The sequence below is a fragment of the Mycobacterium sherrisii genome, assembly GCF_002102355.1.
Classification (GTDB): Bacteria; Actinomycetota; Actinomycetes; order Mycobacteriales; family Mycobacteriaceae; genus Mycobacterium; species Mycobacterium sherrisii.
Genome location: NZ_LQPT01000084.1, coordinates 1 through 114375, shown reverse-complemented (window position 1 = coordinate 114375; position 114375 = coordinate 1). Strand labels below are relative to the sequence as shown.

General features: G+C 67.0%; 108 protein-coding genes and 3 pseudogenes (1 of these 111 only partly in view). 57 read left to right on the top strand and 54 right to left on the bottom strand.

Translation table 11 applies throughout. The features are described 5' to 3' along the window. Positions 1–205: the 5' portion of a hypothetical protein gene (locus AWC25_RS17370; RefSeq protein WP_069400629.1), read on the bottom strand. Its footprint begins 137 nt before the window's first position; 205 of the gene's 342 nt are visible here — the first part of the coding sequence; the start codon lies at positions 203–205; its stop codon lies beyond the left edge, outside the window. Positions 206–490: 285 nt separating this feature from the next. On the opposite strand from AWC25_RS17370, the gene AWC25_RS17365 reads away from it, so the two are divergent. Beyond that, positions 491–976, top strand: a complete 486-nt coding sequence (locus AWC25_RS17365) for an SRPBCC family protein (RefSeq protein ID WP_069400628.1) — start codon at positions 491–493, stop codon at positions 974–976. 3 nt (positions 977–979) lie between these two features. Here the strand turns inward: AWC25_RS17365 and AWC25_RS17360 are convergent, their stop codons facing one another. Both AWC25_RS17360 and AWC25_RS17355 read right to left on the bottom strand, forming a co-directional pair. Then, a complete protein-coding gene (locus tag AWC25_RS17360) occupies positions 980–1726 on the bottom strand; it encodes a pyrimidine reductase family protein (protein WP_232327044.1) in 747 nt (248 codons plus the stop codon). Positions 1727–1729: 3 nt separating this feature from the next. After that, on the bottom strand, positions 1730–2170 hold the full coding sequence (locus AWC25_RS17355) for a flavin reductase family protein (RefSeq protein ID WP_276049129.1): 441 nt from the start codon (positions 2168–2170) through the stop codon (positions 1730–1732). 202 nt (positions 2171–2372) lie between these two features. Between AWC25_RS17355 and AWC25_RS17350 the strand changes: the two genes are divergently transcribed. Beyond that, entirely contained in the window at positions 2373–3071 is a 699-nt protein-coding gene (locus tag AWC25_RS17350; protein ID WP_085167168.1) for a GAF and ANTAR domain-containing protein, read from the top strand. Between the two features lie 54 nt (positions 3072–3125). On the opposite strand, the gene AWC25_RS17345 is transcribed toward AWC25_RS17350, so the two are convergent. Then, positions 3126–4253 carry an FAD-dependent oxidoreductase gene (locus tag AWC25_RS17345; protein WP_069400624.1) on the bottom strand — a complete coding sequence of 376 codons (1128 nt, stop codon included), beginning with the start codon at positions 4251–4253 and terminating at the stop codon, positions 3126–3128. 222 nt (positions 4254–4475) lie between these two features. On the opposite strand from AWC25_RS17345, the gene AWC25_RS27025 reads away from it, so the two are divergent. Continuing rightward, on the top strand, positions 4476–4646 hold the full coding sequence (locus tag AWC25_RS27025) for a hypothetical protein (RefSeq protein ID WP_198166657.1): 171 nt from the start codon (positions 4476–4478) through the stop codon (positions 4644–4646). A 53-nt stretch (positions 4647–4699) separates the two neighbouring features. Continuing rightward, a complete protein-coding gene (locus AWC25_RS17340; RefSeq protein ID WP_085167181.1) occupies positions 4700–5518 on the top strand; it encodes a hypothetical protein in 819 nt (272 codons plus the stop codon). A gap of 3 nt (positions 5519–5521) precedes the next feature. Here AWC25_RS17340 and AWC25_RS17335 read toward each other — a convergent pair. The 3 genes and pseudogenes from AWC25_RS17335 to AWC25_RS17325 form a co-directional block, all read right to left on the bottom strand. Continuing rightward, positions 5522–6447 (bottom strand): annotated as a pseudogene (locus AWC25_RS17335) (TIGR03564 family F420-dependent LLM class oxidoreductase). A gap of 26 nt (positions 6448–6473) precedes the next feature. Continuing rightward, a complete protein-coding gene (gene car / locus AWC25_RS17330; protein WP_085167167.1) occupies positions 6474–10019 on the bottom strand; it encodes a carboxylic acid reductase in 3546 nt (1181 codons plus the stop codon). A gap of 93 nt (positions 10020–10112) precedes the next feature. Further along, positions 10113–11264, bottom strand: a complete 1152-nt coding sequence (locus tag AWC25_RS17325) for an alkene reductase (RefSeq protein ID WP_443677276.1) — start codon at positions 11262–11264, stop codon at positions 10113–10115. Positions 11265–11499: 235 nt separating this feature from the next. On the opposite strand from AWC25_RS17325, the gene AWC25_RS17320 reads away from it, so the two are divergent. Further along, positions 11500–12177 carry a PadR family transcriptional regulator gene (locus AWC25_RS17320; protein ID WP_069400621.1) on the top strand — a complete coding sequence of 226 codons (678 nt, stop codon included), beginning with the start codon at positions 11500–11502 and terminating at the stop codon, positions 12175–12177. On the opposite strand, the gene AWC25_RS17315 is transcribed toward AWC25_RS17320, so the two are convergent. After that, a complete protein-coding gene (locus AWC25_RS17315) occupies positions 12174–13871 on the bottom strand; it encodes a 3-ketosteroid-delta-1-dehydrogenase (protein WP_085167165.1) in 1698 nt (565 codons plus the stop codon). The two genes, AWC25_RS17320 and AWC25_RS17315, sit on opposite strands and share 4 nt — an antisense overlap. A gap of 99 nt (positions 13872–13970) precedes the next feature. On the opposite strand from AWC25_RS17315, the gene AWC25_RS17310 reads away from it, so the two are divergent. The 8 genes from AWC25_RS17310 to AWC25_RS17275 all read left to right on the top strand — a co-directional run bounded on the left by AWC25_RS17310 (position 13971) and on the right by AWC25_RS17275 (position 24251). Next, positions 13971–15083 carry a 3-ketosteroid-9-alpha-monooxygenase, oxygenase component gene (locus AWC25_RS17310; protein ID WP_085167164.1) on the top strand — a complete coding sequence of 371 codons (1113 nt, stop codon included), beginning with the start codon at positions 13971–13973 and terminating at the stop codon, positions 15081–15083. 23 nt (positions 15084–15106) lie between these two features. Next, on the top strand, positions 15107–15346 hold the full coding sequence (locus AWC25_RS17305) for a ferredoxin (protein WP_085167180.1): 240 nt from the start codon (positions 15107–15109) through the stop codon (positions 15344–15346). Positions 15347–15569: 223 nt separating this feature from the next. Continuing rightward, positions 15570–17939 (top strand): FdhF/YdeP family oxidoreductase, encoded by a 2370-nt coding sequence (locus AWC25_RS17300; protein ID WP_084229344.1) that lies wholly within the window; start codon positions 15570–15572, stop codon positions 17937–17939. Then, positions 17936–19360, top strand: a complete 1425-nt coding sequence (locus AWC25_RS17295) for a cytochrome ubiquinol oxidase subunit I (protein WP_069400618.1) — start codon at positions 17936–17938, stop codon at positions 19358–19360. Before AWC25_RS17300 ends, AWC25_RS17295 begins: the two co-directional genes overlap by 4 nt. Then, complete coding sequence (locus tag AWC25_RS17290) at positions 19357–20367, top strand: cytochrome d ubiquinol oxidase subunit II (protein WP_232327038.1); 1011 nt, start codon at positions 19357–19359, stop codon at positions 20365–20367. Before AWC25_RS17295 ends, AWC25_RS17290 begins: the two co-directional genes overlap by 4 nt. Positions 20368–20372: 5 nt before the next feature. After that, positions 20373–21209, top strand: a complete 837-nt coding sequence (locus AWC25_RS17285) for a universal stress protein (protein WP_142278903.1) — start codon at positions 20373–20375, stop codon at positions 21207–21209. A gap of 58 nt (positions 21210–21267) precedes the next feature. Continuing rightward, complete coding sequence (fdhD, locus tag AWC25_RS17280; protein WP_085167162.1) at positions 21268–22095, top strand: formate dehydrogenase accessory sulfurtransferase FdhD; 828 nt, start codon at positions 21268–21270, stop codon at positions 22093–22095. Positions 22096–22103: 8 nt separating this feature from the next. Then, on the top strand, positions 22104–24251 hold the full coding sequence (locus tag AWC25_RS17275) for an FUSC family protein (RefSeq protein WP_069400615.1): 2148 nt from the start codon (positions 22104–22106) through the stop codon (positions 24249–24251). A 125-nt stretch (positions 24252–24376) separates the two neighbouring features. Here AWC25_RS17275 and AWC25_RS17270 read toward each other — a convergent pair whose 3' ends face one another. The 8 genes from AWC25_RS17270 to AWC25_RS17235 all read right to left on the bottom strand — a co-directional run bounded on the left by AWC25_RS17270 (position 24377) and on the right by AWC25_RS17235 (position 31413). Beyond that, positions 24377–25219 (bottom strand): IclR family transcriptional regulator, encoded by an 843-nt coding sequence (locus tag AWC25_RS17270; protein ID WP_085167161.1) that lies wholly within the window; start codon positions 25217–25219, stop codon positions 24377–24379. Positions 25220–25422: 203 nt separating this feature from the next. Beyond that, the gene (locus AWC25_RS17265) at positions 25423–26895 is read right to left on the bottom strand and encodes an FAD-dependent oxidoreductase (protein WP_069400649.1); all 1473 of its coding nucleotides are present in this window, start codon (positions 26893–26895) and stop codon (positions 25423–25425) included. After that, on the bottom strand, positions 26895–27815 hold the full coding sequence (bphC, locus tag AWC25_RS17260; protein ID WP_069400613.1) for a biphenyl-2,3-diol 1,2-dioxygenase: 921 nt from the start codon (positions 27813–27815) through the stop codon (positions 26895–26897). Before bphC ends, AWC25_RS17265 begins: the two co-directional genes overlap by 1 nt. 10 nt (positions 27816–27825) lie before the next feature. Then, positions 27826–29010, bottom strand: a complete 1185-nt coding sequence (locus AWC25_RS17255) for an acyl-CoA dehydrogenase family protein (protein WP_069400612.1) — start codon at positions 29008–29010, stop codon at positions 27826–27828. A 214-nt stretch (positions 29011–29224) separates the two neighbouring features. Further along, entirely contained in the window at positions 29225–30097 is an 873-nt protein-coding gene (locus AWC25_RS17250) for an alpha/beta fold hydrolase (RefSeq protein ID WP_085167160.1), read from the bottom strand. A 97-nt stretch (positions 30098–30194) separates the two neighbouring features. Then, positions 30195–30617 carry a DoxX family protein gene (locus AWC25_RS17245; RefSeq protein ID WP_069400611.1) on the bottom strand — a complete coding sequence of 141 codons (423 nt, stop codon included), beginning with the start codon at positions 30615–30617 and terminating at the stop codon, positions 30195–30197. 92 nt (positions 30618–30709) lie between these two features. Further along, complete coding sequence (locus AWC25_RS17240) at positions 30710–31159, bottom strand: nuclear transport factor 2 family protein (protein WP_069400610.1); 450 nt, start codon at positions 31157–31159, stop codon at positions 30710–30712. A gap of 71 nt (positions 31160–31230) precedes the next feature. After that, the gene (locus AWC25_RS17235; RefSeq protein WP_085167159.1) at positions 31231–31413 is read right to left on the bottom strand and encodes a hypothetical protein; all 183 of its coding nucleotides are present in this window, start codon (positions 31411–31413) and stop codon (positions 31231–31233) included. A 171-nt stretch (positions 31414–31584) separates the two neighbouring features. On the opposite strand from AWC25_RS17235, the gene AWC25_RS17230 reads away from it, so the two are divergent. Together AWC25_RS17230 and AWC25_RS17225 are read left to right on the top strand one after the other, a co-directional pair. Beyond that, positions 31585–32007: a PPOX class F420-dependent oxidoreductase gene (locus tag AWC25_RS17230; RefSeq protein ID WP_085167158.1), complete on the top strand. Its 423-nt coding sequence runs from the start codon at positions 31585–31587 to the stop codon at positions 32005–32007. Positions 32008–32058: 51 nt separating this feature from the next. Next, positions 32059–34326 (top strand): molybdopterin oxidoreductase family protein, encoded by a 2268-nt coding sequence (locus tag AWC25_RS17225; RefSeq protein WP_069400608.1) that lies wholly within the window; start codon positions 32059–32061, stop codon positions 34324–34326. Between the two features lie 31 nt (positions 34327–34357). Here the strand turns inward: AWC25_RS17225 and AWC25_RS17220 are convergent, their stop codons facing one another. Further along, positions 34358–35203, bottom strand: a complete 846-nt coding sequence (locus AWC25_RS17220) for an SDR family NAD(P)-dependent oxidoreductase (protein ID WP_085167179.1) — start codon at positions 35201–35203, stop codon at positions 34358–34360. A gap of 184 nt (positions 35204–35387) precedes the next feature. Here AWC25_RS17220 and AWC25_RS17215 point away from each other — a divergent pair, with 184 nt between their 5' ends. Continuing rightward, positions 35388–36425, top strand: coding sequence for an alpha/beta hydrolase (locus tag AWC25_RS17215; RefSeq protein WP_085167157.1), 1038 nt, complete (start codon positions 35388–35390; stop codon positions 36423–36425). Positions 36426–36480: 55 nt separating this feature from the next. Here the strand turns inward: AWC25_RS17215 and AWC25_RS17210 are convergent, their stop codons facing one another. After that, positions 36481–36696 carry a hypothetical protein gene (locus AWC25_RS17210; protein ID WP_085167156.1) on the bottom strand — a complete coding sequence of 72 codons (216 nt, stop codon included), beginning with the start codon at positions 36694–36696 and terminating at the stop codon, positions 36481–36483. Between the two features lie 102 nt (positions 36697–36798). Between AWC25_RS17210 and AWC25_RS17205 the strand changes: the two genes are divergently transcribed. After that, positions 36799–39501 carry an FHA domain-containing protein gene (locus tag AWC25_RS17205; RefSeq protein WP_169717143.1) on the top strand — a complete coding sequence of 901 codons (2703 nt, stop codon included), beginning with the start codon at positions 36799–36801 and terminating at the stop codon, positions 39499–39501. Positions 39502–39525: 24 nt separating this feature from the next. Here the strand turns inward: AWC25_RS17205 and AWC25_RS27020 are convergent, their stop codons facing one another. From AWC25_RS27020 to AWC25_RS17195, 3 genes are all read right to left on the bottom strand, one after another. Then, positions 39526–39690 carry a hypothetical protein gene (locus tag AWC25_RS27020; protein WP_169717142.1) on the bottom strand — a complete coding sequence of 55 codons (165 nt, stop codon included), beginning with the start codon at positions 39688–39690 and terminating at the stop codon, positions 39526–39528. 129 nt (positions 39691–39819) lie between these two features. Then, entirely contained in the window at positions 39820–40644 is an 825-nt protein-coding gene (locus AWC25_RS17200) for a hypothetical protein (RefSeq protein ID WP_085167155.1), read from the bottom strand. Continuing rightward, on the bottom strand, positions 40641–41237 hold the full coding sequence (locus AWC25_RS17195; RefSeq protein WP_085167154.1) for a TetR/AcrR family transcriptional regulator: 597 nt from the start codon (positions 41235–41237) through the stop codon (positions 40641–40643). The genes AWC25_RS17200 and AWC25_RS17195 overlap by 4 nt, the downstream gene beginning before the upstream one ends. A gap of 163 nt (positions 41238–41400) precedes the next feature. On the opposite strand from AWC25_RS17195, the gene AWC25_RS17190 reads away from it, so the two are divergent. Genes AWC25_RS17190 through fadD1 form a run of 9 tightly spaced genes read left to right on the top strand, consistent with a single transcriptional unit; the run spans position 41401 to position 50565 of the window. Continuing rightward, the gene (locus tag AWC25_RS17190) at positions 41401–42579 is read left to right on the top strand and encodes an acyl-CoA dehydrogenase family protein (RefSeq protein ID WP_085167153.1); all 1179 of its coding nucleotides are present in this window, start codon (positions 41401–41403) and stop codon (positions 42577–42579) included. Positions 42580–42582: 3 nt separating this feature from the next. After that, a complete protein-coding gene (locus AWC25_RS17185) occupies positions 42583–43704 on the top strand; it encodes an acyl-CoA dehydrogenase family protein (protein ID WP_085167152.1) in 1122 nt (373 codons plus the stop codon). Then, on the top strand, positions 43697–44197 hold the full coding sequence (locus tag AWC25_RS17180) for a MaoC family dehydratase (RefSeq protein ID WP_069400601.1): 501 nt from the start codon (positions 43697–43699) through the stop codon (positions 44195–44197). Before AWC25_RS17185 ends, AWC25_RS17180 begins: the two co-directional genes overlap by 8 nt. Positions 44198–44204: 7 nt before the next feature. Then, positions 44205–44645, top strand: a complete 441-nt coding sequence (locus AWC25_RS17175; protein WP_069400600.1) for a hotdog family protein — start codon at positions 44205–44207, stop codon at positions 44643–44645. Then, a complete protein-coding gene (locus AWC25_RS17170; protein WP_085167151.1) occupies positions 44642–45844 on the top strand; it encodes a thiolase family protein in 1203 nt (400 codons plus the stop codon). Before AWC25_RS17175 ends, AWC25_RS17170 begins: the two co-directional genes overlap by 4 nt. Further along, positions 45844–46257 (top strand): Zn-ribbon domain-containing OB-fold protein, encoded by a 414-nt coding sequence (locus tag AWC25_RS17165; RefSeq protein ID WP_085167150.1) that lies wholly within the window; start codon positions 45844–45846, stop codon positions 46255–46257. Before AWC25_RS17170 ends, AWC25_RS17165 begins: the two co-directional genes overlap by 1 nt. 59 nt (positions 46258–46316) lie before the next feature. Further along, complete coding sequence (locus tag AWC25_RS17160) at positions 46317–47258, top strand: alpha/beta hydrolase (RefSeq protein ID WP_069400645.1); 942 nt, start codon at positions 46317–46319, stop codon at positions 47256–47258. Next, positions 47255–48850, top strand: a complete 1596-nt coding sequence (locus tag AWC25_RS17155) for a flavin-containing monooxygenase (RefSeq protein WP_069400597.1) — start codon at positions 47255–47257, stop codon at positions 48848–48850. Before AWC25_RS17160 ends, AWC25_RS17155 begins: the two co-directional genes overlap by 4 nt. Further along, positions 48847–50565, top strand: coding sequence for a fatty-acid--CoA ligase FadD1 (gene fadD1 / locus AWC25_RS17150; protein ID WP_085167178.1), 1719 nt, complete (start codon positions 48847–48849; stop codon positions 50563–50565). The genes AWC25_RS17155 and fadD1 overlap by 4 nt, the downstream gene beginning before the upstream one ends. On the opposite strand, the gene AWC25_RS17145 is transcribed toward fadD1, so the two are convergent. Beyond that, complete coding sequence (locus tag AWC25_RS17145) at positions 50483–51331, bottom strand: DMT family transporter (RefSeq protein WP_211281056.1); 849 nt, start codon at positions 51329–51331, stop codon at positions 50483–50485. The two genes, fadD1 and AWC25_RS17145, sit on opposite strands and share 83 nt — an antisense overlap. 49 nt (positions 51332–51380) lie before the next feature. Further along, a complete protein-coding gene (locus AWC25_RS17140; protein ID WP_232327033.1) occupies positions 51381–52136 on the bottom strand; it encodes an alpha/beta fold hydrolase in 756 nt (251 codons plus the stop codon). Positions 52137–52391: 255 nt separating this feature from the next. Between AWC25_RS17140 and AWC25_RS27015 the strand changes: the two genes are divergently transcribed. The 7 genes from AWC25_RS27015 to AWC25_RS17110 all read left to right on the top strand — a co-directional run bounded on the left by AWC25_RS27015 (position 52392) and on the right by AWC25_RS17110 (position 57702). Then, positions 52392–52745 carry a hypothetical protein gene (locus AWC25_RS27015; RefSeq protein ID WP_169717140.1) on the top strand — a complete coding sequence of 118 codons (354 nt, stop codon included), beginning with the start codon at positions 52392–52394 and terminating at the stop codon, positions 52743–52745. Positions 52746–52807: 62 nt separating this feature from the next. Continuing rightward, the gene (locus AWC25_RS17135; RefSeq protein ID WP_142278902.1) at positions 52808–53140 is read left to right on the top strand and encodes a hypothetical protein; all 333 of its coding nucleotides are present in this window, start codon (positions 52808–52810) and stop codon (positions 53138–53140) included. Between the two features lie 40 nt (positions 53141–53180). Next, on the top strand, positions 53181–53495 hold the full coding sequence (locus AWC25_RS17130; protein WP_142278901.1) for a hypothetical protein: 315 nt from the start codon (positions 53181–53183) through the stop codon (positions 53493–53495). A gap of 133 nt (positions 53496–53628) precedes the next feature. Next, positions 53629–53937 (top strand): hypothetical protein, encoded by a 309-nt coding sequence (locus AWC25_RS26630; RefSeq protein ID WP_069400591.1) that lies wholly within the window; start codon positions 53629–53631, stop codon positions 53935–53937. 63 nt (positions 53938–54000) lie between these two features. Next, positions 54001–55623, top strand: a complete 1623-nt coding sequence (locus tag AWC25_RS17120) for a class I adenylate-forming enzyme family protein (RefSeq protein ID WP_085167146.1) — start codon at positions 54001–54003, stop codon at positions 55621–55623. Next, a complete protein-coding gene (locus AWC25_RS17115) occupies positions 55610–56383 on the top strand; it encodes a class II aldolase/adducin family protein (protein ID WP_069400589.1) in 774 nt (257 codons plus the stop codon). The genes AWC25_RS17120 and AWC25_RS17115 overlap by 14 nt, the downstream gene beginning before the upstream one ends. Positions 56384–56433: 50 nt before the next feature. Continuing rightward, positions 56434–57702: an amidohydrolase family protein gene (locus tag AWC25_RS17110; protein WP_069400588.1), complete on the top strand. Its 1269-nt coding sequence runs from the start codon at positions 56434–56436 to the stop codon at positions 57700–57702. 25 nt (positions 57703–57727) lie between these two features. Here the strand turns inward: AWC25_RS17110 and AWC25_RS17105 are convergent, their stop codons facing one another. Beyond that, positions 57728–58081 (bottom strand): hypothetical protein, encoded by a 354-nt coding sequence (locus AWC25_RS17105; RefSeq protein WP_069400587.1) that lies wholly within the window; start codon positions 58079–58081, stop codon positions 57728–57730. A gap of 203 nt (positions 58082–58284) precedes the next feature. Between AWC25_RS17105 and AWC25_RS17100 the strand changes: the two genes are divergently transcribed. Further along, positions 58285–59106, top strand: a complete 822-nt coding sequence (locus tag AWC25_RS17100) for a class I SAM-dependent methyltransferase (RefSeq protein ID WP_085167145.1) — start codon at positions 58285–58287, stop codon at positions 59104–59106. A 16-nt stretch (positions 59107–59122) separates the two neighbouring features. On the opposite strand, the gene AWC25_RS17095 is transcribed toward AWC25_RS17100, so the two are convergent. Further along, positions 59123–60142: a nitronate monooxygenase gene (locus AWC25_RS17095; protein WP_084229342.1), complete on the bottom strand. Its 1020-nt coding sequence runs from the start codon at positions 60140–60142 to the stop codon at positions 59123–59125. Positions 60143–60232: 90 nt separating this feature from the next. On the opposite strand from AWC25_RS17095, the gene AWC25_RS17090 reads away from it, so the two are divergent. Genes AWC25_RS17090 through AWC25_RS17080 form a run of 3 tightly spaced genes read left to right on the top strand, consistent with a single transcriptional unit; the run spans position 60233 to position 64100 of the window. Beyond that, a complete protein-coding gene (locus AWC25_RS17090) occupies positions 60233–61894 on the top strand; it encodes an arylsulfatase (protein ID WP_069400584.1) in 1662 nt (553 codons plus the stop codon). Next, positions 61891–63102, top strand: coding sequence for an FAD-dependent oxidoreductase (locus AWC25_RS17085; protein WP_085167144.1), 1212 nt, complete (start codon positions 61891–61893; stop codon positions 63100–63102). The genes AWC25_RS17090 and AWC25_RS17085 overlap by 4 nt, the downstream gene beginning before the upstream one ends. Beyond that, positions 63099–64100 (top strand): Gfo/Idh/MocA family protein, encoded by a 1002-nt coding sequence (locus tag AWC25_RS17080; protein ID WP_085167143.1) that lies wholly within the window; start codon positions 63099–63101, stop codon positions 64098–64100. Before AWC25_RS17085 ends, AWC25_RS17080 begins: the two co-directional genes overlap by 4 nt. A 30-nt stretch (positions 64101–64130) precedes the next feature. On the opposite strand, the gene AWC25_RS17075 is transcribed toward AWC25_RS17080, so the two are convergent. Together AWC25_RS17075 and AWC25_RS17070 are read right to left on the bottom strand one after the other, a co-directional pair. Next, the gene (locus AWC25_RS17075; protein ID WP_085167142.1) at positions 64131–64949 is read right to left on the bottom strand and encodes a sugar phosphate isomerase/epimerase family protein; all 819 of its coding nucleotides are present in this window, start codon (positions 64947–64949) and stop codon (positions 64131–64133) included. Continuing rightward, positions 64946–65671 (bottom strand): SecDF P1 head subdomain-containing protein, encoded by a 726-nt coding sequence (locus tag AWC25_RS17070; protein WP_232327031.1) that lies wholly within the window; start codon positions 65669–65671, stop codon positions 64946–64948. The genes AWC25_RS17075 and AWC25_RS17070 overlap by 4 nt, the downstream gene beginning before the upstream one ends. On the opposite strand from AWC25_RS17070, the gene AWC25_RS17065 reads away from it, so the two are divergent. From AWC25_RS17065 to AWC25_RS17035, 7 genes are all read left to right on the top strand, one after another. Continuing rightward, positions 65670–66341, top strand: a complete 672-nt coding sequence (locus tag AWC25_RS17065; protein ID WP_069400580.1) for a TetR/AcrR family transcriptional regulator — start codon at positions 65670–65672, stop codon at positions 66339–66341. The two genes, AWC25_RS17070 and AWC25_RS17065, sit on opposite strands and share 2 nt — an antisense overlap. Before the next feature lie 344 nt (positions 66342–66685). After that, positions 66686–67891, top strand: a complete 1206-nt coding sequence (locus AWC25_RS17060) for a cytochrome P450 (RefSeq protein WP_069400579.1) — start codon at positions 66686–66688, stop codon at positions 67889–67891. Next, positions 67888–68736 carry a mycofactocin-coupled SDR family oxidoreductase gene (locus tag AWC25_RS17055; RefSeq protein ID WP_069400578.1) on the top strand — a complete coding sequence of 283 codons (849 nt, stop codon included), beginning with the start codon at positions 67888–67890 and terminating at the stop codon, positions 68734–68736. Before AWC25_RS17060 ends, AWC25_RS17055 begins: the two co-directional genes overlap by 4 nt. A gap of 39 nt (positions 68737–68775) precedes the next feature. After that, entirely contained in the window at positions 68776–69744 is a 969-nt protein-coding gene (locus AWC25_RS17050) for an enoyl-CoA hydratase/isomerase family protein (protein WP_069400577.1), read from the top strand. Between the two features lie 18 nt (positions 69745–69762). Next, positions 69763–72114 carry a CaiB/BaiF CoA transferase family protein gene (locus AWC25_RS17045; RefSeq protein ID WP_085167141.1) on the top strand — a complete coding sequence of 784 codons (2352 nt, stop codon included), beginning with the start codon at positions 69763–69765 and terminating at the stop codon, positions 72112–72114. Continuing rightward, positions 72099–72863, top strand: coding sequence for an SDR family NAD(P)-dependent oxidoreductase (locus tag AWC25_RS17040; protein WP_069400575.1), 765 nt, complete (start codon positions 72099–72101; stop codon positions 72861–72863). The genes AWC25_RS17045 and AWC25_RS17040 overlap by 16 nt, the downstream gene beginning before the upstream one ends. Positions 72864–72867: 4 nt before the next feature. After that, a complete protein-coding gene (locus AWC25_RS17035; protein WP_085167140.1) occupies positions 72868–74166 on the top strand; it encodes a hypothetical protein in 1299 nt (432 codons plus the stop codon). Here AWC25_RS17035 and AWC25_RS17030 read toward each other — a convergent pair. From AWC25_RS17030 to AWC25_RS17000, 8 genes and pseudogenes are all read right to left on the bottom strand, one after another. Further along, on the bottom strand, positions 74163–75524 hold the full coding sequence (locus tag AWC25_RS17030; protein ID WP_211281055.1) for an HNH endonuclease signature motif containing protein: 1362 nt from the start codon (positions 75522–75524) through the stop codon (positions 74163–74165). The two genes, AWC25_RS17035 and AWC25_RS17030, sit on opposite strands and share 4 nt — an antisense overlap. A 124-nt stretch (positions 75525–75648) precedes the next feature. Beyond that, entirely contained in the window at positions 75649–76764 is a 1116-nt protein-coding gene (locus AWC25_RS17025) for a M24 family metallopeptidase (RefSeq protein WP_085167139.1), read from the bottom strand. Continuing rightward, complete coding sequence (locus AWC25_RS17020; RefSeq protein ID WP_085167138.1) at positions 76754–77986, bottom strand: M24 family metallopeptidase; 1233 nt, start codon at positions 77984–77986, stop codon at positions 76754–76756. The genes AWC25_RS17025 and AWC25_RS17020 overlap by 11 nt, the downstream gene beginning before the upstream one ends. A gap of 41 nt (positions 77987–78027) precedes the next feature. Further along, positions 78028–78141, bottom strand: a pseudogene (locus AWC25_RS26625) (short chain dehydrogenase); the annotation flags it as partial. After that, entirely contained in the window at positions 78135–79364 is a 1230-nt protein-coding gene (locus AWC25_RS17015) for a cytochrome P450 (RefSeq protein ID WP_085167137.1), read from the bottom strand. The gene AWC25_RS17015 and the pseudogene AWC25_RS26625, both read right to left, overlap by 7 nt. A 70-nt stretch (positions 79365–79434) precedes the next feature. After that, entirely contained in the window at positions 79435–80112 is a 678-nt protein-coding gene (locus tag AWC25_RS17010; protein ID WP_069401713.1) for a TetR/AcrR family transcriptional regulator, read from the bottom strand. Between the two features lie 186 nt (positions 80113–80298). Further along, positions 80299–80928 (bottom strand): hypothetical protein, encoded by a 630-nt coding sequence (locus AWC25_RS17005; protein WP_069401714.1) that lies wholly within the window; start codon positions 80926–80928, stop codon positions 80299–80301. 105 nt (positions 80929–81033) lie between these two features. After that, positions 81034–81843: a SigB/SigF/SigG family RNA polymerase sigma factor gene (locus tag AWC25_RS17000; protein WP_069401715.1), complete on the bottom strand. Its 810-nt coding sequence runs from the start codon at positions 81841–81843 to the stop codon at positions 81034–81036. Between the two features lie 513 nt (positions 81844–82356). Between AWC25_RS17000 and AWC25_RS16995 the strand changes: the two genes are divergently transcribed. The 4 genes from AWC25_RS16995 to AWC25_RS16980 all read left to right on the top strand — a co-directional run bounded on the left by AWC25_RS16995 (position 82357) and on the right by AWC25_RS16980 (position 85913). After that, entirely contained in the window at positions 82357–83238 is an 882-nt protein-coding gene (locus AWC25_RS16995; protein ID WP_069401754.1) for an SDR family NAD(P)-dependent oxidoreductase, read from the top strand. A 191-nt stretch (positions 83239–83429) separates the two neighbouring features. Next, positions 83430–84641, top strand: a complete 1212-nt coding sequence (locus AWC25_RS16990) for an FAD-dependent oxidoreductase (RefSeq protein ID WP_069401716.1) — start codon at positions 83430–83432, stop codon at positions 84639–84641. A 74-nt stretch (positions 84642–84715) separates the two neighbouring features. Then, positions 84716–85291 (top strand): DUF4389 domain-containing protein, encoded by a 576-nt coding sequence (locus AWC25_RS16985; RefSeq protein WP_069401755.1) that lies wholly within the window; start codon positions 84716–84718, stop codon positions 85289–85291. Beyond that, complete coding sequence (locus AWC25_RS16980) at positions 85281–85913, top strand: class I SAM-dependent methyltransferase (RefSeq protein WP_069401717.1); 633 nt, start codon at positions 85281–85283, stop codon at positions 85911–85913. Before AWC25_RS16985 ends, AWC25_RS16980 begins: the two co-directional genes overlap by 11 nt. Positions 85914–85924: 11 nt before the next feature. Here the strand turns inward: AWC25_RS16980 and AWC25_RS16975 are convergent, their stop codons facing one another. Both AWC25_RS16975 and AWC25_RS16970 read right to left on the bottom strand, forming a co-directional pair. Then, positions 85925–88450 carry an ABC transporter permease gene (locus tag AWC25_RS16975; RefSeq protein ID WP_069401718.1) on the bottom strand — a complete coding sequence of 842 codons (2526 nt, stop codon included), beginning with the start codon at positions 88448–88450 and terminating at the stop codon, positions 85925–85927. Continuing rightward, positions 88447–89133 carry an ABC transporter ATP-binding protein gene (locus AWC25_RS16970; RefSeq protein ID WP_372513591.1) on the bottom strand — a complete coding sequence of 229 codons (687 nt, stop codon included), beginning with the start codon at positions 89131–89133 and terminating at the stop codon, positions 88447–88449. The genes AWC25_RS16975 and AWC25_RS16970 overlap by 4 nt, the downstream gene beginning before the upstream one ends. A 374-nt stretch (positions 89134–89507) precedes the next feature. On the opposite strand from AWC25_RS16970, the gene AWC25_RS16965 reads away from it, so the two are divergent. Then, a complete protein-coding gene (locus AWC25_RS16965) occupies positions 89508–90293 on the top strand; it encodes a heavy metal-binding domain-containing protein (protein WP_085167136.1) in 786 nt (261 codons plus the stop codon). After that, complete coding sequence (locus AWC25_RS16960; RefSeq protein WP_085167135.1) at positions 90293–90670, top strand: DUF5073 family protein; 378 nt, start codon at positions 90293–90295, stop codon at positions 90668–90670. The genes AWC25_RS16965 and AWC25_RS16960 overlap by 1 nt, the downstream gene beginning before the upstream one ends. 147 nt (positions 90671–90817) lie before the next feature. Here AWC25_RS16960 and AWC25_RS16955 read toward each other — a convergent pair whose 3' ends face one another. Next, positions 90818–91486, bottom strand: coding sequence for a TetR/AcrR family transcriptional regulator (locus AWC25_RS16955; protein ID WP_069401721.1), 669 nt, complete (start codon positions 91484–91486; stop codon positions 90818–90820). A 152-nt stretch (positions 91487–91638) separates the two neighbouring features. On the opposite strand from AWC25_RS16955, the gene AWC25_RS16950 reads away from it, so the two are divergent. Beyond that, positions 91639–93405, top strand: coding sequence for an N-acyl-D-amino-acid deacylase family protein (locus tag AWC25_RS16950; RefSeq protein ID WP_085167134.1), 1767 nt, complete (start codon positions 91639–91641; stop codon positions 93403–93405). Positions 93406–93445: 40 nt separating this feature from the next. Here AWC25_RS16950 and AWC25_RS16945 read toward each other — a convergent pair whose 3' ends face one another. Further along, positions 93446–94045: a TetR/AcrR family transcriptional regulator gene (locus tag AWC25_RS16945; protein WP_069401723.1), complete on the bottom strand. Its 600-nt coding sequence runs from the start codon at positions 94043–94045 to the stop codon at positions 93446–93448. 204 nt (positions 94046–94249) lie between these two features. On the opposite strand from AWC25_RS16945, the gene AWC25_RS16940 reads away from it, so the two are divergent. Next, positions 94250–94810 carry an SAM-dependent methyltransferase gene (locus tag AWC25_RS16940; RefSeq protein ID WP_085167133.1) on the top strand — a complete coding sequence of 187 codons (561 nt, stop codon included), beginning with the start codon at positions 94250–94252 and terminating at the stop codon, positions 94808–94810. A gap of 11 nt (positions 94811–94821) precedes the next feature. On the opposite strand, the gene AWC25_RS16935 is transcribed toward AWC25_RS16940, so the two are convergent. The 4 genes from AWC25_RS16935 to AWC25_RS16920 form a co-directional block, all read right to left on the bottom strand. Continuing rightward, positions 94822–96183: a DEAD/DEAH box helicase gene (locus AWC25_RS16935; protein ID WP_069401725.1), complete on the bottom strand. Its 1362-nt coding sequence runs from the start codon at positions 96181–96183 to the stop codon at positions 94822–94824. A 267-nt stretch (positions 96184–96450) separates the two neighbouring features. Further along, positions 96451–96732, bottom strand: coding sequence for a nitrile hydratase subunit beta (locus AWC25_RS16930; protein WP_232327187.1), 282 nt, complete (start codon positions 96730–96732; stop codon positions 96451–96453). Between the two features lie 89 nt (positions 96733–96821). Then, a complete protein-coding gene (gene scnC / locus AWC25_RS16925) occupies positions 96822–97526 on the bottom strand; it encodes a thiocyanate hydrolase subunit gamma (protein ID WP_085167132.1) in 705 nt (234 codons plus the stop codon). Continuing rightward, complete coding sequence (locus AWC25_RS16920) at positions 97523–98383, bottom strand: SH3-like domain-containing protein (RefSeq protein ID WP_085167131.1); 861 nt, start codon at positions 98381–98383, stop codon at positions 97523–97525. The genes scnC and AWC25_RS16920 overlap by 4 nt, the downstream gene beginning before the upstream one ends. Before the next feature lie 167 nt (positions 98384–98550). On the opposite strand from AWC25_RS16920, the gene AWC25_RS16915 reads away from it, so the two are divergent. After that, positions 98551–99399, top strand: a complete 849-nt coding sequence (locus AWC25_RS16915) for an enoyl-CoA hydratase-related protein (protein WP_069401729.1) — start codon at positions 98551–98553, stop codon at positions 99397–99399. Here the strand turns inward: AWC25_RS16915 and AWC25_RS16910 are convergent. From AWC25_RS16910 to AWC25_RS16875, 8 genes are read right to left on the bottom strand one after another with little or no spacing between them, the layout of a single operon-like run. Continuing rightward, positions 99396–101096 (bottom strand): FAD-binding protein, encoded by a 1701-nt coding sequence (locus AWC25_RS16910; protein ID WP_069401730.1) that lies wholly within the window; start codon positions 101094–101096, stop codon positions 99396–99398. The genes AWC25_RS16915 and AWC25_RS16910 overlap by 4 nt on opposite strands. After that, complete coding sequence (locus AWC25_RS16905; RefSeq protein WP_069401731.1) at positions 101093–102499, bottom strand: aromatic ring-hydroxylating oxygenase subunit alpha; 1407 nt, start codon at positions 102497–102499, stop codon at positions 101093–101095. The genes AWC25_RS16910 and AWC25_RS16905 overlap by 4 nt, the downstream gene beginning before the upstream one ends. Positions 102500–102520: 21 nt before the next feature. Beyond that, positions 102521–104071 (bottom strand): acyl-CoA synthetase, encoded by a 1551-nt coding sequence (locus AWC25_RS16900; protein ID WP_069401732.1) that lies wholly within the window; start codon positions 104069–104071, stop codon positions 102521–102523. A gap of 8 nt (positions 104072–104079) precedes the next feature. Beyond that, positions 104080–104952, bottom strand: a complete 873-nt coding sequence (locus AWC25_RS16895) for an enoyl-CoA hydratase/isomerase family protein (protein WP_069401733.1) — start codon at positions 104950–104952, stop codon at positions 104080–104082. A gap of 33 nt (positions 104953–104985) precedes the next feature. Next, on the bottom strand, positions 104986–105222 hold the full coding sequence (locus tag AWC25_RS16890; protein ID WP_069401734.1) for a lipoyl domain-containing protein: 237 nt from the start codon (positions 105220–105222) through the stop codon (positions 104986–104988). Further along, positions 105215–106225, bottom strand: a complete 1011-nt coding sequence (locus AWC25_RS16885; protein WP_069401735.1) for an alpha-ketoacid dehydrogenase subunit beta — start codon at positions 106223–106225, stop codon at positions 105215–105217. The genes AWC25_RS16890 and AWC25_RS16885 overlap by 8 nt, the downstream gene beginning before the upstream one ends. A gap of 6 nt (positions 106226–106231) precedes the next feature. Further along, positions 106232–107218 (bottom strand): thiamine pyrophosphate-dependent dehydrogenase E1 component subunit alpha, encoded by a 987-nt coding sequence (locus AWC25_RS16880; protein ID WP_069401736.1) that lies wholly within the window; start codon positions 107216–107218, stop codon positions 106232–106234. A 43-nt stretch (positions 107219–107261) separates the two neighbouring features. Beyond that, positions 107262–108170 (bottom strand): mycofactocin-coupled SDR family oxidoreductase, encoded by a 909-nt coding sequence (locus tag AWC25_RS16875; RefSeq protein WP_232327182.1) that lies wholly within the window; start codon positions 108168–108170, stop codon positions 107262–107264. Between the two features lie 238 nt (positions 108171–108408). Here AWC25_RS16875 and AWC25_RS16870 point away from each other — a divergent pair, with 238 nt between their 5' ends. Together AWC25_RS16870 and AWC25_RS16865 are read left to right on the top strand one after the other, a co-directional pair. Further along, complete coding sequence (locus tag AWC25_RS16870) at positions 108409–109638, top strand: CaiB/BaiF CoA transferase family protein (RefSeq protein WP_069401737.1); 1230 nt, start codon at positions 108409–108411, stop codon at positions 109636–109638. A 163-nt stretch (positions 109639–109801) separates the two neighbouring features. Then, a complete protein-coding gene (locus tag AWC25_RS16865; protein ID WP_069401738.1) occupies positions 109802–110089 on the top strand; it encodes an ANTAR domain-containing protein in 288 nt (95 codons plus the stop codon). Positions 110090–110287: 198 nt separating this feature from the next. On the opposite strand, the gene AWC25_RS16860 is transcribed toward AWC25_RS16865, so the two are convergent. Then, complete coding sequence (locus AWC25_RS16860; RefSeq protein ID WP_069401739.1) at positions 110288–111034, bottom strand: IclR family transcriptional regulator; 747 nt, start codon at positions 111032–111034, stop codon at positions 110288–110290. 66 nt (positions 111035–111100) lie between these two features. Here AWC25_RS16860 and AWC25_RS16855 point away from each other — a divergent pair. Together AWC25_RS16855 and AWC25_RS16850 are read left to right on the top strand one after the other, a co-directional pair. Further along, a pseudogene (locus AWC25_RS16855) lies at positions 111101–112440 on the top strand (FAD-binding oxidoreductase). Then, positions 112440–113261 carry a DAPG hydrolase family protein gene (locus AWC25_RS16850; RefSeq protein ID WP_085167130.1) on the top strand — a complete coding sequence of 274 codons (822 nt, stop codon included), beginning with the start codon at positions 112440–112442 and terminating at the stop codon, positions 113259–113261. Before AWC25_RS16855 ends, AWC25_RS16850 begins: the two are co-directional and overlap by 1 nt. Here the strand turns inward: AWC25_RS16850 and AWC25_RS16845 are convergent. Both AWC25_RS16845 and AWC25_RS16840 read right to left on the bottom strand, forming a co-directional pair. Next, positions 113226–113819 (bottom strand): TetR/AcrR family transcriptional regulator, encoded by a 594-nt coding sequence (locus tag AWC25_RS16845; RefSeq protein WP_069401742.1) that lies wholly within the window; start codon positions 113817–113819, stop codon positions 113226–113228. The genes AWC25_RS16850 and AWC25_RS16845 overlap by 36 nt on opposite strands. Positions 113820–113925: 106 nt before the next feature. Beyond that, a partial coding sequence (locus tag AWC25_RS16840) for an integrase core domain-containing protein (protein WP_142278900.1) occupies positions 113926–114375 on the bottom strand: 450 nt, incomplete at its 5' end.

The window sequence follows — 114375 nt, the reverse complement described above, 5'->3', positions numbered from 1 at the left end:
CCAAATCCGTGCGTTTGATTCGCACCAGATAAGTCAGCCGGTCGTCGTCGGGATCGTCGCTGGAATTGGCCACTGCGACGGGATTTTTGAAAGCGTATGCAATGCCATGCACGGCATCATGGTTGAGCGCCCAGCGAAGTTCATTGGGCCGCAATCCGTTCACCGCGATATTGCGGTAGCTCTCATCGTCATGTGAATCGCTCACCGGGTCGACGGTCCTCCTCCCCACGCACGCGCAAGCGGCTGACGGCGGCCTGAAGGCAATGGCGCACAGCCGGTTCGACGGGTGTTCGACCCAGGGTCATCGTGTCGCCACCCCGACCTCGCCCGGAAACTGCCGCATCACTCCACCGTGGCACAGCACGGTGTGGGGCGCCATTTGAACCGGCCCGCGCCCGGACTCCGCTGCGCCCAGGCAACCGTTGCGAGCCTTCCGGTTTCGGACATCCGCCGGCGCGAACGTCATACAGTAAGCCCAACTGGAGGACACATGAGCGAACGCATCGAAGCCCAGCGCACGATCTCGGCCGCGGCGCACGACATTTTCCGGCTGCTCTGTGACCCGCAAGGCCATGTCGCCATCGACTCCACCGGCATGCTGCAGGATGCGGACGGGGATCCGGTCGCCGCCGTCGGCGACGAGTTCGTCGTGCACATGGACCGCGAAGCACTCAACGACTATCCGCAACTGGGTAAATACGACGTCACGGTACAGATCACGGAGTTCGACCCGGACCGGCTGATTGCCTGGACGGTGCTCGGTCGGCTACGCCCGCAGATCGGGCACGTCTACGGCTTTGCGCTCACGCCGACCGACGATCCCGCCGCCAGCGTGGTCACCTCGTTCTACGACTGGTCGCAGATCGACCCGGCCTGGCGGGAGGCCAAGATTTTCCCGGTGCTGTCCGAGAACGCACTGCGCGCGACGCTCGGAATCTTCGATCGCACCGTTCGCCGCGGCTATCCGCGGGTGTAGCGGTCAGCGGCAGTACTTCAAGAACAGATAGTCGTCGTGGACCAACGCGTGTTCGAGTCGCAGCGTGGCCGGTAAAGCCAGCGACGAGGGCTGCTGCCGGTGACCGATCGGCTGACTGGCGGCGAGCTTGGGCGCCAGCGTCACGCACACCTCCTGAACCGCGTCGGCAGCCACCAGTTCGTCGAGCAGTGTCGGACCGCCCTCACAGAGCACGCGTGACAATCCGTGGCTGCGCAGCAGCGCAACGGCCGTCGCGACATCGACGGAACGCTCACCGGCCACCAGCACGCCGCAGCGTGGGTTGCCGGTGCGGTCATGGCGCGCCGCGGTCTCGGCGCTGGTGACCAATAGCGGCGGTTGGCTCGGGTCGCTGACGAGCCTGGTGGGAAGCTCAGCTGTCCGGCTGATCACCGCGACCGGCGGCGGCTTGAGCTTTCCGCCCCGCCGGCGTGCGGCATGTTGGGAGTCGCTGAGTTGCACCGGCCCGTAATTCTCGGCGCGCGCGGTCGCGGCGCCGACCAGAACCACGTCGGCGAATCCTCGCAGGATCCGCAGCAGCTCGCGATCGGTTTGCGACGACAGCGGCCCGGTGCGGCCCCCGAACGCGGCGGCGCCGTCGGCGCTGTAGATCATGTTGGCGCGCACCCCTTCCGGCGGCTCCGCGTAGAACGACGCAAGCTCGTCGATGCCGGAGACGGTGCCCACACGGACCATGCTGTTCTGCTGGTGGCAGCGATCAGAGGTTGTCATCGGTCAGGCCTCGTGGCCCGGTTCGAGGGTGCGGACATCACCGAAGGACACCCACTGCTCCAGTTCTGCTGGCGGGTCGCCGTCCAGGGGTTGGAGCAGGTGCCCGACGTGATCACCGAGGGAGAACCGGTCCACGATTTTCCCGACGAACCAGGCGGCCGCGTCCTCGAGGATGGGCAGCTGGGCGGGACCGACATGCCAGCGGCATCGGGCGAACTTGTCGGTCCGGTCACCGGTGTGGCTGCCGAAGAACTCGACGACATCGATGTGTTCGACGTCGAACACGTGTACGGCCAAATGGGTGGCCTGGGCGGCCACCCGGTACGTGTGGTTTTGCGTCGACAGGCCGACCAGGAATCGCGGTGGACGGATGCTCGCCTGGCAGGCGAAGCCCACCAGGCAGCCGGCCGCGGTGCCGTTGGCCTGCGTGGTGACGACGAACATCGGATAGTTGAGCAGCGCCACCAATTTCTCAAAAGCACTAACCCCCGGCTCGCTCACCCGCTCACTATTCCCGTTTGTTCCGGATCGGAATCACGCCGACTGCTATGGCCGCGGCGTTGCGCCGCGGCAGTGCGGGCCGGCATGTTCGACATTCGCGTATCTGGGAACCCTGCGTGAAGCCAAGTACCCAGGAGCGACGGAAATGCAAACTGACGAGCCGGTATTGGAGCGACATCTGCTGGCGCAACGCATGGCCGAATTATCCCGTAGCATCGCGGCACCACGGCGGACCGAGGACGTGTTGGCGGAGGTCACTACCGCCGTTGTCGAGCTGATTCCCGGAGCTGACAGCGCCGGGGTGCTGCTGATCGGCCCGGGCGGCCAGTTCGAATCCGTCGCCGGCACCACGGGCCTGCCGCACGAGCTGGACGAGCTGCAAAGGAGCCTGGGCGAAGGGCCGTGCATGCAAGCCGCGCTGAAGGAGACCTTGGTGCGCACCGACGACTTCCGCGAAGAGACGCGCTGGCCGAAATACAGTGCCGCGGTGACCGAGGTCGGCGTGTTCAGCGGACTGTCGTTCAAGCTGTACACCGCGGATCGCACCGCCGGGGCGCTCAACGTCTTCGGCTTCCGGCCCCACGTGTGGGATGCGGACGCCGAGACGGTCGGCATGGTGTTGGCCGCACACGCCGCCGCCGCGCTGGCGGCCAGCCGTGAGGGAGAGAACCTGCAGTCGGCGTTGCTGACCCGCGACCGCATCGGTCAGGCCAAAGGCATCATCATGGAGCGTTACGGCGTGGACGACGTGCGCGCCTTCGAAATGCTGCGCAGCTTGTCGCAGGAATCCAACGTGCGCCTGGTCGACGTCGCACAACGGGTTATCGACACCCGCAACACCTGAGTGACCATGCGTCCCTTACGGCGGGCGCCCACGAAAAGCCATTCCCCGCAACGTTTATCGAAGCGGATTATTCGTCCGGATCCCGCGGTACATGCCCCACCGAACGAGGCCGGGCATCACGATGCGCTGAACCGGCCACGGCGGAATGCGGAACGCGTGCCCACTGGGCAAAAACACCTCCAGCCCATTGGGCTGGATGCCCACCAACGAACCCCACCGGCGTCCCGGCGGCCGAAACGACCGCAGCCGGCGGCCGCTGAATTCGGCACGGATGTTGTGGGCGACCAGAGCGTCCCCGCGATTGCGCGCCGAGCTGCGCTGCGGATCGCTGGCCGCGACGTCACCCACGGCGAACACCCCGCGGTGGCCCGGCACTTCCAGTTCCGGCGTCACGCGAACAAAGCCCTGCTCGTCGAGAATGTCCGGCGGTAGCCAGTCGGTGTTCGGCCGCACCCGGCCCACCGCCCACAGCACGGCATCTGCCACGGCCGGCGGTTGTCCGGTGCTCCACCGGACGGGTTCACTCGTGATGTGCGGGTCCGCGGACCCGTTCGCGATGATCGCGCGGTGTCCCGGGTGCACGCCCACTTCGAGTTCGGCGAGCCGGTTCCGGATTCGTTTCCAAATCCGTGGGTGATACCCGATTAACGCGTCTGCTCCCGGAAAATACAGGTCAATCCGTTTCGTCGGCCAGGTGGTGGCCAGGTTGACGGCGCTGCTGACCGCGGCCGCGCCGCCGCCGATGACGATGATCGACCCGGCGACGGCCAGGCGCTGGTGTTTGGCGTGCAGGTCGGCGCCGACATCGGCGCCTGACTGGATGATGGGTTGACGCCAGAAGCCGTTCGTCACGCCGGTCGAGATCACCAGCGCGTCGAATCCTTCGGCGATTGCGGCCCCGTCACTGCCCCGGGCGAACACGGTCCGGCCGGCCAGGTCCAGCCCGGTCAGCTCGGCCTGCACCGTGCGCACCCGGTCCAGACCGCGGAATCGGTCAAACGGTATCCAGTAGTCGCGGGCCCAGTCACCCGGGCGGGACAGCCGCACGCCGAGCTCCTGGCCGCTGACCAACGCGTCCTTGACGGAGATTCCCACGACGTCGGCGTGCTTTGCCAACCGGATCGCGGTGAGCAGGCCAACGTCGCCAAGACCGGCGACCACAACGCGCTTACGTGCCGTCATCGTCCCGAATTCCGTTGCGCTGCAGGCAATTCCGTGCGGGGGGTCCACGAGTGGACCGCGGCGAGATCCATGCGGGCCTCCTTGCCTGCAATGCCCGGACGACCGGCGCCTCGGTCGCGGATCGGCAGCACTGTAACACGTTCTATTCCTGCCGGGGAGGAAGCCGTCGGCCACTAATATGGGCCAGCGGCGCGCACCACGACGGGCAGAAAGGAACGGATCTTGTCGACCTTCGTCACCATCGGGCAGAACCGGCAGGCGGTCTTCCAGCAGGCGCGAGCCGACCACGACTTGCCGGCCCGCGAGCCGAAGACCAACACCGCGCTCAGTCACCTGCTCACCGAGGAGTTGCACCGGCGCCTCCTTTCGGCGGCCATCAAAGATCGCGGGTAAGCCAGAAAAGCCGAGACGCCGTGGTCAAGCAGGAGCACCTGGTCGAGTCGCGACTGCGTGCCGTGGTGCGCGCGACAGCGCGGGCGTCTGCGCCGCGTCCGGATGCGGCCAGGAGGGCCGCCCAAGATCTGCAGCTACGCCTGGGGCCGGCCGTGTGCGCCGAGATCCGCTGGGCGTTCACGCCGCCACGCACCTGGCTGATGGGTGTGCTGGCCAATCTGGTTTTCGCCGTCGGCTGGCTGGTGGTGCAGCCGCTGACGCCGGGCCGCCACCAGGACTGGGTCATTTTGGTCGGGACCTACTTCTCGTCGTGGGTCCTTGCCGATGTCACCACTACCAACCTGCTCGGTGCCGATCACTACCGCGTGCAGCAGGCCTTGTCCGACGGTGTCCCGTTCTGGCGGGTGCTGTTGATCAAGAACCTCGCGCTGCTCGTCATTGTCGGATTGCCCACCCTGCTGGCCGCGGTGCTGTTGACGCTGTGGATCGAGTCCCCGCAGCGCCTGGCCATCACGATTCCGACGGTCGCGGTTCCCATCGTGTCCTGGCTCGGGCTGGGTAACCTGTTGTCGGTGTTGCACCCGGTCGGTGTCGAGCCGCTGTTGCGTCGGTGGCGACAGCGGGATGACGGTCGCCGCGTGCGCGGCTGGATCACCGCGTTGATGTTGCCCTATGTCGTCTACTACTTCGCGGACCCGATGAACGGGGTCGAGCACCGGGTGTTGTGGACGCAGCTTCCCGCGATGATCTGGCCGGTACTCGGCCGTGACACGAAAAGCTTTGTGCACCTTGTTATCGCGCTGGCGGTCTGGGTGGTCGGAAGTGCCGCGGCAGTGCTGTGGGTGCACCGGCGCGGTTTGCACATCCGGTGAGGGTCAGACGCCGGCAACCGCTTTCAGCAGCGCCACCGACCGCGCGATCGATTCCTCATCGTCGCCGAACGGGGATGCGATCAGCTCGTCGACACCGGCGGAGCGTAGTTCCTCGATGCGGTCGGACACGGTGCCTTCATCACCGATCACGACCGCGTCTTCGGGGCTGGCATAGCCTTCCCGGTCCAGCATGGCCCGATACGACGGGAGCGTGCCGTAAAGCCGGAACTGCTCGGCGGCACGCGCCCGCGCGCCGGCCACGTCATCGGTAACACAGAGCGGTATCCCGGCGGCCACTCGGACTGCTTCGGGGCGGCCCGCCTCGGCCGCGGCGTCGCGCAGCGTCGGACCGATGTGGTTGGCCAAGGTCTTCGGGCCGGTCATCCACGTGATCGTTCCCGCGCACCGCCGACCCGCCAGCCGCAACATTTGTGGACCCATCGCGGCGAGGTAAACCTCTGGTGCCGGGGCGCCCGCAATGTCAAGCTCGCCGCGCGTGGTGACCAGTTCCCCGACGGCGTCGGCCTTTTGACCTGCGAGCAAGGGCAGCAGTCCGTCCAGGTACTCGCTCATGCGTCGCACCGGTTTGTCCCATGGGATGCCCCACAGCTGGGTGCTAATGCCCGGGTGATTAACCCCGAGGCCGAGCTTGAACCGCCCCCCGGCGATCGCGTTCAGGGTCAGTGCCCGTTGTGCGGTCAGCATCGGATGCGCGACTTGGATGGGCAGTACCGCCGAACCCAACTCGACGGCAGGAACCTCGCGCAACGCAACGGCCTGTGCAGTGAATAAGTCAGCGTCCCAAGGTAATTGGGCGGACCATACCGCGTGAAACCGGCGTCGGCGAACCGCGCGATGCTCTGAACGTAGGTATCGATGTCCCATTGTCCGGTTCGCGCTCCGAGAGCGGCAAATACTGACAACTGCACCGTGTGCTCCTTCTTGTGTCGTGAACTCAGCCGAGCAACGACAGCCGGCGCAGGTCATCCGCGTACTTTCCGATCAGTGCCGGCGAGATATGCGGGATGTCGTGGTCGGGCCCGATCTTGCCCGCGCGCACCGCCGCGCGGAACGCATCGGTCGGGGCGGCGGCGCCCCGGATCGGCTTCTCCGGCTTCCGAAATGCGTGCAGCAGCGGCAGGACCGAGTGCTGGCGTTGGTGTTCGGGCAGACCCGTCAGCGCGGTCTGGAATCGGTCCAGCCACACGCCGTAATCGGGAATGCGTTGAATGTCGTGGCCGGCGCGAATCAGCCAGTCCACGAACACATCCACTGACACTCCGTCGTCGTGGGGGTTCATCACGTCGAACGACCGGTACCCATCGGTGATCCCGGCGCCGATGGCGGTGATGGCCTCGGCGACGAAGTCGACGGGGAGACCGTCGTAGTGGGCGCGGGCCCGGCTGCCGAGTCCGTCATCTTCGTAGAACGAATGCGGCGCGATGCCCGTCACGAGCAGGCTGAAGATCAATCGGGAGAACATATCCGGGACGTTGACCTGGCCGTGGTATCGGGTATGGGCGAGCAGCATGTCGGAGCGGAACACCGCGACCGGCAGGCCGCACAAGTCGTGGGCCTCTCGAAGCAGCACCTCGCCGGCCAACTTGCTGTTGGCATAGCCGTTGGCGTAGTCGTCGTTGATCGCCCGGGTAGGGCTGATCACGCGGATGTCGCCATCCTCGACAAACTCACCGGGCGCCGCGCTCATCGCCACCGCAATCGTGGACAGATAGCTGACCGGTTTGATCCGGGTGGTAAGAGCGAGGCGAATAACCTCTGCTGTACCAACAACATTGGGTCCAAACAACTGGTCGTATGGCAGCACATGGTTGACCAGGGCCGCCGGATGCACGATCAGGTCGACGGTGTCGGCCAACCGTTGCCAGGCGGCGCCGTCCAGGCCCAGATCCTGCTCCGCGATATCACCGGCCACCACCTCGAGGTGCGCGGTAAGCTCGCGGAAGCGGTGCATCAGCGCCGGATCGCCGCTGTCGAAAGCGTCCGCCAACCGGGTTCGGGCCTCGTCGGCGTTTCGGCCGCGCACGATCGTGATCAGTTTGCCGCCCGGCACGGAGAGCCGCTGCAGCCACTCCAGCGTCAGGAACCGTCCCAACCACCCGTTGGCACCGGTCAGCAGGACCGTCTGCGGCGTGCTCGTGGCCCGCGGCAATGACGGTGCGGCGTCCAGAGTTTGGGCGTCGAGGAACTTGTCCAACGTCAAGTCGGCGGCGGCAATCGCGGTCGCGCCGCGGCCATGCACCGCCACCGCGGTCGGGCGCTGGCTGACCGCGCCGCGTCGCGCCTCGATGTAATCCGCGATCTTGCCGATGTTGTTGGCGGGGCTGGTGATCACCGAAACCGGAACCTCGACGTCGAAGATTCCCTCGAGCAGATGCGAAAAGCTCAACGCCGACAAGGAGTCTCCACCGAGGTCGGTGAAATGGACGTCGGCGGTGGCGCCGGACGTGCCGAGCAGAGCACGGCAGGCCCCCGAGAGGGTTTCCACCACCGGACGGTGCTCGGCGCTTTCGCGCAGCGCCCGGATCTCGTCGACCTGCGCGGCCGCGATGTCGGTGTAAAGTCGCTCGAGTTCCTGGCCGTAGCGGTCTTTGAGCCGGTGGCGAAGCTGCTTGCCCAAGCCGGACAGCAATCCGTTGTCGGCGGTGAAGGGCTCGGTTTCGAGGATGAAGTCGACGGGCACCTCGTAGGACTGCAGCTGCGCGGCGGATCCGCTTTGCTGAAGTGACTGGTGTAGCGCGGTTTTCAGCGCCGCGCTGTTGCCGTACTCGGCCAGCGCCTCGGGCGTCGGCACGATCACCGCCAGCAGACTCGGCCGTTCGCTGTTGCCGTAGATGAAGATCTGTCGCACCAACGCGGCGGCGGCGTACACCGATTCCAGCGTCGCCACCGCAACGAATTCGCCCTGGGACAGCTTGAGGACGTTGTTGCGGCGATCGACGTAGGTCACGCGGTCGGGTTCGATCTCGGCGACGACGTCGCCGGTCCGGTAGAAGCCATCCTCGTCGAAGACCTGCGTGGTGAGTTCGGGGCGTTTGAAATAGCCGGGCGTCATTGTGTCCGTCTTGACCAGCAATTCGCCCCGCGGGTACGGCCGATCGGTGCCGAAATAGCCGAGTTCGGGGACGTCGACGAGCTTGTAGTCGATCACCCGCTTGCGATTGATCATGCCGTCACGGGCGACGATGCCGGTCTCGGTCAGGCCGTACCCGTCCGTGATGTGGGTTTGAAGTACCCGATCCAAGAACGACTTCATCTCGCCGGACAGCGGCGCGCTGCCGACAAAGCCGCCCAGCACCCGGCCGCCCAACACCCGCTCCCGCAGCTCGTCCGCGGCGTCTCGCTCCGCGGTGGCGGAATCGGCGCCGTCGGCGATCCCGCGGTCGATGGTGTTGCGGTAATGCTGGTACAGCATTTCGGCCACCCGTGGCACCATCCCCAGCTCGGTCGGCCGCACCAATGCCCAATCGTCGAAGAGGCTGGAAAGGTCGGTTTCCGGGACGAAGTAGCTGGTGCCCCCGGTGAGGAACGCCGACGCGAGCGGCAGCCGACCGCCGATGTGGTTGAGCGGCATGAAGTTGACGTTGATCACCGGCAGGTCGCCCGGCAAGAACGATCCGGATGTCCAGATCTTGGCGACCATCCGTTCGGTGTACATGGCGCCCTTGGGTGTCCCGGTGCTACCCGAGGTGTACATGATCATTGCCAGACGTTCGTCGGTGTCGTCGGTGAACGCCGGGCCCGCCGGCAGGCCGCTGCCGCGCTCAACGGTGTCATCGACGGTCGTGACGGCCACGCGAGCCCCGTTGCCCTGCAAACGAATACATGCCTTCTCGAAGTCTTCCCGCTGTTGGTCGACATCGGGTCGATAGTTGAACACCATCAGCTGCCGCAATGACGAACTGGTCAACGCGGATTCGGCTGCCAGATCGAGGTATTCGGCGCTGACCGCGAGAATTTTCGGTTCACATTCCGCCATGATCGGCCGCAGTCTGGACACCGGCGCGTTGTGTTGCAGCGGCACGGTGACCAGGCCGAGGTAGGCGCATACCATGTCGACGACCAGGTAATCGGCGCTGGAGAACCCGACCGTCGCCACGACATCGCCTGGGAGGACCGGGTTCTCGGTGTCGTGCCGCCAGGCGGCGGCTATCGCGCGTACCCGGTCCCATAGCTCGCGGTAGCTGACCGTGTCGAAGCGTGGCCGCAGCCGGACCTTGGTCCGGCCCGTTGTATCGGTGACCAATTCGCGGGCACGTTCGCCCAATGCCGGCCGGTCGGCGTAGCCTTCGACGATCGTCTGCAGAATTTCGGTGAGCCGAAGATCCGGCGCACACGCCGCCCCGGTAACCGCGGGCAGCGGGGTGGCGGCGCGGAACTGCGGGTCGGTGTGGAACAGTTCGCCCGCTCGCCGGGCCAGTTGCTCGGCCTGGTCGTCCCGGATGTCGGAGATGGACAGGTCGTGAAGCGGACCGCTCGTCATGGGGGTGTCCTTCCGTCTTTATCTGTTCTTCGAGGCAGAACTCCGGCCGGACGAGTTGGGGTGTACGCCCTCGGGTGTGACCTTGGTTACTCCTCAGGACATGGACGGATAGTCCGTATAACCCGTCGCGCCACCGGTGTAGAGGAATTGCATGCGCGGCACGTTGAGTTCGGCGCCGTCCGTCCAGCGGCGCACCAGATCGGGATTGGCGACGTAGGCACGCCCGATGGTCACCGCGTCGGCGGTGCCGTCGGTGACGACGTCGACCGCCTGCTCGCGGGTCGTCGTGGTCTGGAACGCGCGGTTGAGCAGGAGGCGATCCGGCCAGCGGCGACGCAACCAGGAGAAGATCGGGCTTTCGGGGGCCACCCGCACGTGCAGGTACGCCAATCCCAGATCGCGGGCGTTCTTGGCCAGGATCAGGTGGGCCTCGAGGTCGGGCTCGTGGATGTCGTTCTCGGGGTTGCCGGGGGAGATGCGCAAGCCGACCCGGCCCGGTCCGATCGCGTTCGCGACTTCGCGAATCACCTCGCTGGGCAGCCGTGCGCGGTCCTGTGCGGACCCGCCGTAGGCGTCGCGCCGATAGTTCGCGTCATAGCTCAGGAATTGGCTGAGCAGGTAGCCGTTTGCCGCATCGATCTCCACGCCGTCGGCTCCGGCGGCCCGGGCGCGGCGTGCGGCCGCGACGAAATCGGCGATCACGTCCTGTATTTCGCCGAACGTGAGTTCATCAGGAATCACGAAGGGCCGGTTGCCGGTGGCGGTGTGCACGCCGCCGGGCGGTTTGACCGCCGAGGGCGCCACGGGACGCTCGCCGCCCAAAATCTCCGGGTGCGAGATCCGCCCAGAGTGCATGAGCTGCATGACGATTCGACCGCCGGACGCATGAACGGCTTCGGCGACGCGCTCCCATCCTGCTTGCTGCGCGGCGGTATGCAATCCGGGCTGGTTGGGATACGCCTGGCCGCGCGCCGACGGAAAGGCACCCTCGGTGATGATCAGGCCGGCACTGGCGCGCTGGGCATAGTACTCGGCCATCAGCCGGGTGGGGACGCCGTCGTCGGTTGCACGGGTCCGCGGTATCGGGGCCATCAGGATTCGGTTGGGCGCGTACAGCGCACCGAGCTGGAGCGGGGCCAGTAAAGGATGGCCGGGACGCAGCAACCGCGGCTCTGTTGCGTCATCGGCCGCGAGGGCCAGGAAGAAGGGTTGTCTGAGACCGGCAACAGCGAATCTTCGAGCCACGATTGTCCGTACCTTTCGTCGGGTTTTGCCCTGCCACGAGATACGGACGCCCGACTGCCCCGTTAAACGTGCGGACGACCTCTATGGTGTAGTCGGCCGACCGTCCCGGCTACGACACATGTCCTATCGCCTAGGAGGAGCGTCCTAGGACGCCCGGGGCATCGGCGCGGCGGCCCTGTCCCGGCCAGCGGTCAGTGTGCCGTTCCCACACTCGCGCCGTTGTTAACCTGGCGCCATGGCGGAGACCAGCGGAAAGCCGGGGAAGGCGATGCTGGCGGGCACGAGCTGGGCGCTGCTGGGCATGATGTCCTACGAAGAGGAAGTATCGGGTTACGACCTGAAGAAGTGGATCGACTGGAGCGTCGACCTCTACTACTGGAGCCCGTCGTTCAGCCAGATCTACACCGAGCTCAAGAAACTCGAAGGGCTGGGGCTGGTCACGTCGCGCGTCGAACGTGACGAGGGGATCCGCAGCCGCCGCCTCTACAAGATCACCCCGGCGGGCATGGACGCCGTCACCGCATGGACCAATCATGCGCCGGTGGATGCGCCGGTCCTCAAACACGGTGTGCTGCTGCGCATCACGTTCGGCCATCTGAGCAACCCGGCGCGGCTCAAGGAACTGCTGCAAGAACACGTGGCCTACGCCGAGGCCAGGCATCGTAAGGCAGTCGAGGACGCCGAGGGCGCCGAGGCCGAACCGGCATGGGCGTATTCGGTGCTCGCGCTGCGCTGGGCGGCCAAGTACTACGCGGCTGAGCGCGAGTTCGCGCTGGAGTTGATGAAGGAGATCGACGAGGCCGACGGCATCCTGCAGACCGCACCCAAGGGTGGCTACGGTAAGCCCCGGACCACGCCGGGTTACTGGCGCGAGGTGGAACGGCAGGTCAAGGCCAGGCGCGAAGCCGATTAACCGGTGCCCGCGGCGTCACGGGCCGCGATGTAGCCGTAGACCAGTCCCTGCGCGATGGTCGCACCCGCGCCCGGGTACGTCGTGCCGAACACGTTGGTGGCGGTGTTGCCGACGGCCCACAGCCCGTCGATGACGGCGCCGTCCTCGCGCAGCACCCGTCCCCGGTGATCGACGGTCAACCCGCCGCACGTGCCCAGGTCGCTCAACACCATCCGCACCGCGTAGAACGGACCCTTGGTCAGCGCACGCAGGTTGGGGTTGGGCGATATCGTCGGGTCGCCGTAGTACCGGTCGTAGGCACTGCGGCCGCGGCCGAAGTCGGGATCTTCACCGGCGGCAGCATTGCGGTTGAAGCGGTTGATGGTGGCGGTGAACTCCGGTACCGGCAATCCGATCCGGGCCGCCAGTTGCGCGAAGTCGTCGCCCCGAGCGGCAATGCCGGCGTCGTACCACGCGCGCGGGATGCGCATGCGGGGAAATACTTGCGCCCCAAAGACATAACTGTTGCGGTAGTGCTGGTCGAAGATGATCCACATGGTTTCGACGGGGCTGCCGGACCGCTCCAGCCCGAGCAGCCGTTGACCGAAGGACATGTAGTCCGACGATTCGTTGGCGAAGCGACGGCCGTGCTGGTCCACGATCAGGCTGCCCGGAAGTGACCGTTCGGCCAGCATGACCGCGGGGGCCGCGCCGGGCAGCGGCGCGACCGCCGGGAACCACCAGGCCTGGTCCATCAGACCGATGCCGCCGCCGCGTTCCTGCCCGGCGCGGATCCCGTCACCGGTGTTGGCCGCCGCCCCCAGGCTCAGGTGCGCGCCCAGCGACTCGGACTGAAATTTCCACCGCATGTCCATGCTGTGGTCGAACCCGCCGGTGGCCAGCACGACACCGCGGCGTGCGGTGATCAGCACCTCCCGGCCACCGTGCTGCACGACCGCGCCCCGGACGCGGTCGCCGTCGCCGTGCAGGCGCAGCAGGGGAGCATCGGTCCACACCGGGATGCCCGCCCGTAGCACACCGGCGAACAGGCCGGCCGCCAGACCCTGGCCGCCCGCGGCGTAGTGGCGGCCCAGCAACCGGCCGCCCACGCCCTGCGCCAGCCGCTTGGCGAACGTCGGAATGCCCTTGCCCGGGACGCGCGCGACGAGATTCATCCAGCGATAGTCGGCACCCGTCGTCGGGATCGGGACCGCCGCCTCCATCAGGCCCGGCTCCAAGCGAGTGCGGTACGCGCCGAGCAGCGACGTGTCGAAGGGGTGGCATTCACAGGTGCGCCCCGCGGCGCTGCCCCCGGGTTCCTCGGGGTGATAGTCGGAGTAGTCGCGAGCCCAGAAGAACCGCAGGGTCGTCTGCCGCCCCAGCATCGCAACCGCCGGGCAAACATGGGACAGGAACGCCTCCCAACGCGCCCGGGGTGCCGAGCCCGCGACGACCGCGTCGAGGTAGGTCGCGGCGTCCTCCTCGGTGTCGCCGGCGGCCCGCAGCATCGGACCGGCGGGCAGCCACAGCGCTCCACCGGATCTGGCGGTCGATCCGCCCACGTGCGCCGCCTTCTCCACGATCAGCACCGACAGCCCGAGTTCGTGCGCGGACAGCGCCGCCGCCATTCCGGTGCCCGAGCCGACGATCAGCAGGTCAACGGTGGTGTCGGCGACGGCCAGCCCGGGCGGGATCGTCGCGCCATCCGGGGTCACGCCGAAACCGTAGGCCCGGGCGCAGCAGTGCAGGAATAGCCGTCCTGATGAGTGGAACAGCTCTCCCGCACGGGGCGCCGGGAGAGTTGAATCGGTTGGATGCAGGACACCGACGAAGTCCGGCTCATCGAAGCCCAAGCCGTACCGACGCGGTTCGCCCGGGGCTGGCATTGCCTGGGCCTGATCAAACAGTTCGGTGACGGAAAGCCGCACGCCGTCAACGCCTTCGGCCAGAAACTCGTCGTGTTCCGCGGCGGCGACGACAAGCTCAATGTGCTGGACAGCTACTGCCGGCACATGGGCGGCGACCTCTCCCAGGGCGAGGTCAAGGGCGACGAGATCGCCTGTCCGTTTCACGACTGGCGATGGGGCGGCGACGGCCGCTGCAAGCGGGTGCCCTACGCGCGGCGCGCCCCCCGGTCAGCCCGCACCGCAACCTGGACCACTCTGGAACAGGACGGCATGCTCTTCGTCTGGAATGACCCGGAGCGCAACCCGCCGCCGCCGGAGGTCACCATTCCGCGCATCGAAGGGGCCACCAGCGACGGCTGGACGGACTGGCATTGGTACACCACCGTGGTGCACAGCAACTGTCGCGAAATCATCGACAACGTCGTCGATATGGCGCACTTCTACTACATCCACGGCGCGCTGCCGACCTATTTCAAGAACATCTTCGAGGGACACGTCGCGACGCAATATATGAACGGCGAAGGCCGACCCGACCTGGCCGGTGCAGAGGGTTCCCGCATGCTGGGCAACACCTCGGTCGCATCCTACTATGGCCCGTCTTTCATGATCGACGACCTGACCTATCACTACGAGCACGGCGACGCTGAATCGATTCTCATCAACTGTCACTACCCGATTGACTCGAATTCTTTTGTGCTGCAATACGGCATCATCGTCAAGAAGTCCGAGGCGCTGCCCGGCGATCAGGCCATGCAGACCGCGATCACGTTGGGCGACTACATCAAATTGGGTTTCGAGCAGGACGTCGCGATCTGGCGGCACAAGGCGCGCATCGACAACCCGCTGCTGGTCGAGGAGGATGGCCCGGTCTACCAGTTGCGGCGGTGGTATCAGCAGTTCTATGTCGACGTCGCGGACGTGGAGCCGGATATGGTGGACCGCTTCGAGTTCGAACTCGACACCACCCGGCCCTACCAGGCCTGGATGAAAGAGGTCGAAGCCAACCTGGCGGTCAGGTGAGAACGGACAATCGGCTCGACGAGATGCCGATGGTGCCGGTGACGTGCGGTCGCTGCGCAGCCAGGGTGCTGGTCCGCAAGAGCACCTGGAATCAGACCAGTGTGCAGTGGAACGCCGAGGCGGCCGAGCGGTGCGCCGAACGCGTGGCCGCTCAACAGGTCGCTCCGCATGCGAATCGCGGTGTGTTCCTGGTGTGTTCGGCGCTGCGTGAATCGATCATCGAGGCGGTACGGCGCGGGGAGTTGGCCATCGTCGACGAGTGATCGGGGCGACGTTGGTTGCTTCACGCGGGGCGTTTCTGGCTCAACGCCGGGGTGAACGAGCGCCGGCGGATCGCTACCTCGCGCCGGGGCCTGCTTGCGGCTGAGTCAAACGACTCTATTCACCACCCCCGCGTTTGCTGAAGCATTGGCGGCGCGGTTCCCGACATCTCGGCCCCGTCGCCGCCGTGTCGACCGTGCGGAACCGCGGGAAGGAGCGGTGGCGATGGCTGCACCAGTGGACGGACGGTCCGCTCGCGATGACGAATTGGACACGGCGCCAACATCTCTCGGTGGTGACGGCCCGGCTCCCGGCAAAACGCCAAGCCACCACCCCTACCACCATCCGGCCGCCGGCTGGGGGGCGGCCAAGAGCGTGACCCAGTTCCTGCTTCGGGAACACGCTGTGGTCGACGGAGCGCGAGCCATCCACCGGATGAACCACGAGAACGGCGGATTTGACTGTCCCGGCTGCGCATGGCCGGACGACACCAAGGGCCTACGCCTCGACATCTGCGAAAACGGCATCAAACACGTCACCTGGGAGATGACCTCCAAGCGGGTGACCGCGGAGTTCTTCGCGCAGCACACCGTCACGGAGTTGTCTGGGTGGTCGGATTTCGCTCTGGAAGACCAGGGTCGGCTCACCGAACCCCTGGTCTACGACGCCTCGAGCGACCGCTACCGCCCGATCAGCTGGCGGGACGCCTTCGACCTGGTTGGTCGGGAACTGCGTGCCCTCGACAATCCCAACCAGGCGGCGTTCTACACCTCGGGCCGGCTGGGCAACGAGGCCACGTTCCTCTATCAACTGTTCGCCCGCGAGTTCGGCACCAACAACCTGCCCGACTGCTCCAACATGTGCCACGAAGCTTCCGGGCGCGCGCTGCAGGCCGCGATCGGGACCGGCAAGGGAACGGCCGACCTCAAGGACTGGCAGACGGCCGATGCCCTGTTCATCATGGGCGTCAACGCGGCGTCCAACGCTCCGCGCATGCTGACCGCGCTGGCCGAAGCGTATCGCCGGGGCGCACAGATCGTGCACGTCAATCCGCTCGTCGAGGCCGCGGCAACGCGGACCATCGTCCCTCATGAGATCGGGCAGATGGCGATGTTCAAGGCCACCCGGACCAGCACGCTGAACCTGCAGGTGCGGGCCGGGGGAGACATGGCGCTGATGCGCGGGATCGCCAAGGCGGTGCTGGAGGAAGGCCGGCGCAATCCCAAGGCACTCGATCACGAGTTCATCGCCCGCTACACCGAAGGATTCGAGGAGTACCGCGCTGTCTGCGAGTCCACCAGTTGGACAGAACTCGAACTGCAATCTGGGCTGAGCCGCGCCGACATCTTGAAAGCCGCGGAGGTGTACTCCCGGTCGGACCGCACCCTGATCAGTTGGTGTCTGGGGGTCACCCAGCATGAGCACGGCGTCGACGCCATCCGCGAGATCATCAATGTCCTTCTGCTGCGGGGGAATCTAGGCCGCGAGGGTGCCGGCCCGTCGCCGGTGCGCGGGCACAGCAACGTGCAAGGCAACCGCACCTGCGGCATCGACCACCGTCCGGCCCCGGAATTTCTGGACCGGCTTGCGACCGTCTGTCACATCGAACCCCCTCGCGAACACGGGATGGACACGGTCGACACCATCGCCGCGATGAACGACGAGCGCGTCAAGGTATTCGTCGGCATGGGCGGCAATTTCGCGCTGGCCGCCCCCGACACCGATTACACCTTTCGGGGCCTGCGGCGCTGCACGCTGACCGTGCACGTCAGCACCAAGCTCAACCGCAGCCACCTGGTACACGGGCAGCAGGCGCTGATCCTGCCTTGTCTGGGCCGCACCGAGAAGGACCACCAAAAACGCGGCCTGCAAGCCACCTCCGTGGAGGACTCCATGAGCATGGTGCACCTGTCGGTGGGGATGAAAAAGCCTGCCTCGCCGCACCTTTTATCCGAACCGGCCATCATTGCCGGCATCGCCCGCGCCACGCTGCCCGGCAGCAAGACACCGTGGGAGTCCTACATCGAAGACTACGACCGCATCCGCGACACGATGGCCCAGGTGCTCGACGGGTTCGAGGATTTCAACCGCCGTGTGCGCCTGCCGCTGGGTTTCCGGATCCGTCAGCCCGCGCGCGAGTTGGTCTTCTTGACACCCTCCGGCCGGGCGGAATTCTCTAGTGCTCCGTTGCCCCAAGCACCCCTGGATGACGACGTCCTGATCCTGCAGACGATGCGCAGCCATGACCAGTGGAACACCACGATCTATTCCGACAACGACCGCTATCGCGGGATTGCCAACCTGCGCACCCTCATCCTGATGAACCGCGACGACATGCGGGCCCGCCACATTGAACCGGGAACTCCGGTCGACATCGTGGCCACGGCCCGCGACGGTAGCCAGCGCACGTTACAGCGCTACCGGGCCGTCGACTACGACCTGCCGCGAGGCTGTGCCGCCGGCTACATGCCGGAGATGAACGCTCTGATCGCAGCCGGTGATTACAGCACCCAAAGCAACCAACCGTTGATGAAGAACATCAAGGTGCGTGTGAGCCGCAGCCCCGCCCCGACAACGCATTCAGGCATCTCATGACAGCGCCCAGTTTTGCCGCGCGCGTTTGGCTCGCGGCTGGAGACCCGCAGCAACTGCTCCCCGCCCGAGAGCAGATGGCGTTCACCCTTGGATTCCACATCATCCTGGTGCCTTTCGGGGTCGCGCTGACCACACTGATGCTCATCGCCCACTACCGAGGTGTGCGCCACAACGACCGCGCGGCACTACTACTGGCCCGGCGGTGGTCGAAGGTCGCCGCCGTATTGTTTGCGGTCGGGGCCGTCTCGGGCACCGTGCTGCAGTTCGAGATGGGCATTCTGTGGCCCGGCCTGATGAAGCAATACGGTCCGGCCTTCGGGTTCCCGTTCGCGATCGAGGGCCTGTTCTTCTTCCTGGAGGCCATCTTCGTCTCCATCTATATCTACGGCTGGGACCGGCTGGGCACTCGCCTTCACTTCGCCTCCGGCGTCGTCGTCTCGATCGCCAGCGCGGGCGGCGCGGCCGCCGTCGTCGCCGCCAACGGCTGGATGAACCGACCCGGCGGAATCACCATGCGCGACGGCAAACTCGTGGCGGTCGAGCCCGCCCTGGTGTTCTTCAACAACGCGTTCTGGCTGGAGTTCCTCCACATGCTCACGGCCGCCTATATCGTCGCCGGCTTCGTCGTCGCCGGTGTTTACGCCACCGGCATCCTGCGCGGCCGCCGGACGCGCTATCACCAGCTGGGCCTGGTGATCGGGTTCACCACGGCTGCCGTCGGCCTCCCGGTGCAGGTGGTGTTGGGCGACCTGATTGCCCGACACGTCTACAAGGAGGAACCGGCCAAATTCGCGGCCATCGAGCTCCTGCCCACCACCGGAAGTCACGTCCCGGAAACGTTGGGGGGTGTCCTGGTCGACGGCAAAGTGCAAGGCGGAGTGCCGATTCCCGATATGGCCTCGCAGTTGGCCGGTTTCAAACCGTCGACCGTCATCAGGGGTCTGGACCTGATTCCGGTCGATGTCCGTCCCCCCGACCACCTGGTCAACATCGTGCACCTGGCGTTCGACACCATGGTCGGCACGACGGCCCTGCTGTTGGGATCGGGGGTGTGGTTCGCGTGGCTGTGGTGGCGCCACCGAACGACGCTCACCACCAACCGCTGGTTCCTCCGGGCGGCGTCGATCTGTGGGGCTATTTCCGTTGTCTCGATGGAAAGCGGCTGGGTGGTCACCGAGGTCGGGCGTCAACCCTGGACGGTCGTGGGTCTGCTCCTGACGCGGGATGCGGTCACCACGCACGGCAATCTGTGGCCGATGTTCGCGGGGGTGGTGGTCATTTACGCCGCCGTGGGGACCGCCGCGATAGCGGTGCTGCGATCGATGGCGCGGCGCTGGCAAGACGACGGTGACGACGCCGTCGCCGTGCCGTACGGTCCAAAACGCTTCGGCGGCAACCGCTCTGAAGAGCTGGTGTCATGATGGCCGGACTGGTCGCGGTGCTGCTGTTCGTCGGAGTGGTTTCCTACGCCGTGCTCGGCGGTGCCGACTTCGGTGCCGGGTTTTGGGACCTCGCCGCCGGCGGGACGCAGCGGGGCAAAGCGCCGCGGGCCCTCATCGACTCCTGTGTAGCGCCGGTGTGGGAAGCCAATCACATCTGGTTGATCTACAGCATCGTTATGCTGTGGAGCGGCTTCCCTACCGCCTTCGCCGCGATCACCACCACGCTGTACCTACCCCTGATGGTGGCGGCGCTGGGAATTGTGTTGCGGGGGGCTGGCTTCGCCTTCCGCAAGGAAACAATGGTCACCCCCGAGCGACGGTTCTACGGAGTTGTGTTCGCGGCATCGTCGGTCCTGACGCCGTACTGCTTCGGCGCCATTGCGGGCGCCGTCGCATCCGGACGGGTGCCGTCGGGCGGATACGGTGACCCGGTCCGCAGCTGGGTGAACCCGGCGAGCGCACTCGGTGGTGTGCTGGCGGTTCTGGCATGCGCATTCCTGGCAGCCACGTACCTGACGGTCGCGGCCAGTCGTGCTGGCGACGAAAAGTTGACCGGTTACTTCCGCCGCCGGGCGCTGGCCGCGGGCGGGGCAAGTGGTGCGGTGAGTTTGGTCGGCATCGCGATCCTGCGTGCCGATGCGCCGCGGCTCTTCACGGACCTGACGCATGTGGGACTGCCCCTGGTCACTGCCGCCGGCCTCGGCGGTGTGGCCAGCATCGGAATGCTGATGCGCCAACGCTTTGTCGGGGTGCGGGAGACGGCCGCTGCGGCGGTCGCGGCCGTGGTAGCCGGCTGGGGTGTCTCGCAGTATCCGAATCTGCTGGGGACGCACCTGACCGTCGGGGAGGCCGCCGCCCCCCGCGCCACGTTGGCCATTCTCGTCGCGGTGGCTTGCGCCGCGGTCGTTTTGGTGCTGCCACCATTGTTAGCGCTGTTTCGGCTCGCCGCGGTGCCCAGTGCCGTGGATGACCCTCAACAAAGGTGATCGAGGTGAACGTACCCGCCCACCCTCGGGGTGTCGTCGTCGTCGTCAACGGGTCGCTGTCCTCACCCGCAGCTGTCGAATGGGCGGCGCGCGAAGCCTCGCTGCGCGAGGTCACCCTCACGCTGGTCGCCATCAGGAAGCCCGGTATGCGACGGGACCTGGTGTGGCCCGCATTGGTGGCGGCCGCGGACGCCATCGAGACCCGATGCACGAGCTCCATTGAGCTGGAAATCGTTGATGGACTGGTGATCTGGGCGCTCCTCGGTCTCTCGGATTACGCCGACCTTTTGATCCTCGGCGCGGGTTACCAGCGCCACGCCGCCGACAACCTGATGCGTTCGGCACCCGCCCGGTTGGTGCAGCATGCGCGCTGCCCCGTGCTGGTGATCCACGACGTCGACCGATGGCACCCGAATCTGCCCGTGCTGGTGCCCGTTGAGTCCTGCCCGAGTTGCGAGGTAGCGGTCGACGTCGGGTTTCAGGAAGCCTCCCGTCGCGGTGTTGATCTGGTCACGGTCTACAGCCCGAACCGAGCGATCCAGCGCGAGCGGTTCCCGGTGGCCGGGGTACTGGCACCGATCGGAGAGCTGGCTGACGAATACCTGCAGCCGCACCGCGGCCGCTATCCCGACGTCACCGTGCGTTCCGTGCAGAGCTATGCGTGCAGCGACGTTCCACTGCGCGAGGTTTCCCGGGCGACGCAACTGATTGTGATCTGTGACCGTGCGGCTCAAGGGTTTTCGGGGCTTCGGTTGGGGCCGTTGACATGTACGGTGCTCGGTTCCGTGCGGGCACCGGTGTTGGTGGCCCGCCGGGCTCACGTCCACACCCGGCAGGCGTGAGAATGCCGAATTCGCGTCGACGCAGCGCCCCACGTTACGCCTTCGGGAAGGTGGGCTAATGGGTCGGATAACGACGCGTTGCGTGGCGCGGCGGCTCACCACGGAGGCCAGCACTATTCGCCGGGAGACGCTTGTCGTCGAGGAGCCGCTCGAAATCCGCATCGGCGGCCGTGCCATCACGGTGACGATGCGGACCCCGGGAGTGGACATGGAACTGGCGCAAGGGTTTTTGCTGACAGAGGGAATCGTCGCGCACCGCGACGACGTGCTGGCCATGCGCTACTGCGCCGGAGGGCGAGCCGGTGACGGTACCAACACGTACAACGTGCTTGACGTGACACTGAACCCGAACGTCCCGGCACCCGTTGTCGATATCGGTCGCAACTTCTACACGACGTCGTCATGCGGCGTATGCGGCAAGGCCTCCCTCGAGGCGGTGCGGGTCACGACCCGCCATCCGGTCACCGGCCGCGGCCCCCGCGTAGCCGCAGCGACCCTGACCGATATGCCCCGCCAATTGCGTTCGGCGCAAAAGATTTTCACCGCCACCGGTGGATTGCACGGGGCAGCGTTGTTCGAGCCCGACGGCACCATGCTGGTGGCCCGGGAGGATATCGGCCGTCACAATGCGGTGGACAAGGTGATCGGTTGGGCGGTCGAACGCGAGCGGATTCCCCTCTCGGGTGCGGTGTTACTGGTGAGTGGGCGCGCGTCGTTCGAATTGACCCAGAAATGCGTCATGGCCGGCATTCCCGTATTGGCGGCGGTGTCCGCGCCATCCTCGCTGGCGGTCGATCTTGCCGCCGAATCGCAAGTCACCCTGGTCGCGTTCCTGCGCGGCGAATCCATGAACGTCTACACGCGCCCCGACCGGATCATCGGATAGGAGCGGCCATGCCACGAATCGGCCCCACCGACGCGACGGCGCGTTCGCCACTGCGCCCGATCCAGTCACCGGACCGGCGACGGCGCGAACCGGGCTCGCGGCAAGATACGCTGCGACGCGCTGCCCGCGCGGGCATCACGGTGCCCGTCGCGGCGGCGCTGGGCCTGGTCACCGCGGGCGGCACCGAGGCGCCACTGTATGCGCTGCTCGGCGCGTTTTGGCTGATGATTTTCACCGACTTTCCGGGCAACCGACAAAACCGCGCGGTCGGATACCTCGGGCTCGGCGTCAACGGGTTCGTCTTGATCGCCGCGGGCACGGCCGTCTCGTCGCGTCTGTGGTTCGCCGTGGCCTTGACGTTCGTGCTCGGTGCGGCGGTCACCCTGGCTGGCGTGGTGAGCGAGACGATGTCCGCCGGACAGCGCGCCACCCTGCTGCTCTATCTGTGGCCGGCCTCCACTCCGTCCGGGCCCGTCGATCAGCGACTGCTGGGGTGGGCGATCGCACTGGCGACCTGCGTGCCTGCCGCCCTGTTTCTGCTGCCCGCGCGTCACCGCGGACGGCTACGCGATCACGCCGCCCGTGCCTGCGTCGCGTTAGCGTCCCGGCTCCGCGGCACCGGCTCGGATGCCGACGTCGTCGCCGCGATGGACGCCCTGCACGCGAATTACCTCGCCACCAACGTGCGCCCGGCCGGACTCACGGCGGGCAGCCAGGCGCTCGTCCGGGTCGTCGACAATCTGCAACTAATCCGCGACCGGCTCGCCGACGTTCATTCTGCCGCGCTCGGGCCGATGACCCAGCCGGCCATCGCCGTGTTGGAGGAGTGCAGCAAAGTTCTGCTGTGGTCGTCACCCGCGCAGCGTGATCTCGACCGCGCGGCCCTGGACCGGGCGGTCATCCACCTGCGTTCCGTGGAGGGCAGCTGCTACCGCGACGAGGTGGTGTGGATCTTGAGCGAAATCGACGATGCGGCCGCCATCGCCACCGGGCGCCAAGTGCTGAGCCGGCGAACGATCACCACGGCGGTCGCTCTCACCGGGTCGGTGGTGGCGGCGGCGGCCGCGGCCGACGCGCGGCCGGTGTGGGCACGCGCGCTCGGTTTGCGGCTGCCGAAGACAGCCAGCGCCGCGAGGCTGATTCCCGAACCCCTGGCGGTGGCCGCCATCCCCACCGCTTTCCTCGCGACGCGCGCGGTCTCGGCCCGTAACAGTGTGCGCACCGGGGCCGGCTTGGCGCTCGCGGTGGCCGTCAGTCATCTGTTTTCCGTGCAACACGGTTTTTGGGTCGCCTTGGGCGCCATGATCGTGCTCGGCAGCAGCGCGCTGAGCACCGGTACCAAGGTGATCCGCGCCGTGACCGGCACGGCGGTGGGCGTCGCGGTCGGGGGAGCGCTCATCGCCGCTTTCGGAGTGGACCCCAAGATGCTGTGGCTTTTGCTACCCGTCGCCGTCTTCAGCGCTACCTACCTACCGCAACGCTCGTTCGCCGCGGGTCAGGCTGCGATCACGATGACCGTTTTGGTGATCCTCAATCTCATCGCGCCCACGGGCTGGCGAATTGGGTTGCTGCGCATCGAGGATGTCGTCCTAGGCTCGACGGTGGCGATCGTCGCGTCGCTGCTGCTATGGCCACGGGGAGCGACCGCGGCGATAACGGAACTGATTCGGGCGGCCCTGCAAGCCAACGCAGGATATCTGCACGCCGCGGTGCTGCGCGTCACCGGCGGCGCCACCGATGACCCGGTAGCGGTGCTCGGTTACGTTGCGATGGCCGCCGACCGGGCCGTCGATGACGCTGTGCGACATTATCTTTCCGAAACCGGCAGCGAAGCCGACCTGCGCACCCCGGTGGTGCAAGCGGCCAATCGCATCACGCGGCTGCGCCTGACCTCCGACGTGATCGCCGAAGTGCCACCGGCCCAGCCGCGATCGGCGTATGCGAACGCGCGCGCCGTGCTGGAGGCTCATGCTCGATCCATGTCGGCCAAATTGCGCGGTGAATCCGTGCACCCGCCACGGCCGATCATCGATGAGTTTGTGCCGGCGCTGCGTTGCGACGGGGCACGCGGTGATGCGGTCGACGCCGCCCTGCCCTTGGTCACGGTCGCCGCCGGCCTCGGCGAACTTGAACTCAGTTATCCGTCGGACTCATGACGTCTCGTGAACGACCACCTCCGGGTCAAACGACCTGAACCCCGAATGAGTCGACTACGTGGAGCGCGGAACGGTCTGCGGTGCAGCGCGTTTCGAGATGATCGTGACGCTCCCGGCGAATGAGTTCACGCATACCGAAGCGCGCTGCGGACGGGGCGCTGGGGAAGCAGCGGGCGTAGCGGCTGCAGGGCGGGTGCTACCCGTGCCGGGCCGTCCTCGGCGTTGCGCCAGATGCCCATCGCCGTCATGCGCACGGGGGCGGTGAGTCGCTGATCGAACATCATGCGACGCGTCGGTCCGCACACCGAAACCGCGGCCACGACGTCGCGATCCCCGCCAATATCACCGATAGGGGCTGCGACACAACCGAATCCGGGAAACGACTCCTCGCGTTCGAAGGCGACGCCGCGCGCGCGGACCTTGGCCAGTTCCGCGGCGAGGTGCGGCCCGGTGCAGATGGAGTACTTGGTTTGACGAACCTGCAGGTTCACCGCGGCGTCCTGGTGGCCGTAGGCCAAGATCGCCTTGCCGACTGCGGTGCAGTGCGCAGGTTGGCGACCGCCGACCCGGGTGGGGATGATTTCGGCCATCCGGTCGCCGACCTTGTCGAGATAGACGACGTCCGGGCCGTCCAGCACCGCCAGATGGGCGACCAGTCCGGTGGCCCGGTGTAACTCGCCCAGCAGTGGACGCGCCGCCTGCACCAGCCGATCCTGATGCACGGCCAGCGACCCGAGTTCTACCAGCCGCATGCCCAGCTCGTAGTCGTGGCCGTTGCGGCGCAGCCAGCGCAGCTGCACCAGGCGCTCCAGCATCCGGTGCGCCGAGGAGCGGGGCAGGCCGGTGCGGCGGACGATCTGGGCCAAAGTGAGTCGGCCCGGCCCGTCGAAGGCGTCGAGAACCAGCGAGATGCGGTCGATGACGGCCGTGGGGGTGCTGCCTTCGACGGGTGCAGCGATCTTTGACATCGGTCCTCCAACGCCGCGGCAGGTCGGGCTGACATATTCCTATTAGGAATATGTGTGTACCACACCGTGTGGCCGCTGTCACACCCCCGCGAACCACACTCGAAGCTGTCGGATGCGGGTGTCCGACGCTCGCGGTCCGCGAGCCTAACTGCACTGCGAGTTTCGGCGTGCCTTTTCGCAGTGTGGTTAGGCTCGCGTGCCCGTCAACCCTTGGTGGCCGAGCGGCCGGCGCGGCGGCCGTAGAAGCTGCCGTCGCCGAGCGAGACGCCGCTGGCATAGCCCCAGGCGGCCAGCCCGGCGGTCGAGCGGCCGGCGGCGAACAGGCCGGGGATGGGTTCGCCGTTGACGTGCAGCACTTCGGCGTCCAGCGTGGTGGCCAGCCCGCCCAGGGTGAACCCGCCGGTGCTTTGGCGCAGGTCGATGGCGCCGACCGGGCTGCCGATCGGCTTGATCCACTCAGGCTTTTTGTGCAGCAGGGGGTCCTCGCCGCGGGCGGCGGCCTCGTTGTAGGCGGCCACGGTCGCCTGCAGCGAACCCGGCGCCAGACCCATGTCGGCTTCCAGCTCGGCCACGGTGTCGGCGACCCAGGTCGGCTGGCGGAGCATGAGCCGTGGCGACACCGAGGCCATGGCCTCCTGCTGGGCGTCGTCGTCGACGATCAGGTACGCGGTGTTGTCCTGGTGATAGAGGGTGAGCTGCCCGATGCGGCCCGGGTAGGTGTCTTCGGGGACGTAGCGCTGGCCGCGGCCGTTGACCAGGATGCCGCGCACCAGCTGCTGGGGATCGATGAAGATCGCGACCTCGGTGGCGTCCATATGGGCCAGATCGGCGCCCAACGCTTGCGCCATCCGGATCGCCTGCCCGTCGTGCTGCTCGATGGAGGCCGCCGGGCGGCCGGCGATGCGCGGCGCGTAGCGCGCCACCATCGCGTCGTTGTAAGCGAAGCTTCCGGTGGCCAACACGACGCCGGTGCGCGCCCGGATGGTCAGTTCGGAGCCGTATCGGCGCGCGCACATGCCGACCACCCGGCCGTCGGACGCGACGATCAAACGCTGCACCCGCACGTCATAAAGGGCGCGTGCGCCGGCGGCGGTCGCGGTGTCGACGAGCGGTTTCATCAGCATGTAGCCGGCGCTGGCTTCACCTTGTTTCTTGTTCTGCATCTGCGGGACGTGCCCGCGCGGGGCGGGGGTGGCGATGGTGTTGAACGGGAAGGAGTTTTCCCCGCCGCTGTACATCAGGCCCTGGTCGCCCATCGGTTCCCAACCGGGTTCGGCGAAGAACTCGGCCTTGAACGGCACCCCGCAGCCGACCAGCCAGTCGAAGTGCGCGACGCTGCCCGCACAGTAGTCGGCGATCCGGTTCTCGTCGGCTCCCGGCCCCATCGCGACGTTGAGGAACGCCGCCATGTTGTCGACGGAATCGGGGAAACCGCAAGCCGTTTGGATGGGTGTGCCGCCGCCGAGGTAGATGAATCCGCCGGCCATGGCCGCCGCCCCGCCCCACGAGCCGGTGCGCTCCAGGACCAGGACCTCGGCACCGGACCGCGCGGCCTCGACCGCGGCGGCCGCTCCCGCGACGCCGTAACCGGCGATCACCACGTCCGCCTCGTAGTCCCAGGCGGTGATCAACGACGCCGGGACCGGCGTCACGTCGAGGTCCGGCGTCTGGGACATCACAGCCGCATCGCCGCCGGCATCTCGCCCACCCACTGGTGGCCCCAATAGCTGTCGGCGGTGATTTCTTCTGCGGTGTAATAGGTTTCGTCGACCCGCATGCCGTCGGTGCCGAATTCGATGTCCCAATCACCCGGCGCCCGGACGTAGAAGGAGACCATCTTGTCGTTGGTGTGCCGGCCCAGCGTGGACGACAGCTGGAAGCCTTCGGCGTTCACTCGATCCAGCGCCTGACCCACCGCGTCGAGGGTGTCGACCTCGACCATGATGTGCACTAGTCGCGGGTCGCGCATATGCGCGGCCGGCACGATCGCCAGGCTGTGATGGCGTTCGTTGATGCCCAAAAACCGGACTCGCACCGGGCCGAACTCTTTGGGCAGCGGCACCCGGAACGCCCCGCGGGAGCGGAAACCCAGCACCTCGGTGTAGAACTCGAACGCACCATGGGGGTCCATGGCGGGCACCACGACGTGGCCCAGGCCCTGATCGCCGGTGACGAATCGCGCGCCGAACGGCGTGACGACCGGGCTGTGATCGAGCACCGGGCCGTGGAACACCTCGAGCGTGGTACCGGCCGGATCCTCGAAGCTGATCACCTCTTCGACCCGGCGGGTCTCGGCCTCGTCGACGGAGAGCTGCTTGAACGACACCCCGGCGCCGTCGAGTGCCGCCTTGACCCGCTGCAGCCCGGAGTGGTCGCGCACCTCCCAGCCGATGGTGAGCACCCGATCGGTCTCACCCGGCACCACGATCAACCGCGCCGCACGTTCGTCCATCCGCAGATACAGCGCCGAGGGGTCGGGGCCTCTGAAACTAGGGGAGCCTTCGGCGAAACCCAGCACGCCGAAGGCAAAATGCCGCCAGCGGTCGATGTCGCTGGTCGAAATGGTCACGTAGCCAAGGCTTTTCAGGTGGCTCACCGAACGCTCCTTAGATCAACGCCCGCAGCGGGCCTTCGGGCGGGTCGATGCCGATCGAACTCAGCGCCGCCGCATGATAGGTGGTGCCGGGGACATGGATGGCATGCATCTGCCCGACGTGCACGTCCCGCCAATACCGCTGCAGCGGAGTGTCCATCCGCGCCGCGTTGCCGCCCGACCGGGCGAAGATCTCGTCGACCGCCGACACCGCACGCCACACCGCGCGCACCTGGGTGCGACGCCCCGCGGCGCGGTCGGCGAACGACACCTCCTGGCCGGCCGCGACCAGGTCATAGATCCGGTCGGCGTTGGCCAGCAACTCCTGACGGGCGGCGTTGATGTCGGCGGCGGCCTCCCCGATCGCGTACATGACGTACGGGTCGTCCTTGATCGCGGTCCCGGTCGCGCCGACGCGCCCGCGCTGGTAATCCAGATGCGCCGCCAAGGCCCCCTCGGCGATGCCGATGGTCGCCGCCGAAATGCCCAGCGGGAACATCGTCGACCACGGCATCAAATACAGCGCCTCGGTCATACCGGCCTCCCGCTGTGCGGTGCCGTCCATCACCTTCGTCGCGTCCATCGTCCGGTAGCTCGGCACGAACGCGTCGGAGACGATGACGTCCTTGGACCCGGTTCCCCGCAGCCCCACCACATTCCACGAGTCCTCGACGATCTCGTAGTCCGTGCGCGGCAGAATCATGTGCAGCATCTGCGGCGGCAGCAACGGCACCCCGTTCTTGTCACCGAGCATGGCCCCCAGAATGATCCAATCGCAGTGATCGGTGCCCGAACTGAACTGCCACCGCCCGTTGAACAGATAACCCCCGTCGACCGGCTTGGCCACCCCCTGGGGCGCGTACGGGGAGGCCATCCAGGTATCCACATCGTCGGCCCAGATCTCGGCCGCGACCCGGGGATCCGCATAGGCCAACTGGTAAGGGTGCACCCCAACCACGCCCACGATCCAGCCCGCCGCCGGATCCAGCGCCGCCGTGGCCATCACCGTCTCGGCGAACTCACGAGGATGGACCTCAAAGCCCCCGTACTGCTTGGTCTGCAGCAACCGGATCAGGCCGGCCCCTTTCATCAACTTGACCGTGTCATCGGTAAGCCGACCAATGCGCTCGGCCTCGGCGGCCTGATCACGCAACTGATCCGCCATCGCCACAACCCGGTCGAGTACGCGGTCGCTCATGTCGTGTCCTTACTGTGGGGGGCTAGGTAATGGTCTACCGCAGTCCTCGCCCGGCCCGGCAGGAATCCCGATCAGCGGACGGAAATGAGCGGCCGGCCCGGCGAATGTGCTCGGCCCGCCCGACATGAGGAGACCATCCACGTCGCGCGTGCGGCTCTCGGTGTCCGAGGGCGAGCGCGCACGCGCGGCTGGCGAAACACCTTGCGGGCGAAGCTTAACCGCGGGACAAAAAGCCCAGCACCGTGCTTTCGAACGCGGCCTGGGCTTCGATCATGGCCCAGTGTCCCGAGTTCGGGAAGATGTGTAGTTCCGCGTTCGGGATGGTGCGCATCGGGATCAGCGCCATGTCGGGCGGGCTCACCCGATCGTCGCGGCCCCAGGTCAGCAGCGTGGGTGCCGCCACCTTGTGCAGCACGGCCCAGGGGAACGGCCGGTCCGACGCGCTCATCGCCGAGTTCATCGCGGCGAACGCCGCCTTGCCGTACATGCGGCGCGCGGCGTCCAGGGCGACGGGGTCGGTGGCCAGTTGCCAGCGTTCTTCGACGAGTTCGTCGGTCACCAGTGCCTGGTCGTACACCATCGACTTGAGCCAGTCCACGAGCCGCTGCCGCGTCGGATCCTCGACGAATTCCTGCAGCAGCCGGATTCCCTCGCTGGGGCTGGGACTGAAAATGTTGGTGCCGATGCCGCCGATAGTCACCAGCCTGCCGATGCGGTCCGGATTGCCGATCGCGAAGTTGATGCCGACGCCGCCGCCCATGGAGTTGCCGACGACGTGCGCCTTGTCGACACCGAGTGCGTCCAGGAACGGCCGCACCACGCCGAACGCGGTCACCATCGGGTGGCCACCGAGGTCGTCGGTGACCCCGAAACCGGGAAATTCCAGGATCAGGCAGCGGAAATGCTCGGCGAAGGTGGGCAGGATCCCGCGGAAGTTGCGCCACCCAGTCACTCCGGGACCCGACCCGTGCAGGAACAGCAGCGTCGGCGCGGAGTTCGATCCGCAGTCGTAGTAGCGCAGTGCGCCTTTCGGAGTATCGATCTCACGCAGGTCCTGCTCGACGGTCACCGCAGAAGTATTCGCCACGGTCCTCACCCTGCCATGTCGCCCGGGCGGCGCGGGACCGGTGTTCCGCTTACTGGTCACCGGTGTGGACAGTCGGGGTCTTGGGTGCCGGTCGGCCTCAGGCGGGGACTGATCGGCGGCGGGTCAGCAGCTCGTCGATCGAAAATCGGTTGTATTCCCGCAAGGCGACCACCGCCGACAACATGATCGCGTGCACCAGTTGCTCGACGACCACGTCGAAGTGCTCGATCGAGGTTGCGCCGATGACCAGGATGATCATCGACAGCACACCGGCGACCGCGGCGGCCCTGGTCAACGCGCCGATCAAGAGCAGAACTCCGATGATGAGTTCGGCGAACGGCAGCAGGTAACCGCACCCAGAGACGAGGAAGCCGGGCAGATACGACTTGGTGAACTCGCCCGTCAGATGAGCGTGAAACGCCCCGAGCTTGGGCATCCGGACCACGCCGTGGCCGAAAAAGCTCGCGCCGATGGTCAACCGCAGCAGCAAGTAGCCAAGAGCGCGGTCGGTTTCAGGCATGTCGTTCTCCCGGCGCCGTAGTGACAAAACCCGACGCCGCCGAGGATACCGGTCAGCTCACGCCGGTATGAATGTGCTTGTGCCGACACGGGTTACGCGCCCGGCGCGGGCCGGGCCATGACCGAGTCGGCGGCGGTCCAATCCGTGGACACGTTGCGGTGCTTGATCAGCCAGGTGCCGCCGGCGGGTACCAGGGTGTCCCGGTAGCGTCCGCAATGATCGAGCCCGATGTGGGTGACGACGGTGAAGTATGACGAAACTCGCGCCTCGCTGGGCGTCAGCGCGGTGAACAAGACATTGGCGAGGTTGTGCCGGACAATCGGCTTGACACGTGCGTCGGTGGCGACGCGTCCGGTCACGCCGCCGAGGAAGGCCGTGATCTCGCGCCTGCCGCGCAGCGGTTCGGCACCCCGAATCTCAAGCACACCGTCGTCGCAAAACGTCTCGGCCAATCCGTCGAGACGTCCCGCATCACCCGACCAGTTGTAGCGGGCGAGGGTGTCGCGGATCTGCTCTCGGGCAATCAATTCCCACGTCTGCATGGCCGTGACTCCTCATCGAGTGCCCCCACCGTACGGATTAGCACCCTAGTCACGGGCATCGTCGTGCCGTCTTACTTGACGACCCGCGGGGTAAAGCGGTGGACGGGCACGGGCATGACCCCGTTCAGGTCGAACACGGCGATCACAGCCCGCAGCAACGCGGGGGACCAGTCATCTAAAGGGTGTGCGTCGATCCGGGCCAGCACCTCGCGGCGCAGGTATTCGATGTGTGTCGGAGGCTCGTGATCAGTCATATCTGCGCCCGTGGCGGGTGGCTCCCGGTTCCGGTGTTCAGGTCGTGTTCGACGCTAGGGCGCACGTGTCGCCGGTGACCAGTCGCCCGGGGCGATTCACACCTGATTCAAGTAATGGGGCGACGGCGAAGGGGTGGGAATGAATCACGCCACGTCGCGGTAGAACAGCGCATGGAACTCAACGAAGCCGCACGCAAATTCATCGGCCCGGGCGCCGACGCCACCCTGGTCACCATCAACCCCGACGGCAGTCCCCAGGTGAGTCTGGTGTGGGTGGCACTGCGGTCCACCCCGGATGGCGACGAACTCGTCAGCGCGCATCTGGCCGACTACAAGAAGCTGCGCAACATCCGCAACGATCCCCGGGTCGCCGTCACGATCGTGTCGACGGGCGGGGCGGAGCAGGGCATGCGGCCCTTCCTGTCGATCACCGGGACCGCGCGCATCGTGGAGGGCGGCGCCCCCGAGCTGCTGAAGGAGCTGAACCCGCTGCTGGGTAACCCCGACCTGAAGTTTCCCCCGGACGACTCCCCGCCGGGATACCTTAACCACATTCACATCGACAAGGTGGGCGGCATCGGCCCCTGGGCCTGAGATCGGCATCTGCCACTTCCGCTACCCGCGGTAGCGCAATACAGTGGGTGAATGAGACCCGGCATCGACAGCAAGCACCTGCGGACGTGTCCACTGTGTGAAGCCATGTGCGGCTTGGAGATTCACGTTGAAGGCGGTCCCGAGGATGCCCGGGTCACCGGCATCCGGGGAAACCCCGACGATGTCTGGAGCCGCGGGCACCTGTGTCCGAAGGGCGTATCGCTGGGGGCCGTGCACCACGACCCGGACCGCATCCGCCGGCCGCTGATCAAGGTCGACGGTGCCTGGCAGGAAGTCAGCTGGGACAGAGCATTTCGGCGGTGCACCGAACTGCTGGCCCCGGTGATCGAAAGGTATGGCATCGGCGCGGTGACGGCCTACACCGGCAACCCGTTAGCGCACTCCTTCTCGCTGGCACGTTACGCCGGGGTGCTGATGGGCATGTCCGGGATGCCGGTCACGTATTCGCCCGGCACGGTGGACCAATGGCCGAAAAACCTCTCGTCGCACCTGATGTATGGCCTGTGGTGGAACTTCCCGGTGCCCGACATCGAACGCACCGATCTGTTGATCATCATGGGCGCTAACCCGGCCGCGTCGCAGGGCTCGCTGCTGGCCGCACCGAACGTGATGGGACTGATCGACGGAATTCGCCGGCGCGGCAAGGTGATTGTGATCGATCCGGTGCGCACGCAGACCGCGGCCCACGCCGACGAATGGCTTCCGATTGTGCCGGGCACGGACGCGGCGCTGCTGTTGGCGGTGGTGCACACGCTCTTCGCCGAAGATCTGATCAACCCCGGACCCCACGTCGACGGGGTCGACACCCTGCGACGGGTCGCCACCGAATGGCCGCCGGAACGGGTCAGCGCCGTCACGGGCATCGACGGCCACACCATCCGCCGATTGGCGCGCGAACTCGCGGGCACCGAGCGGTCGGTGGTGTACGGCCGAATTGGGCTGTGCAATCAGGAGTTCGGCAGTCTGGCCAGCTGGCTCGTCGACGTGGTCAACATCTTGACCGGTCACTTCGACACGCCCGGCGGGGCGATGTTTCCGAGGCCGGCGGCCTGGTCGATCACCACCCAGCCGCTGCCCGGGCTCGAGGGTGGCCGGCCCGAATTCGGCCGGTGGCACACCCGGGTGCGCGGCGCCAAGGAGGTCTTGGGGCAAGCGCCCGTATCCTGCATGGCCGAGGAGATCGCCACCCCCGGGGAGGGGCAGCTCAAGGCGCTGATCACCGTCGCCGGCAACCCGGTCTTGTCCACGCCCGGCGGCGACAAGCTCGACGAGGTGCTGCCGACGCTGGAGGCGATGATTTCGATCGACTTGTGGATCAACGAGACGACTCGGCACGCCGACGTGATCCTGCCCGGTCTGTCACCCCTCGAGCAACCGCACCACGACGATCTGATCCTGCTCTTCGCCATCCGTAGCATCGCGAACTACTCCGCGCCGGTGTTCGATCCCGGTGAGCGCCCGCACGAGTGGGAAATCTTGATCCGCCTGACCGGCCTGTGCACCGGCACACCCGCCGAAGACGTCGACGTCGCCGCGATAGACGACGGCTTCTTTGACTACCTGGCATTCACCCGCGGCCTGGATGGTGCCGAACTCCGCAAGCACTATGCCGCTGCCGGTATGGGCGGCGGCCCCGAGCGGATACTCGACCTGACGTTGCGGACCGGGCCGTTCGGCGACCAGTACGGCACGAACCCCGGCGGGCTCACGCTGGATCTGCTCAAGGCCAACCCGAACGGTATCGACTTCGGGCCGATGGTGCCGCAATTGCCCGACATCCTGGACACCCCCGACAAGAAGATTCAAATTGCCCCGCAGTATCTGCTCGACGACCTGCCCCGCCTGGCGGCGCGGCTGCAGCGGCCCGCCGAACCGCTGGTCCTGGTGAGCCGCCGGCATCTGCGCTCCAACAACAGCTGGCTGCACAACGTGCCCGCCCTGATGAAGGGAAGGGATCGGTGCACCTTGCTGATTCACCCCGACGACGCGGCCCGCTGTGGTGTCACGGACGACGACGTCGTCACCGTGAAGTCGGCCGCCGGAGAGATCAAGGTGCCTGTCGAGATCACCGATGCGGTCATGCCCGGGGTGGTGTCGTTACCGCATGGCTGGGGACACGGCAAACCCGGCACGCGCATGTCGGTGGCCAACGTTTCACCCGGCGCCAACACCAACGCGCTTTCCCCGCCGACGTTTGTCGACGAGCCCTCGGGAAACGGTGCCCTCAACGGGATTCCGGTGACCGTCGTGCCCGACCAAGCCAGATTTGAAGCCGCACAACCGGTGTCGTTGAGCTGATTGCCGCAGCGACGCCGAAACGGCCGAGCGATCAGGGTGCGATCGGCCGGTTGGTCCACTCCCGGTCTGGCCGGCGGGACGAACGGAACCAGCCGCCGGCCGCACCGGTGCCACCGTCGGTCGGAATCGTATGGCCGGTAACGAATGCCGCCAATTCCGAGGCCAAGAACAAGATCACCCGCGCCTGGTCTTCGGGCCGGCCCATCCGCCCGACGGGAACCCACCGTGGCCAGTGGGCATGTTCTTCGGGGGCAAGCCACTGCGAATACGGCACCTGCAGCGATTCGGTGACGTCGGGGCCAACCGCGTTGACCCGCACGCCTTTTTGACCCACCTGCACGGCGAGGCTGCGAGTGAAATGGATGACGGCGGCCTTGAATGCGGCGTAGACAGGGTCTTCGGGGTAGCCGCGCAATCCCTCGACGGAGGAGACGTTGACGATCGAGCCGCGCCGTCGAGCGATCATGGCCGGCAGGAACGCGCGCGTGACCAGGAAGACGTGGTGAAGGTTGATGTGGTAGAGCTCATCCCAGAATTGCGGGTCGGTGTCGACGAAGTTTCCCGGATGACGCAGCCAGTGGCCAACGTTGTTGACCAACACGTCTGCCCGTCCGAACCGGCCCATTACCGTGTGTGCCAGGGTGGCGACCTGTGTGGCGTCGCGAACATCGGTGACCACCACCAGGGCCGACCCGCCGGACGCGGTGATGCGCTCCGAGGTACGTTGCGCGCGTTGGGCATCGATGTCGGCAATGACGACCCGCGCGCCATGTTCGGCGAAAAGTTCGGCGGTGGCCGCGCCGATGCCGCCCCCAGCTCCGGTCACCACCGCCACCCGGTCGGCCAGCATGCGGCTGAACTGAATTGACTGGTCCATATACACATCTTCGAACATGCGCGGAATTCGCTGCGCAGCCAGCCCGAGTCGCGGACACAATCCAAGGGATGCAGTACCCAGATTTTGCTGGCGATAAACCGGAAATGTTGCGCCGTTAAATGCCGGTGTACCGGCGGTTTTGGCTTTGCGGCGGCGGGTATCCGCGAGTTCTGGGGGTGATGACATGCCAACCAAGACGCCAACGAAGACGCCAACTAAGGCGCTGCATACGACACCGAAGCGGCGAATCCACCACCGCCGCAGTCCGCAATCGATCGCGGTCTCGCTGGCCACTCGGTTGATCGTGAAAAATGTTGTGCGCGCCTGGGCCGTGCAGCCAAATCTGCGCTGGCCGCTGGGATATGTCGACGATTTCGCGGGTATGCTGCCGCGGCTGCCGTCCCAAGCGCAAGTGGACGTCGTCCGCCTCGACGAGTGCAACGCCGAATGGATATGTGCGCCCGGCGTATCCCCGACAAGGGCCATTTTGTACCTGCACGGCGGCGCATTTCTCACCTGCGGCGTCAACACCCACCGCGCCCTGGTAAGTCGCCTGTCCAAAGCGGCGGATGCCGCCGTGCTGATCGTCGGGTACCGGAAATTGCCCGCGCACCAGATTGCCGACGCGATTGACGACAGTCTTTGTGGTCTGCGGTGGTTGAAGCGCCGGGGATTCGACGATGAGCGCATCGTCGTGGCCGGCGACTCGGCCGGCGGGTATCTCGCGTTCATGGCGACGTTGGCCGCCATCCACACCGGCGTCGCCAACCCTGCGGGGATTGCCACCATTTCGCCGTTCACCGACGCCGATCCGACCCGCAAACTCAACCACCGTAATGCCCGGAAGTGCTCGATGTTCACCGGCGCGGCGTTGTCGATCTTCACCCGCTACCTTGGCGAGGTGGAGATTCCAGACGGGCCTGGCTCTTCCGAAAGCCATGTGGTATCGCCGGTCGACGCCGACCTGTCGAGCCTGCCGCCGGTCACCATCCACGCAAGTTCCGACGAGCTCTTGCTCCCGGACGCCGAGCTTATGGCAGAACGCTTGGAAGCCAACGGGATTCCCTGTGATCTGCATGTCTGGGAAGGCCAGATCCACGACTTTCCGATAGCGGCGGAGGTGCTGCCGGAAGGGCGGCGTGCCATCCGACTGCTCGGCGATTTCATCAAGGAAGTCACCGCGGAGCCCGCGCTCGAGCAGGTCGTCGCCAACGCGGGCTGATCAAAGCGATTGGGCGCCAGCCATATCCGCGGATGCGGTGACGGCCGCGGCGCCCTTATTGACCGGGTTCCTCGAAATCGGGATCGATGACAATCACCTCTTGCTGCTCTTGCCAATCGGATTCCGTTGCTTCTAAAGGCAATTCGCCCTCAATCTCCAGCTCGGCGTCATCGTCATCGTCGAGCACGGAAAAGTCGTCGGTCGCGCGCTGCTGTTCGACGGCATCGGCGATCGGGACATCGTCGGGGAATCCGCCATCGTTGCCAGGCATGACCGTGAGCTTACCCGTAGTGCCGTCGGCAAACCCCCGCCGATCCGAAGCGGGTATCGGCGACTGGTCCCCGTTTGCCGTCAACGTCGATACAGTGGGCTCGTGAGTCGACCAGCCCCACCTGTGCTGACCGTGCGGTACGAGGGATCCCAGCGGACTTTCGCACCCGGCAACGACGTCGTCATCGGGCGCGACCTGCGGGCTGACGTCCGCATCGCGCACCCGTTGATCTCCCGGATACATCTACTGGTGCGCTTCGACCAGGGCCGCTGGATCGCCATCGACAACGGCAGCCTCAACGGTCTGTATGTCAACAACCGCCGGGTACCGGCCGTCGAGATTCACGACGGCCAGCGAATCAACATCGGCAACCCCGATGGGCCCGTGCTGACCTTCGAGGTCGGTCGCCATCAGGGGTCGGCGGGCACCCCGCCCCCCACGACGTCGATCCCGCTGGTCAACCACGCCGGCGAGCCACGGCTAGCTGGGGCCCGGCCCGCGACCGGTCCGGCCTGGCCTGGCCCGGCCCAACCCCCGCCGCACGCCCGGCCCTCGCCCGCACACCCGCCCACCGGCGCGCAGCCCGGCCCGCCCTCGGGCCCGCCCTCCGGACCACCTCAGCATTCCCCGTCCGGCCCGGTGCCGACGCACGCAACCGGCCCCCAGCCCAGCCCGCCGCATTCCCCGACCGGCACGCATTCGGCCGGCCCCGCCACCGGATCGACACCACACATCTACCGCGCGCAACCCGCACCGGCGCCGCCGGCTCCAGCGGCCGAAACGCCGACCACGATGACCGGCCGGGTGGGTGGTGACGCCTCCAACCTGGCGACGTCGATGATGAAAATTTTGCGGCCCGGGCGGTCGGGGGCCGACGTACCGGGGGCGATCCGGATCGGCCGCGCCAACGACAACGACATCGTCATTCCCGAGGTGCTCGCGTCCCGGCATCACGCGACCCTGATACCGACCCCGGCCGGCACGGAGATTCAGGACAACCGGAGCATCAACGGCACCTTCGTCAATGGCGCGCGGGTCGATTCCGCGCTGCTCAAGGACGGCGACGTCGTCACCATCGGCAACATCGACCTGGTCTTCGCCGACGGCAAGCTGGCCCGGCGCGACGCCGACACCGCCGCACAGACCCGTCTCGGCGGCCTCGACGTGCGCGGGGTCACCTGGACGATCGAAAACAACAAGACCCTGCTGGACGAGATCTCCCTGGCCGCCAGCCCCGGAACGCTCACGGCGGTCATCGGCCCGTCGGGCGCGGGCAAATCGACCTTCGCCCGGTTGGTGGCCGGTTACACCCATCCCACCAAGGGCACGGTGACCTTTGAGGGCCACAACGTGCACGCCGAATACGCCTCGCTGCGCAGCAGGATCGGCATGGTCCCGCAGGACGACGTCGTGCATGGCCAGCTGACGGTCGAGCAGGCGCTGGGATATGCCGCTGAACTGCGACTGCCGCCGGACACCACCAAGGCCGACCGTGAGCAGGTGGTGGCGCGGGTGCTCGAGGAGCTGGAGATGACCCAGCACTTGCACACTCGCGTCGACAAGCTGTCCGGCGGTCAGCGCAAACGCGCGTCGGTGGCGCTGGAGCTGTTGACCGGGCCGTCGCTGCTGATCCTCGACGAGCCGACGTCCGGCCTGGATCCCGCGCTGGACCGGCAGGTCATGACCATGCTGCGGCAATTGGCCGACGCCGGCCGGGTGGTGCTGGTGGTCACCCACTCGCTGACCTATCTCGACGTCTGCGACCAGGTGCTGTTGCTGGCGCCCGGCGGCAAGACCGCGTTCTGCGGGCCGCCCGCCCAGATCGGCCCGGCGATGGGCACCACGAACTGGGCCGACATCTTCAGCTCGGTGGCGGGCGATCCGGACGGCGCCAAGGCAAAGTACCTGGCACGCACCGGTCCGCCGCCGCCCCCGCCGCCGGCAGAGGAGCCGGCCGAGATCGGCGACCCGTCGCACACCAGCCTGCTGCGGCAGTTCTCCACGATCGCGCGCCGGCAGGTCCGGTTGATCGTCTCCGACCGGGGCTACTTCGTCTTCCTGGCGCTGCTGCCGTTCATCATGGGTTCGCTGTCGATGTCGGTGCCCGGCGACGTCGGATTCGGTACGCCGAATCCGATGGGGTCCGCGCCCAACGAGCCGGGCCAGATCCTGGTGTTGCTCAACGTCGGTGCGGTGTTCATGGGCACGGCGCTGACCATCCGCGACCTCATCGGTGAACGCGCGATTTTCCTGCGCGAGCAGGCGGTCGGCCTGTCCACTACCGCCTACCTGATGGCCAAGGTCTGCGTCTACACCGTGTTCGCGGTCGCGCAGTCCGCGATCGTGACCATCATCGCACTGATCGGCAAGGGCGGACCGACGCACGGCGCGGTGGTGTTGGGCAGGCCCGGGTTGGAGCTGTTCGTGGACGTCGCGCTGACCACCGTCGCGTCGGCGATGCTGGGTCTGCTGTTGTCGTCCGTCGCGAAATCCAACGACCAGATCATGCCCCTGCTGGTGGTGGCGGTCATGTCACAGCTGGTCTTCTCCGGCGGGATGATCCCGGTCACCGGACGCCTCGGCCTGGACCAGATGTCCTGGGCGACGCCAGCGCGCTGGGGTTTTGCGGCCTCGGCGTCGACCGCGGACCTCAATCAGCTGGTACCAGGTCCGGTGTCGCCCAAGGATTCTCACTGGCGCCATACGGCCAGCGCGTGGTGGTTGGACACCAGCATGCTGATCGTGCTTTGCATCGCCTACCTGACCTTTGTGCGCTGGAAGATTCGCCTCAAGGGCGGGCGCTGAGCATCGTCGGTGATGCCGGACGGGTCAAGCTCCCCTGCGGACCACCTGTTCGGCGGCCGCGTGCATCCGCTCGGACAGCTGGAGCAGTCCATGCTCGCCGACCCCGTTCGGCAGGGTGTACGCCAGCTGGCGCAACTCGACGGCATAGTTGTGCAGCTCTTGGCGGAGCCGCGTCTCGATAGTTGGCATGACATCTCCCGATTTCGTCGCGCCGATGCGAAAAGCATTCCAGCCCGGAAGCTTTTCCGCGTCGTTGAGCGTGGGTTTTAACGGGAGTTTGACAGTGTATTTACAGAAGATGCTGTTGTGCCGCTCGATTCACGGGTGCGAGGCGACGAACGTTTCGTTCCGCACCCCGGCGGCGAGTTCGTCGGCGTCGAAGGGCACATCGAGGCGTGCACGCAATTTCGCGCGGTCGGTCAGGAGGCTGATCTCAGCAGTCTGGCGGGCGATGAGCCGGCCGAAAAGCGGGTACAGCCAACGCATTAGCCGGCGCTCGGCAGCACTGCACCGGGCCGCGCAATAGCCGACACGGCCCAGTTCGTCGGTGAGAATTTCGGTGTAGAGCAGGTCGATGCGCGCGGACACCGCCGGTTCGTCGGCGAACAATTCGACACCGACGCGGCGTAATTCGTCGAACATGATGCAGCCCGCCATCTCCGCTGCGCCGACGAAGGGGAAGCCGACGCGTTCGGGAAGAAACACCTGCATCTTGACGAACTGGCGCAACACCAAGTCAGGTATCACCACCTGGTACGGCAGCTCGAAAACGTCCAGCACGTAAGCCAATAGGCGAGTGTGGTAGTGCTCCTCGAGGGCGAGATAGACGCGCTCCGGCGGTTGGTCGGCGCCACCGATGCGCCCGTAGGTGTCGCCCAAGTCCACCCCGAACCGCTCCGCCTGGTTGAGCTTCGCGGTGGCCAACGCGAACAACATCTCGCGCGACAGGCCCGGTTCGGGCCGGCGGCGGCGCAAATTCCGCAGAAACACCTGCCGGTCGATCGGACGGGCCGAGCGCACCGGATCGGCCTCCAGCGAGGTGAAGAACTCCTCGCGGTTGGCCAGCCGGCGGTGCAGCAGGTCGGCGTCGCCGTCGCGGTGCGCTAGGAAGATTCGGTAGCCCTCGATGCCGGTGCCGGTCACGGCGCCCCCATTCCCCTGACGATGGTCGTGACGTAGCGGTCCAACAGGACGACACGTGTATTGGTGCCCGCGGTGGTGGCGAGCAAGGCGAACAGGCCGGTCATGAAGATCACGCCCAGTTCGGCGGGGTCCGCGTCGCTTGGCACCCGTCCCGCGGCCCGCGCGTCTTCGACCGCCGCGATCACGAACTCGGCGAGCGGGTGCTCGGCGGTTTCGTCCTCGATCGGGCGCGTCGGCGAAAAATGCAGCGCCAGCATGTCCCTGAAAACCACCGGCCCGAGCCGCTCCTCGGCGGCCAAGACCTGACGCACCAGCAGCCTCAGCATCGACGGCAGGTCGCCGGCTTTGCGGGTCTTGGCGAGCTTGGCCACGATTTTCGCCTCCTCGGCCCGCTCCAGCTCCACCAGCACGTGCTCTTTGGTCGGGAAATGGAAATAGAAGGTGCCGCGCGCGACCCCGGTGGCCGCGGCGATCGCGGCGACGTCCGCTTTGGCCAGTCCGGACTGCCCTATCTCGGCCACGGCCGCGTCGAACAGGCGATCGCGGGTCGTCAGTCGCTGCGCCTCCCTGGCGTTCGTCACCGATGACGGCATGCCGGCAACCTACCCGATTTCGCTGACGAGCGTCAATGACGGCCGTCAGCCAAGTGTTGCCGCATGCGGCACCGGTGATCGTCGTCCCGACGAAAATGGCGGGCGAAACGCGGCACTGGCGTTACGCTGACGCCGCCGGATGGAAAGGATGAGGTGGCCCGGAGTGGACTTCGAACTCGACGCCGGGCAACGCGCGTGGCTCGACGAAGTCCGTGAGTTCCTCCGCGAGAACGTCACCGCGCAATTGCGAGCCGAACTGGGCGAACACGATCTGGAGCTGCCTGGCGGCGAAGTGACGCGATTTCGCCGCAAGATCGGTGCCAAAGGCTGGTTCGGCCTGAATTGGCCTCGCGAATACGGCGGGCTGGGCCTCGGGGCGGTGTACCAGCACCTGCTGATGAGCGAGTTCGAATATTGGGGCGTGCCCGGGCCGGACCTGACCGTCACCTCGGTGGCCCCGATGATCATGCGACACGGCACCGAACAAAACAAAATGGAATGGCTGCCGCTGATCGCCAGAGGTGAAATGATCTGCGCCGTCGGCTATTCCGAGCCGGACGCGGGAACGGACCTGGCCAACCTGCGGACCAGGGCGACCCGCGACGGCGACCACTGGGTGATCAACGGCAGCAAGATCTGGAACAGCACGGCGCAGCGGGCCACCCACGAATGGCTTTGCGTGCGTACCGATCCCGGCAGCGAACGCCATCGCGGAATCTCGGTCATCATCGTTCCCGTCGACGCGGCGGGTGTCCAGATCCGTCCGCTCTACGCGTGGTCGGGCTACCGGACGAACGAGGTCCGTTTCGACGACGTGCGGGTGCCTGTGGGCAATCTGGTCGGTGAGGTCAACCGCGGCTGGAAATACATCACCGGTGCGCTCGACCTGGAACGGGGCGCGCTGACCAATGCGGGCGATCTGCGTCGCGCCGTCGACGACTTACGCGAACTCGCCCGCCAACCGCGGCGCGACGGGTCGGTGCCGAGCCACGACGTGGCCCTTCGCCGCCGCCTGGTGCGGGCGGAGGCCGACGTCGAGGTGGCGGCGTTGATGGGTTATGAGGCCGCCGCCCTGCTCGACAGCGGCGTGATGCCGTCGGTGGAGGTCAGCGTCGAGAAGATCTTCACCAGTGAACTGCGGCAGCGCATCGCCGACCTGGCACTCGATCTGCTGGGCCCGGACGGCCTGCTCGCGCATCGCAGCGAAAATGCGCCGCTGGCAGGAAAATTCGAGCGGCTCTACCGCGCCGCACCCCTGATGCGTTTCGGCGGTGGGACCAACGAGGTGCTGCGCGATGTGATCGCCCAGCGCGGCCACGGGATGCCCTCCTATGGGCGGTGACCGGTGAAGCCGATCCTGGACGCCGAGCAACGCGCGTTCGCGGCCTCGCTGCGTGCGCTGTTGGCCGCGCACTGCCCGGTGACCCTGGTGCGTGGTCTCGGCGAACCCGGCGCCGATCGGATCGTCCCGGCGCTGTGGCAGGCGTTGGCGGACGCGGGCGTCTTCGGCCTCGCCGTTGCCGAGGAGTACGGCGGCGCCGGGGGCGCCATCGCCGACCTGGCCATGTTCTACACCGAGTCCGGGCGTGCGCTGTGTCCGACGTCCGTGCACAGCACGTTGGCCGCGGTGCTGGCCATCGACCAGCTGGGATCGCCGGACGTCAAGGGCGGCTGGCTGCCGCTGCTGGTGCGCGGTGAGGCCCGCGGCACGCATGCGCTGTGGAACGCGCGCGATGCGGCCGATATCTCCGCCGTGCTGCGTGCCGAGGCCGCCCCGCCGCGGTGGCGGCTCAACGGAACCGCGGACTACGTCGCGGACGCCGACATCGCCGACGTCATCGTGGTGTCGGCTGCGGCGGGGGACCGCGTGCTGGTCTTCGCCGTCGAGGCCCGCGCACCGGGCGTGACCGTCAAGCCGCTTCCTATGGCGGGCGGTCACCAGTCGTGCACGGTGTGCTTCGACGACGTGGTCGTCGGGCGCGAGGCGGTGCTCGACAACGGCCAGCCCACCCGGCCCGTACTGCGCCGGCTGGCCAACGCGGGGGTGGCCTTAGGCTCACTCGATCTGGTCGGTGTCGGCGAAGCGGTCCTGGACCGCACCGTCGAGTACACGAAGCTGCGCCGGCAATTCGACCGCCCAATCGCCTCCTTCCAGGCGGCGCAACATCTCGTCGCCAACATGCACATCGCCGTGGCCGCGGCCCGGTTGGCCGCGCACGCGGCCGTGTTCTGGATCGGGCGCGGGCGGACGGCCACCCGCGAAACCGCCATCGCACGCATACACGCGGGCGCGGCGGCACGATTGGCCACGCTGGACGCCCATCAACTGCATGGCGGGATTGGATATGTGACGGAAACCGATCTTCACCTGTGGAGCGAACGGGCAAGGGCCGGTTCGATTCTCGGTGGTGGGGCCGACGTCGCCGCAACCTGGCTGGAGGAAACCCTGGAGGAAGCCCATGACTGAGGACACACTGATCGACGCCGCCGCGGCGGCGCAGGTGGGTTCGGTTGCTGCCACGGCGACCGGCGAAGTGCTGCACCGTGATTGGCAACGGTGGGCAGCAGCGGTAGGGGACCACAACCCGTTGTATTTCGATCCGGCGTTCGCCCGTGCCAACGGTTACCGCGACATCATCTGTCCACCGCTTTTCCTGCAGTACGCGGTGCTCGGCGTGACGCGTCTTGATGCGCTGCGGCCGGACGGATCCTCCGGCGCGGTATCCGGTGGGCTGGCGTTTCCCCGTGCACCAAAACGGATGGCCGGCGGCGAAACCTTCACCTTCCACCTGCCGGCGTATCACCGCGACGAGATCGAGATGGTCCGCACCATCGAGTCGATCGTCGAAAAGCTGGGCCGCTCCGGCAGATTCGTCCTGGTCACCTGGCACAGCGTGTACCGGAATCAACACCGCGACCTGGTGGCCGAAGCCTCGACCTCGATGATCGCCCGACCCTAGGAATGCCATGACACAGGTGTATTTCGACGACGTTGAGGTGGGTGCGCAGATCCCCGAGCTGACCGTCACCATCGACGAAACCCAGCTGTTCTTCTTCAGCGCCGCCACCTACAACGGTCACCGCATTCACTACGACAAAGATTGGGCGCGCGATGTCGAAGGTTACGACAACGTGCTCGTGCATGGGCCCCTGCAAGCGGCGCTGCTGGCCCGCGTGCTCGGCGGCTGGCTCGGCGGGCGCGGCCGCCTGGTGTCGTTCTCGGTGCAGAACCGGGCGACCGCCTTCCCCGGCCAGGCACTGACGTTCGGCGGCACGGTCACTGCCAAGCGTGTGTCCGAGCACGGCGCGGGGCTGGTGGATCTCGAGATCGCCGGCCGCCGTGACGACGCCGTCCTGATGCCCGGCACCGCCATGGTCGAGCTGCCCCGGCGCGCAGGTCCATCGTGACGGGCCTGCGGGGCGAGGCGGCCATCGTCGGTATCGCCGAATTACCGGCCGAGCGCCGGCCGACCGGGCCGCCGCGGTTCACCCTCGACCAATACGCGTTGCTGGCGAAGGCGGCCGTGGCCGACGCCGGCCTCGACCCGTCGCACATCAATGGTTTGCTCACGCACGGCGTGGCGGAGTCCGCGATGTTCGCCCCCGCCACGCTGTGCGAATACTTGGGCCTGGCATTGGATTTCGGTGAACGTGTCGATTTGGGCGGGGCCACGTCGGCCGGCATGATCTGGCGGGCGGCCGCCGCGATCGAGCTCGGCATCTGCGACGCCGCCCTTGCCGTGGTGCCCGGATCGGCGGCCTTGCCGCAATCACGGCGACGACCGGCTGCCGCATCGAATTGGTATGGGGCATCGTCGAATAACTACGGGTCGCCACAGGCGGAATTCGAGATCCCCTATGGCAACGTGGGGCAGAATGCGCCCTACGCGCAGATCGCGCAGCGCTATGCCGCCGTCTTCGGTTACGCTCCCGCCGCGTTGGCCAAGATCGCGGTCGACCAGCGCACCAACGCCTGCGCGCATCCGGGCGCGGTGTTTCACGGGACGCCGATCACCGCAGATGAAGTCCTGGCCAGCCCCATGATCGCCGACCCGATCCACTTGCTCGAGACGGTGATGCGGGTGCACGGGGGAGCGGGTGTGCTGTTGGCCAACGCGGACCTGGCCCGGCGTGGCCGGCACCGCCCGGTATGGGTCAAGGGGTTTGGCGAACATCTCGCATTCAAGACCCCCACGTACGCCGACGAGCTGCTGAATACCCCGATCGCCCGCGCTGCGGACCGGGCCTTTGCCATGGCGGGGCTGAACCGGTCCGACATCGACGTCGCCTCGATCTACGACTGCTACACGATCACGGTGCTGATGACCTTGGAGGATGCCGGCTTTTGCGCCAAGGGCGCCGGCATGTCCTGGGTAGCCCAGCACGATCTCACCTACCGCGGCGACTTTCCGCTGAACACGGCCGGCGGCCAACTTTCGTTTGGCCAGGCGGGGATGGCCGGCGGCATGCACCATGTCGTCGACGGCGCCCGTCAACTCATGGGACGCGGCGCCGACGCGCAAGTCGCGGACTGCCACACCGCCTTCGTCACCGGCAACGGCGGCATCATGAGCGAGCAGGTCGCACTGATCATGCAGGGAGACTGATGCAGACCACCGAACCGGTTCCGGTGCCCGAGCCCACACCGGTTTCGCAACCTTTCTGGGATGTGCTGGCGCAGCACCGGATTCGGGTGCAGTACTCGCCGTCGTTGCAGCGCTACGTCTTCTACCCTCGCGTCCTTGCTCCCGGCACCCTGGCCGACGACCTGCAATGGCGCGAAATCAATGGCGCCGGAACGCTGTACACCTTCACCGTGGCCCGGCGGCCGACCGGTCCGCCGTGGGCCGACGTCGTGCCGCAACTGCTGGCGGTCGTGCAATGGGACGCCGGGCCCCGGATCAGCACCGAGCTGGTCGAGGTCGGCCCGGACGACGTCCGAATCGGCATGCGGGTGCGGCCGGTGTTCTACGATCTGCCCGAGGCCGGAATCACTTTGCTCAGATACCGGCCGGCGTGATCTCAACGGCGAGGTCGGAGGTGCAGGTGGACGATCCCCTCAACGGCACGGTGCGGGCGATGCTCGACCAGCTGAACGCGGGGTTCCCGCGCGTCGAGCACATGACCGCTACCCAGGCGCGTGCCGCGGTCGCCGCCCGCCGGGTGCCGACTGGCAACCACACCGAGGTCCGCCGCACCACCGACCGCACGGTGCCGGGACCCGCCGGCGCCATCCCGATCCGGGTCTACCACCCGCACGGCGAACCCGACGCGGATCGTCCCGCGGTCGTCTTTTATCACGGCGGCGGATTCGTCTTCTGCGACATCGAATCCCATGACGCCTTCTGCCGGAGCCTGGCCCGCGGCGCCCGGGCCGTCGTGGTGTCGGTCGACTACCGACTTGCCCCCGAACATCCCGCTCCCGCGGCCGCGCTCGATGCGTTCGCGGCGTTTTGCCGGGTCGTCGAGAACGCCCACGAGTTGGGCATCGATCCGCGGCGCATCGTGGTGGCGGGGGACAGTGCCGGCGGCAACCTGGCGGCGGTCACCGCGCTGATGTGTCGCGATCGCGCGGTCGCCGGCCCCGCGGCCCAGCTGCTGCTCTACCCAGCGATCGATCCCTCCTTCGATACCGACAGCTACCACCGCTTCGGTACCGGTTACTTCAACACCCGGACGGCCATGCAATGGTATTGGCATCAATACCTCAGCGGACCAAGGGTTTTCGATCCGCCCTACCTGGTTGCCCCGGCACGCGCGGAGTCGCATGCAGGCCTGCCGCCCGCCGTGATCGTGACCGCCGGCCTGGACCCGCTGCACAGCGAGGGCTGCGACTATGCCCGCCGACTGCGCGCGGCGAAAGTGCCGGTTGTGCACCGCGACTTTCCCGGCCTGTTCCACGGCTTCATGACCATCGAGTCCTTCGGTCCGGCCGCGGCAGCGCGGCAGCTGATCTTCGCGGACCTGGGTGAGGTGCTGCAGCCGACGCACCGAGGCGCCGCGAATATGGGCTCGCTATGACAAGGGTCAGCGACGTCATCGTCATCGGCGCCGGATTCGCCGGCCTTTACGCCGTGCACCGGCTCGCGGCGGCTGGCCTGTCGGTGACCGCGATCGAAGCGGCACCCGATGTGGGTGGCACCTGGTATTGGAACCGGTACCCGGGCGCACGGTGCGACGTCGAAAGCGTCGACTACTCCTACTCGTTCGACCAAGCGCTGCAGCGAAGCTGGCAGTGGAGCGAGCGGTTCGCCGCGCAACCGGAAATCCTGGCCTACCTACGTCATGTCGCCGACCGGTTTGACTTGCGCCGCCACTATCTGTTCGGCACCGACGTCGTCGGCGCCGCTTTTTCCGACGGTCACTGGCATGTCGACACCGCCGCCGGCGAGAGCTACGCGGCGCAGTTCCTGTTGTGCGCCACCGGCTGCCTGTCCGCGGTCAACCGTCCCAATCTGCCAGGCGTCGAGGGCTTTTCGGGCGAGGTGTACTTCACGGCGGCGTGGCCACGGGAGGACCCCGAGCTGGCCGGCAAACGGGTGGGACTCATCGGTACCGGATCATCGGGTATCCAGCTCGCGCCGATCGTCGCGGCCCAGGCCGAAAAGCTAGTGGTATTCCAGCGATCCGCCAACTACACCATCCCGATGCCGAACCGGCCCTGGTCGGCTGAGGAACAGCGCCAGATCCAGGAGCAATACCCCGAACGTCGGCGGGCGTCGGCCTACGCGCCGGCCGGGACGCCGCACGGCACCTACCACAAGAAGGCCGTCGATACCGACCCGCGAGAGCGGGCCGAAGCGCTGTGGCAGCGCTGGCGCGAAGGCGGGGTACTGTTCGCCAAGACCTTCCCCGATCAAACCAGCGATCTCGCCGCCAACGACGTCGCACGGAAATTCGCCGAGGACCGGATCCGCGAGATCGTCACCGACCCCGTCGTCGCGGCCGATCTCATCCCGGTCGATCACCCGATCGGAACCAAACGGATCTGCACCGACGCCGGCTATTACGCCATCTTCAACCGCGACAACGTGCAACTGATCAACCTGCGGCGCGAACCGATCGAGACGATTACCGCTGACGCGGTGCGCACTGCCGCGGCAAGCTACCCATGCGATGTGCTGATCTTCGCCACCGGCTTCGACGCCATGACCGGAGCCCTGACCCGAATCGACCCGCGCGGGCCCCGGGGCCACCGGCTGCGCGACGTGTGGGCCGACGGGCCGGTGACGTTTCTCGGGCTGATGGTGCCGGGCCTGCCGAACCTGTTCACGATCAGCGGGCCGGGCAGTCCCTCGGTGCTGGCCAACATGGTCCTGCACGCGGAGGTCCAGGTCGACTGGGTCGTCGAGTTGGTGCACGCCGCCCGACGCCGGGGCGCCGTCGAGGTCGAGCCCCGTCAGGACGCCGCGCAGAGCTGGACCGAGCACGTGGCCCAGGCCGCCGAGCGCACCTTGTTTCCCCGGGCGGCCTCGTCGTGGTATCTGGGTGCCAACATCGAAGGCAAGAAACGGACCTTCATGCCCTACATCGGTGGATTCGGCAGCTACCGCCGGCACTGCGACGAGGTCGCGCGCAACGACTACGCCGGGTTGGTGTGGACCACCCGATGACCGGAGGAGCACCGGAAACGGTTCAGCAGTTGTTGCGGCAACGCAGGAACGACGACGCGCCGGCGGTCGCGCACGGTGACCGGATCTGGACCTGGCGCGAGCACCTGGCCGAGGCCGCAGCCGAGGCCGCCGCACTGATCGCGCTTGCCGATCCGGCTCGCCCCCTGCATGTCGGTGCCGCGCTGGGCAATTCGCCGGCCATGCTGCGTGCGATGGCGGCCGCGGCGCTGGGCGGCTACGTCTTGTGTGGTCTCAACACCACACGGCGCGGCGCGGCGCTGCTCGCCGACATCCACCGGTCCGACTGTCAGCTCCTGCTCGTCGACGACGACCAGCAGGCGATCCTGGAAGGCTTGGAACTCAACGGGATTCGCGTTCTCAACGTCACCAACGCGGACTATCACGCGGCGGTGGCCGCGGCCCCGCCACTGCGCCCGCATCGCGAGGTCGTCGCGGCCGACACGCTGATGATGATTTTCACGTCCGGCACGAGCGGCAACCCTAAGGCGGTGCGATTCGCGCACGGCATGGCGGTGCTGTGCGGAGCCAGCTTGATCAGTCAATACGACGTCACGGCCGACGACGTCTGCTATCTGGCGATGCCGCTGTTCCACTCCAACGGGGTCGCGGCCGGCTGGGCCGTTGCGATCGGCAGCGGCGCGACGATGGTCCCCGCCAAGTTCTCGCCGTCACGCTTCCTCGACGACGTGCGCCGCTACGGGGTGACCTACTTCAATTACGTCGGTAAGCCACTGGCCCTGATCCTTGCCACCCCGGAGCGGCCCGACGATGCGGACACCACCCTGCGCGTCGCATTCGGCAATGAGGCCACCGATCGCGACATCGAGGAATTCGCCCGACGTTTCGGTTGCCGGGTGATCGACAGCTTCGGGTCCAGCGAGTTCGCGGTGATCGTGGTGCGGGTGGACGGCACTCCGCCCGGTTCGATCGGCAAGCCGTATCCCGGCGTCGGCATCTACAACCCGACAACCCTGCGCGAGTGCGCCGTCGCGCAGTTCGACGACCATGGTGCGCTGACCAACTTCGACGAGGCGGTCGGCGAACTGGTCAATACGCAGGGGGCGGGACCCTTCGCCGGTTACTACAACGATCCGGAAGCCACCGCCGAGCGGATGCGGCACGGCATGTATTGGACCGGAGATCTGGCCTATCGCAACACCGACGGCTGGATCTACCTCGCCGGTCGCACCGCCGATTGGATGCGGGTCGACGGCGAGAACATGGCGGCGGCGCCGATCGAGCGGATCTTGGCACGGCTGCCCCAAGTCAGCCAGGTCGCGGTGTACGCGGTGCCGGACGAGCGGGTGGGGGATCAGGTGATGGCGGCACTGGTGCTGCACGAGGGAATGGACGTGACGGCTGCGGACCTGGAGGAATTTTTGGCCGCGCAGCCGGACCTGTCGCCGAAAGCGTGGCCACGCTACCTGCGCATCAACGCCGACCTGCCGGCCACGGCCACCAACAAGATCCTCAAACGCGAACTGATCGCCGCCGGGATCAGCGCCCAGGGTGGTGTCCTGCTGAGCCGACCCCCGCGCGGTACCACCTACGCGGTCGCTGAGTCGGCTTCGGCTGCGGCGCAACCGGTTTCGGGAGGAGCAACGCGGTGGTTCAACCGGGTGCTGCGTTGGGCGCCTCGCCGAATCGCGCCAGCAGCAACGTCGCGGCCACCGCGACGACGAATCCCACGATGACCAGCCAGCCCCAACCGGCGCGAGCGGTGTCACCCAGCCACACCACCCCGACCAGCGCGGGTGCGATGGTTTCTCCGACCACCATCGCGGCCACGGTGGTGGTGACCGATCCGCGTTGCAGCGCCGAGGTGAACAACAGAAACCCCGCAAGGCCGCCACCGGCCGCCGCGTACAACGCCGGGTCGGTGTAGAAGGCGGCCTTGGTGGGATCGATCTCGTCGAGCAGACGCACCCCGATCTCCACCACACCAAACCCGGTGCCGGCCGCGAGCCCCAGGGCGAGGGCGCGTGCCCGGTCGGGCAACCAGCCGGCGGTCGCACCGCCCAAAAACAGCGCGGCGACCACGCCGATCAGGGCCCAACCCAGCCCGGCGGGGCCGTGGCGGAAGTGGCCGGGCCCGGCCGCGGCCGCCAGCGCGGCCAGGCTGGCACAAACCACCCCGATGGCCGTCCACTCGGCCCGCGACAATCGGGCCGACAGCACCCACACCGACACCAGTGCGGTCACCGCGATCGAGGCGGCCAACGCCGCGGCGACGACGTAGATCGGCACCAGGCGCAGCGCCAGCACCTGCAGCAGGAAACCCAGCCCGTCCAGGCCGATGCCCGCGAGGTAGCGCCACTGACGGATGGCGCGCAACAGCAAGGCCGCGTCCACACCGGACGTGCCGCCGGCTTCCACCGAGCGAGCCGCGACGGCTTGTAGCACCGACGCCGCGCCGTAACACACCGAACAACCCAGCGCGAGGAGAAAACCGATCAGCACAGGGCCGACAATACGAGGACTGCCAAGATCGCAGGCGACATTGCGGCGGCTAATCGTGCCGCTGGGTCAGCCGGTACACCGCTTCGGCGATTTCCTGCGGATGATCCTCTTGCAGAAAGTGTTTGGCGGGCAACGTGATTGGGTCCCGCGCGCCGGCGGCACGTTGAGCCTGGATGCCGTAGCGGTGCCAGGGCAGCATCTTGTCGCGGGCGCCCCACACGACTTGCGCGGGATAGCGGCGGTCGCGCAACACATCCAGGTACAGCTGCTGCTTGGCCGCGGTCAGCTCGAAGCCGCGCATGATTTTTAAAAATGCTTGCCCGCCGTCGTCGCCGAACAGCAACGGCTTCCAGCACAAAATCTCCGCGGCCGGGACATGGCGACTGGCACCTACCAGCCGCATGATCGACAGGAACGTTCCCGGGATGCGCAGCGACGCCAGCCACGTCTCGCCGAGCAGCGGATGCGCGAAGGGTTCCATCGGCCAGGGCCGGTGGAACGACTCCACCTCGATGAGGGTGTTCAACAACGTCATCGACAGCACCCGGTCGGGTGCGGCGTTGGCCACCTCGAACCCGATGGGACCGCCGATGTCGTGCAACACCAGGTGAAAGCGATCGAGTTGCAACTCATCGATCGCCGCCAGCAGCCAACGGCCCAGCCCAGTCCAGGTGTAGTCGGCATCGCCGGGCCGTTCGGCCAGCCCCAGTCCGGGCAGGTCGATGGCGATGCCGCGCAACCCTCGAGACGCCAATTCCGGGACCACCTTGCGGTACAGAAAGGCCGAAGCCGGAACTCCGTGCACGCACACCACCGGTGCCGCGTCGCGGGGGCCGTCATCCAGGACGAACGACGAGATTCCGGCGGCCGTGAACCGGTGGCCCGCCGCCGTGTGCCGTGCCAGCAGCCGAGCACCTCTGCGGAGCTCATGAACTCGTCCTCCTTTGCCGGCGCCGCAGGCGCCACTGCCGTGTTGCAGCCGAACACCGCAATGCCCGGAATTCTTCCGGTCAGGCTCGGGGCCTATGCGTTGGCGGTCGGGGAGATTACAATTCGATGCGTGCTTGATTGCACGGTCAGGTCGCTTGGCGCAGCATGCGGGGGTGCGGCGGTGCTGGTGCTGGGCCTCGGCGCCGCCGGCGGCATGACGACTTCGCCCAGCTACGCCACCGCCCCTGCGGCGCCTATCGTGCCCGCGGCCCCGTCGCCGGATGATTGTTGCGGCTGGCTGAACGACCCCATGGGCGCGCCCTTGTCGTTGCGCACCCAGGGCGGCAGCGACTGCATAATCGGGCTCAACTGTGGGCCGATCAGGCCGTCCCGGCCGCCGCCGCCGACCAACCCGCCGCGCCTCGCGCCCAGGCCGCAGGCCGCGCCGTCGACGGAGGGATGGGCGCCGGCACGCCCGCTCTAGGGCCGCTTTAGCCCACCACGGCTGCGGGGCCACGCCCGCCGCGGTTAAGTACAATCGGTCTCGTGAGAAACCGCATCAGCAAATCAGCATCAGCATTGGGTGGTGGCGTGGCCGTGCTGGCCCTAGCCGCCGGAGCCGCCGCAGTCGTCGGCCCTACCGCTGCATTGCCGATCAGCGTTGCCGCGGCTTCGTCCACGGTGGTCTCGGTGTCGAGGAGCGGTGAGGGTGCGGTGACGGTTGAACCCGTAGGGTCGGGCCGCTGCATCATCGGCCTGAATTGCGGGCGGATCAACCCGCCGCGGCTGCCGGCCAAGAAGAACCCGCCACGTCTTGCGCCTCAGCAGCAGGAGGCCGCCCCGGTGCCCAACAAACCAATTCCGGCGCACGAGATGTAGCCGGCGGCGGGCCGGGCGCGGTCTGACTATAATGGGCGTGGTGCGCAATCGCGTCAGCAAATCGGTCTCCGCGTTGTGCGGCGTCGCCATCGTCGCCGCCGGTGTCGGTGGTGTCGAGCCATCCGAGGCTCGCGCCGCGACGGCTTTCCCGGCCGTCCCGACCGGTGGGGCCTCGGCGCCCCCGGCCTCGGGCGATGGCGGCGCCCTACCGGTCAAGCCCGCAGGGGGCGGGCCGGGCTGCATCGTCGGCCTGAACTGTGGGCCCATCAACCCCCCGAAGCCCCCGCCGCCGCGCCGTCCGCCGACCCTTGGACACGGCCCGCAGAGCGCCGCACCCGCACCGCACACGCCGTAGCCGATCGGGTCGGCAGTTCACGCAGCGGCCCCGGCGCGCGTGAGTCCAACACCAAGCGCCATCACAGCCGACCCACAGCCGATTCACGTTGCCGCTGAGTTCATTCCATGTTCCAAATACGTAAACTTGGATCATGAATATAAGAACAGGCGCGACGCTCGCAGCGCTGTCGGGCGGGGCGGCCGTAGTCGCCCTGGCGATCAGCGGTGCCGGCGAATTGCCGATTGGCGCCACGGCGCCATCGATCAGTGTGGCCGCACAAGCCACCTCCGCCGTGGATACCAGCGGCACCGCTGTGCCGGTCGAACCCGCCGGCGGTGGTGGCGGCTGCATCATCGGCCTGAACTGTGGGCCCATCAACCCGCCCCGCCCCATGCAGCACCACCACCCGATCACGGCGACCACATCGCCACATCCGGCTGCCAAACCCCAGAGCCCGTAACCTCGTCGGGCCGGCCCCGGAGTCGCTCACCGTAGTCCCGGGCGATTTTCCTATCATTTGGTAATGAGCGCCGGTGGGCTGAACACCGTGGGCTCGCCGGCATTCGCCGACGAGGACGCGGCCCGGTTCCGCGCGGCCGGCTGGTGGTCCGATTCGACCCTGTCGGGCGCGGTGCGCCGCAACGCCGAACGGTCACCAGAGCGGCGTGCCTATTCCGACGAGCCGGGCGTCTCCCTAACTTGGCGCGAATTCGACGCTGCGGCAACCTCATTGGCGGGACAGCTGTCCGCCGCCGGCGTCGGTCGCGGGGCACGCGTCGCGGTGTGGCATAGCGACTGTGTGGCCATTCACGTCCTGTTCGTCGCCATCGAGCGCTGCGGTGCCATCGTGGTGGGCATCGGGGCGCGGGCCGGCACCCGTGAAGCGCGCGTGCTACTGCGTAACACCGAGCCGAAGGTTCTGATCAGCGATGGAGCGCATCAGGAGGCCGCGGCCCGGATCACGGCGGAAAGCCCGGTGCCGGTGCTGGTTTTGCACCGGTCCGCGGGACTGCTACGGCTGGATGTCGACGCGGCCGCCCCGCCTGTTGGAATAGACGCTCAACTCGGCGCCGACGACGTATTTCTGATCAACTCCACTTCCGGAACCACCGGTCTGCCGAAGTGCGTGGTGCACAGCCAGAACCGTTGGTATTACTTTCACCAGAAGGCCGTTGCCAATGGACTGTTGACCTCAGCCGACGTGTTCTTGCCCGTCATCCCCATGCCGTTCGGGTTCGGGATCTGGACCAGTCACACCACGCCGATCTACCTCGGCGCCACTGCGGTGATCCTGGAGCGCTTCACCGCCCGGGCCGCGTGTGCGGCGATAGCCCGGCACAACGTGACCGTATTGTGTTGCGTCAGTTCGCAATTGACCATGCTTATGGCCGATCCGGCGTTCCGCGAGCTGAACCTGAGTTCGTTGCGGGTGGTGTTCACCGGGGGTGAAGCCATACCGTATCGGCCCGCGGCGGAGTTCGAAGAACGCACCGGCGCGACGATCCTGCAATTCTACGGTTCGAATGAGACCGGTCTGCTCAGCGCGACCACCGTCGACGACTCGCTGCAGCGTCGACTGCGCACCGCCGGCCGGATTGTTCCCGAGATGTCGGTGCGGCTCTTCGACGGCGACCGCGATGTCACCGCGACGGGACGAGGCCAGCCCGCCTGCCGGGGACCGGCGACCAGCCTGGGCTATCTCGGTGGCACCGACCACGACAAGCTGTTCACCTCCGACGGGTGGATGCTGATGGGCGACATCTGCGAGCGCGACGCCGACGGCTACCTGACGGTGACCGGCCGGACGTCCGACTTCATCCTGCGCGGCGGCAAGAACATCAGCGCCGCGCAGGTGGAGGACGCCGCACTGACCCACCCCGCGATTGCGCTGGCCGCCGCGGTGGCGATGCCCGATCCGGTGTTCGGTGAGCGGGTTTGCCTGTATGCCGAAGTCGTCGGCGCCGCGAGCCTCGAATTGCCCCAACTCGTCGACCACCTGCTGGCGCTGGGCGTCTCCAAGGAACTGCTGCCGGAGCGTCTCATCGTGGTCGATGAATTACCCCGGTCGTCTGGCGGGAAGATCGCCAAAGGTGATCTGCGCCAAGATATTCGAACAAGGATGGAGGCCGACCATGAACACGCCTAATCCACGTCGGGGTGGTCTGCAGGTGTGGGCGCCGTCCGTGGTGCCGCCGATCGGTGTCGAGCTGACCCACGAACAGGCACTGGCCGTGGCGTTCCGGCATCTGGCCGGCATCGGGTTCGCCGAGAACATGGCCGGACACATCACCTGGCAGCTCGACGGGCAGACCGACATGCTGGTCAATCCCTGGGGACTGTGGTGGCAAGAGCTCACCGCGTCCGACATCTGCCTGGTGGACAGCGACGCGCGGGTGGTCCGCGGCCGGTGGGACGTCACCCCGGCGATCCACATCCATACGGAGCTACACCGGGTCCGCGACGATGCCCGGGTGGTCATTCACAACCACCCGTACTGGGTCTGTGTGCTGGCCGCGTTGGGCCGGCTGCCCGAGCTGGTGCATCAGACGGGTTCGCTGTTCCTCGACGACTTGTGCCTGGTCGACGCCTACGACGGGGAGGTCGACAGCCCTCCGCGCGCGGCGGATCTCGCGGCCAGGATCGGCGATGCGAATCTGACCATTCTGGCCAACCACGGCGTCATCGCCACCGGCCGGAATTTGCCCGAGGCGGTGTACCGGGCCGCGTCGATCGAACGGGTGTGCAAGCTGGCTTACGACGTCATGCTCACCGGCCGGGAACCGGTGCAGATGAACTGGTCCGACATGGTGGGCATGCAGCAATCCCTGATCGAGCGTGCCGCGGCCGTGTATTGGTCCGGCGCGGCGCGAATGACGATCAAGGCGGATCCCGATGTGCTTACCTGAACCCGGGTGCGACACATACCCGGTGCCCCGCCCGGCAAGGAGATTTGTCCATGAAATCGATTGACGAGCTGGCGGCCGATCTCAACTTCACCACCGCCAAGACCGGTGCCGAGCGGTCGGTCACCCTGCTGCCGGACCCGCCCCGCGCGCCGCGCCGGTACACGGTGATCTCGGTGGACGACCACATCGTGGAGCCCCCGGACGCGTTCACCGGCCGGCTGCCGCGAAAGTTCGCCGATCGGGCGCCGCGGGTCGTCGATACCGACAGCGGCGGTCAGACGTGGGTGTACGACGGTCGGGAACTGCCCAACGTCGGGTTCAACGCGGTGGTCGGGCGACCGGTGTCCGAGTACGGCTTCGAACCGGTCCGGTTCGACGAGATGCGTAGGGGCGCTTGGGATATCCATGCGCGTGTCAAAGACATGGACCTCAACGGCATATACGCGTCGCTGAACTTCCCGTCATTTTTGCCCGGCTTCGCGGGCCAGCGGCTGCAGCAGGTCACCTCGGATCGTGACCTGGCGCTGGCCGCGGTCCGCGCCTGGAACGACTGGCACCTCGAGGTGTGGGCGGGGTCGTATCCCGAACGCATCATCCCGTGCCAGTTGCCGTGGCTGCTGGATCCTGAGCTCGGCGCCAAGATGATCTACCAGAACGCCGAGCGTGGCTTCCACGCCGTGACCTTCAGCGAGAACCCCGCGATGCTGGGGCTGCCGACGATCCACTCGGGTCATTGGGACCCGATGATGGCGGCCTGCGCCGAAACCGCGACGGTGGTGAATCTGCATATCGGTTCGTCCGGTTCGTCGCCGTCGACGACCGAGGACGCCCCGCCCGACGTGCCGGGCGTGCTGTTCTTCGCCTACGCCATCACGGCTGCGGTCGACTGGCTCTACTCCGGATTGCCTAGCAGATTCCCGGATCTCAAGATCTGCTTGTCCGAAGGCGGAATCGGTTGGGTGGCAGGATTACTCGACCGTCTCGACCACATGCTCAGCTATCACGAAATGTACGGGACGTGGCGGGAGTTGGAGGAGAAGCTCACGCCCGCAGAGGTTTTCACCCGGAACTTCTGGTTCTGCGCGGTGGAGGACAAGTCGTCGTTTGTGCAGCGCGACCGGATCGGCATCGACAACATCATGCTGGAAGCCGACTACCCGCACTGCGACTCGACCTGGCCGCACACCCAACAGACGATTCACGAACAGATCGGTGATCTGCCGCCGGACGCGATTCGAAAATTCACCTGGGAGAACGCGTCGCGCCTGTATCAGCATCCCGTACCAGCAGCCGTGCAACAGGATCCCGACGCATACTGACGACCTTGCCCGCGCCCGACCGACGTCACGGACACGGGCAGCCGACCGCCCCGGCCATCGCCGTCATTCGCGCGGCGTCGCGGTAGGACGCCGGGCGTTGAGTCCAGGAGCGATACGAGACACCAGGCTGACCGGCGCCGTCGCGGATTTCGGTGGCTTTAATGGTCTGCGCGGCCAGTGAAGCCGCCGACGGCTGCGGACCGGCCTCCGCGCAGGACGGGGCGACGACCCAATCCATGAACTGCCACACGGCGACGACCAGCGTGAGCAACAACAGCACCGTCGCCACCGCGTGCGCCACCAGGTAGTAGCAGTAGCCGCCGGCGGTCGGCGGCGAACCGTCGCCGGCGGCAACCATTTTGAACGTCGCCTGTCGCATCGTGAGGCCCCCTTCTTGACCTGGCACTGCCCGTTGTTGATAGGTCTTCGGAGCACGCGGGCGTCCGGATGGGGGGCTGGTTTGTGTCGATTGCCCACACGGAACTCACCAGCGCTTTTATCTCGCTGGCGCGCCGGGGCTGGCCAGACGCCGGCGGATGCGCTTGGGTGGCTGTGAGCAGATGCTGCGCCCGGCGCGGAGGGATGGCAATGACGGACAAGGTGGACTTCACTTCGGTTCGGTGGGGGTCGGTGGAGTGGACGAACCTGGTGACGCTGTATTTACGCGCCCATGAGAGCCGTTCTCGGCATCCCATCCTGGGCGACCATGCCGCCGCCGACGCCGTCGAACGGATCGACTACGACTTCAACCGCATCCACCGGAGCTCGTTGCCGGCCGCCAATCAGTATCTGGTGGCGTTGCGTGCCAAGCAGTTCGACGACTGGTGTGCCGAATTCCTGCAGCACAACCCCGACGCGGTGGTGTTGCACCTGGGCTGTGGCTTGGACGGCCGCGCCTTTCGGCTCGCGGTGCCGCCCTCGGTGCGGTGGTTCGACCTCGACCAGCCCGGCGTCATCGATCAGCGCAGGCGGCTATATGAGGAGACCGAGCGGTATCGAATGATCGGTTCATCGGTGACCGATCCACACTGGGTGGAGCAGATCCCCAGCGGCCACCCGACGCTCGTCGTCGCCGAGGGACTGCTGATGTACGTGTCCGAGAGCCAGGTCCGCGCGCTGTTCACGCGGCTGCTGGATCGGTTCGATCACGGTGAGCTGCAATTCGACACCCTCTCGGCGGTCGCACCGCTGCTGTCGAAAATCTTCACCCGGGGAATCATCAAGTGGGGCATTGGCGACGCGCGCGACATCGAAACCTGGGACCCGAAGTTGCGCTTCGTGGAACAGTCATCGGCCCTGGCCGGATACCGGAAGATCGACACGACCTTGGTGCGCTGGATTTACCGCTTTTTCAGTGCGTCGCCGTTCGGTCCCTATGACGTGCTGAATCGCTTCACGTTCTAGGTCGTCCGGCCGGCGATCACAGGCGAGAAGCAAGACGCTGCAGAATGTCCGCGGTGGGTTCGGCCGTGGTATGCCGGTATCCCGTTCCCGCCCACAGGTGTACGTAATCCGGCCTGCCGGCCGCGGCGGCGGCTTTGCGCAGCGGGCTGGTCAGGTGGTGGATGGCGGGATACCCGAACGGTGCCTGCTCCTCATGGTCGTCGATGAACGCGTTGCGCAGACCGCGGGCCGGACGGCCGGTGAAGGCGTGAGTCAGCACGGTTTCGTTGCGGGCGGGATCGATCAGGGCCGCCTGGTGAGTAGCCGACGCACCGCTTTCGGTGGCGCGCAACAACACGGTGCCGACCACCGCCGCGGCAGCACCCGCACGAATCACGTCGGCCACCGCGTCGGGCGTGGCGAGCCCGCCGGCCGCCAGCACCGGTAGCGGCACCGCCGCCCTGACCTGCCTGACCAGATCGACCAGTGGTACCGGGGTGATCGGCCGGTGCGGCACCAGAGTGCCGGAATGCCCGCCGGCGACCGACGCCTGCACGGCCAGCGCGTCGACGCCGGCGGCGTGGGCCTGGGCGGCCTCCTCGGCCGTCGTCACCGTCTGCACGACCACCGTCTTGGCGTGTTGCAGCGCGGCGATCACGCCGCGCGGCGGAATGCCGAAGGTGAACGACACCATCGGCACCGGGTCGTCGAGGAGCAACGCGATCTTTTCGTCGAACCGGTCGGTGTCCTCGACGGGCTCGGCCGGCAGGGTTAGGCCGAACTGATCGGCCTCTTTCTGAATGATCGCGGCGTACGCACGGTAGCGCTGCGGGTCGACCGGCAGCGGGTTGGGCGCAAACAGGTTGATGCCGAACGGGATTCCCTCGGCGCGCACGGCCTTGAGCTCGTCTTCGACCGCAGCGACCGTCTTGTAGCCCGCCGCGAGCATCCCCAGGCCGCCCGCCCCGGTCGCCGCCGACACCATCGCCGGGGTGGTCGGGCCGCCCGACATCGGTGCCGCGACCAGCGGAATGGACATCTCGAACTGTGCCAGCATGGATTGCACCTCCGATGTGCTTGCCGCCTTGAGCCTACTGGGCTGACCGACCGTTCCATTTGGGCGGCAGAGCTGACAGGATGCTTCAGCGTGACGCGTCCCAATTTTCTGGTGATCCTCGCCGACGACCTAGGTTTTTCCGACATCGGCGCCTTCGGCAGCGAGATCGAAACCCCCAACCTCGACCGGATCGCACGGGCCGGGGTCAGACTCACCGATTTCCACTCGGCTCCGGCCTGCTCACCCACCCGGGCGATGCTGATGACCGGAACGGACCACCATGTCGCCGGTATCGGCACCATGCTCGAGGTCGCGGTCCCCGGATTCCAGGGCGCACCGGGTTACGAGGGATACCTCAACGATCGTGTGGTCGCGCTGCCCGAGCTGCTGCGCGACGCCGGGTACCTGACGCTCATGTCGGGCAAATGGCATCTGGGTCACAGCATCGAAACCTCGCCGTGGGCACGCGGATTCGAGCGTTCGTTCGCGTTGTTGCCCGCCGGTGCCAGCCATTACGGCGGCCCGGCGGGCGGCGGATTCTCGCCGGTGCCAACGCTTTACACCGAAGATGATCAGTTCGTCACGGTCGGCGAAGACTTTTACTCCTCGGACTATTACACCGACACCTTGTTGCGCTACTTTCGCGAACGCTCCGACAACGACAAACAGCCGGACACACGGCCCTTCTTCGCATACCTACCCTTCCAGGCGCCGCACTGGCCCCTGCAGGCCCCCGACGAATCGGTCGCCAAATACCGCGGCCGCTACGACGCGGGTCCCGATGCGTTGCGCGAGGAGCGGTTGGCGGCGCTCAAACGGCTCGGCCTGTGCCCGGCCGAGGTAAAGCCGCACCCGGTGGTGGCCGACGGCGCCCCGGAATGGGCGGACATGACGGCCGAGGAGCGGGCGATTTCGGCGCGTGCCATGGAGGTGTACGCCGGGATGGTGGATCGGATGGACTGGAACATCGGCCGGGTGCTCGATTACCTGGCCGAGACCGGCGAGCTGGACAACACGGTCGTGATGTTCATGTCCGACAACGGCGCCGAGGGAGCGATCGTCGAGGCAATGCCGCTGCGCGGCCCCGAAATCGTCGCGCGGATCGAACAGAACTGCGACAACAGTCTGGAGAACCTAGGCCGGCCCACATCGTTCATCTGGTACGGCCCCCGCTGGGCCCAAGCCGCCACGGCGCCGTCGCGCCTGCATAAGGCTTTCACCACCGAGGGCGGGATCCGGGTGGTCGGCTTCGTCACCTGGCCGGGATTCACCCGCCAGCAGGAGATCGGCACGGCGTTCGCGACCGTGATGGACATCGCCCCCACCATCCTGGACCTCGCCGGCGTCGAACATCCCGGCACTCGCTACCGCGGCCGTGACATAGAACCCATGCTCGGTCGCTCGCTGGTGCCGTACCTGTCGGGCGAAGCCGAGGCGGTCCACCCGGGCGAGACCGGCACCGGCTGGGAACTGTTCGGCCGCCGCGCAATTCGTCAAGGCGACTGGAAGGCCCTCTATCTGCCGCCGCCCTACGGGCCGGGCGCCTGGCAGCTGTACGACCTTTCCCGCGACCGCGGCGAAATCGACGATCTGGCCGACGCCCATCCCGACAAATTGACCGAGCTGCTCGGACTGTGGGACCGCTATGTCGAAGACAACGGGGTGCTCACCGAGCCCGTCTCGGTCTACGACGTCGACCCGCAGCTGTTGAGTGATGCCGTTATCCGCCAAGGGGTTTCGGAGGGACCATGACCGAGAAGACAACCTGCGCGGTGATCGGCGGCGGCCCGGCCGGAATGGTCCTCGGGCTGTTGCTGGCGCGGGCCGGCGTCGAGGTCACCCTGCTGGAAAAGCATGGTGATTTTCTGCGCGACTTCCGGGGTGACACGGCGCATCCGACCACCCTGCGGCTGCTCGACGAGCTGGGTCTGTGGGACCGCTTCAATGCCTTGCCGCACAGCGAGGTTCGCAGTGCGAAGTTCCAGTCAGACGGCCGTTGGGTGACCTATGTCGACTTCGGCCGGCTGCGCCAACCCCATCCGTTCGTCGCCATGGTGCCGCAGTGGGACCTGCTGAACCTGCTCGCCGACGTCGCCCAACAGGAACCGACCTTCACGTTGCGGATGAACACCGAGGCCACCGGGTTGCTGCGCGAAGACAGCCGGATCGCCGGCGTGCGCTATCGGGGACCCGACGGGCCGGGGGAGCTGCGGGCCGAGCTGACGGTCGCTTGCGACGGCCGCTGGTCGATGGCACGGGGCGCAGCCGGACTGCAAAGCCGGGAATATCCGGTGAACTTCGACGTCTGGTGGTTCAGGCTGCCCCGCGACGGCGATCAAGAGTTCTCGTTCCTGCCGCGGATGGGGTCCGGTAAGGCCCTGGGCGTCATCCCGCGCGAGGGCTACAACCAGATTGCTTACCTCGGCGCCAAAGGGACGGACGCCGCGCTGCGAGCCAGAGGTATCGAAGCGTTTCGGCGCGACGTCAGCGCGTTGTTGCCGGAATCGGCCGCGGCGGTCGGCACATTGACGTCGATGGACGACATCAAGCACCTCGACGTGCGGGTGGATCGACTGCGGCGCTGGCACACCGACGGGCTGCTGTGCATCGGTGACGCGGCTCATGCGATGTCGCCGCTGGGCGGTGTCGGCATCAACCTGGCCGTGCAGGACGCCGTCGCCGCCGCCACCATCTTGGCCGGCCCGCTGCGCGAACACCGGGTCACCACCCGGGACTTGGCGGCGGTGCGGCGGCGGCGGCTGTTTCCCACCGCCGTGACCCAAGGCGTGCAACGGCTCCTGCAGCGCGGGCTGCAGCCGCTCCTTCGTGGTGGCAGTCCCACGCCGCCGGCGGCGCTGTTGCGGGTCATTGACCGGTTGCCGTGGCTGGCGGTGCTTCCGGCATATTTCATCGGCGTCGGAGTCCGGCCCGAACGCGCCCCGGACTGGGCTCGCCGATGACCGGCCGAACAGCGGCCCCGCTGCGGATCGGCATCCTGGGTGCCGCGCGGATCGCGCCGTTGGCGCTGATCAACCCGGCCAAGGACAATGCCGACGTCGTGGTCGCGGCGGTGGCCGCGCGCGACGGCTCGCGTGCCCGTGACTTCGCCGCCGAGCACCACATCGCCCGGGTGCACCACGACTACGATGAGCTGATCGCCGATCCGCAAATCGATGCCATTTACAACCCGTCGCCAAATGGATTGCACGGCAGGTGGACTCGCGCGGCCCTGGCCGCGGGCAAGCACGTGCTGTGCGAAAAGCCGTTCACCGCGAACGCTGCCGAGGCTACCGAGATCGCGGCCCTGGCCGCGGAATCCGACCGAGTGGTCATGGAGGCCTTCCACTACCGCTATCATCCGCTGGCGTTGCGGGTCGAGGAGATCGTCGCTTCGGGCGAGCTGGGCACGCTCACCCGGGTGGAGGCTGCGCTGTGCTTTCCACTGCCGAAGTTCTCCGACATCCGCTACAACTACGCGCTGGCCGGCGGCGCGACCATGGACGCCGGCTGCTACGCGGTCCACATGGTCCGCACCTTCGGCGGGTCGACCCCGAAAGTCATTTCCGCGCAACCGAAACTGCGCGACGCCAGGGTCGATCGAGCCATGTCGGCCGAACTGCAGTTCGCCCAAGGACATACCGGGCGCATCCGCTGCTCGATGTGGTCGAGGCGTCTGGTCGACATCAGCGCCACGGTGGTCGGTGAGCGCGGACGACTGCGGGTGATCAATCCCGTGCTGCCGCAGATGTTTCACCGGATGTCGGTGCGCACGGTCGACGACGATCGCGTGGAGAGCTTCCCGCGCCGCGCCTCCTACGCCTACCAGCTGGATGCGTTCGCGGCCGCGGTGCTGCGCGGGGCGCCGGTGAAAACGACCGCACAGGACGCGATCGAGAACATGACGGTCATCGACGAGATCTATCGCGCGGCCGGATTGCCGCTGCGCCAGCCCAGCTGAACGCGGTTGCGTCGCGCGACGCGGCGCCGGTCACCGCCCGATCTCGGTCAACAGGCGGCGAGCGGCTTCGACGCACGGCCGCATCCGGTCGATCGGGCTCACCCCGGCCAACGCCAACGACCGTCGGGGCACTTCGATCTCGACGATGAGGTCGGGCGGCAATGCGGTCAGGATGTCGAGCAGCGGAAGTTCGCCGTCGCCGGGGACCATGCGCTCGAACATCGCCTCCTCCATGTAGTTGTCCAAGCGTGGCTGCAGCGTCGTGTCGTTGAGTTGGGCATAGCCAATGCAGTCGCGGTCGAGGGCCGCGATGTCGGCGGCGCTGGATCCGGCCCGCACCACGTGCATGGTGTCGACCAGCAGCCGAAAGTCATCGCGCCCGACGTGTTTTCGAGCGGCCAGCCCGGTGGATAGATCACCGACGGTGAGCCCGGGCACGGGTTCGACGACGGTCTGCAGGCCGCGCTGAGCGGCCGCTTCGGTCAGCGCCGCGAACTGGTCGAACGTTCGGCGGAGGTCGGGGTCGAGGCTGACGACGTTGATCCGCGGTACGCCGAGCTCGGCCAGCACATCGAGATCGGCACCGAATGCGCCCATATCGGTATCCGGCAGCACCAAGAACCCGTCGCCTAGCGACGCGGCGACGCCGCGGTGTTCCATCGCGGCCAGCACCTCGCGGCGCAGCGGGGCATCCTCTTTGAGGGAGAAGGGTGGATAACCGAGCGGAACCAGCGGCACGCCCCGCACGACCGCCGAGACATAACGGCAGCCGAGGTCCGCGGCCAAGTCGACGAATTCCACTGGCGGAAGCCCGAATCCGTTGAGGAAGCCGAGCGCGAGCTCGGTCATGCCGGCCGCCCCGCCAGGCGGGCCAACTGCTCGGCGGCCTGCAGCGTCTGAGTGGTCAGTGCGATCCGCCCGGAGGTCACCGGATCTTCGATCAGCGGCGCTTCCAGGACGAGATCATCGCGGAGGAAAGCGAAATGGCCATGCAGGTGCGCGGTGGTGAATGCCGCCCACGCGGTCGCCGACGCCGGATCCAGTGTCAGGTTCACTTCGTAGAAATCCGCCGTCAGCGGCGTGGGGGCGGCGACGTGGATCAGTTCGAGCCGCAGCGTCTCGGGTCCCAACGTGTATCGCGTCGTCCGGGCCACATCGCAGGTGACCAGGGGATTGCCCGGCGGGGTGGGAGCGGCCGGATCGATCGCGGGGCACTTCTCCGGCGAGGTCGGCTGCGAGTTCTCGACCGTGCGGACGGGCAACGGCGCGATCCGGGTGACTGTGGCCGGCGGGCGGGCCGGCGCCGTGCTCGTCGAGCGGGCCGGCGCGGCGGGATGCTGCGCCGCAGCACAACCGGCCGGCACGGCCGCCAGCAGTACGGCACCAACCAGCCGCACCGTCGCCGCTGAAAGCATCGAACCGCCGATCGCCTTCGCCGGGATCATCCTCCGATCGCGCACAACAGGCCGACGCGCGCCGAGCCGCTTTACGACACTACGAACATAGAGTAGGGTCGGGCTGCACGTCAGCGAATACTCACTGTAGATCCTCGCCGCGAAAGCCTTGTTCATGGCCCAACACCAGTCCGCCGCGGTGAAACGGCGAAAGCCGAATCCCGCGGAGCGACGCCGCGATCTGTGCGATGCGGCAATTGAACTGCTGGCGGCCGAGGGGGCTAAGGGGCTCAGCCATCTGAAGGTGGACCGCAAGGCCGCGGTACCCGACGGCACCACGTCGTTCTATTTCCGCACCCGCTCGGCGCTGTTGCGCGCCGTCGCCGAGCGGCTAGCCGAACTCGACCTGGAACGGCTGCAATCCATCGCCGACGACGCCGGCCGCCACAGCGGCAACCCGACGCCGTCGCTGCTGTCGCAGGTGGTGATCCAGGCCGCCACCGAGCCGCAGCTGTCCTGGACCAAGGCGCGTTACGAGCTGACGATGCAAGCGGCGCGCGATCCTGCGATGGCCGCGATCCTGCAACGCGCCACGGATGCATTCACCAAGCTGCACCGCGAGATTCTGGTGCAGCTGATGCCGCACGGCGCCGAACTGGAGTCGGCCGTCGTCGAGGATCTGAGCAACGTCACGCTCACCTTCATCAACGGACTGCTGATGCGCGCCGCGCACGGCGACCGGGTGGTCGACAGCCCGGAGCAACTCGACGCGATCCTGGCCGCCATCGCGGCCGGCATCCTGAAAAGCCACCACAAGGGCCGGTTGACCCGGCCCGGCGGCGGCTAGCAGGGGGCTAGTAGGCGGCTAGTAAGCGGCCGGTGGGCGGGCGGTAGGCGGCCGGTGGCCCTGCCCGACATCGAGCCGACGGCAATCACCGCACTATTCGGCGCGGCGCGCCGTTGGGGTCTTGCCAGACCATCCGCCATATGGTTCTCTACGAGAATAGAGTAAGCCGGTGTTAACGGGCCGCCGGCGAGCCGTCGACAGCCGAGCCCGTGCATTTGTCAAACCGAGCGTTTTAAGCGGAGTGTACAAATTGCCCGAATCAGGGTCCGGCGTGCGCCCCTGGCCGCCGCAGCGGTGGCTCAATCGTGCCGGAGCCCGAAATCGGCAGTGCTAGGAGGGATTTCGTGACGACGAGTACCGAGAGCAACGTTCGTTTCGATCCGTACGACGTCGAGCTGATCGCCGACCCGTATCCCATGTTCAAACGGTTGCGGGACGAGGCGCCGCTGTACTACAACGCCGAATACGACTTTTATGCGTTGAGCCGATTCACCGACGTAAACAAGGCCATCATCGATCACGGCACCTACAGCTCCGCCCGCGGCGTGATCATGGAGCTGATCAAGGCGGATCTGGAGATTCCGTCGGGCATGTTGATCTTCGAGGACCCGCCGATCCACGACGTGCACCGCAAGCTGCTCTCGCGGATGTTCACCCCGCGCAAGATCGCCGCCCTGGAGCCCATGATCCGCGAATTCTGCGCGCAGTCGCTGGACCCGCTGGTCGGGTCCGGGCACTTCGACTTCGTGACCGACCTGGGCGCGATCATGCCGATGAAGGTCATCAGCATGCTGCTCGGGATTCCCGAAGAGGATCAGGAGTACATCCGCGACCGCGGCAACGCGCAGTTACGCACCGAGCCCGGCAAGCCGATGAGTGCCGCCGAACACGGCTTGTCGGTGGGCGAGCAATTCGAGGCCTACATCGACTGGCGTGCCGACAACCCGTCCGACGACATCATGACCGAGTTGCTCAACGTCGAGTTCGTCGACGAGACCGGGACCACGCGGCGGCTGCGGCGCGAGGAGATCCTGGTGTACCTCAACGTGGTGGCCGGGGCGGGCAACGAAACCACGACGCGCCTGATCGGTTGGGCGGGCAAGGTTCTCGCGGAGCATCCCGATCAGCGTCGCGAACTGGTCGAGCATCCCGCGCTCATCCCGCAAGCCATCGAGGAGTTGCTGCGTTTCGAACCGCCGGCACCGCACATGGCGCGCTACGTGACCCGTGACGTCGACATCTATGACCAGCGGGTGCCGCAGGGCAGCGTGATGCTCATGCTGATCGGATCCGCCTGCCGCGACGAGCGGCAATTCGGGCCGGACGCCGGCGAATTCAACATCCATCGCACCCCACGGCCGCACCTGACGTTCAGCGTCGGCGCCCACTTCTGCTTGGGCTCCGCACTGGCCCGGCTGGAGGGCCGGGTCGCGCTGGAGGAGATCCTCAAGCGTTTCCCCGAGTGGGAGCCCGACATGGCCAGTGCCACGCTGAGCCCGACATCGTCGGTGCGGGGCTGGGAAACATTGCCGACCGTGGTGCCCTGTTGACCGGCCGCGCCGAAGGCCGGGTAGCGGGAAAAGTCGCCTTCGTCAGCGGCGCCGCCCGCGGCCAAGGCCGTAGTCACGCGGTGCGCCTGGCGCAAGAGGGCGCCGACATCATCGCGATCGACGTGTGCGGACCGATCGACAACCTCGCTTACCCGCACGCGACCCCGGAGGACCTCGCCGAAACCGCCGAACAGGTCCAGAATCTCGACCGGCGCATCGTCACCGCGCAGGTGGACGTCCGGGACTACGACGGACTCAAGGCCGCGGTCGACAACGGCGTGGCGCAACTCGGGCATCTAGACATCATCGTCGCCAATGCCGGCGTGGGCACCGACGGCCGCAGGCTGCACAAGATCCGCGAGAACGTCTGGCAGGACATGATCGACATCAACCTCACGGGCGTCTGGCATACCGTCAAAGCCGGTGTACCGCATATTCTTTCGGCAGGTCGCGGCGGTTCGATCGTGCTGACGAGCTCGGTCGGCGGACGCAAGGCCTACCAGAACACCGGGCATTACGTGGCGGCTAAGCACGGGGTCATCGGGCTGATGCGGGCCTTCGCCGTCGAATTGGGCCAGCACATGATCCGCGTCAACGCGGTGCTGCCCACTCAGGTGAGCACCACGATGGTGATGAACGACAACACCTACCGGCTGTTCCGCCCGGACCTGGCCGATCCCGGGCCCGACGACTTCGCCCCGATCTCGCAGCTGATGCACACGCTGCCGGTGCCCTGGGTCGACCCCATCGACATCAGTAACGCCGTCCTGTTCCTCGCCTCTGACGAATCTCGTTATGTCACTGGCGTTTCGCTGCCCGTTGACGCGGGCAGCTTGCTCAAATAAGCATTAAGCCGAGTAGACACAACGAAGTGGAGAAAGCTCATGGTCGAATTCGACTACGAAAAGTTGAAGAAAGAAGCCGAGCAGTACATCAAGTTTGAAAAGGACACGAAGAACCGCATCGCCTACATCACCTTCGACCGATCCGACGCCCAGAACGCCACCAGCTTGGGAATGCGGCAGAACTACGCCGACCTGATCCACAAGTGCAACGTGGACGACGAGGTCAAGGTCGTCGTGATCCGGGGAGAAGGGCAAGATTTCGGTAGCGGCGGGGACCTGCCCGAGCAGCGCCCCATGCTGGAAAACCCCGGGCTTCCGTTGCATCACGAGCTTGCGATCAACGACGACGAGGTCAAGTACCCGCCGGGCGGGTCCTACCGCTATCTGTCCACCGTCACCGACTTCTATGCGAAGGCCCGCGCGGGAAACCGGCCGCTGCAAGAGCTCCGCAAGATCAGCATCGTCGAGGCCAAGGGCTACTGCTACGGCTGGCACTTCTATCAGGCCGGCGACGCCGATCTGGTGATCTCTTCCGACGACGCGCTGTTCGGTCACCCTGCCTTCCGCTACGTCGGGTGGGGTCCCCGGCTGTGGTGGTGGGCCGAGACGATGGGCTTGCGGAAGTTCTCCGAAATGCTCTTCACCGGCCGGCCTTTCAGCGCGAAGGAAATGTACGACTGCGGTTTCGTCAACAGTGTCGTGCCCCGCGATCAACTGGAGAAGGAGACCGAGAAGTACGCGCTGGCCTGCTCGCGATCCCGCCCGACCGACACGGTTGCGGTGCAAAAGACCTTCCTCGAGCTCTACAAGCAGCACAAGGGCGAATACTTCGGCAGCCTGCTCACCGGCATGGTCGAGGGCATGTTGCCGATGATCCAGAACGACGCCGAGGAAGTCGACCTGACCGAGGGCACCTTCAACAAGGGCCTCAACAACGTGGTCAAGGACAACGACATGAACTTCCCGCCGGAGTGGCGCCTGAGCCGCTCCGGCCGCGCGAAACCCTGACCCGTTGGGAGAGCTGACATGTCGGCGCTGACGGCCTTCCGGGTCGTCGAGCTGGCCGAGTCGGTCGCCGGCGAGTACTGCGGTAAGCTGCTGGCCGACTTCGGCGCCGAGGTAATCAAGGTCGAGTCGCCCGGGTGCGGAAGCCCCACCCGGGCAATGGCCCCACGCGTACGGGAGGGGCCCGATGGTAGCGCCGTGTTCGCCTATCTGAACACCAACAAGCAGTCGGTGGTGTTGGACGCTTCGCGCTTGCACGAGCTGATCGACACCGCCGACGCGGTGATTCACGACGGCGCGACGACGCTGGCCGGCCGGCATCCCGATGCGGTGTTCTGTTCGATCACCCCGTTCGGGCAGGGCGCGGGTCCCGAGTACGCGAATGCTAAGAGCATCAACGTGTTCCATGCCAGCGGGTGGGGTTATCACACGCCGAGTCATCCAGACGCCGGCAAACCCCCGCTGCGGGGGCCCGGCCGGTTTCTGGCCGACTACGAAGCGGGGTTGGAGGCGGCATTGTGCGTGACGGCCGCGCTGTTCGGGCGTTTGCATACCGGCCGGGGCGAGTGCATCGACATCTCTGAGCAGGCCGTGTTGGTCTCCCGCGCCGACTGCGTCCTGGGCCGGTTTATCACCGGGGAGGTCCCCGCGTCGGGTACCCGTGACGATTACGACCAGCAAGGGCCGGCGTCGTTCTTCGCCTGCGCCGACGGTTTCGTCTATCTGTACATGACCAGCCGCGCCCATTGGCTTGGCGTGAAAACGCTGTTGGGCCAACCCGATTGGCTCGAAGCTTTCGACGACGACTGGCTGGAGTTCTCGGTGACGCCGGAGAAGGTGGCGGCATTTCGGCAAGGATTCGCCGGGTGGGTGCGCGGCCTGCCCAAGGAAACGGCGGCCGACGCGGCGCAGCGGCTCGGCGTGCCGCTGGTGCCGGTCAACGATGCCGCCGATCTGCACGCGTCGTCGCAGTATCGCCACCGCGGCTTCTTCCAGACCGTCGCTCATCCGGTGCTGGGCGAGGCCGCCTACCCCACGGTGCCGTACGCGCTAAGCGCATCGCCTGCCACAATCACCTCTGCCGCACCGAGTTTCGGGCAGCACACCGATCAGGTCATGCACCGGCTACGCGCGGCCGCACACACCGCACCGACAGTGCGGTCGCCGCAACTGAAACCGCCGAAACGACCACGCGGCGGACCGCTGCAAGGGGTACGCGTCGTCGAGCTGACCAAGGTGTGGGCCGGCCCGTACGCAGGCAAACTGCTGGCACTGCTGGGCGCGGAGGTGATCAAGGTCGAGACGGCCGCCCTGCCCGAAGAGATGCGTGCCTACGGCGGCACGGACGTCAACCACGCGCCGTTCTTTCTCAGCATCAACCCGGAGATCCTGAGCGTGGACCTCGACATCAAGTCGGCCGTCGGCATGGCAGGGCTGCGCGACCTGATTGCGCGCAGCGACGTCGTGCTCAACAACCTGCGACCGGGCGCGATGGAGCGTCAAGGCCTGGGGTATCGCCAGCTCACCGAGATCAAACCCGACATCATCTCGGTGTCGATCAAGATGTGGGGCAACGACGGTCCGCTCGGCCACCAGACCGGCTACGCGCCCTGCTTCGCCGCGCTGGCCGGACTCGCTCCGCTGGTCGGCTATCCCGGTGGGTCACCGCTGGGAACCAGCATGCGTTACGGGGACTCCACCGTCGGCGCGGCCGCTGCCTACGCCGCGGTGGTGGCGCTGCTACACCGGGAGATCACCGGTGCCGGGCAGTTCGTCGACGTCTCGGCCGTCGAGACCCTCTCGTCGATGATCGGCGATTGCCTGGTCGAACAAAGCCTCACCGGGCGACGTCTCGGTCCCGACGGCAACAATCACCCGGACCTGTGTCCGCACGGCTGCTACCCGTGCGCAAACGAGTCCTGGGTGTCGTTAGCCATCTCCGACGACTCCGAGTGGCAGCGGCTGTGCCGGGCGCTCGATGTCCCCGCACTGGCGCACGATCCCCGCTACGTCGCAGCCGACGATCGGCGCGCGCACGTCGATGCGCTCGATGCCGACCTCGCGCGCCTTACCCGCAGTCACGACGCCGAGGATCTTGCTCGGCGGCTGCGCGCCGCGGGTGTGGCGGCGGCCAAGAGCGCTACCGCATTGGATGTGATTGCCGATCAACAACTCTGGGAGCGGGGACTCTACCGCTTCGTCTCCGATCACCGCGAAGGCCAGCGTCCGATCGTGGGGGCATCGTGGCGGATGACGCGCGGGCCCGCGCGCGTCGAGCGGGGCGCCCCAGACCTGGGCGAGGACACCGGCTATGTTCTCCACGAAATACTGGGTGCGGCACCGACGTTGGGCGGGCTATGGCGGGGACACTGACACAGACGGCGGCACTGGTGACCGGTGCCAGCAGCGGCATTGGCGAGGCGACGGCTAAAGCTCTGGCCGCCGCCGGTGCCGCGGTCGCCTTGCTGGCCCGTCGCGCCGACCGGCTGACACAGCTGAAGGCGGAGATCGAATCCGCGGGCGGCACGGCACTTGTGGTTACGGCCGACGTCACCGATGCCGAGCAGGTGGCAGACGCGGTACAGCACACCGTGGCCGAGCTGGGGCGTTTGGACATCTTGGTGAACAACGCCGGCCTCATGCAGTCGGCGCCCGCCGCCGAGTCGTCACTGAAAGACTGGGACGCCATGGTCAACGTCAATGTGAAAGGCGTGCTCTACGGCACCCGCGCCGCCCTGCCGCACCTGATCGAGGCGGCCGCCGACTCGCCGCGGCAGGTCGCCGACCTGGTCACCATCAGTTCGACCGCGGGATGGGTGGCCCGACCGAACACCGCGGTGTACTCGTTGACGAAGTTCGGGGTGAACGCGTTCAGCGAGGGTATCCGCCAGGAGGTCCTGGGCAAGCGGGTCCGGGTCGGTGTGGTGGGGCCCGGGACGGTGGACACCGAAATCTTCGGCCACCTGGCCGACTCGTCCCGGCGGGCGTTCGAACAGCAGACCGCCGGCATGATGAAGCTGCGGCCCTCCGACATTGCCGACGCGGTCCTGTTCATGGTGACCCGCGACCGCAGGGTGGCTGTCAACCACATGCTGGTGCGGGCCGCCGAACAGACCTGGTGACCACATGGGTGCGCGGTGGGTCGTCGGGGATCAGTGCGGCCTGGCGTTTCCCGCGGACCCTGCATCGCTGCGTGCGGCGGGCGCGGAATTTCTCACCGCGGCGTTCCGGGCATCGGGCGTGCTGGGTGAGGACGCTGCCGTCGCCAAGGTTGCGGACTTCGCCGAAGTGCACGGCGGCAGCACCGGACGCAAAGTCATGCTGTCGATCGAATACGCCACGGCCGCACCGAATCTGCACACCGAACTGTTCGTCAAGTTCTCGCGGGATTTTGACGATCCGATTCGTGACCGGGGCAAAACCCAGCTGCAGCCCGAGGTGCGATTCGCGGCCCTGTCCCGGACGTCCGGTTTCCCGATCGCGGTGCCCACCGCGCTGTTCGGCGATTACCACCGGGAAAGCGGAACGGGGATTCTGATTACCGAGCGAATCCGATTCGGCGACAACGGAATCGAACCGCAATACCATAAGTGCCTGGATTACGAAATGCCCCAGCCGGTCGAGCACTACCGGGCGCTGCTCACCGCACTGGCCCGGCTGGCCGGAACCCACCGTTCCGGGCGGCTGCCGGCCGAGCAGATCGCGCACTTTCCGCTGGACGTGCGGGCCGCGATGGTGGGGGAGCGCGCGCCGCTGTCGGTGGCCAAACTGGAACGACGGCTCAACCAGCTGGCCGAATTCGCCGACACCCACCCCGGACTGCTGCCGGCGAAGGTGCGCTCACCGGACTTCCTGGCCCGGCTGCGCGTCGACGTGCCCCGCCTGGCGCACCACGAGGACGCGATCGTGGGCCAGTTGGCCGGTGACGCAGACTACGTCGCGCTGTGCCATTGGAATGCCAACATCGACAACGCGTGGTTCTGGCGAGCCGCTGACGGGGTGCTGAACTGCGGGTTGATGGACTGGGGATGTGTCGGCCAGATGAACATGGGCATGGCCATCTGGGGAGCCTTGTCCGGCGCCGAAACGTATGTGTGGGAACGTCATTTGGCCGAACTGCTGGATTTGTTCGTCGTCGAGGTGCGCCGACACGGCGGCCCAGAGCTGGACTGGGCCCGGTTGCGCCGCCACACCCTGCTATACGCCGCCGCGATGGGCGTGGCCTGGCTGCTGGACGTGCCGGCCTTGATACGAAGGAAGTTTGGCGTCGACGGGCCCCGCACCCGCAAGGACCCACGCATCCGGGCAGACGAAGGCGTGCGCGCGCCGCTGCAGATGCTGTGCAATCTGCTCAGCGCGTGGCAGCGGTATGGGGCGGGGGAGCTGCTCGAGGCAGCCCTGGCCGAGGAAGGCCGCGTCGCCTAGGGCGCGTCGTCGTCTCGGTCCTGGAGCAACTTTTCGGGATGATGAAAGGTATTGACGCGCGGTTGGCCACGATCCAAGTGCGGAGGCGGGAGCCATTCGGTTTCGCCCCTGCTGTTCTTGCGGGTGGTCCAACCGCCGGGTCGCAGCATGCGGTGCTGGGTGCCACATGCGAAGGTCAAGTCGTCGACATCGGTGGTGTGGCACGTGGCCCACTCGGTGACGTGGTGGACTTCGGAGTAGTAACCGGGCACGGTGCAGCCCGGGGCGGAGCAGCCGCGCTCCTTGCCGTACAGGACCAATCGCTGCGCCGGTGACGCCAGCCGTTTAGTGCTGTACAGCGCCAGGGCTTTGCCCTTGTCGAAGATCGCCAAATAGTGCCGGGCGTGGCGGGTCAACCGGATCACGTCGCTCATCGGCAGAATGGTGCCGCCGCCCGTCAAGCCGCGACCGGCGGCGGCCTCCAGCTCCGCAAGGGTAGTGGTCACGATGATCGAGGCCGGTAGGCCGTTGTGCTGGCCCAACTTCCCGGATGCCAGTAAGGCGCGCATCCCGGTCAGCAGGCCATCATGGTTACGTTGGGCCGCCGAACGGTGATCGCCGTCGATCGTCTGCTGACTCGGTGTGCCATCCACACAAGGGGTTTCGTCGTCCCCGTTGCACATACCCGGGGCCGCCAATTTGGCCAGCACCGCCTCGACGGTTGCGCGAGCCTCAGGCGTCAACATGCCACGTAGTTCGGACATACCGTCTGCCTGTTGCTTTCCCAGCGTGATGCCGCGGCGCCGCGCGCGATCCTGATCGGTGTAAATCCCATCGGGATTGATGCAGTCGGCCAGAACGGCGGCCAAATCGGCGACTTGTTCGGGCCGGTATTTGGTGCCTTCGGCGGCCAATTTCGCTTCCACCTGTTCACGCGTAGCGGCATCGATCCAGCCGGGCAGTTGGTGGTAGAACTTGCGGATCGCCGCCACCTGACCGGGCCCGAGCGCGCCCTCACGCTGCTTGGCGGCGGTGGTCGCCAACGTCGGCGGGAGCGGTTCGCCGGTCAACCCGCGCCGCGGTCCCAGGTCGGCGGCCTCGCTAATGCGCCGAGACGCTTCGGAACGACTGATCAAGGTCGCCTCGGCAATCGCATGCGACAGCTTGCCGCCGATTTCTTGAGGCGTGGCCTGCCGGACGAGGTTGTTGACGAACTGGTGCTCGATGGCCGGCAGCCGGCGGCGCACCTTTTCGCAGCGCTCGAGCATCGCCAGCTGCTCGTGGGTGGTCAACGCGTCGTAGTCGTGTGCGACAAGCTCGTCGAAGGCAGCGTCGATGGTGTCGAAAGCCGCTGACAATGCCTCGCGATCCGTACTCACGCCCCGAACTTATCGACAACCACCGACAAAAACGGCCCACTTGTGACAGGTGAAACCAAAGTGCTGCAAGGGATTACAGAAGTTGCCGACGGATTAGTAGCTGCGCCGAGGAAGGCCCGGTCTCCTAGCTATCGCTCCACGACGGGCTGGCGGTCAGCGCGTCGACGCCGTCCTCGGTGATGTGGACGGTGTCCCGGCGGAACACCGCACCGACGCCGCGCTGCCACACATATCCCGTGAGCGCCAGCACCATCCCGGCATCGAGGCGGTCGTGTTCGCATGCGGCCAAAAGCGTTTCGGATACTACCGGCGGGTCGAAGCCCAGCCCCAGACCGTGCGCTATCGGCATCGGCGGTATCGGTTCCCCGGCGGCCTGGTAGGCGGCAAGCAGGTCGCGGATCGACGCGCCCGGACGACAGGCGCTAACCATCTTGTCGTACAACGTATTCGAGCGTCCGAACAGCCCCCGCGCCTCGGCGCCGTCGCCAACCGGCCAGGTTCGGCCCACCTCCGCGACATAGCCATTGGCCAGCGCCCCGGCGGCGAACGCGACGAGGTCACCCGGCCCGGCCTCGGCCGCGCCGCGATGCCACGGCCGTTGCCGCGAGGTCACCCACGCGGCGTCCTGGGTGGCCGGCGTGCTCACCCCGCCGGCGGCCATAGCCTCCATCATGGCCCCGGCCAGCGTCTGCTCCGAGACGCCCGGCGCCAATTCGGTTAGGGCCGTGGCGAGTCCGTGCTCGGCGATGCGCAGCGCGGCGGTCATCGCGGCAATCTCGTCGGCGGTCTTGATACGCCGCGCCGCGCGCAGGGCGGGCTCGGCGTCGACCAGCTCGGCATGGGGGAACGCGCCGGGCAGCAGCGCGGCGAACGTCGGCGTGATCGCGTCGGTCCCGACCCGCCGTGCGGTGTCGGCGCCGTCGACCTTCTTCAGCACGTCGATCAGGGTCAACGGATTCCACGCCAACCCGTAGAGATGATCGTGGTCGATTTCCTCCGGCACCCCTTCGTCGTCGGTGCTGTTGAGGTAGATTGCCCCGGTCGCGCGCACCACAACGCACATCGGGCCGAACGGGCGCGTCCCGGCGATCCACAGCTGCGGCGCCCCGGTGACATAGCGGATATTGGCCTGCCGGCCGAGCACCAGGATGTCCAGGCCGTGTTCGTCCATCTGGGCCAGCGCGCGTTCCCGCCGTCCGGATCGCAATGCCCAGTCGTCGGGCAGAACCTCAGTCGCCATAGGGCGAATAGGGGTAGTCGGTGATCGGCACATAGCCGTCCTCGGTGATCACCACGATCTCCTCACTGCGATAGCCTCCGGTGCCGTCCTCCCACATGACGGGCTCCAACACCAGCACCATGCCGGGCGGGAAGACGAAGTTGTCGTCGAACGCCTCGCCGAGATCGGTGCCGATCATCGGCGCCTCGGCCGGGTAGGTGCCGATGCCGTGCCCCAGATAGAAATGCGGCAACCACGGCTTGCGGCCACCGTTGGCGGCGATCGCCGCGCGCGCCAAATCACCGGACGTCACACCGGCTTTGGTCACGGCGAGGACGGCGTCCAGGACAGTTCGCCACTGCCGGAACTGATCCTGCTGTTCACCGGTGGGCTGCTGGCCCACGACCCAGGTTCGACCGAAGTCGGAGCAGTACCCGTGGTAGGTGATGCTGATGTCGGTCCACAGCACGTCGCCGGCGGCCAGTTGGCGCTCGGTCGGCAGCAGCGGCAGTGCCAGATCCCCGTGCGTCGTCCACACGCCCTCTGCCCGTGAGCTCGGCATGACCTGCCAGATGGCCTCCAGCATGTTGGTGGTGGCCCCGAGTTCGAAGGCGCGACGCACGAAGGTGGCCGACAAGTCGATCTGCCGCACACAGGGTCTCAGCGCCTGTTGCACGTCGACGATGGCCTCTTCGGTGATGCGGGCCGCCCGGCGCAGACAGGACAGCTCGTCGCGGGTCTTGACCAGTTGCGCGGCGCCGAGCACGATCGCCGCGTCCGTCGGCGGGCCCGCGGGGAACAACTTGGTCGCTGCCCGGCGCATCGCCCCGGTGAGCTCGTCGACGGCGATACTCGCTCCAGGCGGGACCAGGCCGGCCAGCTGCCGCGCGAAATCCTCGACCCCGTGGTCGAATTCGAGGTACGCCGGGTCGTGCAGATGATCGTCGGGCACCGGTGCATCCGCCGAGGCTCCGCTGCGCAACGGCATGAACAGGTGCGGGTGCACATCATCGGCGAGCACCACCGCGACCGGGCGTTCCACGTGCGACAGGCCCGCGTCCAGCAGCGGCCAACTGGCGCCCGTCGCGTACCCGACGTGGCCGTTCATCAGCAGGATCAGCGCGTCGACGCCGTGCTCGGCCATCGCCGAGCGCAACCGCGCCCCCACCTCGGTGCGCATCCGGGCCCAGTCCGGCTCGTCGGGGATATCGAGGACCCTGTCGCGGCCAGCGATAGCAGTCATGCCGAGATCCCCAGCAAATTCTTGATGTTGCCGCCAACCACTGCAACGCTTTTCAGCGAGGCCAGGCCGAATCCCAGCCCGCTGTTGGCCCCGGTGACAATCGCCAGCTTGCCGGACAGATCCGGCACGGTCAGGGGGAGATCCGGCTTCACCATGTCACGGGCAGCTCGTAGACGCCGTAGGCCAGCGTGTCGTGTTTGAACGGAAGATCTTCGACCGGCACGGCAAGTCGCAACGTCGGCACCCGGCGCAGCAGTGTGGGCAGCACGATCTGTAATTCCATGCGCGCCAACTGCTGTCCGACACATTGATGGCGGCCATAGCCGAAACCGACGTGCGCGCCGTCGTCCCGGGTGAGGTCGAGTCGACCGGGATCGGGGAACTGCCGGGCATCCCAGTTCGCCGGCGCAACATCAAGAATGATGCCTTCGCCGGCCCGTATCGTTTCACCACCCACCTCGATGTCCTCGACGGCGATGCGGCGCTGACCGGTCTGGATGATGCTGAGATAGCGCATGAGTTCCTCGATCGCCGTGGCGATCACCTTCGGATCCTTTGTCTGGCAGAGCAACTGCCGCTGGTCCTGGTGCTCGAGTAACGCCGCGATGCTCAGGCTGATCATGTTCGCGGTGGTCTCGTGACCGGCGATCAGCACACCGAGGGCGAGCTGGGTCGCCTCGCGCACGCTGAGTTCTTCGGCGTTGACCCGCTCCGCCAGATCGGACACCAGATCCTCGGCGGGGTTTTCCATCCGCGCGCGAATCAGCTTGGCGATGTACTTCGCCAGCGAAGCGGCGCCGTGCGCGGTGTCCTCTTCGGTCGCATACCGCCCGGTGCCCCGCTGAGCTTGCTCCTGAAAGAAATCCGCGTCTTCGTAGGGCACACCCAACAGTTCGCTGATGACCAGGGATGGCACCGGCAACGCGAGCGTGCCCACGACGTCGCCCGGCTTGGGTCCGGCCAGTAAGGCGTCGATCCGCTCGTCGGCGATCTTCTGTACCGCAGGGCGCAATCCCTCAACACGCCTGAACGTGAAGGGTTTTGACAACATCCGCCGGTAGCGGGTGTGCTCTTCGGCGTCGGAGGTGAATACCGAGCGGGGCCGTTTGTGCACGGTTGCCAGCATCCCCTTGTTCCAGTGCGGATACCCGGGCAGCCGGTCGTCGACGCTGGTGCGCGAATCGGTGAACAGCGTCCGGATCGCCTCGTAACCGTGGATCAACCAGGGAGTGCTGCCGTCCCAGATTCGGACCCTGCTGAGCTGCCGGCTCGTGTTGAGCGCCAACGAGTCTGGGGGAGGAGCGAACGGGCAGGCCGGATCCCGCGTCATGGGGAAGTCGGGGATTTCGGTGGCGGCATCGGTCGCGATGTCGGTCATCGTGCTCCTCTTCGGTCTCGGGGTCGGTCTCCGGTCACGTCTCCGGTCACGTCTCCGGGCCGGCGTCGGGTCAGTTGCCCGCGGCGCTCACGTGCACCGGTGCTCGCCACAGCCCCACGATCGCGTCGATCAGCCCCTCGCCGGCAACCGGCCAGGCCGATCGTGCGCGCGGGCCGTGTTCGGCCAGGGCGCCTTCGTGCTCGGCGCAGGTGTGCATCAACAGGTTTCGGACCATGACGATGCGCTCGGAGCGCACCCGTCTGGGCAGCTCGGGCAGGCACCGGTTGATGCCCTCGACGGTCTGCACCAGCCTAGGCGACGTCAGCGCGTCCTTGGTGACGACGTGACGATAGGTGGGATCGGCCATCGCCTGGGCCGCGAACCGCGCGTACCAACTGGGGGTGCCCAGCGCGGCGAGGTGGTCGGTGAGCGGGCGCACCAATGTGCTCACCCAGTCCCGTAATTCGGTCGAGTCGCCGATCTCGCGCAACATCTGCGCGCGCAGTTCTTCGATCGGTTCGCGATGTTTGCTTTCGATCGCCCGCAGCAGCTCGGTCCGGGTGCCGAAGTGGTAGCACGCCGCCGCGTTGTTTCCCTGCCCGGCCGCCTCGCTGATCTGCCGGTTGGACACGGCATACATCCCGCGCTCGGCGAACAGCCATTCGGCGGCCGACAGAATCGCTTCGCGGGTCCCCGTCGACCGGTGGGAGCGCAGCGTCCGCTCGGCTTTCACCGCCTCAGTGAACACCGGCGCGCGGATTAAATCAAGCGGTTTATTTAAACCGATGCCGCAACGCCGCCGCTGCCGGCCCGGCTCGGACAATCAGTGACGGCCTTCGTTGACGTTGCGGCGGTACGCCATTCGCCGTACCCCGATCACCTGTCGTGAGAGGCAGTCGTATCCCCAGTGGCCGCGGCGACCCGCGGCGCGAGGTCAGCCGCCCAGGCCCTTCTTGACCGCGGCATCCTGCTTCTGGCCGACATCGCTGACGAAGTCCGGCGGCGGGAGCGTGTCGGCGGGGCCGTCGAATTCCAGCGTCACCAACACCTTGCCCTCGGTGAACAGCAGCACCGCAATGCCTTTGGAGTTGTCCGTGGAGTTTCCGGACACCATCGTCCCGTCCGTGCCGACCTTGACCGGGTCGGTGGCCGGGTGTTTGATGATGCCGCCCTGACCGGACTTCGCGACGTTCAACGCTGCTGTCGCCGCGCCAGGGTCGTCGTACACCTGGATCGTGTCCTTGATGACGTGGCTGTTGTCCTGGGTGCTGAAGACGACCGAGGCACCGGGTTGGCCGTTCGGGTCGCTCGTCGGCGGCGCGGCCGTGAAGGGCTCCGGCGCGTTGATGTCGCTGGCCGCAATCAGCCACGTCGTGTACTGGTTGGGCTGCGCCGGCGCCGAGGCGGCCGAGGACGAGGGAGCGCCAATGCCCGCACTGGTCGATGAGGTAGCCGACCCCGACTTGGTCGGCGCGGTCGTCTTGTTACCGCCGCATCCGGCGACCGCCAGTGCCAGCGCCGTGACGCCGACGACTCCCGCGACCACTGGTTGTGAAAGCCTCATCGCATCGTGCTCCTTTGGGCTCGGTCAGTCGACAGGGCCGGTTGCACCCCAAAGGCACAGTACAGTGCATGCGTCGCCGGGCCGCCCAGGCACCGCAGTTGCGAACTACTCCAGCTGGTCACGCAGGGATGTCAGGGTGTTGGCCAAGATTCGCGAGACCTGCATCTGCGATACCCCGATGCGCTCGGCGATCTGGCTCTGCGTCATCGATTCGAAGAATCGCATATGCAGAACCTCGCGCTCGCGCTCCGGAAGCGCGGCGATCAAGGCCCGCACCGCTTCCCGGTTGGTGATGTGGTCGATCTGGGGATCGACCCCGCCGACCGCGTCGGCCACCAGGCGCGTCTTGCCCGAGCTGTCGGCACCCACCGGCGCGTCCAGCGACTCGAGCTGGTAGGCGTCACCCGCGACGAGGCATTCGACGATCTCCTCGTGTGCGACGCCCAATTCCTCGGACAGCTCACGCGCCGTCGGGGCGCGGCCCAGCTTCTGAACCAAATCTGCTGTGGCCCGGCTGATTTGGACGTGAAGCTCGCGCAGTCGGCGCGGGACCCGCATGCCCCAGCTGTAGTCGCGGAAATGACGGCGAACCTCGCCCATCATGGTGGGAATCGCGAACCCGATGAAGCTCGGGCCTTTGTCCGGATCGAACCGATTGATGGCGTTCATCAACCCCAGGCGAGCGACTTGGGTCAGATCATCAAGACCCTCGCCGCGGCGCCCGAAGTGACGAGCCACATGGTCGGCCAGGGGCAGGCATCGGTTCACGATGCGCTCCCGCTGCCGGCGATATTCGTGCGATTCGGCCGGCATGGTGCGCAGCACCACGAACATCTCGACTACGTCGTCGTAGGAGTCGTCGTTGCGGGTGGACGCCGGACGGGCGGGCCTGGTTGGTGTGAGTACTTCGGTCATGTTGCTGAGTGCTCCCTCGCTGTTAGGGATTTTGCGAGAGGAACTGCGTACCAACGGTTTTGCATTGCGGCACTTCCTAACGAAGTCGCGTGCAGGGGTATCGCAGGCGTGCGCACGGCACTCCACTGCACCAGTCCGTCGACACGGATTGATCAAAGGCAGCGCACGCATCGCCGGAACGGGGCGGGCCGGATATGTGAAGAACGCCGGAGCCCTAACCCGACAGCCGTGCGGCTGACAGACCGCTTTTAGCTAAACGGCGACGTGTCCAGAACGGACTTAGCTTTGAATACTACGCGCATCAGCACGGATTGCACGATTGTTTTCTGGCAACCAGCTCCCGAGCAACCTCGCTCGGGCCGGAACTGCGCCGTCGGGAGCAAGCTGCGGATCGCCAGCAAACATAAATTGACGTCTGGGTCAAGGACGATGGCGGGACCCGAGATCCTCGTCTCGCGGTCCGCTGGGTACTGTTCGGCAGATGTGGGTGACCGGCGCCGGGCGGCCGCACCGATGAGCGGCCCGGCCGAGCTGCTGGCCGAGCGGGGCGCGGTCGTGACCGGGGGCAGCCGCGGGATCGGACGTGCGGTCGCCGAACTGCTCTGCCGCCACGGCGCCCGCGTGGTGGTCAACGGCCGGGACGCGGATGCGGTGGCCGAAACCGTGGCGGCGATCGGAGCGGCCGGCGGACGGGCCACCGGCGTGACCGGAGCAGCCGATGACGAACGCGTCGCGAAGCTGCTCGTGCAAACCTGCCTGGACGAGTTCGGACGCCTCGACACCTTGGTCAACTGCGCGGGCATCGCCGAACCCGCGGGCTCGTCGATCCTGGACATCTCGCCCGCCGACTTCGATCGGCTTATCGGGGCACACCTCGGCACCGTGTTTCACACCTGCCGCGTCGCGGCGCCCGTGCTGGTGGCGCAGGGGCACGGGGCGATCATCAACACGAGCTCGGTCGCCTTCCTCGGCGACTACGGCGGCACCGGCTACCCGGCCGGCAAGGGCGCCGTCAACGGTCTGACCCTGGCGATCGCCGCGGAGCTCAAAGCCAGCGGCGTCCGGGCCAATGTGGTGTGCCCGGGCGCGCGGACCCGGCTGTCCACCGGCACCGAGTACGAGAAACACATCGACGATCTGTACCGCCGTGGCCTGCTGGACGAGGTGGCCAGGCAAGCGTCGTTGGACAGCGCCCCGCCGGACTTCGTCGCCCCGCTGTACGCCTACCTCGCCAGCGACCTGGCGTGCGAGGTAACCGGTCAGATCCTGGTCGCGGCAGGCGGATTCGTCGGCCGCTTCGATCGGCCCACCCCGTCGCTCCTCGGCTATCGCGACCATCACGGCGGTCAGCCGTGGTCGGTCCAGGACCTGCACCGGATGATCGCCCCAAGTTGACCCGCCTGCGCTGGGCGTCCACCGGGCATCGACGGAAGCCTTGAACCGATCCGCGGGCGCCAACGTTTCCAGGAAAGTGACGACCGGAGCGAGGTGGCCGATCACCCAGCGGCCGAATGCCGCGATCGGGGGGGCGGATGGAACAACGTGAGCGGGTAGGCACCGGCGGTCGTATCAGCTGTTTACCGCCCATGCGGGCAGCCTCGGGTCGGCCGCTGCGGGTGTTGGTGGTGGGCGCCGGGGTCAGCGGGATCTCGGTGGCCCGGCGGTTGCTACGTGACGGGCACGACGTCGCCGTCTTCGATCAGCGCACCGACACGCGAGCCGGTGGTGGCGCCGTGACCATCTGGTCCAACGGCGAGACCGTGCTGCGGCAGCTGGGCGTCGACATGGGTGGGGCCGGTCAGCTGCTGTCCAGCGTTCGGGTGCGCACCTCAACGGGACGCCGGGTCGCCACCGTCGACGTGAGCGCCTTGGCGCACCGATTGGGCGCGCCGGTGCGAATGGTGCCTCGCCAGGTGCTGCTGGAACGGCTGATGGACGGATTTCCCGGGGAGGCCATCCGGCGCAATGCCCGCGCGACCCGAGTCATCACGATGCCCGACGGCGTGGCCGTCGGTTTCGACGACGGTGGGGTGGTGGAGGGAGACCTGCTGATCGGTGCCGACGGCCTGCATTCGGTGATCCGGGATGTGGTCGGTGCGCCGCCGGCCGAAGCAACCGGCTGGTGCAGCTGGCAGGGGCTGGTGAGCGTGCCGGAGATTGTCGAGCGAGACATCGCCTACATCGTCATCGGTGAGCGAGGGAACACCGGCGTGTGGCCCGCCGGCGGCGACCGGGTGCAGTGGTGGTTCGACTTGCCGTGGGCCCACGATTTCGTGCGGCCCGAACGACCGATCGAGGTGATCCGCTCCACCTTCTGCGGCTGGTCCGACGTGGTGGATCTGGTCTTGGACAGGCTCACCGACGCGGACCTGGCCCGCTCGCCCTACCCCCACTTCAGGCATCCGGTTCCCGGCGCGCTCAATGCGGGGCACGTGACGCTGCTCGGCGACGCCGCGCACACGATGCCACCGACCCTGGCGCAGGGCACCAATCAGGCCCTGCTCGACACGATGGTCCTGGGTGCGGCGCTTAACGAGGTTCGCGCCGACAGCGGCCGCACCGCGCTGTCCCGCGCGCTGCGCGGGTACGAGAAAACCCGGCGGCGACAGGTAGGTGCGGTGTCCCGGATGGCGTCGCTGCAAGTCTCCCACGCCGAATCGGTGTTGCGGCCCGCGGCGTTGCTGCCGGATCGGGTGCATACCTGGGCACTGACTCATTTCGTGCGGATGACCAGCCACCCCGGCATCGCCGCACAGGTCGGTCGCGACCTCGCGGCGGCAAGCCCGGTCGGGGCGTGACGGCAGTGATTACGCCCACGCCCACGCCCACGACCAAAAGCGCAGTCGCCGAATCGCCCACGAGGACCGACACCGTGCGAGTCAGATGCTACGACGACGCGCCGTCACGCTGGCTCTGGTTGCTCAAATGGTGTGTCCTGGCCGTGCCGCACTATCCCATCCTGATCCTGCTCTACCTGGTCTATCCGCCGATGACGTTGATTGCGGGCATCGCAATCCTTCTCACCGGGCGTTACCCGCGGTTGATCTTCGATTTCAACGTCGGCGTGTTGCGTTGGTCGTGGCGGGTGATGAATTACCGGTTCCCGATGAACAGCACTGACAGGTACCCGCCCTTCACGCTGGCCGCCCGGCCCGACTACCCGGGGGACCTCGAGATCGCATATCCCGAGCGGTTATCGCGGTGGGCCGTGCTGGTGAAATGGTGGCTGCTGGGATTGCCGCAGATCGTGCTGTGCTGGGCGATGGAGCCGCTGTTGCAGGTGCTCACCGTGATCGCCGCGGCTGCGTTGTTGGCCACCGGGTCGATGCCGCGGGGCATGTTCGATCTGCTGGTCGGCATCTGTCGATGGCGCTACCGAGTCGCGGCATATGTATCGTTGATGTGTGACGAATATCCGCCTTTCCGGATGGACTTAGGTGGCCGTTAAGCGCGTTAATCCGTTATTTCCCTTGGTATATCGGTTCGGCCAGCCGCTGTTCGACCGGCTGTTCTACAACCGGTACCGCCGCGGCGCGCTTGCCCACGCCAGGGGCCGGCTGCTGATGGTGGGGCTTGGTCCGGGCACCGACCTGAAATTCGTGCCGCCCGCGGTGAGTTCGGTCGCCGCGGTGGAGCCGGTGGCGGCGTTTCGGCAGGCGGCGTCTCGCCTCGCACTCCGGCACGGCATCACGGCCGACATCGTGGAGGGCACCGGCGAGTCAATACCCTTCGCGGACAACAGTTTCGATTCCGTCCATATTGGGCTGGTGCTGTGTTCGGTCGACGACGTCGCCGCGACGCTGCGGGAGATCCGCCGCGTCCTGGTGCCGGGGGGCAGGCTGGTCGTTCTCGAGCATGTCCGGGGTGAGGGCGCGACCGGGCGGTTGCAGGATCTGATCGCCAAACCGTGGTCCTGGTTGGCGGCCGGGTGTGAACCCAACCGCCGCACAATCGATTCCATCGCCGCGGCCGGATTCGACACCAGCGGACTGCACCGGCTCGCGCGCACCCCGGTGCCGTTCCCCTGCAAACCTCACCTGCAGGGCTTCGCCACGCTGATCGACGAGTGATCGACTAACCGCTACTCGACGCCGACCGCTTCGATGATGTTCAGTCCCGCCGCCCGCCGTGCCGGCGGCACCGAGCCCAGCATGCTGATGACCAATGCGCCCAGGGTGAACGCCAGCGACATCCAGCTCGGCCGGAAGGTGACTTGGAAATTCATCATGTCGGCGCTGACCAAGCTGAACAGCCACTGGTCGGCGCAACCGAACGCCAGGCCCAAAAGCCCGCCCACGACACCGATTCCGGCCGCCTCGGCCAGCACCATCCGCAGCGTGAATCGGCGGCTGGATCCCATCGCGCGCAGCACCCCGATCTCGCGCCGGCGCTCGAGCACGGACAGCGTCAAGGTGTTGAGCAGCGCGACCGCGGCCACCAACATCACGATGATCCACACGGCGTTGGCGATGAACATGCTTTGGTGCATGGGTGCTTCCAGCCCCGCCAGCTCGGCGCGACCGTCGAACACGTAATTCGGCGCGGGCACGGCGCCGCGGATATCGCCGAGCAATCGATGCGGATCGACGCCCGGCGCGGCAGCGATCTGCAGGCTGGTCGCCACCGGGCGATCGAACCAGGACCGCAACTGATCCAGGCTCATCCCGACGGTGCCGATGACCGTGGAGAAGTAGGGGACCAGAGCCAGCACCGTGGCCTGCCGCACGCCGTGCGGGGTCTGCATGCGCAACGGATCGCCGACCCGGACGTGCAGCGTCTTGCCCAGATTCTGGGTGAGTACGACTCCGCGTCCGGCGAGCACCGCCTCGCGCTCCTGGTGGTCCAGCGCCCGGTACAAAGGATCGGCAGTGGTGGCCGCGAACCCGTCGAGCATCACCCGGGTGCCGCCGACTTCCGCAAACCCGAAGGCGCCCTCGGTGACCCGGGCGACATCGGGCAGCGCCGCGAGTTTCTCCGAAAGTCCTTGCGGCAGCGCGTCGGTGGGGTAGGTATCCGGGGGACTCGCGCTGACCCACACCGGGCTGTCGGTCACCGGGGCGAAGATGGCGCGGGCGGAGCGGATCATGTCGGTGTTGGTGCCGGTGATCGTGACGGTCGTGACGACCGCGATGACCACCGTCATGACCGTCGCCCAGACCCGTCGCGGGGCGCGCTCGATGGTGGCCGCGGCCAGCGCACCCGCGGTGCCGAAGATCCGGGAGGTTGCGGCTGCGGCGCCGACGATGGGCATGGCCAGGGCGAAGCCGAGCGTCACCTCCGCGGCGAAGACGGCCGACATCGCCACGAACGCCAGCACGCCGCGCTGGTAGAGCACGACGACGATGGCCGCCGCGAACACCAGTACCGCGCTCACCCCACACGCGATGCGCAGCCAGCGCGGCACCCGATCGGCCACCGACACCCCGACGGGCGCCAAGGCCTCGATGGGCGCCACCTTGTACACCTGCCGCGCGGCCATGGCCGAGGCCACCACGCTGGTGAGGGTGGTGGTGACCAGCGCGATCGGTATCGCGTAGCCGGGCAGCCAGTATTCGATCCGGGCCTCCAGGCCCTGCGTCAGGGCCGCGGGGAGCCGGCCAATCGCCAAGCGGCCCAGCCCGATTCCGAGTGCCGACCCGATTCCGCCGCCGATCACGCCGAGAATTGCCGCCTCGGCCAGCATGTCGCGGACGATCGTGGCGCGCCGCCCCCCGATGGCGCGCAGCAGGGAGATGACCGGGCGCCGCTGCGTGATCGCCATGGTCATCGTGGTGTAGATCAGGAAGGCGCCGACCATCAGGGCGACCATCGCGCCCATCAGCGCCATGTAGTTCATCAGCTTGACGCCGTCGCCGGCGCGCGTGGCGCGCATACTCGGGTCGGCCACGATGGCGCGTCCGTTCACCGCCGCGTTGACCGCTGCGCGGACCTGCTGTAGCTCGGCGCCGGGTTTGACGGTGATCAGAATGGAATCCAGCTGACCCTGCCTGCCGGTGACGTTCTGCGCCAACGCAAGTGGCGCCAGCACATAATGCCCGCCGTTGAGGGCCGACACATCCTTACCCGTGAGCACCTCGGTCACCGTGACCGAGCCCGAGCCGAGTTGGAAGGTCTCACCTTTGCGGCGGCCCACCCCGGGGCCCACCTGAACGCCATTGGCGGGCCCGGACGGATTGGCCAGCTGAGCGGCCGGGTCTTTCGCGTCGCCCTTCAGGGCGCCCTTGAGCGCACCGCCCAATGCCGAGAGGCGCTGGTCGGCACCGAACAACAACACCGGTCCCGACGGCGTCGACGCGGATGTCCGGATCATCGGCGCGGCCGTCGCCACCCCGGGCACCGCGGCGACGTCGGCGGCGATGCTGTCCGGGAAGCCGGCGTCGGTGATGCCCGACACCTCCAGCGAGGCGATCCCGGCGATCCCGTCGCTGAGCCGATTGACCGACCCGGTGATCGAACCGAAGATGCCGAACACGGCGACCAAATACATTGCGGAGACGGCCATTACCGCCATCGACGCGAACGTGCGCCGCCGGTGCACGGCGAGTTCGCGGAGGCTGAACAGCCGCAACCGGCTTGCCGTGGCGGCGATGGACGAACCGGTGCTCACACCAAGGCCGCCGCTCGCTCGTTGGACACCACCCGGCCGTCCTGCATCATGATCACCCGGTCGGTCGCTTCGGCCGCTTCCGGGTTGTGTGTCACCATCACCACCAACCGGCCCCGACCGGCCTCGTGCGCGACCTCACCCAGCAGCGCCAAGATCGAGGCGCCCGTGACGGAGTCGAGGTTGCCGGTCGGTTCGTCGGCCAGGATCAGCGGCGGGTCCATCATCAGCGCGCGCGCCACAGCGACCCGCTGCATCTGGCCGCCCGACAGCTCCGCCGGGCGGTGCTCGGTGCGGTGCCCCAACCCGACCCGCTCCAGCAGCCGGATGGCATCCGGCTTGGCCTTACCCAGCCGAACCCCGTCCAGCAGCTTGGGTACCGCGACGTTCTCCCACGCCGACAGCGTCGGCAGCAGATTGAAGAACTGGAAGACGAACCCCACGCGTTGATGCCGGAAACGTGACTGCTGTTCGTCATTGAGCTGGCTGATCTCGTCGCCGTCGAATTCGATCGACCCGGAATCCGGGGTGTCCAGCGCGCCGAGCAAGTGCAGCATCGTGCTCTTGCCCGCACCCGACGGTCCGACCATCGACACGAACTGCCCGCCCTCGAGCTCGAGGCTGATCCCGTCGAGTGCGCGCACGGTTTGTCCGCCGATTTGGTACTCGCGCACCACGTCGCGCATTTCGATGGTCAGCAGTTTGTGCTTTGGACCAACGTTGGTGCCGGCTCGTCTGAACATGACCCTCCCGCGAGTCCCCATCTCATCGGCGCATGGCTACCACTCACCGTGCCGGGCGCCCAAAGCGCCGTTATCGGTTATCACGAGACCAAAACGTGATCGGTTCATCGGAAGCCACCCGGACCGCGGGGCCAGCAACACCCGGCGGGCGCGTAGCTACCCGCCGCACAACCGCGCGGGGGGAGCACGGGCGGCGTGAACCGGCCGCGCTGCCCGGGCCGTTCGACGCCCGCGCGGTCGGCGATGTCGCACGTTGTGGGTGTGCGCGGGGGCGCGGGGGCTTACGCTAGCTGCGAACCGCAGGAGGGTCTTCGACGATGCAGCCAAATCCGCTCGACCCCGTGGCCAGCGAACGTCTGTCGCATGCCGGGAAAATATTCACCTCCGATGTGTCGATCAACGAATTCGCTCTGCTGCACGGGGCGGGATTCGAGCCGATGGAGCTTGTCATGGGGGTCTCGGTTTATCACGTGGGCTACCAATTCACCGGTATCCGACAGCAGTCCGAGCTCCCCGTGCTGACCGATGCGACCTACCGGGCCCGCTGGAATGCGATGTCGCGGATGCAGGCCGAGGCCGACGCGCTGGGCGCCGACGGGGTGGTCGGTGTCCGGCTCGAATGGCGCCACCAGGGTGAGGGGGAGCACCTCGAGTTCATCGCAGTAGGAACGGCCGTGCGATTCGCCGAGAAGCCCGGCGCCTACCGCCGGCCCGGCGGCCAGGCATTCACCAGCCACCTGACCGGTCAGGACCTGACGACGTTGCTGCGCTCCGGGTTCGCGCCGGTCGCATTCGTCATGGGCAACTGCGTGTTCCACATTGCCGTCCAGGGCTTCTTGCGCACGCTCAGCCAGGTGGGTCGCAACGCGGAGATGCCGCAATGGACGCAGGGCAGCTATCAAGCGCGGGAGCTGGCCATGTCGCGGATGCAGAGCGAGGCCGAGCGCGACGGCGGAAACGGCGTCGTCGGCGTGCATTTCGCGATCTCCAACTACGCCTGGGGACACCACACGGTCGAGTTCTACGTGGCGGGCACCGCCGTGCGCCGCATCGGGGAACCACAGACCATCACGCCGACATTCGTGCTACCGATGAGCGATTGATGACGAGCTTCGACCAGGACCGAGCGCGCCGCGCCGTAGGCGCCGCACTCGGCGGCCCCGGCGGGGTCGGGCAGGTGATCAGCGTGTTCTGTGGTGTTCCGGGCGTCGTACTGACTCCGGCGCGCCGCGGGTTCTTCCGCTCGCAGCCCGAGCGAGTCCGGATCGGGGAGTGGCGATACGAGCTCACTCCCGACGGCCGCCTGAGCGCCGCCCACGTGGTCAACGACATCGTGCTGGCCGAGGAGGTGCTCGCGGCCGCCGCCGTCGGACCGCATATCGCCCGGGCGCTGGGACAGGTGGTGGCCGCCTACGGCCCGTCGATCATCCCGCACCTCGACGCGGCGATCGAACTGCTCGAAGCGGCACCCCGCTACTGAGCGAATCAACTGTTGGCACAACGCATTTCGGTGTCCGCGGTGGTCGCTAGGCCGCTATGGCTCGCACTGTGGCTCGGTACCGCAGGTGTGCGCACATGCTGGCGCACAGCACCACCGCCACGCGGCTGCTGCGGCCCACGCCGCAAATCAGGATGCCGCCGAGGACCGGCGCCGCGCTCGCGGCTCGGGGGCTCGCAACGGGTCCAACGCCTGCGCGATCCGCGGATAGGCGATCGCGGGTCCGATCCACCGGATCAGGTAACGCCGAAGATCCGCACCGGTGCGGGGTGGCCGGCCGGGATCGGCCAAGAACGAATGCAGCAACCGCAGGGTGAATTCGTTGAGTTCGTCCAGACCGGCGTCGTCGAAACCGTGCTGCTGCCAGTCGATATCGAAACGGTGCAGCATCGATCGCCCGAACGCCAGCGCGGTGTCCGACACGATCGAGACGGCCTGGCCGCCCCGGTTGCGCCGGTTGAGCACCACCTCGAGCTGATTGTCGGCGGCCAACTGCTCGACGGCGAACGCGAACGATTCGGTGACCGCCAACACGGGATCGGTGATGCCCTTGAGGTGGGCGGCCAGATGGTCGAGAAAACCGTCGGCCGACCGCATCGCGCTCGCGACCAACAACGCCTGCGTTCCCGGAAAGTAGCGGTAGACCGTCTGCCTGGTCACCCCCAGCGCCCGGGCCACGTCGGCGATCCGCATGGCCGAGCCGCGCTCCTCGATGATCCTGTCCGCCGCGTCCAGGATCCGCTCGATCGCCTCCTCGTCGGAGGCGGGCGTGTTCCCCGCCCAGCCGTGGCTGCGCATGCTCAGCGAACGGCGGGCACGTCGTCGGTCGTCATCACCGCTAGATCATATCGTCGCAGCTAGGCGATCGTTGCTCAGGCGCGGCGACGGGCTGCCACTGACGAGACACAATCGGGTGTGTGTATGATCACAGCGAATCCAGGAGGGCTGACATGCCGTACGACACCGTGGTCGTGAATGGACGCTGGTTTGACGGGACCGGCGCTGCGTCGGCCGTGCGAAACATCGGGATCCGCGACGGCCGGGTCGCGACCATCACGGCCGAACCGGTCGAATCGGCGGGTGCCGACGTCATCGACGCAACCGGGCAGTGGGTGATTCCCGGGATCATCGATATCCACACTCATTACGACATCGAAACACTATGTGAGCCAGCGCTTTCCGAGTCGTTGCGACACGGTGTGACGACGGTGCTGCTGGGCTCGTGTTCGCTGTCCACGGTATATCTGGACAACGTCGACGCGGGGGACATCTTCGGCCGGGTGGAGGCGATCCCGCGCCGTTACGTCATCGAGCACCTGGACCGGGCGCGCTGCTGGAGCAATCCCAAGGAGTACGTCGCCGCACTCGAGCGGCTGAACCTGGGCCCGAATATCGCGACCTTCATCGGCCACTCCGACATGCGGGCCGCGACCATGGGCCTGGATCGGGCCACCCGCAAGGACGTTCGCCCGTCCAGGCCGGAACTCGCCCGGATGGAATCGATGCTCGAGGAGGCCCTCGACGCGGGATTCGTCGGGCTGTCGTCGCAACAATTGCTGTTCGACAAACTCGACGGCGAGGTCTGCAGATCGCGTACGCTGCCCTCGACCTACGCCACCGCCCGCGAACTGCGGCGGTTGAACGCCATCCTGCGGCGGCGCAACAAGGTTCTGCAGTCGGGGCCCGATATCAAGAATCCGTTCTCCGTCGTCTCTCAGCTCGCCGCGTCGCTGGGGGTGGGGCGGCGCCGGCTCAAGACGAGCCTGCTGTCGGCGGCCGATGTCAAGTCCTTGCCGCCGGTCATCCACGTCATGGAGGCGCTCGCGCGGGTCGTCAATGCGCTCGGTGCCGACTTCCGATGGCAGCATTTGCCGGTGCCGTTCGAGGTCTACGCCGACGGCATATCGTTGGTGATCTTCGAAGAGTTCGGCTCCGGCGCGGCGGCTCTGCACCTGCAGGACGAGATCGCACGTAACGAGCTACTGCGCGACGAGGCGTACCGGCGCCAGTTCCGCAAGGACTACGACCAGAAATACGGGCCACGGGTGTGGCACCGCGACTTCTTCGACGCCGAGATCGTGGCATGCCCGGACGTCTCGGTCGTCGGCAAGTCGTTCGGGCAGGTCGGGGTGGATCGCGGCGGTCTGCACCCCGTCGACGCGTTCCTGGACCTGGTGGTCGAGCACGGCGAAGCGCTGCGCTGGCGCACCACGATCTCCAACCACCGCCCCGAACTGCTCAAGAAGCTGGCGCAAAGCCCGAACGTGCAGATGGGTTTCTCCGATGCGGGCGCGCATCTGCGCAACATGGCGTTCTACAACTCCGGTCTGCGGCTCCTGCGGCACGTGCGCGACGCCGAGCGCCGGGGCGCCCCCTTCCTGTCGGTCGAGCGTGCGGTGCACCGGCTGACCGGTGAGCTGGGTGCCTGGTACGACATCGACGCGGGCACCCTGCGCGAAGGCGACCGCGCCGACATCGTGGTGATCGATCCCGAGCGGCTCGACGACTCGCTCGACGCCTACGCGGAGCACCCAGTCGAGTCCTACGGCGGGCTGTCCCGCATGGTCAACCGCAACGACGACACCGTCCGCAGTGTCCTGGTGTCGGGTCAGCTCGTGTTCGTGACGGGCCAGGCGGCCCCGACGTTGGGCAACCAGCGGTTCGGCCAGTTCCTGCGCGCCGGGCAGCCCAGCGGGACGCTCGCCCCGGCCGGCTAGCGCTCGAGCCGGGCGGCAATTGCCCTGTGCGGCCGATCAATTAGGCGACCGAAGCCCCCAAGATGAGGTTGACCGCCTCGTCCAGCTGCCCGGCGATCTCCGCGTAGCGGACAAATCGCGCCGTCATCAGCGCGCCCGCGAAGGTCATCTGCAGGGTGGACTTCACCGCGCGCGGCCATCCCGGACCCAACGCCGCCGCGATGCGCTTGGCGACCTCCTCCCCGATCTGTTCGCGGATGGGCGCAACGGCGGGATCGTCGGCCATCAAGGCGGTGCCGCATGCGGCACTCAATTCCGGCTCGTCGGCAACGGCCACCGCCATGTCGCGCAGGGTCGAGCTAACCCGGGTCTTGGTGGTGTCGTTGACGTCGGTGTGCAAGGGCAACTCGCGTAGGAAACGAAGGTAGACCGCGGCTACCAGCGCGCTCTTCGACGGAAAGTAGGTGTAGGCGCTGGCCGGTGAGACCCCCGCGCGGGCCGCCACGGCGCGCATCGTCAGGTTCGCGAAGGAGGACTCCCGCAACTCCGCAAGCCCGGCGTCGAGGACCTTGCGGATTGTTTGTCCCGGGCGGCGGTCCGACCGGCGAGCGCCGGCGGCCCCGGTGACCGTCTCGGCGGGAGCGGCCGCGTCTCTAGACACTCGTCCAGTGTATGCAGCGCTCGGGGGTTCGGCGGCACGACGGCGTCGCCCGGTCGTTGAAGCCGCTCATCAGCGCGCTGACAACGCCAATGGCCATCTCGTCGACCGGTTCCGGACCAACGGACGCACACCTGGCGGCGAATCAAATACAGACAGTTGTCCAGAATCAGGGGTCGTTGCGTGCGCCGGCCGTAGGGTGACGTTGTGACCCGGGAAGACGAGCGCCGATGGGACGAGCGGTATGCCGCCCAGGCCGCGCAAGGGCCGGCGCCGCACTCCGTTGCCCAGGTCGGCCCGCCCGACGTCTTTGCGGCCTACGTGGACGCCTTTCCGACGGCGGGACGGGCCCTCGATATCGCCTGCGGCCGGGGCATCACGAGCGTCTGGTTGGCCCGGTGCGGAATGCGGGTGGTCGGGCTCGACATCTCCGCGGTGGCCATCGGTCAAGCGCGAAACCTGGCCCGGCACAGCGGCGTCGAGGACCGTTGCCGGTTTGACGTCGTGGATCTCGACAACGGATTGCCGGACGGGCCGATGGTCGACGTCATCGTCTGCCATAAGTTTCGGGACCGCCGGCTGGACCAGGCGATCATCAACCGCCTGGCGCCGGGCGGACTGTTGGCCATCGCTACCCTCAGCGCCGTCGGTGCCGCGCCCGGCCCGTTTCGGGTCGCCGCGGGGGAGTTGGCCGAGGCATTCGCGGCGTTGACCGTCGTCGCTGCCGGGGAAGGCGATGGCCGGGCCTGGCTACTGGCCCGTGGCTGACGGGCCCGACGTCACCCGCCTTGCGCGCGGACCACACGGCGACGGTGTTCGGGGCGCCTGGCCGGCGCCGCGTTGCGGTGCACCGCGACCGCTTCGGTCGGGGCGCCCGTTGTTTTCGGCGTCCGCGGGCTGTTCCGCCGGCGCCGCTTGGCGCCGCCGGCCGGTCGCTGCGGCGCGGGCGCGTGCACGGGCGCGGGGGCCCGGTACGGTGCGATCTCGCCGACGAGCGCCTGCACCGCCTCGGAGGTGGCGCTGACGTGTTGGGGCGCGACCTTGATGCCGGCCTTGCGCATCATCGCCTCGGTGTCCCGGCGCTGCTCGGGGAGGACCACGGTGACGACATCGCCGGCGCTGCCCGCCCGTGCCGTGCGTCCGGACCGGTGCAGATAGGATTTGTGCTCGCTCGGCGGGTCGATGTGCACGACCAGCTCGACTTCGTCGACATGCACCCCGCGCGCGGCGATATCCGTTGCCACCAGCACCCGGGCGCTGCCCGAGGCGAAGCTCGCAAGATTTCGTTCCCGCGCGGCCTGAGACAGGTTGCCGTGCAAGTCAACCGAGGGAACACCCGATTCGGTGAGCTGGCGGGCCAGCTTGCGCGCCTGATGCTTGGTGCGCAAGAACAGGATCCGGCGTCCGGTCCCGGATGCCAGCCGGTGCACGACCGCCTTCTTGGCCTCGACGTCGGCAACGTGGAATACGTGATGGGTCATTTCCGAGACCGGCGAGTCGGCACCTTCCACCGAGTGCAGCACCTCGTTGCGCAGGAATCGCTTGACGAGTTTGTCGACGCCGTTGTCCAGCGTCGCCGAGAACAACAGCCGCTGACCGCCGTTGGGAGTCGCGGCCAGGATTCGGGTGACGGCGGGCAGAAAGCCGAGATCCGCCATGTGGTCGGCCTCGTCGATCACCGTGATCTCGACCGCCTCGAGGCTGATCAAGCGCTGCTTCATCAGGTCCTCCAGCCGCCCGGGACAGGCGACCACGATGTCCGCCCCGGCCCTGAGCGCGGTGATCTGACGGCCCTGCGGGACCCCGCCGAAGATCGTGGTCACCCGTAGGCCCTGCGCGGCCGCCAGCGGCTCGAGCGTCGCGGTGATCTGGCTGGCCAGCTCACGGGTGGGCGCGAGCACCAACCCCGAGGGTCTAGACGGCCGCCTGCCCCGGCCGGAGAGCCCGCTGACCAGCGGAATGGAAAAGGCGAGGGTCTTGCCGCTGCCGGTTTTCCCGCGGCCCAGCACGTCTTTACCCGCGAGCGTGTCGGGCAGGGTGTACACCTGAATCGGGAACGGGTGAGTGATGCCGAGCGCGACGAGCGCGTCGACTACTGGTTGGGGCACGCCGAGGTCGGCAAAGGTCTTGTCGGTGGTCACTTTTCGGTGCCTTTCAGGCATCGGTGTCACCGGGCGGCGGACGTCGACGTCGCGCGGCCCTGGACACAGGGGGGCGAGATTGCCGGTCGGCAAAATCGATCGCCGCGAGACAAGCTGGATTCGGTGTCCTGCGCGACCTTCGGGCCGGCACCGGGGGCGAGAAAGCATTTCACGACGGTGTTGGCATGCAACGCAGTGACGCCAACGTTGACACCATTCTAACCCACCGGATGAGCCCACCGGATGAGCCCACCGGAAACGCCTCGCTCAGGCTTCCAGCCTGTCCCGGACAGCGGCCAATCGCTGGGCCAGCTCGTCCTCGCCGATGACGCCGCGCACCACCAGCGAGTGCGCCAGTGCCAGCAAACGATTCTCCGGATATGGCAGGTCCGCGTAGACGGTTGTCGACAGGGTGTCCTCTTCGTTGCGACGGTCGGCAAAGCCGAGAATCTCGGCGCCGCAATGACTCTGATCGATCGCGTCGCAGATGCCGTCCAGACTCGTCTGCCACGGTGGCACGGGGTTGCTCACCCCGTATTTCGCCGCCATCCGGTTCCAGACCTGGTTACGCTCGACAATTTTCGCCAGCGGTGCGATAGCCGGCCGGTCGGAAGTGCTCACTGGCGCGTCCCCGACCGTCAGTCTTCGACCGGGTGGTTGGCCGGCCGGGTTGCGGTGATGGCGTTCGTCGTTACGTCCGGCTTCGGAAGTGCGACGCCGATCAGGCAGTCGCGTGTGACGATTTCGACCAGTTGGTCCTCGGTCCAGCCGTCGGTCCCGTCGGGGCGTACCGGCATCACCATGAAGCGGTGCTTCTGGTTGGAATCCTCGACCCGGATTTCGACGTCCTCAGGTAGATAGAGGCCGAATTCGGCGAGGACCTCACGCGGCCACCGCACGATGCGACGCCGGAAGTTCGGCGTGCGATACCACTCCGGCGAGTTGCCCAGAATCGGGCGCGGATAGCACGAACACAACGTGCACACGATGACATGGTGCAGGGTCGGAGTGTCTTCGAGGACATGAAACGCGGTGAAATCGCTGGGAGTTCCAAAGCCGGTCGGCGCCAGCCAATCGACGCCGACCTCCTTGCTGGCCGCCATCGGATCCGACAGCACCAGCGCCTTGTACCCCGGGTCGAGCCAGGCCCGAGCGACCAACCGCGCGGCCGGCGTCGGGCCGATCTGCTCGGCGAATTCGGTGAGGCGCCGGTGGTCCTGTGCGGTGAAAAGTCCTTTCTCGATACATAATTCGCGCAGGGCGATCTCGAGAACTTCGAAATCGGTGATCTCATCGACCATCGGCGCGGCCGTACGGTCATGGTCATGGTCATGGTCGGTCATGGCGACGTCCCTTCGGAGGCGACGGCCGCTTGCAGCCATCGCTCGGGCAGCTCGGTCTGCAGCGTGTCATTGCCGGGACCGGTATAGCCGTGCCAGAGCTCGGAGAGATTGAAGCGGACGATGTAGAACCACTCCGGCTGTTGGTTGGGGCCGTCCCACGTCTCGTCCTCGGCCGCCGGACTTTCGTAGGAGACTTTCGCGATCTCGCCGGATGCGCCCCGGACGTATTCCTGGGTGCGGGTATAGAGCAGGACGGGCAGCTCACGCACCGTCACCTTGTCACCGACCTTGAACCTGGGGGCGCCGGCTTGCCCCGCGAACACCTGCGGATCGCCCTTTCCTACCGCGTGCACGTGATGCCGGTTGCGTCTCACCCCGGAAGGGTCGCCCTCGAACTTGGGCTTGGCTTCCAATGGCTTTCCGGCTAAGCCGCCCTCATACCGGGACTTGACCTCGACCATGCGTTCGGCCAGCTCGCTCAGGCCGATGTGGTGTTTTTCGACCAGAACGCGAACGACGGCGAGCAGCCAGCGTGCGTAGTACGGCAGTCCGAGATAGATGGTGCGCCCGAGATCGACATTGCCCATCCGGCGTCGCTCCTCGGACAACCAGATTCCGCGCATCCCCAGCACCTCGCACAGGACATAGGTGTTCTCTTCCCAGATCTCGTATTGCTTGTTCTGGAATTCGATCGGCGCGTCCGGTTCGCCGCCGACGTCGTGCGGGGTCTTGACGTAGGCGGCGAAACGGTCGTGATCGATGAGGTCGGGGGTCGGTGCGTCGGGCAGTTCCGGGTAGGAGGACTTCAGCCTGGCCACCAGGTTCAGTTGTTTGATCCGGTCCACGGGAGTTGCCATGCAAAGCCGCCATTCGTCGGTGGGGGCGGACCGATGGTCGCCGCACGCCTAACTTGGATACAGCTCACTACTACCGCGCGATTCGCGCAAGTCGTAGCAGTGTTGGCCGGAAAGTTCGCGGCGCTTTTGAGGTTTCACGCATCGTCGGTTCCGGTAATGTCACCCGAATGGAGCGCCGCGTCCTCGAGGCGATCATCTACGAACGCGACCCGCCGATCGCGCGGATCATTCTCAATCGGGTCGATAAGGCCAATACCAAGGACGCCGTCCTCGTTACCGAAGTCGACGATTGCCTGCACGAAGCGGACCACGACAAGGAGATCAAGGTCGTCATCCTCAAGGCCAACGGCAACGGCTTCTGCGGCGGCCATGTGGCCCGCTGGGAACCCGACGAAAACCCTTACCCCGACTTCGGAAACACGTTTGAGGATCTGTACAAAGGGACCGCGGACCTGTTTCTGTGGCCGACGCTGTACCTCTGGGAGTTTCCCAAACCGACCATCTCCCAAATCCATGGATATTGCATGGGCGGCGGAATTTACCTGGGCTTGCTGACCGATTTTTGCGTCGCCTCCGAGGACGCCTATTTCCAGATGCCCCTGGCCCAAAGTCTCGGTGAACCCGGCGGGCACACGATGATCGAGCCGTGGTTGCTGATGAATTGGCATCGGACCATGGATTGGCTGTTGCTGGCGCCGACCCTGACCGCCCGGGAGGCCCTCGACTGGGGACTGCTCAACCGGGTGGTTGCGCGCGACGACCTCGAGGACACCGTCGAGGACATGGCGCGCAGAATCGCCCAGATCCCGTTGACCACGCTGATGGCGGTGAAGAACAACGTCAAACGCGCCTGGGAGTTGATGGGGATGCGCGTGCATCTGCAGGTCAGCCACATCCTGACCAACATGGTCGGCGCCGCCTCCGACGTCCAGGCGCGGCGAGCCGAGCTGATGCGGTCCGGCATGAAGCCGCGCGAGTTCGTCGACCGCGACCCGGCACCGCCGCCAGGCGACTAACGGCCCGCCTCGCCGGCGATGCGTCGCCCGGCCGCGTGCCGCGCCGCGACATAGCCGAACACCATCGAGCTGGCGATGCTCGCCCCGGCGCCCGGATACGTGCGGCCCATCACGGTTGCGGTGGTGTTGCCGGTCGCATACAGGCCGTCGATGACGTGGTCGTGCTGATCCAGCACCTGGGCATATTCGTTCGTGATGACACCGCCGCAGGTTCCGACGTCGGCCGGGAGAACCCGGGTGGCGTAGTACGGCGCGCGGTCCAGCGGCCCGATGGCGGCGTTCGGCCGGTAACCGGGGTCACCAAGGCAGTCGTTGTACGCTGACTGGCCACGCCCGAAGTCGGGATCGAGGCCCTTGACGGCGAAACCGTTGAACCGCTCCACGGTGCGCATCAGCTCGTCGGCGGGCAGGTCGATCCGGCGTGCGAGGTCGGCGATGGTGTCACCCCGTTTGACCGCGCCGCTTTCGATCAGGTCGGGCGGCAGGTGCGCGTTGCGCTGCAACGGATTGGCACTGGTGACATACCGGCGCACGTAGCCGTCGTCGAAGATCATCCAGCACGGCACCGCCTTGTTGGCGTACATCGCCTTGCCGACTTCGACGTAGGAGTTCGACTCGTTGCAAAACCGGCGCCCGGTGGAGTCGACGTAAATGGCTCCGGGCCGTTGTCTGCCCGACCCCAGCGAGGCGGCCACGGCGCCGCCGTTGGCGATGAAAACCGATGGCAGCCACCATGCTTCGTCGAGGAGATCGGTCTTGGCCCCCAACCGCATCGCCGCTTCGAGCACTTCACCGGTGTCGCCGGCATTGGCGATCGACCAGCTGCCGTCGTTGGGTTGGTCGCCGCTGTACCGGCGGCGCATCTGTGTGTTGTGACCGAAACCGCCCGCGGCCAGCAGGACGCCCTTGCGCGCCTCGACGTTGAGCGTGACCCCGCCCCGGTTGACCCGCGCCCCGACCACCCGGCCGTCGTCGACGATGAGATCTTCCAGCGCGGTGTCGGTCCACAGCGGCGGTTGCGGTCCGCCGAGCTCGATCAGCGCCTTGAGCAGTTGCCCGATCAGCGATGCGCCGTTGGTCAGGATGTGGCGACGGCGCGCGCGGGCCGCCGCGGTGCGCAGAAACACCCTGCTCGCCACCGCGAACGCCCGCGGCGACCGGTTGAAGTACTGCACCGAGCGCAGCTCGTTGGTCAGGACCACGTAACCGTAGTTCTTGGCCAGCGGCGGCTGCACCTTGCCGCACCAGCTGCCCAGCTCGGCGGCGTCGAACGGGATTCCCTCGACCGCTCGGCCGGACTCGTTGCCGCCCTTGTGATTCGGGTAGTAGTCGCTCCATCCGGCGCAGCGGATCAACCGAATACCCTTGCGGCGCAGAAAGTTCAGCATTTCGTAGCCCGCGGTCAGGAACATCTCGCGCCGCTGCGGGGAGGATGCGGGCCCGATGTCGCCGACGACGTCGGCCAGGTACGCCAAGCCGTCCTGGTGTGAATCGGCGATCCCGTCCGCACGCATCAACGGGTTGTTGGGCAGCCACACGATACCGCCGGACAGCCCGGTCGATCCGCCGACGAGTGCCTGCTTCTCGACGATCAGCGGCTCGATCCCGCAATCCAGCGCGGCCAGGCCGGCCACCATTCCGCCACCCCCGCTGCCCGCGATGAGCAAGTCCACCGACCGATCCCACGCGGCGGTCATGAGCCGAAACCCAGGTCCGCGATCGGGACGTCGATGGTGGTGTTGGTCTTCTGGATCGCCGGAACCAGTGCGTCGTAGGGCAGACCGGCCAAGAACCCGTCGACGACCCGCTCGAAGTTGGAGATCAGCCCCTCGATCTGGTGCGACAGTCGCATGAACGCAAACCCCTTGGAGCGCAACCCCTGTTGCTGGCGGGGCAAGTTGGAGAAGTCCTGGGCGGGGATCGGCGGCCAGCGCGGGTCGTCGGGCGCCATCGGTTCGGGTGCGGTGGGCTTGCCCGCCGAACGGTCCGAGGGAAACCGGGTGAGCGACCAGATCTCGAACAGCGTCTCCTCCGGACCCAACGGGCGGATCCGGTAGGACGAAGCGCTGCTGTAGGTGGGCAGGATGAAATGGTGCGGGAAGCAAAACCCGATCGCATCGGTGATTCCGCGCCGGGCCAGGTCGTTGAGGTCCGGCATGGCGCTGCCCCGAGCGCGATGCCAGCTGACGACGGCGTCGTTGAGCGCGCTGCGCCATGCGGTGAGCGCTTCGGCCGGATCTGCCGGCAGCTCGATGGTCTGCAGTCCTTCGGCGATCCGGATGTCGTTCTCGTGGGTCATGCCGCCCATTCCCGTGCCCAGCGTGCGCATGAAGTACAGGCTGCTTTGCACCACCGGATGCACTTTCGCCGAGGCGGTCTCGGCAGGTGCCCAGGTCTGCGCCGATGTCTGTGCCGACGGCAGCAGTTGCGGGTGGGTCTGCGGGACGTGGTACCCCTCCATGAACGCCGCCGTCGCCAGTTTCCAGTTCACTGGAAGCCGGCAGGCTTGCCACCATTCGGTCTGCAGCGTTTCGACCTGCCACGCGTCGTAGATCGACGCGAATGGCTCCATGCAGTCCCGTAGCCCCGGCGCGGTGTCGTCGAGGTTGATCCACGCGCACCCGCCCCACAGTTCGCACCGCACCGAAACGAGCTCCAGGTCATCGGGATGCATGTTGTCCTCGGCAAAGGCCTCGGGCCGCAACACGAACGTGTTGCGCCCGTCCAGACCCCAGCACCAGCCGTGGAAGGGACAGACGAAGGTCCGCCGATTTCCGTTGCCCTCCACCAGCTTTACGCCACGATGACGGCATGCGTTGTGATAGGCCCGCACCGTGCCGGCATCGACGCGCACCACGATTATTGATTCGTCGAGGATCTGGTACTCGACGTAGTCGCCGGCTCTCGGGATCTCCTCGAGCCGGCAGGCCATCTGCCACACCCGGGGCCACAGCTTCTCGGCCTCCAAGGCGTAGAAATCGGGATCGTAGTAGCGCTGCTTGGGAATCCGGTCGGCGGTTTGCACCGCCCACGGCACCGGCAACGCCGTCCAGTTCGCCGTGTTCTTGCCGGTCCGTCTGGACCCTGTCTCCACTGCCATCTCGCCATCCCTGTCCCTATGTCACACGATTCGTGATTCTCGCCCCCGCCAGTAACGTTCCCGGATCCGTCGTTTGTAGAGCTTGCCGTTGGGATCGCGCGGCAATTCCGGATCGAAATCGACTGTGCGGGGGCACTTGTAACCGGCCAGGTGCGCTCGGCAATACGCGATGAGTTCGGCGGCCAGATCGGGACCCGCCGCAACACCGGGGACCGGTTGCACCACCGCCTTGACTTCCTCACCGAACTCGTTGTTCGGCACGCCGAAGACGGCGGCGTCGACCAGATTGGGATGCATCACCAACAGGTTCTCCGCCTCCTGCGGGTAGATGTTCACTCCACCGGAGACGATCGTGAACGTCGATCGATCGGTCAGGTACATGTACCCGTCCCGGTCGAGGTAGCCCATGTCGCCCAGGGATCGCCAGCCGCGATCGTTGTACACCGCTGCGGTCTTCGCGGCATCTTTGAAGTACTCGAACGGGGGTCCACTCTCGAAGTAAAGCTCTCCAGCCTGGCCGATGGGAAGCTCCTGGCCGTCGTCGCCTACCACGTGTACGGCCGACATCGGCCGGCCCACCGAGCCGGGGTGGGCGAGCCACTCCTCGGGCCCGATCACGGTGCCCGCGAAACCTTCTGTGCCGCCGTAGTATTCGTGAATGATCGGCCCGAACCACGCCATCATCCGGTGCTTGACGTCGACGGGGCAGGGGGCCGCCGCGTGCAGCACACAGCGCAGGCTGGAAATGTCGTAGCGGTTGCGCACCGGATCGGGCAGTTTGAGCATCCGGACGAACATCGTCGGGACGAACTGGGCGTGGGTGACCCGGTGGGTTTCGATGAGCTGCAGCACGGTCTCGGCGTCGAATCTGCGCATCAGGACCGACGCGGCACCCACTCGGTTGACCGCCATCGTGTAGTTCACCCCGGCGGCGTGATACAGCGGCGCGGGGGACAGGTACACACTCGACGGGGTCATCCCATAGCGGTGGGTGAGCGCCATTTCCAGCACGGCTTGCGCCCAGGAGCCGTTGGAGTCAACCGGGAGCGGGCGGCGGACCGCCTTGGGCCGACCGGTGGTGCCCGAGGAATACAGCATCTCGGACCCGTCCGACAACGGTGGGGCGGTGCCCGCCGCCGCGACGGCGTCCTCGTATCGGCGCCACCCCGGCGCAGCGGCCTCGGCGGCTCCGACCACAATGTTGACGCCGACCTTCGTGTTGACCGCATGCACCCGGTGGGCGATGGCGACCGAGGCCGCGTCGGTGCCGTCCACGAACACCGCTTTGGCATCGGAATCGCCGATCACGTAGGCCACCTCGTCGGGCGTGAAGTGGGTGTTGACCGGCGTGTAGTAGAGCCCGGAAAGCTGGCATCCCCAAGTGATCTCGAGGAATTCGGCTCGGTTGGGCAACACCAGGGCCACGCCGTCGCCACGCCGCAGCCCGGCGTCGTGCAGCGCGGCCGCGACCCGTTGACTGGCCGCATACAGCTCGCCGAACGTCACCGGGTCGCCGTCGATGATCAGGGCCGGCGATGCCGCGGCCGCGATCGCGTGGTCGGCGATGTTCACCAGCGGGCCTAAGTTGTTGCGGCACCGTCGGTCTGGGCAGCCGCGGCGGCTTGGCGGCGGGCTTGCTCGGACGGCAGCACCTTGTCCTTGAACACCGTCTGGATCAGCTCCTGCACATCCTTGCTGATCGATGCCAGCGCGACGAGATCGTTGGAGCTCTGCCAGTGCACACGCATCCCCATCAGCTCCCAGGCCCGTTTGAGGTTGGCTTTGGTCGCCAACAGGGTGGTCATCGGCGCCTGCGCGATGTGGCGGGCGATCGCCTCGACACGGTCCTCGAGCTGCTCGCGCGGAACGACCTCGTTGACCAGTCCGACGTCCAACGCTTTCTTGGCGTCGATCACCTCCGCGAGGTACAGGTAGTAGGCGGCGCGCCGCCAGTTCATGAAAACCCAAGGCTCGATTGAACATTCGCCGGATGGCATCCCGAAGCCCTGCAGTGGCGGGTAGGAGAAGTAAGCGTCCTCGGAGGCAATGACGATGTCGGTGGTCAGCCCGTAATGGGTGCCGCCACCCACGCAGTATCCGTGCACCTGGGCGATTGTTGGCTTGGAGAACTCCCAAAGGTTGAGGATCGGCTTGACGAACAGGTCGGTCTGCGGCTTCCACGGCGTGCCCATCGCCTTGGCGCCCTCGACGAACGCCGGATAGTCGACCGCGTTGTTGCCGATGGCATGTCCCGAGCAGAACCCCTTGCCGTTGGCCTTCATGATCAGCACTTTGATGTCGTAGTCACGATCGGCGTCCAGCAACGCCGCGTCGACCTCCTCGGCCAGCTTCTGGTCCTGTGCATTGGCCTTTTCGGGCCAGTTCAGCGTGACGCGGGCGATCGGCCCCTGCTTTTCGTAGATGATTCGCTCGCGGGTCTCGTGGAGATCCATGTGTGTGGCACCTTTCTCGAGGAGTGGTCTGGACTATGAAGCGATGACGCCGATTTCGGCACCGATGTCGTAGGTCGTCCCGACCTGGCCCGTCCACCGCACGGTGCCGGAGGCACCCGCCTCGATCTCCTGCTCCACCTTCTCGGTGGCGATCACGTAGATCGGTGTCCCTGCCTCGACGTGCTCGCCGGTGTCCACCAGCAGCCCGGTCAGCTCGGCCTCGGCGACGGCCACCGACACCCGGGGAATGCGGATGATGAAGTCAGCCACGCAGATTCGCCCTCGCGTCGGCGTTGTTGCAGGTGCGCCGGGCCGCTTCGGCGATGCGCTCGGGCGTCGGATACATCCGCGCCTCGAGTGCCGGCGCGGCCGGGGTGGGGACGAATCGGGCGCCGACCCGCTCGACCGGCGCCGCAAGCTCGCCGAACAGCTCGGCGCTCAGTATCGCCGCGATCTCCGCGCCGGGGCCCGCGAATTGCACCGCGTCGTGCGCGATGACGGCTCTGCGGGTGCGCCGTACCGACTCGATGACGGTGTCGACGTCGAGCGGCACCAGGGTGCGCAGGTCGACGACCTCGGCGCTGACGCCCAGCCCGGCCAGCGTGGCCGCCGCGGCGAGGGCGTCGTGCACGCCGCGGCCGTAGCTGATGATCGTGACGTCGGTGCCCGGTCGTTTGATGTCGGCCTGTCCCAACGGGATCGAGAACCCGGGATGCACGGGGACGGGACCCTTTTTGCTTTGCAACCGGATGGTCTCCACGAAGAGGCACGGATCTTCGTCGAAGATCGCCGACGTCAGCAGACCTTTGGCGTCGCGCGGCGTGGACGGCACGATCACCTTCATCCCGGGAACGTGCATGAACCACGCTTCCAGGCTCTGGGAGTGCGTGGCGCCGGTCGCCAGCCCGGCGTAGACCTGGGTGCGGATCGTGACCGGCGCCGTGGTGCGGCCCGCGGTCATGAACCGCAGTTTGGCGGCGTTGTTGACGAGCTGGTCGGCGGCGATGCCGATGAAGTCCATGATCATGATCTCGGCCACCGGCAGCAGCCCGTCGATCGCGGCCCCGACCGCCGCACCGATGATCCCGGCCTCGGAAATCGGCGTATCCAGCACCCGGTCGGGGCCGAATTTCGTGGACAGTCCCGCGGTCGGCCCGGACGCACCCGGATCGGCGATGTCCTCACCGAGAAGGAACACCCGGTCGTCGGCCTGCAGCGCTTGATCCAGCGCGAGGTTCAGCGCCGCGCGCATCGTCATCTCTTGTTCGTCCATGCGGCCTCACACCGGATACCTGATCGCAGTGGCGTACACGTCCTGGTCGAGTTCGACCGACGACGGCGAGTCGGCGTTCAGCACAGTCTGCAGGGCGGATTCCACCGTGGCCAGGGCCTCGCCCTCGATGCCGGCAAGCTGGTCTTCGGTGCAGATCCCGGTGTCGGCGAGCTGCCGGCGGAAGCGCGGTACCGGGTCGGCGGCCAGCGCCGCGTCGAGTTGTTGCTTGGGGATGTAAGGCATCCGGTCGCCGAAATAGTGGCCGCGGAAGCGAAACGTCACGCACTCGAGGAAGGTGGGGCCCGCACCCGCGCGGGCTCGCCCTAGCGCCGCGTCGAGCGCGGCCTTGACCGCCAGGGGATCGTTGCCGTCGACACGGATGCCGGGCATGCCGTATCCGGCGGCGCGATCGGCGACCCGCTCGAGCTTCATGGTGTCGGCGGTCGGTGTCATCTCGGCGTACAAGTTGTTCTGGCAGACGAACAGCACCGGCAGATCCCACAGGGCGGCCATATTGGCCGCTTCGTGAAAGGAGCCGGTGTTGGTGGCGCCGTCACCGAAGCTCACGACGGTGACCCGATCGAGCCGCTTGCGCTTGGCGGCCAACGCCAGCCCGACCGCCACCGGCGGCCCAGCCCCGACGATTCCGGTCGAAAGCATCACTCCTACTGCGGGTTTGGCGATATGCATGGTGCCGCCCTTGCCGCGGCTGGCGCCGACGGTGCGGCCCATCATCTCGCCGTAGATCTCCTCGAGCGGAACACCCTTGCCAATCAGATCGTGCAGTCCGCGGTAGGTGGTGACCAGTTGATCGTCGGGGCGCAGCGCGACACCCATCGCGGCGGCGATCGCCTCCTGCCCTCGGGACGGCCAGTACACGCACATGAATTCGCCGGTGCCGATACCGCGGGACAGCCGGTCGTCGGCGGTCTTCATCAGCACCATCAACGCGTACAGGCGTCGTTGGATGTCTGGGGTCGGGGCGTCGGTCATCGCGGGATTCCGTTGTGCTGCAGTCTGATCGGTGGCACCGCCGTCATGCGCCCGCCCACGGCTTGACCTTGAGGAAGCCACCGCCGTCCACCCGCAGCTGCTGCCCGGTGATATAGCGCGCGGCATCCGAGGCGAGAAACAGCACCGCCTCGCTGACGTCCTCGGGTTCGACGTAGGGGATCGGCATCGCCTGCACGAGCGGGAAGATCGGCTCGGCATCCTCGCGGGTCGGCTCTTTGAGGTCCGGACGGAACGCCCGGTACATCGGCGGGCTGTGCAGCATGTCGGTGTTGACGTTGGTCGGGTGTACCGCGTTCATGCGGATGGAGAACGGTGCCAGCGCCCGCGCGAAGTCGTTAACATAATGGGCCGCAGCGAGTTTCGCGAAGGCATAGCCGGCCCCGCCGGGGCCACCTGCCCCACTGTCGATGCCGGCGGTGTTCATCGACGACATGAACGCCGCGTTGGATCCGATGACGATGATGGATGCGCCGGCCTGCAGGTGTTTGAGACTGGCGTGAACGAGGTTGAGCACGCCGACCAGATCGACGTCCACGGCGTCGGCGAACGCCTGGGGCGGCAGGCCCGCGGTGAGTGGGCAGATGCCCGCATTGGCGACGACGACGTCGAGGTGCCCCAGCGCGGCGACGCCCTCGTCGATCGCCGCCGACAGCGCCGCCCGGTCGCGCACGTCGGCAATCGCACTGAAGACGCGTCGCCCTTCCTTCCCGACCAGCCGCGCCGTTTCGTCCAGATCTTCCGGTCGGGCCAACGGATATTCGTTGGTGTCGATGTCGCGGCACAGGTCCACCGCGATGATGTCGGCACCCTCGGCGGCGAGCATCCGGGCGTGTGAGCGTCCCTGACCGCGTGCGGCACCGCTGATGACGGCCACCTTGTTGGCCAACCGGCCCGTCACCCCGTCCACCGGGTGGTTCATCGGGTGGTCCATCGTGTGTCCTTCGTCCGGACGCCTACCGCCGGGCCCGCGGGAGCGCGCCGGATCGGTTCCCAAAAGCGCAGGTGCACAACGCATTCACCGCATCGAAGCGGGGCGGTCTGACCAACGAGCGGCTCCATCGCATCACTTCCACGAGCACCATCGCGTGGCTGTAGCCGAGCTACCGATATCCCTTAGAGTAGCTAGAATATCTAAAATAGCAAGAACAGAGTGAGCTAGGGGATGGTCGATGACGGGCGCGCAGCACGTCCTGCATGGGGTGCGGGTGGTCGAACTGGCGTCGTGGACATACGTGCCCTCCGCCGGAGCCGCGCTCGCGGACTGGGGCGCCGACGTGATCAAGGTGGAGGGCGTCACCGCAGGCGACCCGGGGCGCGCCCTGGTTATCGGCGGCTTCACCCGTGAGGCGGCCCGGCCTGATGCCGACTTCCTGCTCGAGTTGGGCAACCGTGGCAAACGCAGCGTCGCGATCGACCTCAAATCCGAGACGGGGCGCGAGTTCTTCGGCCGACTGATAGCCACCGCCGACGTCTTTTTGACCAACTGGTTGCCCGGCGCACTGGAACGGGCCCGGCTGACCGTCGACGACATCCGCGCCTTCAACCCGAACGTGATCAATGCGCGCGGCACCGGTCTGGGCGTCCGCGGTCCGGACCGGGACCGTGGTGGGTTCGACGCGGCGACTTACCTGGCGCGCGGCGGTGTCGCCTACACGCTCACCCCGTTCGGGTCGCAGACCCCGGCGGTGCAAGGCCCCGGTTTCGGTGATCTGCAGGGCGGCGCGACGCTGGCCGGCGGTGTGTGCGCGGCGCTGTTTCACCGGGAACGCACCGGCGAGGCCCCGGTCGTCGACTCGTCCCCGCTGGCCCAGGCGATGTGGTCGATCGCACCGTCGATCTCCGCTGCGGATTTCTTCGACATTGACGGCATTCCGGGGGCGCCACCGGGATTGGCGATCAACCCACTGGTCAATCGTTACCTGACCAGGGACGGCAGATGGATCCAACTGGTCTTCTTGCAACCGGACAAGTTCTGGGCCGGCTTCTGTGAGCGGATCGGCCTGTCGCAGTTGGCGAACGACGAGCGATTCGTCCCCTCCGCCAACCTGATTGCCAACGCGGCCGCGGCAACCGAACTCATCGCCAACGCGTTCGCCGGCCAGGACCTGGCGCACTGGCGGCGGGTGCTGGAAAGCGAACCGGGCGTCTGGGGTGTGCTCGCGACACCGCGGGAAACGCTCAATGATCCGCAGGTGCAGCCCAATGGCTATGTCGTGACGAACGTCGACGACCACGGGGAAACATATCGAATCGTCGCCGCGCCGGTGCAATTCAACGAAACCCCACCGCTTCCCGCCCGGGCGCCCGAACACGGCCAACACACCGAGGAGATACTCCTCGAACTCGGCGTGGAATGGGACGAGATTGCGCAGGCGAAGGAGCGCAACGCGATTCTGTGACACCGCGACCTTGATATCGACACGGTCACAGGCGGATATCGATGTGCATCGTGCTCTGGCATTGCCGCGTGAATCCACAAATCATGGCACAGTGCGCCTTTGGTCCGACCCGGTAAATCGTGGTCGTGAGTTCTGTAGTGGTGCAACGGGAGGTAGGCAAAGCATGGCGAACTGGGTTCCCACACAGAGTTCTGGTGGGCCGAACTCCAGCCGCATTCTCGACACCGCGCGGGGGATCATCATCGGGCTGCGCCGGTGCCGTTCGGAGACCGCCCTCGACGAACTGCACAGCGCAGCCGTGCGGCACCGGGTTCCGGTCTTCGCGATGGCATGGGCACTCGTGCACCTTGCCGGTGACGGCGAGAAGACATCCAGTTTCAGCGAGGCACAGTCGGCCGCGCGCCACGAGTGGGGGCAATTGTTCACCGGCACAGCAGCGCTGAGCTGTTGAGCAGTGATCACGAGCTTGGCGCGGCCGGGGTCCCTGGGGGGTACCGCGGCCGTGCCAACCTATCCGAAGATCGCGCTGACCAACAACCTTGGGAGCACGACGTTTTCCCGCTCGAGCTGCATTGGCCGGCGCGGTCCCGTCAGTTGCGGCGGCGCCGTATCCGGATCAGGCGGGCGATGAGGTTGCTTGACTGACCAGTCACCGACTCCACGCCGGTGACTCGGCCGCCGCACGCAATGCCGCGACGATGCGCTGCTCCTTGTCCTGGAAGCGCTCGGTGGGCGCCGGCACCGAGATGGCAACGACGTTGTCGCCCACGGTCCGTCGCGCTATCGCGGCCGCCGAAATCCCTGGGGTGTGCTCGCCGCGGTCGAAAGCCACTCCGGTGCGCCGGATCTCGGCGATCTCGTGCCGCAGCCGGTGCGCGACGCCGACGCTGAACCGCGCAAGCATCGTCTCGACGCCGCTGTCATCGAGAACCGCCAGCGCCGCCTTGCCGTTGGCGGTAACCTCCAGCGGGAATCGCACGCCGACCGCCGAGACCGCCCGCAACCGGAAAGACGATTCGACCTGGTCTACGAACCACATGCGGTGACCGCGCAACACCGAAAGATCGACGGTTTCCCCGTCGGTCGCCCGGGCCACCGCCTCGATGGTCGGGCGGAAGATCGCCGCGACGTGGGCTCCGCCGGCACTGCCGAACCCCAGTAGGCGCTCACCCAGCGAGAAGTGGCCCTGCGCGTCGACGCTGGCCAGCCCGACCTCTACCAGGCCGACGAGGAGTCGGCGCGCCGTCGACTTCGCCAACCCGAGTCGTCCACCGAGGTCCACCAGCCGAAGCTCACCCGGCTCGGAAGCGATCTCGTCCAATGCGGCGGCGGCACGACGCAACACCTGGATGCCTTCGTCGCGACTCGGCGACGAACTGGATTCCCTGGGCGGCATGAGTCAACTATAGTGTTCCGCATTCCGGACCGCTAAGGACCGGTAAGTGGATCTTAGGAGGTCCCTGTGGGTGCGTTGCCGATGGGCCGGCATTTCAGGCGCGGCGACGACGGGTACGAACCCGCCCGCCGCGGCACGGTCTGGAATCAGCGGGTGCCCGATCGCTACCCGGAGCTGATCGTGCAGGCCGTTGACACCGAGGACATCGTCAATGCCCTGCGTTACGCCAAGTCCAACGGTCTCAAGGTCAACATCCGCTCCGGCGGCCACAGTTGGGCCACCAACCACCTTCGCGACGGGGCAGTGCTGATCGACGTGAAGCGAATCGACCACACGACGATCGACGCCGACAAGGGCGTGGCGGTCGTCGGGCCGGGCAAGGGCGGCAGCATCCTGATGAGTGAGCTCGAGGCCCAGAATCTGTTCTTCCCGGCCGGGCACTGTAAGGGCGTCTGCGTCGGTGGCTACCTGCTGCAGGGCGGATACGGCTGGAACAGCCGGGTCTGGGGGCTGGCTTGCGAGAACGTCATCGGCCTGGATGTGGTGACCGCCGGCGGGGAGCAAATCCATTGCGACGCAGACCATCACAGTGACCTGTACTGGGCCGCGCGCGGCGCCGGGCCGGGGTTCTTCGGCGTCGTCACCTCGTTCTACCTCAAGCTGTACCCCCGCCCGGGCGCCTGCGGCACGAGTGTCTACGTCTACCCGATCGAGCTGGCCGACGAGATCTATACCTGGGCTCGCAACGTCAGCGCCGAAGTCGACCGCCGGGTCGAAATGCAGATCGTCGCGAGCCGCAGCGTGCCCAGCATGAATCTGGATACCCCGGCCATCACCTTCGCCTCGCCGGCGTTCGCCAACACCGAACAAGAGGCCGAGCAAGCGTTGGCCATCTTCGAAACCGTGCCGGTGATCGACCAAGCCCTGGTCAAGATCCCTTACCTGCCAACCGATATGCCCACCTGGTACACGGCGGTGATGAGCAACTACCTGTCCGACTACCGCTACGCCGCGGACAACATGTGGACGTCTGCGTCCGCGGCCGACTTACTACCGGGCATCCACCGCATCATCGACACGATCCCCGACCACCCGCACACTTCCTCTGGCTGAACTGGGGACCGTCGCCGAAACGACCGGACATGGCCTACAGCATCGGAGACGAGGTCTACCTGGCGCTCTACGGCGCCTGGAAGAGCAAGGCGGACGATGCACGCTACGGCGACTGGGCCCGGTCGAACATGGCCGCGATGTCGCACCTGGCGACCGGTATCCAGCTGGCCGACGAAAACCTGGGCCAGCGTCCCGCGCGCTTCGCCAGCGACGAGGCGATGGAGCGCCTCGACCAGATACGCGCCGCCTACGATCCCGATGGGCTGTTCAACAGTTGGATGGGACGACTCTGATGACCGGCGACCGATACCTGGGCTACCGCGACGACGACGCGAACACTCCGTTCGGCAAGTTCTTCAACCCCGAAATGGCCGCGCTGCCAACCCATGTGGTCCGCGCATTGGAACACGGTCCGCAGGGCGGGATGGCGTTGCTCTCGTTCCAGGACGCCGCGACCATCGCCGAGGACGGGTATCAACAGACCGAGAACGGCTACGGAGTGCTCGACGACGGCAGCTGCCACGTCGCGGTGCGCACCGACATGCCCGGCATCACACCGGCGATGTGGTCGTGGTGGTTCGGTTGGCACGGCAGTGACACGCGGCGGTACAAGTTATGGCATCCGCGGGCGCATCTGTCCGCGGCCTGGAAAGACGGGGACAACGACGGCGACGACGCCGGGCGTCGCGGCGCCGAACGGTACATCGGGCGCTGCTCGTTGATCAGCGAATACATCGGGTCGACACTGCTCAGCGGCGCCATTCGATTCGTAGCGCCCGCGGAACTGGGCTGCCCGCCCGACGGCGCCGACGCGGTGGCCATCTGTGCGCGGCTCGGCGCCGGCGACGCGCCGGTGGATGTCGGCTGGTTCATCCATCACGTCCGCGCGACGCCGGATGGGTCCGAGATGCGGTCCCGGTTTTGGATGGGCGGGCCTAACATCGCGGTGCGCGGTGCCCCCGGCGTCGCGTCGCGGGCGGTGCGGCCGATCGCGGCTCGCCTGCTGGGCAACCCGGAAACCAACGCCCGCAACCTGCTGGTGCATTGCGCGCAGGAGATGAATCACCTGGCGGGCTTCCTACCGGAGCTCTGCGGCGCCTTCGGCGACGAGTAGCCGTCCGCCCGCGTCGCTAAAGGCCGGCGCGACGAAGCGCTGCACCAGTTGGTATTCGGCCTCGTCGTCGCCGACCGGCCACGACATCAGCGACAGCACGATGCGCACCACCCAGTGGGCGGCCTGCGAGTCGCCGTCGGTGAGCCCGGTGAGATCGGTGGCGAACCCGTTGAGCAGCGGCGACTCGGTGAGCCATGCCATCTCGTCGGCGCGGACCGGGCTGATCATCAGGTGATACAGCGGGTCGGCCCTGATCAACTTGAGCGCGACCGTGATCGCGGTGACCACCCGCTGCGGCCCGGTCAGGTTCTCGACGGCGGTGCGCACTGTTTCGACAATGCGCGACGCGGCCCTGGTGATGACCGCGTCGCGGATCTCGGACTTGCCGCCGGCGTAGCGGTACACCGTGGCCCGTGAACAGTGGACGCGCTTGGCCAGCGCGTCGATGTCGAATTTCTCGAGGCCGTCGCGGGTGAGCATTTCGGTGGCGGCGGCATAGATGCGCTCGGTGGCGAGCGCACGCCGATCGCCACCGACCAACCAATCGGCGCGGGCCATTCTCAGCACCCCTGTCTGCGAGAAGCAACACCTCTTTATCTCACAGTGAGACAAAAAGCGGGAGTCGTCTCTTCGTCGGGGCAGGTGCGGGTCCCGTCTGAGACGGCTAGGTGTATGAGGCCATGACATTGGTGACGCCGGTGGCGAGTCGTGATGCTGGTGGCTGGCCTGCGGCGGCAGAGTGTGGTCGATGGTAGTTGAAGTGGATGTTCCAGACTTTGAGTGCTTCGGCGCGTTGGGTTTCTGAGGTCCATGTCCTGGCGTAGAGGAACTCTTCGGCCAGGATGCGGTTGTAGCGCTCGACTTTGCCGTTGTGGCGCGGGGTGTAGGGCGTGATGAATTGGTGGCGTGCGCCGTGGAGCACGTGGGCGAAGTCTTTGGCCCGGTAGCAGGCGCCGTTGTCGGTGACGATCCGCTGGATGCGGTCGATGCCATGGACGGCGAACCATACCTGGGCGCGGTGCATGAATCCGATTGCGGTGACGGCTTTTTCGTTGTCAAGGGCTTCGGTGTAGGACAGTCGGGAGAACCCGTCGACGGCCGAATGCAGGTACAC

Bases quoted from the DNA above. Each gene is read 5' to 3' on its own strand.
- AWC25_RS17365 (WP_069400628.1), top strand. From the start codon at position 491: ATGAGCGAACGCATCGAAGCCCAGCGCACGATCTCGGCCGCGGCGCAC.
- AWC25_RS17360 (WP_232327044.1), bottom strand. From the start codon at position 1,726: ATGACAACCTCTGATCGCTGCCACCAGCAGAACAGCATGGTCCGTGTG.
- AWC25_RS17355 (WP_276049129.1), bottom strand. From the start codon at position 2,170: ATGTTCGTCGTCACCACGCAGGCCAACGGCACCGCGGCCGGCTGCCTG.
- AWC25_RS17350 (WP_085167168.1), top strand. From the start codon at position 2,373: ATGCAAACTGACGAGCCGGTATTGGAGCGACATCTGCTGGCGCAACGC.
- AWC25_RS17345 (WP_069400624.1), bottom strand. From the start codon at position 4,253: ATGACGGCACGTAAGCGCGTTGTGGTCGCCGGTCTTGGCGACGTTGGC.
- car (WP_085167167.1), bottom strand. From the start codon at position 10,019: ATGACGAGCGGTCCGCTTCACGACCTGTCCATCTCCGACATCCGGGAC.
- AWC25_RS17320 (WP_069400621.1), top strand. From the start codon at position 11,500: ATGGCGGAGACCAGCGGAAAGCCGGGGAAGGCGATGCTGGCGGGCACG.
- AWC25_RS17310 (WP_085167164.1), top strand. From the start codon at position 13,971: ATGCAGGACACCGACGAAGTCCGGCTCATCGAAGCCCAAGCCGTACCG.
- AWC25_RS17305 (WP_085167180.1), top strand. From the start codon at position 15,107: ATGCCGATGGTGCCGGTGACGTGCGGTCGCTGCGCAGCCAGGGTGCTG.
- AWC25_RS17300 (WP_084229344.1), top strand. From the start codon at position 15,570: ATGGCTGCACCAGTGGACGGACGGTCCGCTCGCGATGACGAATTGGAC.
- AWC25_RS17295 (WP_069400618.1), top strand. From the start codon at position 17,936: ATGACAGCGCCCAGTTTTGCCGCGCGCGTTTGGCTCGCGGCTGGAGAC.
- AWC25_RS17290 (WP_232327038.1), top strand. From the start codon at position 19,357: ATGATGGCCGGACTGGTCGCGGTGCTGCTGTTCGTCGGAGTGGTTTCC.
- fdhD (WP_085167162.1), top strand. From the start codon at position 21,268: ATGGGTCGGATAACGACGCGTTGCGTGGCGCGGCGGCTCACCACGGAG.
- AWC25_RS17275 (WP_069400615.1), top strand. From the start codon at position 22,104: ATGCCACGAATCGGCCCCACCGACGCGACGGCGCGTTCGCCACTGCGC.
- AWC25_RS17270 (WP_085167161.1), bottom strand. From the start codon at position 25,219: ATGTCAAAGATCGCTGCACCCGTCGAAGGCAGCACCCCCACGGCCGTC.
- AWC25_RS17265 (WP_069400649.1), bottom strand. From the start codon at position 26,895: ATGTCCCAGACGCCGGACCTCGACGTGACGCCGGTCCCGGCGTCGTTG.
- AWC25_RS17255 (WP_069400612.1), bottom strand. From the start codon at position 29,010: ATGAGCGACCGCGTACTCGACCGGGTTGTGGCGATGGCGGATCAGTTG.
- AWC25_RS17245 (WP_069400611.1), bottom strand. From the start codon at position 30,617: ATGCCTGAAACCGACCGCGCTCTTGGCTACTTGCTGCTGCGGTTGACC.
- AWC25_RS17240 (WP_069400610.1), bottom strand. From the start codon at position 31,159: ATGCAGACGTGGGAATTGATTGCCCGAGAGCAGATCCGCGACACCCTC.
- AWC25_RS17235 (WP_085167159.1), bottom strand. From the start codon at position 31,413: ATGACTGATCACGAGCCTCCGACACACATCGAATACCTGCGCCGCGAG.
- AWC25_RS17230 (WP_085167158.1), top strand. From the start codon at position 31,585: ATGGAACTCAACGAAGCCGCACGCAAATTCATCGGCCCGGGCGCCGAC.
- AWC25_RS17225 (WP_069400608.1), top strand. From the start codon at position 32,059: ATGAGACCCGGCATCGACAGCAAGCACCTGCGGACGTGTCCACTGTGT.
- AWC25_RS17220 (WP_085167179.1), bottom strand. From the start codon at position 35,203: ATGGACCAGTCAATTCAGTTCAGCCGCATGCTGGCCGACCGGGTGGCG.
- AWC25_RS17215 (WP_085167157.1), top strand. From the start codon at position 35,388: ATGCCAACCAAGACGCCAACGAAGACGCCAACTAAGGCGCTGCATACG.
- AWC25_RS17210 (WP_085167156.1), bottom strand. From the start codon at position 36,696: ATGCCTGGCAACGATGGCGGATTCCCCGACGATGTCCCGATCGCCGAT.
- AWC25_RS27020 (WP_169717142.1), bottom strand. From the start codon at position 39,690: ATGCCAACTATCGAGACGCGGCTCCGCCAAGAGCTGCACAACTATGCC.
- AWC25_RS17195 (WP_085167154.1), bottom strand. From the start codon at position 41,237: ATGCCGTCATCGGTGACGAACGCCAGGGAGGCGCAGCGACTGACGACC.
- AWC25_RS17180 (WP_069400601.1), top strand. From the start codon at position 43,697: ATGACTGAGGACACACTGATCGACGCCGCCGCGGCGGCGCAGGTGGGT.
- AWC25_RS17175 (WP_069400600.1), top strand. From the start codon at position 44,205: ATGACACAGGTGTATTTCGACGACGTTGAGGTGGGTGCGCAGATCCCC.
- AWC25_RS17165 (WP_085167150.1), top strand. From the start codon at position 45,844: ATGCAGACCACCGAACCGGTTCCGGTGCCCGAGCCCACACCGGTTTCG.
- AWC25_RS17160 (WP_069400645.1), top strand. From the start codon at position 46,317: ATGCTCGACCAGCTGAACGCGGGGTTCCCGCGCGTCGAGCACATGACC.
- AWC25_RS17155 (WP_069400597.1), top strand. From the start codon at position 47,255: ATGACAAGGGTCAGCGACGTCATCGTCATCGGCGCCGGATTCGCCGGC.
- fadD1 (WP_085167178.1), top strand. From the start codon at position 48,847: ATGACCGGAGGAGCACCGGAAACGGTTCAGCAGTTGTTGCGGCAACGC.
- AWC25_RS26630 (WP_069400591.1), top strand. From the start codon at position 53,629: ATGAATATAAGAACAGGCGCGACGCTCGCAGCGCTGTCGGGCGGGGCG.
- AWC25_RS17120 (WP_085167146.1), top strand. From the start codon at position 54,001: ATGAGCGCCGGTGGGCTGAACACCGTGGGCTCGCCGGCATTCGCCGAC.
- AWC25_RS17115 (WP_069400589.1), top strand. From the start codon at position 55,610: ATGAACACGCCTAATCCACGTCGGGGTGGTCTGCAGGTGTGGGCGCCG.
- AWC25_RS17110 (WP_069400588.1), top strand. From the start codon at position 56,434: ATGAAATCGATTGACGAGCTGGCGGCCGATCTCAACTTCACCACCGCC.
- AWC25_RS17105 (WP_069400587.1), bottom strand. From the start codon at position 58,081: ATGCGACAGGCGACGTTCAAAATGGTTGCCGCCGGCGACGGTTCGCCG.
- AWC25_RS17100 (WP_085167145.1), top strand. From the start codon at position 58,285: ATGGCAATGACGGACAAGGTGGACTTCACTTCGGTTCGGTGGGGGTCG.
- AWC25_RS17095 (WP_084229342.1), bottom strand. From the start codon at position 60,142: ATGCTGGCACAGTTCGAGATGTCCATTCCGCTGGTCGCGGCACCGATG.
- AWC25_RS17085 (WP_085167144.1), top strand. From the start codon at position 61,891: ATGACCGAGAAGACAACCTGCGCGGTGATCGGCGGCGGCCCGGCCGGA.
- AWC25_RS17080 (WP_085167143.1), top strand. From the start codon at position 63,099: ATGACCGGCCGAACAGCGGCCCCGCTGCGGATCGGCATCCTGGGTGCC.
- AWC25_RS17075 (WP_085167142.1), bottom strand. From the start codon at position 64,949: ATGACCGAGCTCGCGCTCGGCTTCCTCAACGGATTCGGGCTTCCGCCA.
- AWC25_RS17065 (WP_069400580.1), top strand. From the start codon at position 65,670: ATGGCCCAACACCAGTCCGCCGCGGTGAAACGGCGAAAGCCGAATCCC.
- AWC25_RS17070 (WP_232327031.1), bottom strand. From the start codon at position 65,671: ATGAACAAGGCTTTCGCGGCGAGGATCTACAGTGAGTATTCGCTGACG.
- AWC25_RS17050 (WP_069400577.1), top strand. From the start codon at position 68,776: ATGGTCGAATTCGACTACGAAAAGTTGAAGAAAGAAGCCGAGCAGTAC.
- AWC25_RS17045 (WP_085167141.1), top strand. From the start codon at position 69,763: ATGTCGGCGCTGACGGCCTTCCGGGTCGTCGAGCTGGCCGAGTCGGTC.
- AWC25_RS17040 (WP_069400575.1), top strand. From the start codon at position 72,099: ATGGCGGGGACACTGACACAGACGGCGGCACTGGTGACCGGTGCCAGC.
- AWC25_RS17035 (WP_085167140.1), top strand. From the start codon at position 72,868: ATGGGTGCGCGGTGGGTCGTCGGGGATCAGTGCGGCCTGGCGTTTCCC.
- AWC25_RS17025 (WP_085167139.1), bottom strand. From the start codon at position 76,764: ATGGCGACTGAGGTTCTGCCCGACGACTGGGCATTGCGATCCGGACGG.
- AWC25_RS17020 (WP_085167138.1), bottom strand. From the start codon at position 77,986: ATGACTGCTATCGCTGGCCGCGACAGGGTCCTCGATATCCCCGACGAG.
- AWC25_RS17015 (WP_085167137.1), bottom strand. From the start codon at position 79,364: ATGACCGACATCGCGACCGATGCCGCCACCGAAATCCCCGACTTCCCC.
- AWC25_RS17005 (WP_069401714.1), bottom strand. From the start codon at position 80,928: ATGAGGCTTTCACAACCAGTGGTCGCGGGAGTCGTCGGCGTCACGGCG.
- AWC25_RS17000 (WP_069401715.1), bottom strand. From the start codon at position 81,843: ATGACCGAAGTACTCACACCAACCAGGCCCGCCCGTCCGGCGTCCACC.
- AWC25_RS16995 (WP_069401754.1), top strand. From the start codon at position 82,357: ATGAGCGGCCCGGCCGAGCTGCTGGCCGAGCGGGGCGCGGTCGTGACC.
- AWC25_RS16990 (WP_069401716.1), top strand. From the start codon at position 83,430: ATGCGGGCAGCCTCGGGTCGGCCGCTGCGGGTGTTGGTGGTGGGCGCC.
- AWC25_RS16970 (WP_372513591.1), bottom strand. From the start codon at position 89,133: ATGCGCGACGTGGTGCGCGAGTACCAAATCGGCGGACAAACCGTGCGC.
- AWC25_RS16965 (WP_085167136.1), top strand. From the start codon at position 89,508: ATGCAGCCAAATCCGCTCGACCCCGTGGCCAGCGAACGTCTGTCGCAT.
- AWC25_RS16960 (WP_085167135.1), top strand. From the start codon at position 90,293: ATGACGAGCTTCGACCAGGACCGAGCGCGCCGCGCCGTAGGCGCCGCA.
- AWC25_RS16955 (WP_069401721.1), bottom strand. From the start codon at position 91,486: ATGCGCAGCCACGGCTGGGCGGGGAACACGCCCGCCTCCGACGAGGAG.
- AWC25_RS16950 (WP_085167134.1), top strand. From the start codon at position 91,639: ATGCCGTACGACACCGTGGTCGTGAATGGACGCTGGTTTGACGGGACC.
- AWC25_RS16930 (WP_232327187.1), bottom strand. From the start codon at position 96,732: ATGGCGGCGAAATACGGGGTGAGCAACCCCGTGCCACCGTGGCAGACG.
- scnC (WP_085167132.1), bottom strand. From the start codon at position 97,526: ATGACCGACCATGACCATGACCATGACCGTACGGCCGCGCCGATGGTC.
- AWC25_RS16920 (WP_085167131.1), bottom strand. From the start codon at position 98,383: ATGGCAACTCCCGTGGACCGGATCAAACAACTGAACCTGGTGGCCAGG.
- AWC25_RS16915 (WP_069401729.1), top strand. From the start codon at position 98,551: ATGGAGCGCCGCGTCCTCGAGGCGATCATCTACGAACGCGACCCGCCG.
- AWC25_RS16910 (WP_069401730.1), bottom strand. From the start codon at position 101,096: ATGACCGCCGCGTGGGATCGGTCGGTGGACTTGCTCATCGCGGGCAGC.
- AWC25_RS16905 (WP_069401731.1), bottom strand. From the start codon at position 102,499: ATGGCAGTGGAGACAGGGTCCAGACGGACCGGCAAGAACACGGCGAAC.
- AWC25_RS16895 (WP_069401733.1), bottom strand. From the start codon at position 104,952: ATGGATCTCCACGAGACCCGCGAGCGAATCATCTACGAAAAGCAGGGG.
- AWC25_RS16885 (WP_069401735.1), bottom strand. From the start codon at position 106,225: ATGGACGAACAAGAGATGACGATGCGCGCGGCGCTGAACCTCGCGCTG.
- AWC25_RS16880 (WP_069401736.1), bottom strand. From the start codon at position 107,218: ATGACCGACGCCCCGACCCCAGACATCCAACGACGCCTGTACGCGTTG.
- AWC25_RS16875 (WP_232327182.1), bottom strand. From the start codon at position 108,170: ATGGACCACCCGATGAACCACCCGGTGGACGGGGTGACGGGCCGGTTG.
- AWC25_RS16870 (WP_069401737.1), top strand. From the start codon at position 108,409: ATGACGGGCGCGCAGCACGTCCTGCATGGGGTGCGGGTGGTCGAACTG.
- AWC25_RS16865 (WP_069401738.1), top strand. From the start codon at position 109,802: ATGGCGAACTGGGTTCCCACACAGAGTTCTGGTGGGCCGAACTCCAGC.
- AWC25_RS16860 (WP_069401739.1), bottom strand. From the start codon at position 111,034: ATGCCGCCCAGGGAATCCAGTTCGTCGCCGAGTCGCGACGAAGGCATC.
- AWC25_RS16850 (WP_085167130.1), top strand. From the start codon at position 112,440: ATGACCGGCGACCGATACCTGGGCTACCGCGACGACGACGCGAACACT.
- AWC25_RS16845 (WP_069401742.1), bottom strand. From the start codon at position 113,819: ATGGCCCGCGCCGATTGGTTGGTCGGTGGCGATCGGCGTGCGCTCGCC.